The sequence below is a fragment of the Acinetobacter sp. 197 genome (assembly GCF_048148385.1).
Classification (GTDB): domain Bacteria; phylum Pseudomonadota; class Gammaproteobacteria; order Pseudomonadales; family Moraxellaceae; genus Acinetobacter; species Acinetobacter pecorum.
Genome location: NZ_JAYWZK010000006.1, coordinates 1 through 115,343 on the forward strand (window position 1 = coordinate 1; position 115,343 = coordinate 115,343).

The window sequence follows — 115,343 nt, forward strand, 5'->3', positions numbered from 1 at the left end:
CAATGAAAATAATTTCGATCAATCAACCAGTAAAAATCCACACAAGTTGTTCTTCATAATCTCTTAATGATCTTCTTAAAACTTCGTCAGTTTTAAGCTCCAACCCAATTACTTAACGTTTCGTTTCATGCATTGTGTTGGTGTGCTGCGTATTCTATACAGTTTCAAAACAAGCGCAAGAGCTTTTCTTGAAAATATTCAGAAAAAACCATCGTACGTTTATTTTTTAACCTAAAACTCTATTTTTAACACTTTTTTTGAGTTTTTCTACCTATTTCAGCATGCAAATTTTAAGGAAATGTTAATTTTACTCTTCTGCCTTCATAAAAAAAGATCACCTAAGAGTGATCTTTTTGATTCTTGAAAGATTATTTAATTTGCCTGTTCAACAAGCCAAGTCATGAATTTTTGACGCTCAACTTTAGATGCTTTCTGCCATACCTGAATCAATTGCTGATCAAGCTGATTGCCTGTCATATTTTCCGCTATTTTCACATTTACAGTCTTCGGCGCTACCGTTACCTGAGTATAAACTGCTGCAGACTGATTGACGGGAGTCACAGCTTTACTAGTTAAATCTACAGACCTGGTTAAAATACTTTTTCCAAATAATGGCCTGGCTGTCTCTTTTGCTCCCATCTGCTGAACCAGCAGCTGATTTTTTGCATCATAAAGCCCAATAATCGGCTGGTCTTTATAATTTTTTGCTTCCTCAAAATCTTTAGGAGCGTTCATCAAAGTTAACCTATAAGTTTCACCCTCGATCAGCTCAGGTGTTTTTACAGTAACTACGCCAGATTTCAAGATGTCATGTGAATTATCTGAGTGCTGGAAAAATTCGTTATAACGTACGCTAATCGCATTTACCCCCGCATTCAAGGTATAAGCCTGATTTGAACGCAAGAAACCTGATTTTACCTCCTGATCATTTACGGCAACAATTTTTATTTCTTCAGGTACTGTAACGGTTACAGCTGAAAAAGCCGATGTACTAAATAAAAACACTGCTGCTGTTGCCGCAATACCTAAATCCATATCCATTACTCGTTATTGGTTGTTTATTAAAAATAAGCACTATCTGCCTTTTAAATGACAATCCAATGACAAAAGTTGAAAATAATACAGCCTGAACTTCTAGAATTTATTCAGCTAGATATATTAGATAGTAGGTAAACACAACTCCAATATATAAAAAAAGAAGCATTACTCTGCTTCTTTTAATCTGGTTTTTTTAATTAAAGCTGATTAGGTAAAGGTCTTGAATCGCTCCGCATCATCTATAAAGGTTTTCTCACCTGCAGGTGCTTCTATTGAACCAAATACTAGTTGAGCGCGAAGTTTCCAGGAAGGCGGTATATCGAAAGTTCGTGCGACCTCTTCATCAATAATTGGGTTGTAATGCTGTAACGAAGCACCAATATTTACTTCTGCCAAAGCAGTCCAGGTTGCAAACTGTGCAATCGCAGAAGAATGCTCTGACCAGACCGGAAAATTATCGGCATAGAGTGCGAACTGCTCCTGCATCGACTTCACTACATCCTGGTCTTCATAGAATAGCGCAGTACCGTAACCTGCAGCAAACGCATTGATCTTGTTATTGGTTGCCTCAAATGCATCTGCTGACACGAGGTCACGCAAAGTTTCGCGTACAATATGCCAGAAGGTATCATGTGATTGACCAAATAAAATGACCACACGTGAGGTTTGCGAATTAAAAGATGAAGGACTGAATTTCACTGCATCTTTAATAATTTGTTCGATTTCTGCCTGATCCAGTTTTACATTTTTTCCAATCGAATAAATGCTACGGCGTTTCTTCATCTGATCTAAAAATGTCATGAATTCACCTCTGTATACCTTGATTATTAATAAATCGATCAAGTCATACTACGTGTTTTAAGCACCCATAACAGGTGCATTTCGATAACATTGTGTTTCATTTATATAACGCTTGGATTTATATCTGAGTAGCAGGTATGGATCTGACTTCATCACAGCCACCATGCTATTCACTACCACTCTATTCACAGTGTTTTAATTCAATATTTTAAAACGGTACTGATCCAACTGTTGCAATTTTTCTTCTACCGTTTGCTCAATTGATCCAAAGCACAGCTGGGCACGCAACAACCAATTCTTGTCGATGTCAAAATGCTCAGCGACTTTTTCATCAATTAGGGGATTATAATGCTGCAAGGAGGCTCCCAAGCCAGAATCTGCCAATGTCGCCCATACAGCAAATTGTGCCATACCGGAAGTTTGTTCAGACCATGCTGAAAAATCTTCACTATTTAATGGCATTTTCTTTTGCAATTGTTGAATCACGGACTGATCTTCATAAAATAAAATCGTGCCATAGGCTTCAGCACACTGATTCAGTTTCAGCTCCACTCCTTCATAAATATGCTCTGGTACATGCTGGCGCTGAACCTGTTTCACAATTTCCCAGAATTGATGATGAGAATCTGCAAATAACACGGCAATGCGCGTACTTTGGGAATCGTAGGCGGAAGGACAACTGCGCACTGCTTCCTGAATGATTTCGCAAAGATAGGCCTGACTATAATGCACCCGTTTACCCAACGCATAAATACTACGGCGCTTTTTTAACTGATCAATAAAGGTCAGCTCCAGATCATCATTCAGTTTGTTTTTTTTTGAAAACTTAAAGTCCTTGGTTATATCGCTTGTTAATACCTGACCAATCTTATCTAGCAATGCCATTTTCTACCCCACAAAACCAAGCTAAAACAGCCTGAATAATCCCGTAGAATTATAATGGTTTTATTAAGCTAAATAACTTTGCTTAATTTTTTCAAGCTGCTTTTTAGAGCATTCAAACCCGCTAAAAACAACAAACTCCGCACTTGGCGAAGTTTGTGTGAACTATAACGCATTATTTATTTTTCAGTTTCAAACAATGCAGCGACAAATGACTTAGCGGAAAATGGACGCAAATCATCAATTTTTTCACCGACACCAATAAACCGGATCGGCACATGGGTACGACTGGCGATATTAAACAGCACACCACCTTTGGCAGTCCCATCCAGTTTGGTAATGGTCAAACCTGTCAAGCCGACTGCCTCATCAAACATTTCAACCTGATTAATGGCATTCTGGCCAGTACCGGCATCCACCACCAACATGACTTCATGCGGTGCAGTTGCATCAATTTTCTGCATGACACGTTTTACTTTGGTCAATTCCTGCATCAAATGACCTTTATTATGCAAACGACCCGCTGTATCTGCAATCAATACATCTACACCCTTGGCCCGGGCACTTTCAAAAGCATCGAAAATGACCGAAGCCGAGTCAGCACCATGACCTTGAGCCACGACTGCAATATTATTACGCTCACCCCAGATCTGTAGCTGTTCCGTTGCAGCTGCACGGAAAGTATCACCTGCTGCCAGCATAACAGTCTTGCCTTCACCTTGTAGGCGTTTGGCCAGTTTGCCAATCGTCGTGGTTTTACCGACACCATTTACACCCACCACCAGAATTACATAAGGTGATTTGTTTGGATCAATATGCAGCGGTTTTACCCGTGGTGCCAATAAAGCCACCAACTCTTCCTGAAGTGCTTTATAGAGTGAATGCGAATAGATCAAATCACCACGTGCCGTACGTTCAGTCAGGTTAGTAATAATGGTCTTGGTTGCATCGACACCAATATCAGCCACCAGAAGCTGTTCTTCAACTTCTTCTAATAATTCATCATCAATTTCTTTACCACCGATCAGGATATTGACCATCCCATCGGCAAGGTTCTTACGGGTTTTGGTTAAACCCTCTTTCATACGGCTAAAGAAGCCACCTTTTGCCGCAGAATCTTCATTTTCAGTTTCTGTGGTAACAGGTGCAGAAACTACAGCTGCTTCGCTTGGCGTTTCTACGATAGGCACATTGACCGCAGGTAAGCTCGGTAATGTGACATCATCATCTCCGATATCAGCATCAATCAAAAATTTGTTTTGCCCATTAGATTGCTGTTGCATGCCGAATCCTTGAAAAGCATTGCGTTAAAAACCCAGATTCTACCATAACTTGCCTGCTTTGCAGCTAGCAATACAATTGCTGGACAAACATACCAAAAAGCTACAGCTCTCGGTTGCTTTCAAGTACGCATTTATTAAAAATAACTCTAAATACAAATGCCTATTTTGGGAGATCTAGTGTTCACTACCTTTTTTACTGTCTCCTCTTTCTCTCAAATGATCCAACAGATGATCTATCCATTCGGTGCAGCGGTCTTGTTTAGCCTGAGCTTTAGCCCAGCTCAGGCACAAACCCGAAGTGAATTGTCACGGACTACTTTTGAAACCACGTTAAGTAACGGTTTAAAAGTCATAATTCGGGAAGACCATCGTGCGCCCATGGTAATGACACAAATCTGGTATAAAGTCGGCAGTAGTGATGAATCCGGGAATATTCTGGGAGTTTCACACGCACTTGAACATATGATGTTCAAAGGCACCCATAAAGTTCCAAATGATGAATTCACCCGTCTTAGCCGGATTTATGGCGGCAGTATCAATGCCGCTACCTTCACCAATTACACCAATTATTATCAGCTCTATCCTAAGGCCTATTTTCCTATGGCACTGGAACTTGAGTCTGACCGTATGAGCAATTTACTACTGCGGCAGCAGGACTTCGAGCCAGAAATTAAAGTCGTCATGGAAGAACGGCGCCAGCGCACAGATGACAATCCGCGGGCGCAAGCCTTTGAACGGTTTAAATGGATCAGTTATCCGACCAGTCACTACCGTCAGCCAGTGATTGGACATATGAAAACCCTAAATAATATTCAGTTGAATGATGTTAAAAAATGGTACCGGGACTGGTACAGCCCGAATAATGCTATTCTGGTAATTGTCGGAAATATCGAATCTGAAGCTGCTTTGGCACAGGTACAAAAATATTTTGCTGACATTCCCGCCCGCCCAACACCAGCACGCAATGATGTACTGGAGTTTGAGCGTTTGGGTTATCGACATATGGAGATCAACAGCAATGTTCAGGTGCCCAATCTTTATATGACCTGGAACGTAAAATCATTAACCACAGCTAAAAACCCGCAAGATGCCTATGCATTGAGTATTATTCGCAGTCTTTTGGACAGTGGGATTTCTTCCCGCCTGCAAGATCGCCTGATAAGAGATCGTAAAATTCTGACCTCTGTCAGCGTGTCTTATGATCCTTATAATCGTGGTGACAGCCTGTTTGGTATTTCAGCACTTCCTGTTTCAGGTGTTAGCCTGGCAGAAGCACAAGCTGCAATTCAGGATGAAATTGATTTACTAAAAACTGAATCTATTTCCGAGCGAGAACTGGAGCGCATCAGCACACGTTTTATTTCAAGTCTGATTTATAGTCAGGACGATCTGGCTGGACAGGCCAGAATGATTGGAAATCTGGAGGTCAATGGCTTGAGTTATCGCCTGATGGATGAGTTACCAAAACACTTTGAAAGCGTCAGTACTCAAGATATCCAGCGCGTCGCCAATGCCTATTTTGTCAGAGACAACCTCAGCACACTTTATCTCTCACCCGAACAAAACACCCAGTAACGGGGATTATAAATGCTTCAAGTTTATCCAATTTTGCTTATTTGTGTTTTAAGTTTGAGCACGGCTATTCATGCAGAAAACTATCTGGACCATCAGCCTGACCAAAATGATAATCCGAGTCAGTTACAGTCTATTCCTTTATTGCAAAGTCTTAAAAATATCAATCCGCAACGTGAATTTCAGGCCCCTTATATTCATGACCTGAATAATCGCTACAAGGTACGTACGCTATTTGTTGAAACTCAAGATCTTCCCATGGTAGATATCCAGCTGACCTTCAATGCCGGCTCGGCCCGCGACGAGGAAATTGCTAAAGGACTGTATGGTCTGTCAAATATGGCAGCCAAGCTGATGCGTGAAGGAACCGACAAATACAGCGCCAATCAGGTAGCGGCTGTTTTTGACCAAACGGGCGCACAATTCAGCGTACAAGCATATCGGGACATGTTCGTAATTCGTCTACGTACGCTCTCAGACCCCAAAAAATTAGAACCCGCCTTAGCAATGATGATGGAGGTTATAAAGAATGCTTCATTTAAACCGTCTAGCATCAATTTGGCCTTAAGTAATACCCAAGTGGGGCAAAAGCAACTACAGGAAAACCCCAGCCGGCTGATGGATATCCGTTTTTATCGCACCCTTTATGGTCAACATCCTTATGCAGAACCAGTCACTGGCACCCAAGGCAGTACCAAAAAAATTAACGCAGAATTATTAAAAAAATTTCGTGATCAATTTCTGGTGGCACAAAATATGAATATTGCCATTACCGGAAAACTTAGTCCTAAACAGGCACTCGAGCTGTCTGAACGAATTGCCGGTAATTTACCTCAAGGACAAAAAGCAGCGGCATTACCAACGCCTGAGATTAAATCTGGTTTTGAAGTAGTACATTTACCCTATAACTCGTCTCAGGCACATGTCATCTTTGGACATCTAGGACCGACCCGCTTTACTACGGATAAGCTGGCTTTAGAGATCGCTAATCGAATATTTGGGGGTGGTGGTTTTAATTCAGTACTCATGCAGGAGCTTCGGGTAAAACGAGGTTTTACCTACGGAGCTTATAGTTCATTCAGTTTTACTCAGTCGCCAGGAGTATTCAGCTTCAAATATGCTACACGTCAGGATCAACTGCTAGACAGCATCCAGGTCGCACATCGGGCATTTATCAACTTCGTTAGCCAACCCATTGATGGTCAGCGTCTGGAAGAAACCAAAGCGGGCATGCTGCGTGCCTTCCCTAACGTTTACAGCAGTAATGCCACTATCAATGCCCAGTTAGGCAATATGGGCTTTTATAGCGAGCAAAGTAATTATCTATCCGGTTATTCGGAACGTTTGGCTCAAATCACGGCTACAGATGTACAAAATGCCATACGCAAGCACTTCCATCCTGATCGCTTAACACTCATCATCGTCAGTAAAGAACTGGATAAAACTGCATTGGAAATGCGTTTAGAACAAAATTTGATTGATGCAAATTTTTACTTGCCCACTCGTCCTCTCCCTAGCGCATCTCCACAGAGACCGGTGGAAGCTGACGTGCCCGTAACGACTCCTGCTGATAAGCCTGCATCAATTTAAGATATTGCCCACGACGGATATGCTGCTGCTCTAACAGAGCGAGTGCCATATCCTGAGTTTGGGGAAGATTTTGCTGCTTAGACAATTGCTGAATTTGAGTAGCTTGCGACATGCTCAACGGACGGTATAAAGCAAATGCGGCTAAAAACAGGATCACCACAACAATAAAGATCACAACACTATTATAAATCTGTTCCAGATTAATTCTGCTGAAAAGTTGATTTAGTTTTTCTGAATCTATAGACATACACTACCTCAGGTTAAAGGTAGTGTATGATTGCCATTGCACAAGTTCAAGTCAGCACACCGAATATTCATAAGGACTGAAAATCTGCTTATGCCAAGCTTAATTCATTGCTTTGGTTAGAATTGTAGAATAGAGTACCGCCGCTACCACTGCCAGCACGAGTAGAATCGCAAATTTACTTAAACCTGCTTCTGCTTCAGGTGGATGCAAGCGGTCTTCATCTGCAATACGGACTAATTCGCCATTATAGAGTTTATAAAACTGCTCACGCTGGTTTTCGTCCAGCTCACGAGTAAAATCATATACTTCTTTACGCTGTGCCAGACCATATTCACCCAAATGGGTATATTTACTAAATATAGCAGCATCAAGCTTTTTGCGATGCAAATCTGCAAGCTCCATAATTTGCCCTGCAGTCGGCGGCATATCAAATTTCACACCATCTAAAGTTCTTGTCGTCATGGCTTTCTCCTTGTTGTTTGCTATCCATTTACAATGTAGCTTAATAATATTTATAGTTGTGTATAGTTTAATCAGTTAAACTATAACTGAAGTAAACAGACAAATTCGAATGGTTGACTTTTCCATTATTTTGTAATATTAGTTTAACAATACTAATTTATATTTGTATTTAGACTCATAAGTCTATCCTGAAATCACAATTAAAATTAAGGAGTTTATATATGATTCAACAATTCTCTCAGCATGATCTGGAACATCTGTATGCAGATGCCGTTAATACCATTCAATCACAAATGAACTTTGTCGATGCGGTAAAACAGCTGGAAGAAGCAGCTCGCGCCGGCCATGGTAAAGCAGCACTTTTTTTAGCAGAACTTTACTATCAGGGTTTCCGTGTAGAACGAGATTCACTCAAAGCCCAGTACTGGCAAAACATGGCCACGATGAAAGCATAAAAGAACGTCACCTAGGTGGCGTTCTTTTCAGCCATATTTTCAATAAACCGCAATCAATACATATTTTCTTACGATTACTTGCAAAGCTGAAACAGTAATTACTTATAAAGTTTCTAGAATAGGGGCTGTCATCCAATAGCACTTAATTCCAATGAAACCACGAACAATTATTCAAATTGATCCGATCTGCAAAGAATTTCTTCTGAAGATTACAATGCTGAAATCCATGATGAATTGTGGCGAGCTATGGGGCGCATATCATAAAGGTTGGGCAATGATGCGCGACCACGAAGACTGCATCTTTCCATTTTGGCTTAATCCACTCGATGCCCAAAATTACGCTCAACAACATTGGCCGCATTACATTCCACGTAAAATCAATTCTGAAGATTTTGAAAATGCGTTATTACCAACCTTATCACGACTGAATGTTACACCCGCCCTATGCAATACCAATGGCACCAGACTTAAACTAACTGCTGCACAAATGCGTCACCTATTTTTTTCGCAACAAAGACTGCACATTGCTTAAATAACATGCTATTTATAAAGAGTAAAACTTAAAAACCTAGAGATGTTCAGGTTGAATACATACTCAAGGATTAATAATAAATTGACCGATAAGGATGATTAAGCATGACCAATGTGGCACAGGTGCTCAGTGAAAAAATGCATCAAGCTATTTATACCATCCGTCCAGATTCTACAGTTTTAGAGGCCATCACCTTGATGGCCGAAAAAGGAATCGGGGCGCTGGTAGTCACCCATGAAGACAGCGTGGTGGGGATTTTGTCAGAACGGGATTACACCCGTAAGATTGCCCTGATGCAAAGAACCTCATTTGATACTACAGTCAATGAGATCATGACTTCTAAAGTGATTACCGTGACATCAGCCACTACGGTAGAAGACTGTTTATCGCTGATGACTGATCGTCACCTGCGTCACTTACCTGTGGTCGAACATGAAAAACTGATCGGTTTGATTTCAATTGGAGATTTGGTCAAAGCGGCTATGGAGGACCAACGCAAACTGATTGAGCAATTACAGCAATATATCTCAGGTTAAAATAATACTGCCTCTACTCCCCAACATAGAAAGACCATTTAAATATCCCAAAATTTAAAGAACACAAAGATAAACCATCATATTTGAGATATAAAAAATCCCGACACATGTACCGGGATTTTTTATATCAACATTTTGAATAAAATCAGTTTAAACCGAGTTTTTCTGCAACATAATCTGAGTCTTTATCACCACGACCCGATAGGTTAACCACAATTTTTGTATCCTTTGGCAGTTTCCCTGCTTCACGAATGGCCCAAGCCACCGCATGCGAACTTTCCAGTGCAGGCACAATGCCTTCTACGCGTGACAGTGTCATAAATGCATCCAGACATTCCTGATCGGTCGCAGTCGTATACTCGACCCGACCCAAATCTTTCAGCAAACTATGCTGTGGCCCCACACCTGGATAATCCAGACCAGAAGCAATTGAATGCACTGGCAATGGCTCGCCTTGTTCATCTTCCAGAACATAACAGGCCATACCATGTAACTGGCTCGGCTTACCTAGAGTTAAAGTAGCTGAATGCATATCGGTATCTAAACCATGACCTGCTGGCTCAACGCCAACCAGCTTCACATCCGGTTCATTTAAAAATGCAGTGAATGCGCCGACTGCATTAGAACCACCACCAACACAAGCAACGATATAATCAGGATTTGCACCAAAACGTTCATTGGTCTGAACTTTAATTTCATCGCCAATAATCGACTGAAAATCACGTACCATCATCGGGAATGGGTGCGGTCCAACCACTGAACCGATAGCATAGATGTAATTTTTCGGATCTTTCAAATATTCTTCAAAAGCGCTATCGACTGCATCTTTAAGCGTAGCTGTACCGCGAGTCACAGAAATCAGTTTGGCACCCAGAATTTTCATCTTGACGACGTTTGGATGTTCTTTTTCGATATCCACTTGCCCCATATGAATTTCACATGGGATACCCACCAAGGCACATGCAGTTGCCAAAGCAACACCATGCTGGCCGGCACCAGTTTCTGCGATGACTTTGGTCTTGCCCATATATTTGGCCAGTAAAGCTTCACCCAGACAGTGATTGATCTTGTGCGCGCCGGTATGATTCAGATCTTCACGTTTCAGATAAATCTGCGCCCCGCCAAGCTGTTCAGAAAGGCGTTTGGCATGAAATAGTGGACTTGGACGACCGACATAATGAGCAAACAGGTCTTTCAGTTCATTCTGAAATTCTTCAGTCTGATGAATTTCCTGATAGGCCACATTAATATCATCCATGGCCTGTTTCAGATCGGGTGGAATAAACTGACCGCCATATCGACCAAAAAAACCCTCTTCATTGGGTAATGCAATACCATTAATTTGATGAGTCATAATCATGCCTGAAATTTTAAATAAGAGATAATGAGTGACTTTATACTAGAATAATTTGTTTTAAATCACTAATAACTCTAACTAAAGTCACTTATAGATAAATGGAATTAACGCGCCAGATATTTGGTCATGTCTTCAATGCCTTTCAGTGTCATTGGAAACATATGATTTTCAAATATTTGCTGGATCAGACCAATGGTATGGGTGTAATGCCAGTATTTTTCTTCTTCCGGATTCAGCCAGGCAGTTTTATCAAAATGCTGACGCAGACGCTGTAACCAGACCTGTCCAGCTTCATCATTCATATATTCAACCGAACCACCGACAGAATTCAGCTCATACGGTGCCATACTGGCATCACCGACCACAATCACGCGGTAATCGCGGCCATAGGTATTGAACAAATCCCAGGTATTCATGCGTGAACTGGAACGACGGACATTATCTTTCCAGACATAGTCGTACAGACAGTTATGAAAATAAAAATATTCCAGGGTTTTGAATTCGGTTTTCGCAGCACTGAACAGCTTTTCACACTGGGCAATATGCGCATCCATCGAACCACCGACATCGAACAGCATTAAAACTTTAATACGGTTACGACGCTCGGGCACCAGTTGTACATCCAGAATACCCTGCTTGGCCGTTTCACGAATCGTACCATCAATATCCAGTTCTTCGGCTGCACCCTGACGGGCAAACTTACGCAAACGGCGCAATGCCATCTGCATCTGGCGGCTACCCAAAATCTGTTCATCATCCAGATTGCGGTATTGACGCTGCTCCCAGACTTTCACCGCAGAACGCTTACGTCCCGGCCCGCCAATACGCACACCTTCAGGATGATCGCCATAGGCACCAAAGGGTGAAGTACCACCGGTACCAATCATCTTGTTACCGCCCTGATGTTTTTTATGCTGTTCGCGCAGACGCTCTTCCAGCATTTTCATCAGTTCTTCTAGCGATCCGGCTTTTTTCAGCTCTTCGCGCTGCTCCGGGGTCAGATGCTTCTCGAGTAATTCGAGATCGAACCAGTCTTTGGGCAGCTTATGCACCTGATTTAGTAGTTCATCCAGATCAAAGGTCGCGATACCATCAAAATAGTCTTTCATGGCACGATCGAACTTGTCGAAATAGCGCTCGTCTTTGACCATGACGGTTTTGACCAGCTGATAGAACTCGTCCTGATCGGCAAACACCAGACCTGCAGCAACCGCCTGATTCAGGTCAATCAATTCGCGGGTCGATACCGGTACGCCGTATTTGCGTAAGGTATAAAACAGTCGCACAAACATGCGTGTTTCTCCCTTAACGACGTGACATAAATGCTAGACGTTCAAGCAACTGTACATCTTGCTCATTTTTAATCAAGGCGCCGTATAGAGGCGGAATTGCTTTGGATTTATCAGTATTGCGCAGAATATCTTCCGGCATATCATCTGCCATGAGCAGGCTGAGCCAGTCGATCAGTTCAGAAGTTGAAGGTGGTTTTTTTAAACCCGGAACTTTACGAAGTTGGAAGAATACCTGTAAGGCTTCATTCACCAATGTTGCAGAGATATTGGCAAAATGCACATCGATGATTTCACGCATAGTGGCTTCATCCGGGAATTCGATGTAATGGAAGAAGCAACGGCGCAGGAAAGCATCTGGCAATTCTTTTTCATTATTTGAGGTAATGATTACGATTGGACGCTGTGTTGCCGTAATGGTTTCGCCTGTCTCGTATACATAGAACGACATTTTATCAAGTTCATGCAGCAAGTCATTTGGAAACTCGATGTCTGCCTTGTCAATTTCATCAATCAGCAGGACACAGCGCTCTTCACTGGTAAAGGCTTCCCACAATTTGCCAGGCTTAATGTAGTTCTTGATGTCATAGACACGATCATCACCCAACTGACTATCGCGCAGGCGCGATACGGCATCGTATTCATACAGGCCTTGCTGTGCTTTGGTGGTGGATTTAATGTGCCAGGTGATCAATTTTAAACCCAGACTTTGTGCGACTTGCTCGGCCAGTAAAGTTTTACCTGTACCCGGCTCACCTTTGACCAGTAACGGTTTTTGCAAACTGCGTGCAGCTTTCACCGCAAGTTTTAAACTGTCAGTCGCAATGTACTGATCGGTACCTGAAAATTGTTGAATATCAGCAGACATGATTGAACCTTATTTTTTACTTACAGCGGTGAACTTTTCTCGTGAACACGAATATTGCTTTTGTTCGACACATAAGTCGACCAGCAATAGCCAATCACAGAACCGATCCCAATGACAAATAAAATAAGTGACGCATTAATCCAAACTAAAGGCTGCTCTTTGGTCAGCATCCCGAATAACAGCCCAAAAATCGCGGGTGCAATGGAAGCATTCGGTCCCTCAGACACAGTGGGTGTCAGCAAAACAGCGAAGGCCATAATCCACAAAAAACCACCCATAGGTTTAGGCAAGCGTTTGGTCACACCATACCAGCACCATAAAGCAATCAAGCTGCCGAGCAGGTAAACTGCCACGGCAATGCTCTGTTCAGGAATTGAGTCTAATACAGCGACATAACCATTCATTTCACAACTCCTGAATTAACATTAAGCACCACGAAGCCCTTCTGGCTCTACAGCATTCGGGTCAATTAAACCTTCGGGCGGCATTTGCAGAAAGAAACCGCGGGTTTCAATAGAATCCATCACATGCAGAACATTGGCACGTGCCAGTTTACGTGATTCGCTTAATTCAAGATGCATGACAAAAGTCGCACGCCCAAATGCTGCCTGTACCGCTTCAGTTAATACACTTAAAGGCTCGAATGTTTCAGCTTCGCTTTCATTCGCAGGACGCGCCACATACAGATACATTTCACTTTTTTTGCTGGATTTGTAGATAGACACTTGCATATTTCAAACGACTTTTCTGGAAAAACAACCGCAAGGATACATCAAAAAAAAGACAGAAACATTAGCCACGTCTCATGCATCAGTCGTGATTTTGTATAATTGCTTTTTCTTTAACCAATCCTGCAGCCAATCACTCGCTGACTTTCATCTGGGTAGACAGATAAGATTCATCCTGATGCAATACCTCAATCAGGGGCCGAGTTAATAACTCATAGCGCCATCCAAGCAGATAATCCGGCAGATCCTGTTCATCCTTGTGAAAGACTACATGCTGATACAGTGCATTCAACCATTTCTTGCGCATCAGCACTTCTTTGGGAATCGAGGTTTCATTGACCACATGTTGAATAATTGCATCAATTCTGTCGCCGATATCTCGGGAAGAGTGGCGGATTGGACGTGCCAGGCGTAAGGGCCATTCGGCCTGGTCAGGCAGGAATTTCAACAGATCTAAAATCGTTTTGCCATGTTCGCGTAAAATATTGCCCCGAATATCTTTAACATGGCTAAGCTGAAAATTATTGCGCGGAAACTTTTCGACCAGATCAATCATGCTCGAATTTTTCAGGATAAAACTGCGTGGCTGATTCAATGCTTTGGCAATCTGATCACGCCAGACCATCAATTGCTGCAATTGCATCAGTTGACGGCGTGAATGCCGGTAATTTCCAACATCCTGATACAACAAGGCCGTAGGTGTATCTTTACCAATTTCCTGTGTCAGGAAACGACAATCCTGTAAGGCAAAATCCAGCAGATCTTTCGCATCCAGCTCATGTTTGATTTTTTCCGACAGTTGTACCAGATAATGCACATCATTGGCCGCATACAGTAATTGGTCTGAGCTGAGTGGACGTGCCAGCCAGTCAGAACGGGTCTGGTCTTTTTCAATATCGACTTCCAGCATCTGCTTGAGTGCATTTTGATAGCTAACTTGCAAACCATGTCCCAGAAATGACATACCGATCTGGGTATCGAATACATTACTCAGCGATTTTTTCTGGGTATAGTGATAGATCAGGTCGATATCTTCACTACAGGCATGAAAAATATTTTGCTGTGCGTCAAAAATTTTATTAAGGAACTCAGTCAGATCCAGTGTGGTGCCATCCAGCAAATAAACCTGGTTGTCTACATTAATCTGGAACACACCCAGCTTAGGCCACAAGGTATCGACCTTGATAAACTCGGTATCCAACCCGTAAACTGAATTCTGGTCCATTAGTTTCAGTACAGGAGTTAAGTCGTGCTGGTGTTGAATAAATTGAAACATAAAGACTGAGTCTAAATTTAGATGCTCGATAAAACCATATTACCCCATATATAGAATTTATATATAAAAATATTATGCCTTACTTAAACTATTTGTTTCATTTTTCTCAGATAACTGCAGATAATAAGACACTAAAACTTCTTAATAATATATTTTTTATATTATATATCGAAAAAAGATAATTAATATTTTACTTAATTCGCATACGATTATGCACAGCCTGACTCAAAGTGTGACTATCGACATATTCCAGTTCTCCGCCTTGCGGTACACCTTGTGCGATACGGGTCATCTGGATTGGCAAATGTTTACTGGCTTCTACCAGATAATGTGCCGTGGCCTGCCCTTCAACTGTCGCATTGGTGGCCAGAATCACTTCTTTGACCCGCCCCTGACTCAAGCGTTGCAACAAATACGGAATACCAATTTCTTCCGGACCAATCCCGTCAAGTGGAGACAGATGTCCGCCCAATACATGATATTTACCACGAAAACTGCCGCTTTGTTCAATCGCCATCACATCTGCCGGAGATTCCACTACGCACAGCAGTTCATCATCACGATCAAGAGACGTACAGATATTGCAGACTTCATCTTCAGTAAGTGAATGACAGATCGAGCATTCATGAATGTGGTTGGTTGCCTCAGTCAAGGCATGTGCCAGACCTACTGCACCCTCACGATTTTTCATGATCAAGTGCAATGCCATGCGCTGAGCCGATTTCGGCCCCACGCTTGGCAATATGCGTAATGCTTGAACCAGTTGATCAAAACGATCACTAAACATTGCGCATTCTTCCTTAGAACATGCCAGCCAAGCCAGGTGGTAAACCCATGCCCGAATTTGCTGCTTTCATTCTTTCATCAGAAACCAGTTCTGCCTGACGCGCTGCATCATTCATTGCAGCTGCAATCAGGTCTTCAATCATGTCTGGATCATCCTGAAGTAATTCTGGATTGATTTCGATACGCTTTACTACATTACGGCAAGTCATGGTCACTTTCACCAGACCACCACCCGCTTCCGCATGCACTTCAGTTTGCGCCAGCTCTTCCTTGGCTTTTTTTACGTTATTTTCAACTTCTTTTTGCATACGCTGAGCTTGCTGCATCAACATGTTAATGTTCATAAATATCTCCGAACATAAATTTATAAAATTAAATAAGATCTAAACCGCGAGTAATATCACGAATAATATCACCAATCTCTTCCAAACCGACAGAAACGCGAATTAAACCTTCACGGATGCCTGCTGCTGCCTTGGCTTCTGGAGACAATTTGCCATGAGTCGTGGTTGCCGGATGAGTAATTGTTGATTTCACATCACCCAGGTTACCAGTAATTGAAATGAACTTGGTATTGTCAATTACTGTCCAGGCGCCTTCACGACCACCTTTCACTTCAAAAGACACAATACCACCAAAACCGGTTTGCTGTTTTGCTGCCAGTGCATGCCCAACATGCTCAGGCAAACCTGCGTAATACACTTTTTCAACTTTCGGATGCGCATTCAGAAATTCCGCCAGTTTTTGAGCACTGGCAGAATGTTCACGCATACGTAAGCGTAGCGTTTCCAAGCCTTTTAGGAACACCCAGGCATTGAACGGACTCATTGACGGGCCGGTAGTACGCACATAACCAAAGATTTCTTCCAGTAGCTTGTGATTACCTACGACTGCACCGCCTAATGCACGACCCTGACCATCAAGGTACTTCGTAGCTGAATATACAACGAGGTCAGCACCAAATTTGATTGGTTGTTGTAATACTGGGGTACAGAAGCTGTTATCAATGGCCAGCAAAGCATTATTGGCATGGGCAATATCTGCCAGGGCTTGAATGTCTGCCACTTCTGCCAGCGGATTGGATGGAGACTCTACAAAAAGTAATTTGGTTTCTGGCTTGATGGCATTTTTCCAGGCATCCAGATCAGTCAAGTCCACAAAATCAACTGCTACATCGAATTTAGCAACATATTTTTCAAATAAAGAAACAGTGGAACCAAATACTGCACGTGAACAGATTACATGATCACCTGCTTTCAAAAATGCCATTGATACTGCCATAATCGCTGCCATACCTGAACTGGTGGCAACGGCGCGCTCTGCACCTTCTAAAGCAGCCAGACGCTTTTCAAACATGGTAACGGTTGGGTTAGTAAAGCGAGAGTAGATATTACCCGGCTCTTGGCCTGAAAATTTTGCGGCAGCTTCTGCGGCATTTTCATAAACAAATGACGATGTTAGAAAAATCGGTTCGCCATGTTCACCCTCAAAGCTACGGGTGTGACCAGTACGGATGGCTAAAGTTTCTAATTGGTAGTTAATATCGTCTTGCTGGCTCATCACTTTACTTCAGCCCTAAGGCTGCCTTTTGTAAAAAATTGCCAACATTTTGAGCGCCTAAGCTATTTCAGGTCAAGGCATAATAAGCGATTATTGCTTAGACTTCGATCAATCCTTCCGCGGATACGGATATTTTATTTACATGATTCAGTTAAAACAAAATTTTCAGCGTCAGCAAAAAAAATTGAAACACCTCAAGACCCGGGTGTTTAATGCCTCCTCACTGATTCTGTCGCAAAAAACCCCTTTTGAATATATTGCTGGCACCCAGTTTTACAAAATCCGATATTACGCCTCACCCGACAAAAAATATAAGGAACCATTGGTCTTTATTGCTCCCCTGGCCGTTAATATGGATATCTATGACCTGTATCCCTATCGTTCACTGGTCAAGCATTTTCAGCATAGCGGTTTTGATGTCTATCTGGTGGAGTGGAAACGTTTTGACTTTAAGCATCGTCATCTGAACTTTTTATCTTTTATCGATTCTGCTATTCCCCAGTCTATTGAAACGATCTGCAATCATTCAGGTAGTCAGCTGATTTCCCTGCATGGCTGGAGTATGGCAGGCGTATTTGTCATGCTTTATACTGCCTTACATTCGCCTGAACATGTCAAGAATCTGATCGTAGTCGGCAGTCCGATTGACAGCTACGCTTCAGGACGTGTCGGCAAACTGTTTTCTACAACCAATAAACTGATTTCTAAAAATAAAAATCTAAAACAGGCCATTCATCAAGGGTTGATTCCGAAACAGTATATTCATACACCGGGTATTTTAAATGCCTTGGGCTTTAAGTTACTTGACCCGATTGGCTGGTTCAAAAGCCAAAAGCGGTTTTTGCTAAATCTTGATCGTGCCGAAGATGTCTATGAACACGCAACTATGGGAAATTTCCTGAATAAAATGATCGATTATCCAGGTGGGATTAATCAGGACATGATGCTGCATTTGTGGCTACAAAATCCATTAAAGCAGGGTTCTATTACTTTGAATGGTCGTACCATTGAGCTCAAGAATATTAGCTGCTCCCTTTTGGTAGGTGCAGGTCAAACTGACCAGATTGTGACAGAATCATCCGCCAGACCATTGCTGGATTTGACAAGTAGCCAGGATAAGACGTTTACTCTGATTCCAGGCGGTCATCTCGGCCTGATGTCCAATCAGAAAACAGCCAATACATTCTGGCCAAAAATGACGACCTGGCTGGTGCAACGCTCAAAACGTCTCGACGCTTAAAGCAGATTTAAGTACCAGTAAAAATATTCAAACTTATCAATATATTTATACATATGCAGAGGGTACAGCATGATTCAGTCAGTCGCATTTATCGGCTTAGGTGCAATGGGTTATCGTATGGCAGCACATTTACCCAAGCATTTTGATACGGTCTATGTCTGGAACCGTACTTTCAACAAGGCAGAAGAGCATGCTGCTGAATATGGCACCCAGGCTGTTAGCCTTGAACAGGCTGTTCAGGCAGATGTGATTTTTTCCTGCCTGCCAACCAGTACCGATGTAGAGCAACTTCTGGAAGATTTACCGCTTAAATCCGGCTCAGTCTGGGTCGACTGTACCAGTGGCGTACCGGATTCAGCGCAAAAACTGGCAGTACAACTGGCTGAACGTGGGGTGATTTTTCTGGATGCACCTGTCAGTGGCCAGACCATTGGTGCTGAAAATGGTACTTTAACTGTGATGGTGGGTGGCAATGTACAGGGTTATGAACATGCTCTCCCTGCGATGCGGGCTTTTGGCAAACTGATCAAGCATGTGGGTGAATCTGGTGCGGGTTTTGCTGTGAAGGCGGTAAATAATATGTTAATGGCTGTAAACCTGTGTGCCGTTGCTGAGGGCTTTACTACCCTGAAAGCACATGGAGTAAATCTGCATGAAGCACTAGATTGCATTAATGCTTCAAGTGGGAAAAGCATGGTGACCGAAACCGTATTGCCACAGCGGATTTTAAATCGAAGTTTTCCTGTAACCTTTGCCCTGCCACTTCTGGCCAAAGACACCGGGATTGCAATCGATCTCGCCCGCGAAGCCAAACTTTCTGCACCTGTGTTATCTTTAACCCAGAACCTGATTCAGGCAGCTAGCGATCTATCGGATAAAAACAGTGATTTTTCCAGTGCTGTAAAAATGTATGAATCATGGAGTAATATTACCATTGAGTAATATCTCGCCATTGAATAATGATAACGAAACCTCATATTGTGACTGTTAAGCAGGTACAAATAGTGGATAACCCAGAGGAAACTCTCATGAAGAAATTTTCTGTTGCGGCATTGATTGGCTTTGCAACTTTGTTCGGGGCTTCAACATCGGTTCTTGCATCTGAACAAGAGTGCAAAAAATTAAAAAATGATCACGACGTAATTTACGCGTCTAAAGGTTTCTGTTTCAAAGATCCTGAAGCAAAAGCCAAGTTCGGTAATGATAATTGTTATACAACCAAGCCAAAATTCTCGGAAAAAGAGCAACAACGTCTTGACGCGATCAAAGAACGTCAGAAAGAATTGAACTGTAAATAATTCAGTTTAATGACGCTCAAGGAATGTACTTATGACTTATGATGATCAGAATATTTTTGCACGAATTCTACGCGGTGAACTTCCTGCGATAAAAGTGTATGAAGATGACCAAGTTCTTGCATTTATGGACATCATGCCTCAGGCAGACGGTCATACACTGGTAGTTCCGAAGACTCCTGCAATCACTTTACTGGATTTGCCACCTGAAGCGGCTGCTTATACGATTCAGATCGTACAGAAAGTTGCAAAAGCCATTGAAAAAGGTTTAGGGGTAGATGGCATCGTACTGATGCAGTTATCTGGCGCTGCAGCGGGTCAGACGGTACCGCATATACATTTTCATCTGGTGCCAACCTCTTTACACAATCTTGGCAAACATGCTGTGCAGATGGGCGATCAGGAAAAAATCAAAGCCTTGGCCGAGAAAATCAAAGCTGCCCTTTAAGAAATTCTTAACATCCAAAAATGGAGCTTCGGCTCCATTTTTTTCGCCCTCATCGTGCATTTTAATTTACGCTTTAGAAAAGCTGATAAAAAATACCAAGACAAAATTTTGAATAGTAATAATTTTTTAGAACACAAATTCGCCCACACCCAATATTTTTACAAAACGAAACATTTAATAGATTTGAAATATTTCCTTAATCTTACTGTCTTATTTGTAATTAATACTTAGCACCAATACAGGACGGTAGCAAAATTTAACAAAGCTACCACAACACCTTTGTTAGGACCAAAAAAGTCTTATTGGAGCTACACATGAAAAAAACTCTTTGCGCATTAGCAGTTGGGGCAACAATTTTAACACCGGTCATGGCAGCTGCTGCTGATGTTAAAGTGTATGGTCGTGCACACGTTTCTTTAGATTATCTGGATGATGGCCAGGATTATAACGAAGTAGGTCTTTCTTCAAACTCTTCACGCCTAGGCTTTAAAGCTGAACAAAAACTAGAAAATGGTATGACCGTATTTGGTCAAATCGAACAGGAAATTAACTTTGCAAGTGGTTCTGCAAATGATGATGTTGAATTTGCAACTCGCGATACTTTTGTTGGTTTAAAAGGTGATTTTGGTCAAGCGCGTATCGGCCGTTTTGACAGCCCATTCAAAGTAGCACGTGGCCCGGTCAACTTCTTTGGTGATATGGTCGGTGATGTTCGTAACGTCACACGTGCTGGCAACTTGCGTTTTGATGAACGTAATAACAATACCATTGAATATAAATCACCTAAGTTTGGCGGTGGCTTTAATGTTTTAGCAGCACTTTCTTTACACGAAGGTAATAGCCCTGATAGCGTATCAACGTCTTCACCAAAAACTACTGTAATTGAAACTGTGAATGGTCCAGTAACAGTAGTCGTACCGGGAACCACAACTACTACTAATAAAGATAATCGCGATGATAAAGCATACGATCTCGCTTTAACCTATAAAGAAGGCAAAGTTGATTTTGCTGCTGCCTATGAACATTATGAAGAAGATGCAGGTCGTGGCGAACGCGATGGTTTCCGTATTGCTGGTGCTTACAAAATCACACCTGAATTCAACTTGGGTGGTTTATACCAATTCCTTCAACACGATAATTCTGAAGCAAACCCAGATGCACAAGTATTTGGTGTAGCCGGTGAATATAAATTTGCACCAAAAACCTCATTCCGTGGTGAAGTATTCCACCGCGATGTCGATGCGGACGATGCAAATGCAACTTTACTGGCAATCGGACTTGAGCACCGTTTAGATCCAACAGTCCGCATTTATGGCAACATAGCAACTGTACTAAATGATGAAAACTCAAACCTTACCCCTTGGGCACAAGGTCGTACCAATACTGTAGGTGGCGTACGCGGTGAAGACAGCCTAGGTCTTTCTCTAGGCATGCGTTACGACTTCTAAGTCCAGCCTCCCTCACAAAGCTTAAAAAGAACATGCCTCCAGCATGTTCTTTCTTTTGCGTGTTTTTTATCAAAATAAATAAGATGAGAAAGATTGTGACACTGATATTCAACCCTTATAAAACCAACCAATTTAGTTTGATTAATTTTATTCTTTATTTTAAAACCAAGCATTTTAATCAGATTTAAAAATAGGAGAATATTATTACAACCAAAATAATCTACATTAAAATATATAAATATAAGCATTTTAGTCGGATTTAAAAACCAATAAAATTACATAAAAAAATATTTAGAATAAATTTTAACTCATATAAATATATATTTATTATTTTCAAATACTTATAAATATATATTTATTTAAACTGTATCGTCTATTTATTTTTTAGTTACAATAGATTAATAATATACAACAAGTCATATAACAGGCTTAGTCGAATGAGCTTAGTTCCCAAAAATCTAAACCAGAGAGTGGTTAGAGAAATAACCGCCATTTTAATTATCAAGGTTATTTTACTAATGATAATTAAAAATATCTGGTTTGATGCGCCTACGATTCCTAAAAATTTTGATAACCAAGTCGCCGAGCGTATCGCCGGCAATCCTTCCCAAATCCAGGAGACACGTTGATGATTTCTGAAAGCGTGGTCGATCTCTCGCGGTTCCAGTTCGCCATGACCGCGATGTATCACTTTATTTTTGTTCCACTGACGCTAGGTCTGGCATTTCTGCTTGCCATTATGGAAACCACCTATGTGATTTCCGGCAAAGAAATCTATAAAGACATGACCAAGTTCTGGGGAAAACTGTTTGGTATTAACTTTGCCTTAGGGGTAACCACCGGCCTGACCATGGAGTTCCAGTTCGGAACCAACTGGGCGTATTACTCGCATTATGTCGGTGATATTTTCGGTGCACCGCTGGCGATTGAAGGTTTGATGGCCTTCTTCCTTGAATCGACGTTTATTGGCTTGTTCTTCTTTGGTTGGGATCGTCTTTCCAAAGTGCAACATCTGGCCGTAACCTGGCTGGTAGCTTTAGGCTCGAACATGTCCGCACTCTGGATTCTGGTCGCCAATGGCTGGATGCAAAACCCGGTCGGTTCGGCATTTAACTATGAAACCATGCGCATGGAAATGGTGGACTTTGCTGCACTGATCTTTAACCCGGTCGCTCAGGTTAAATTTGTGCATACCGTATCTGCGGGTTATGTCACAGGTGCCATCTTCGTACTGGCTATTTCAAGTTACTACATGCTGAAAAAACGTGACCTGCCTTTTGCACGCCGTTCTTTTGCCATTGCAGCTATCTTTGGGCTTGCTTCTACACTTTCAGTGATTTTACTGGGTGATGAATCAGGTTATGAGTTGGGCGATGTACAAAAAACCAAACTGGCAGCAATTGAAGCCGAATGGGATACCCATCCTGCACCTGCATCATTTACTTTGTTCGGTATCCCGAATAAGGAAACCATGACTACAGATTATGCAGTGAAAATTCCTTATGTGATGGGTCTGATTGCCACACGTTCTACTACAGAACAAGTCACAGGTATTAAGGACCTGCTGGTTCAGCATGAAGCACGTATCCGTAATGGTATGGTGGCCTATTCACAACTGGAAAAATTACGTGCTGGTGATCAGTCTCCAGAACTGAAAACCGCTTTTGAAGAAAGTCAAAAAGACTTAGGCTACGGTCTGCTTCTGAAAAAATACACGTCAAATGTTGTTGATGCCTCTGATGAGCAAATCAAAGCTGCTGCTAAAGATACCATTCCACACGTACCAAGCCTGTTCTGGGCCTTCCGTGCGATGGTAGCTTCCGGCTTCCTGATGCTGCTTTTATTTGCACTGGCAACTTTTGCGGTAGCAAAACGTAATGCTGAAAACAAACCATGGTTATTGAAATTTGCTTTATTTGCACTGCCTTTACCTTGGGTTGCTGCGCAAACTGGCTGGTATGTAGCAGAAGTAGGTCGTCAACCATGGACTATTGGTGAGGTATTACCGACGCATCTTTCAGCATCAAGCTTAAGCACAGGTGATGTCTGGGGTTCAATCCTTGCATTGGCAGCATTCTATACCGTGTTACTGATTATCGAGATGTATCTGATGATCAAGTTCTCACGTCTTGGCCCAAGCTCACTGCATACTGGTAAATACCATTTTGAAAAGCTTGCAGCTGCAGAAAAGTCAAATGGGGAGACTCAAGCATGATCGAATATGAATTATTAAAAATCATTTGGTGGGTGCTGGTCGGCGTATTGCTGATTGGCTTTGCCCTCACCGACGGCTTCGATATGGGCTCCATGGCGATCATGCCATTTGTGGGCAAAAATGATAGCGAGCGCCGTGCAGCGATCAATACCATTGCGCCGCACTGGGACGGTAATCAGGTCTGGTTTATTACTGCCGGCGGTGCGTTATTCGCTGCCTGGCCAATGGTCTATGCAACTGCCTTCTCCGGCATGTACTGGGCCCTGCTACTGGTCCTGTTTGCCCTGTTTCTGCGTCCGGTTGGCTTTGACTATCGCTCAAAGCTGGAAAATACCAAATGGCGCAATTCATGGGACTGGGGTCTAGCCATTGGCGGTGCAGTACCTGCCTTGGTTTTCGGTGTGGCATTCGGCAACATGTTCCTCGGTGTACCATTTACTTTAGATGAAACTGTACGTTCTACTTATACTGGTAGCTTCTTTGCCCTGCTTAATCCGTTTGCAATTGTCTGTGGTCTGGTCAGCTTATCGATGCTGTGTGCACATGGTGGTGCATGGTTAATGCTGCGTACAGATGGTGACCTACGTCAGCGTTCTGCCAAAGCAACACAAATCATGGGTCTGGTTTATCTGGTTACCTTCCTGGCTGCAGGCGCTTGGCTGTACTTTGGTGGTATTCAAGGCTATACCCTAGTTACACCTTTTGATACCAATGGTGTTGCTAATCCGCTCGCAAAAGAAGTATTGACCAATGCCAATCCAGGCTGGATGAACAACTATTCGACTTATCCAATCACGATGGCAGCGCCTATTGCCGGAATTTTGGGTGGCTTGATCATTGTCTTGGCAGCAGGTAAAAACAAAGCAGGCTTGAGCTTCCTAGGTTCATCTCTGGCTGTCATCGGTGCCATCCTGACTGCCGGTTTTGCCCTGTTCCCTTTCCTGATGCCTTCAAGCATTAACCCGGTTGCAAGTCTGACTATGTGGGATGCGGTATCTAGTAAAAATACCTTAACCGTTATGACCGTTGCTGCCTGTATCTTTGTTCCACTGATCCTCATCTATACCACCTGGTGTTATTACAAGATGTGGGGCGTGATTACCAACAAACACATTGAAGATAATTCACATAGCCTGTACTAAGGCTATGTCTTAAGGAGAGACAACTATGTGGTATTTTGCTTGGATTCTGGGTGTACTGATGGCGTGTTTTGCCAGTGTAATTGCTGCCATTTACATGGAACAACATCAAGACCTGGATGAGGAATAAAACATGACCGAAGCTGCGCTTGAGAAAACCGTTGTAGACAAGAAACCAAACAAATTTGCGATGATGATTTCCTGCCTCCTGGCTTTTCCTCTCGCAGCCGTGTTATTGGTTCATCCTTCCGCAATGCTGGATGCCAATGGTGAATATAGCCATAGTGCCATGATGTATATTATGATTGGTATTTCTGGAGGCTTTGTCCATGGTGTGGGCTTTATGCCGCGCCACTGGTTCTGGAAATGGCTGTTTAGTCCATTTTTAGCCTGGCCTTTAATGATCTGGGGCTATTACACCTGGTTTCTCAGTTAAAGTATTAAATTAAAAAAGCCCTCAAATGAGGGCTTTTTTAATTTAATACGAGTTCTAGAATATTCTTTTTTTCTTCTGGCCCAACTGGATTTTTAAAACAACTTATCTTAAGTCTATAAGAAAGCCGGAAAAAGTCCAACTTTTAGAATAATTTATCGATGGGTATGAATCGACATCACAATGCCCATCCCGGCCAGCATGGAAATCACTGCCGTTCCACCATAACTCATCAGCGGCAATGGATCTCCAGTTACAGGTAAAATCCCGCTCACCATGCCTGAGTTTAAAAATACAAAGAAGAAGAAAGTCAGTCCCATGGCTCCAGCATATAAACGGCCAAAGTTATGAAAGCTGTTTAAACCAATCATCAAACAGCGAATAATAATGGCAGTGAATAAACTGAACAGCAGGAAAACACCAATAAAACCGAATTCTTCGGCATAGGTCGACATAATAAAGTCAGTATGATGTTCAGGGAGATAACCCAAATGCGATTGCGTACCTTCAGTATAGCCTTTACCTGTGGAACCGCCTGAACCAATGGCGATTTTGGACTGGATAATATTCCAGCCCGCGCCCAAGGCATCTGACTCCGGATCGAACAACGTGGTGATACGTTTTTTTTGATATTCCTGTAGTACGAACATCCATGCAGCCGGAGCTGCCACGGCTACTGCCGCCGCTGCACCACCAATCAGACGCCACGACATCCCACTTAAAAATAGAACAAAAATACCGGGAATCACCAAACCAATATTCAAATCAGGCTGAAGTGCCACTAAAACAAATGGTATCCCCAATAAAATCAAAGCCCCGACAATATGCAAAAATTTGGGAGGAAACGGCTTGCGTGCAAAATACCAGGCCATCATCAAAGGCATCGCAAATTTCATCACCTCACTCGGTTGCATACTTCCTACCCCTGGCAAGGTAATCCAGCGGGTTGCACCTAAACGTTTTTCACCAATCACAAAGACCAGAAGCAGCATGAATATTCCGAAGGCATACAGGTATGGACTAATCGCCTGATAGACTTTCGGTGGAATCTGCGCACAGATAAACAGCAGCACAAAGCCAATTCCGAAACTGATCGCCTGACGCACCACCATGCCAGAGTCTTCGGAGGTCGCGCTATACACCACCATTAAACCCAGGATTGCATTCAGAATCAGAAAGCACAATAACCACGGATCAAGGTGCAACTTGGTCCATCGAGATGAATCTTGCGGGTTAATACTACGTCCATCACGCAAAGAATGACGTAAAAACCGATACTGCTGTGAAGGTATCATTGGCCAGAAGGTGAAAAAAGAATGATGGCAAAATTATAAGTGAAAGCCATAGGGAATAGATCGCCATAGCCAGATTTATTCTGCTTTTATTTAAATTTTATTTGAATACATTTTTACGCCTGAGCTTGTAAAATCAGCCTGGCGAGTTCCAGATCATCCGGATAAGTAATTTTAATATTATCAGAACGCCCTTGAACTACACTCACCTGCTCACCAATATGCTCCAGTGCGCTGGCTTCATCGGTAATGGTTGCACCATTTTTCAACGCCTGTTGAATGGCGCGCTTCAAGACTCCCAGTTTCGCCATTTGTGGGGTTTGTGCTTGCCAGAGCATCGAGCGATCGACCGTTTCCTCAATATCAGAACCAGTCATGACCCGTTTCAGGGTATCTCGTACCGGAATCGCCAAAATTGCAGCCTGATCCTTGGTCATCGCCGCATTGACTAACTGCTGAAGACAATCCTGACTGACACACGGACGCGCCGCATCATGGACCAGCACCCAGTCATCTTCAGAAGTGATTTGAGATAAATAAATCAATGCATTCAATACAGAGTTCACCCGCTCGGCACCACCCTGACAAAAATGGGCCTTCTCCAGACTGGAAAATGGCAGGGTTTTCGCCACGTTGTCCTGTTCACCAATCGCCAGAACATAACCCGCCAAAGGCAGTTGATTTAGACGTGCCACCGTATGTTCAAGAACTGTCTGCTCCTGAATCATCTGGTATTGTTTCAGCTCTGTTTTAGAGAAACGGCTACCGGAACCTGCAGCTGGAAGAATGGCCCAAAGTTTAGGGTGTGGTTGGTACTTCAGCTGACTCATTGGTTCGCAGGTCTACTTTAGAATTGGGATTAAGATAGATCGGTTTATATTGGGTGCTGATGGTACTCATTTGAACAAAAGTTTCATGAGGCTTAATCAGGCCAAGATCTAAACGTGCATGCTCTTCGATGGCTTCAATACCATTCTTCAAATCATAGACTTCTGCTGCGAGAACGCGATTACGTTCTTTTAGCTCTTCATTTAATTCTACTTGTTGCTGGATTTTCTGGGTCAGTTGCTGATGATCATGATAACCACCTTCACCAAACCAGTATAAATATTGAAACCCTGCGATCAGAACGATCGCAAGGCCCAACAGTACTTTACTCATCAAAGAGTCGAATACATTTAATAACATTGACATAAGTCGCTTAGTTCAAACCCTTGAACTCAGCTTTACCGCGATATGCAGCATGAGTCAATTCTTCAATGCGAAGTAATTGATTATATTTTGCTACACGGTCAGAACGGCAAAGTGAACCTGTCTTGATTTGACCCGCTGCTGTACCCACTGCAAGATCTGCAATCGTTGAATCTTCAGTTTCGCCTGAACGGTGAGAAATCACTGTAGAATAACCATTTGCTTTCGCAAGATAGATTGCATCTAGAGTTTCAGTCAAGGTACCGATCTGGTTGTATTTGATCAGAATCGAGTTAGCGACTTTCTCATTGATACCACGTTGCAGGATTTTCGGATTCGTTACAAACAAATCATCACCCACCAACTGGATCTTGTCGCCAAGGATAGAAGTCAGGTAAGACCAACCTTCCCAGTCAGATTCGTCCAGACCATCTTCGATTGAAATGATTGGGTACTGGTTCACCAGACCTGCTAAATAGTCAGAGAACTGGTTGCTTGTGAATGCCTTGTTGCCTTCGCCTGCAAGAATGTACTGGCCATCTTTGTAGAATTCTGAAGATGCACAGTCAAGTGCAAGCATGATGTCAGAACCAGCTTTATAGCCAGTTTTTTCAATTGCTTCCAGAATAACAGTAATTGCTTCTTCGTTTGAACGAAGGTTCGGCGCGAAACCACCCTCATCACCTACAGCAGTGTTCAAACCTTGTTTCTTTAAAACTGATTTCAAAGAATGGAAGATTTCAGCACCTGCACGTAACGCTTCAGAGAATGAAGTGAAGCCTACAGGCTCAATCATGAACTCTTGAATATCAACGTTGTTGTCTGCGTGTGAACCACCGTTCAGGATGTTCATCATTGGAACAGGCATGGTTAAAATGCTGTTGTTACGAAGATCTGCGATGTATTGGAAAAGTGGAACTTTCTTTTCTTCAGCAGCAGCACGCGCAGCAGCAAGAGAAACTGCCAAAGTTGCGTTTGCACCTAGTTTTTCTTTATTTTCAGTACCATCAAGCGCGATCATCGTATGATCGATGTCTTGTTGCTCGAATACTAACTTACCAATTAACGCTTCACGAATCAATGTGTTTACGTTGTTCACCGCAGTTTTAACGCCTTTACCCAAGTAACGCGCTTTATCGCCATCACGAAGTTCTAAAGCTTCACGAGAACCAGTTGAAGCACCAGATGGTGCACATGCACGGCCAACTACGCCAGATGCTAAGATAACGTCTGCTTCGATGGTTGGGTTACCACGAGAGTCCAAAATTTCACGTGCACGAATGTCAACGATTTGACTCATGAACAATTCCTCAGTTGATTGAATAACAGGATGCTTAAAACTGCATCAATGGGTATCTAATTTTTCAAATCCTTTCACTAAAGTATCCAGCTCTTTGAGTTGAGCGAGGAATGGCTCTAGTTGAGATAAACGCAAGGCACAAGGACCATCACATTTTGCCACATCCGGATTTGGATGGGCTTCCAGGAACAAACCTGCAAGACCTGTTGCCATACCGGCACGTGCCAGTGTAGTAATCTGGGCACGACGACCGCCGGCAGAGTCAGCACGACCGCCTGGCGTCTGTAAGGCATGGGTGACATCAAAGAATACTGGCACATTCATTTCTTTCATGACGTCGAAGCCCAACATGTCTACAACCAGATTGTTATAGCCAAATGATGAACCGCGTTCACAAAGAATCAGCTTGTCATTTCCCGCTTCCAGACACTTATGCAGAATATGGCGCATTTCGTGCGGAGCCAGGAACTGGGCTTTTTTGATGTTGATGATGGCATCCGTTTTTGCCATCGCTTCAACCAGGTCAGTCTGACGACTTAAGAATGCAGGAAGCTGGATAATGTCAGCAACTTCCGCCACAGGAGCTGCCTGATACGGCTCATGTACATCGGTAATGATCGGCACATTAAAGTGTTTTTTAATGTCTGCTAACCACTCGAGACCTTTTTCCAGGCCAGGCCCACGGAATGAGTTCAGGCTTGAACGGTTGGCTTTATCAAAACTTGCTTTAAAGACATATGGAATATCTAGACGTTTGCAGATATCAACATAAGTCTCTGCAATTTCAAAAGCCAGGTCTTTAGACTCGAGTACGTTCATGCCGCCGAATAGTACAAATGGCAAGTGGTTTGCCATTTGTATATCGCCTAAACGTACAATTTCTTGTGGTTTTAATTGTGACATTTAAACTTCCTAGTTGTGTCTTAAACTCGCATTATTTGGTTTTTTGGTACTGCTTTTTTGCAGCATCAATGAAACTGGCAAATAATGGATGTCCATCACGTGGCGAGCTGGTAAATTCCGGGTGGAATTGTACTGCAATAAACCAAGGATGTGCAGGAATTTCAACAGTTTCTACCAGATGTTGTACCGGAGAATAACCAGAAATCTTCATGCCTTTTTCTTCCAGCACAGGAATATAACGGTTATTCATCTCGTAACGGTGACGGTGACGCTCGATGATTTCTTCAGAACCATAAACTTCTGCAGTTTTAGTTCCTGCAACCAGTTCAGATTTTTGCGCACCTAAACGCATCGTGCCACCCAGATCCGAGTCAGCAGAACGTTGCTGAACTTCACCGCGCTCATCTAGCCATTCAGTAATCAGACCAATCAATGGAGATTTGGTTGAACGGTTAAATTCAGTCGAAGTCGCATCTGCAATACCCGCAACATTACGTGCGTATTCGATTACAGCCAACTGCATACCCAAGCAAATACCAAGGAATGGCACACCGTTCTCACGTGCGAATTGAATCGCCTTCATTTTACCTTCAGTACCGCGCTCACCGAAACCACCTGGAACCAGAATCGCATCAGCATCTTTCAATACTTCTGCTACATCTTGGCTTTCAAGCTCTTCAGCGTTTACGTAGTCAATCTGAACTTTCACACGGTTTTGAATACCCGCATGTAGAAGTGCCTCATTTACCGACTTATAGGCATCTGGAAGTTCAACATATTTACCAACCATTGCCACACGAACCGTGTATTCAGGGTTTAGTAAGGCTTCTACCACGTTATCCCAATCTGTTAAATCAGCTTCAGGAAGATCGTTAAAGCCAAAACGTTCACAGATTAAATCATCAACATTTTGTTCGTAGAATGTACGTGGAATCTGGTAGATCGAACGTGCATCTTTACATACCACAACGGCACGTGCTTCAACGTTGGTAAATAATGCAATCTTACGCGTTGTATCGGCATCTACATCATACTCTGTACGACAGATTAGAATGTCTGGCTGAATACCAATCGACAGGAGTTCTTTAACAGAGTGCTGTGTTGGTTTGGTTTTTAATTCTGCTGCAGACTTAATGTATGGGAGTAACGTTAAGTGCATTAACATGGTACGTTTATGACCAAGTTCAACCATCAACTGACGTACAGATTCCATGAATGGGAGAGATTCAATGTCACCTACAGTACCGCCGATCTCCACGATCGCAACGTCATAACCTTCGCCTGCACGAAGTACACGCTCTTTGATATTGTCAGTAATGTGTGGAATAACTTGCACAGTGCCGCCTAGATAGTCACCACGGCGTTCTTTGTTCAGAACATCCTGGTAAACACGGCCTGATGTGAAGTTATTCAGTTTGGTCATTTTCGCACGACGCAAGAAACGTTCGTAGTAACCCAAGTCTAAGTCTGTTTCAGCACCATCTTCTGTAACAAAAACTTCACCATGCTGGAATGGGCTCATTGTCCCTGGATCGACATTAATGTATGGATCCATTTTTACCATGGTCACTTTTAAACCACGAGCTTCTAAAAGTGCAGCAACAGAAGCAGCTGAAATACCTTTACCTAGTGATGAAACTACACCACCAGTAACGAAAATAAAATGGGTCATTGGGTTTCTCGTACAATCGAGCCTAAATCGGCCTGCAATGTTGCGCAATTTTACTTTACCTTGTACCTAGAAAGCAAAGTCAATCCGCATCAATTCAAAGAACAATAAACAATTGACTATTCTAACAGCAATTCCCCTAAAAAATTACAGTAAGTTCATATGATTTCTATCTTGCATTTTGCTGCTATAATGGTGTATCCCCTCCACACTTTTATGTTTGATGCAATGATGATGAAGAAACTTTTAATCTCCACCCTAATCCTGACTGGCCTGACATTAACTGCGTGTGTAAAAAAAGAAGCACCAAAAGAAGAAGAACAAGTAGAAGTTGCTCCAGCATCAGAAATCTCAACTCCAGAACCGGTACAATTTGAACCGCTTGAGCCGGTAGTAGAAGAAGAAGTCATTGAAGAAGCGGTGCCAACGGTTGAAATTCAACGTGAGCAAACTGAAAACACAACGACTGAAATCCGCCGTGAAATCAAAAAGCCGGAAACGAGCGAGCCAACACCAGTGAAGGAAACCAGTGAAGAGCCTGTTTCAAAACCTGCTTCACCTGCACCTGCACCTAAAACCAATTCTGACCCAGAAAACAAGTCTGAAGATGATGCAGTTGCTGATGCGATTGCCGCAGCAATGCCAGCACTTAACTAATTACAAGATCATTCATCAAAAAAACCCAGCATCTGCTGGGTTTTTTATTAAGACTTTTTAGGCAGATGCCTGTACTTGCGTACGAGATAAATGAATCAGGTAATCTGCCATCAGACGAGTGGCCCATGATTCGGTTTTTATCAAGCCTTGATAAAAACCGCAATGACTGCCTCTTTTAGTGGTAATCACGACAATATTCGGCATGGCTCTGATTTTATCCTTATGAGGCTCCAGATTCCGGATATTACAAACCGGATCATCCTCGGAATTCAAAATCATCAATGGAATTTTGACATTTTCAAAGACGTAGATAGGATTGGTGGCTTGCGTATAACTCACATAATCTTTAAATCCGGCCAGCTCAAAATAGAGTCGTTCAAACTCGGATAGATCTTTAACTTCCAGTAATCTTTTCCAGCTCGGACAGACTTGCCAGGTTTCCTGATAAGGCTGGATAAAACGCTTAATCAGTTTTTTGGTCATGACCTTACTATAAAATGGATGGACATAATCGAATCCCGTTTCCATGTCATAGCCTGGACACAAGGCAAATGCGGCTTTTAATGGTGTCTGTTCGCCTTCTTCGCCGAGATAACGGACAAGCAAACCTGTACCGGCAGATGAGCCAACCCCATAAAGATCGGATTGAGGAAATTTATCCTGGATATAAAGCAACTGTTCCCGCAAGTCCTGGGTCGAACCAAAAAGATTCATTTTAGGGACAGGCATTGGCAGGTGGGCATGGCCACGGCGTAAGCATAAAGCCACGCGCCAACCGGTATATTTATGCAGATCCCGTACCAGTTCCCGCATTGACTCAGGAGAACCGGTTATAGTATGCAATAAAACAATGGTAGGTGTATTTGCAGGAAGATCCAGACCATACCATGCAATACCGGTAATACCGCCATCTGACATTTTTAGCTGCTCAAGCAAATCATATCTCAGCTTGATGGTCCGTTTTTTTATCAGATCCAGATACAGAATATGTGCATGTGCATTGGCTAGCCACGGCGTAGGACGGTATTTCTGTTTAAGTTGTGGTAAATATTCAATTAATCCTGAAAAAATACCATTCGGATTGTAATAGAGGGTCGGCTGATCTGCTCCACTGAAGCGGTCCAGATATTCACTGGAAAGCTGACCCATTTTTTTAAGCAACATTTTCATCTGTCATCCCCTCTAGCGTTACTAGCTGTGATTTACAAATTTCATGCCGACTTGATATCAATAATTCGAATTAAGTTTTAGCTTGGAATGACTGCATCCGTTGGCCCATATGTAAGGCTAAAGCTTCTAGTCCGGATTTAGGTCTAAGCATGACTTCAAAGTCAGTGATCTGACCTTCATCATCAAAATGAATCATGTCAACTCCTTTCAGTTTCTTATCGCCCACTTGAGCAGAAAACTCAAGTACGACATTGTTACCATCTTCACTGAAGAATTCACGGTGATAAGTGAAATTTTCAAAGACCTGAATTACATTGGATAGGATAAAGAATACCACCTGTTTTCCAGAATAAGGCTGAAAAGCCACTGGCGAACGAAATACCACATTTTCAGCAAGCAGCTCATTCAAGATCGACAGATCACCCTTTTCCAGCATCTCATGCCAGCGCGCAATGGACTTTCTTGTAGTTTCGATGGTCATTTTGGAGTCCTTTTTTTTGATCTTTTTTAATAAACGCTTAAATGCTTTTTTAATAGACAGGATTCCCCCCTTTATTAAAGGTGAGAAGTACTGCTTCGCAAGGGGGATTTTTTATTCTAAATCATCTCCCTAACCCTCTCCTTTATTAAAGGAGAGGGAGGAAAGCAGGTTTTAATATTTTCAGATCACCGCAGCCAATTCAGCACCCTGACGGATTGCGCGCTTGGCATCCAGCTCACCTGCCTCTTTCGCACCACCAATCAGATGAACACTTTTACCTGCCGCTTTCAGTTCATCAAACATAGCAGTATGAGATTCCTGACCGGCGCAAATGATAATTTGATCGACCTCCAGCAATGCAGGTTTGTCATTTACGACAATATGTAAACCTTGATCATCAATTTTTTCATAACTTGCCCCTGCAATCATTTTTACATGACGGTGTTTCAAGCCTGTACGATGAATCCAGCCGGTGGTTTTACCCAGACTGGAACCCACAGAAGCTGGTTTACGTTGCAACAAATAAATTTCACGCTGCGGTTGTTCTACATGGGCAGGTTTAAGTCCACCGACATTTTCATAGTCGGTATCGATACCCCATTCATCATAGAATTTTTCCGGATTGACGCTACCACTTTCGGCACCATGGCTGAGAAGCTCGGCTGTATCAAAACCAATACCGCCTGCACCAATAATCGCGACACGCTGACCAACTGGTTTACGCTCTCTCAGTACGTCAAGATAAGACAGCACCTTAGGATGATCAATACCTGGGATATTAAGCTGGCGCGGTGTTACCCCTGTTGCCACCACAATATCGTCGAATTCTGCAGAAACTAGCTGCTCAAAAGTCGCCTTACGATTCAGCAATAACTTGATACGTGGTTGCAATTCAATCTGACGCTTAAAATAACGTAAAGTTTCATAAAATTCTTCCTTGCCTGGAATGGTTTTAGCGATATTGAACTGCCCACCGATCTGCGCAGCGGCTTCGAATATAGTGACATGATGACCACGATTCGCTGCATAGATAGCAAAACTTAAACCGGCCGGCCCTGCACCAATCACGGCAATATTTTTTGCTACATTGGTTTCTTTAAAAATTAGCTCGGTTTCATAACAGGCCCGCGGATTGACCAGACAGGTGGCAATTTTCATCGAGAAAATATGATCCAGACAGGCCTGGTTACAGCCGATACAGGTATTGATTTCATCGCTACGGCCCTGTTCAGCTTTTAATACAAACTCTGAGTCGGCCAGCATTGGACGAGCCATGGAGATCATATCCGCATCACCCGAAGCCAATACATACTCAGCCATTTCCGGTGTATTAATCCGGTTAGAGGTGATGAGCGGGACGCTTACCTGCCCTTTCAGCTTGCGTGTTACCCAGGTAAAGGCTGCCCGTGGTACTTTGGTGGCGATGGTCGGAATACGCGCTTCATGCCAGCCGATGCCGGTGTTGATAATGGTAGCACCCGCTTTTTCAATTGCCTTGGCCAGCTGAATCACTTCTTCTAATGTTGAACCGCCTTCTACCAGATCCAGCATTGAAAGACGGTAAATGATAATAAAGTTCTCACCTACCATTTCACGGGTACGGCGCACGATTTCAATCGGGAAGCGAATCCGGTTTTCATAGCTGCCGCCCCATTCATCATCACGGTGGTTAGTACGTGCTGCGATAAATTCATTGATCAGGTAGCCTTCCGAACCCATGATTTCCACACCGTCATAACCAGCATACTGAGCCAGCTTGGCACAATTTGCGAAATCATCAATGGTCTGTTGCACTTCTGCAGAAGTCAAAGCATGCGGTTTAACCGGATTAATCGGTGCCTGAATCGGTGACGGCGCGACATTTTCTGCCTGATAGGAATATCGTCCGGTATGCAGGATCTGCATGGCAATTTTACCGCCAGCTTCATGCACTGCCTGCGTAATCACCTTATGCTTTTCAGCTTCTTCAACTGTATCAAGCTTGGATCCACCCTGAAAAGTCACTCCATGATCGTTCGGAGAAATTCCGCCGGTGACAATTAATGCTACTCCACCTTTGGCACGCTCTGCATAAAAAGCAGCCATCCGATCATAACCACCCGGTGCTTCTTCCAAGCCCACATGCATAGAGCCCATTAGGACACGGTTTTTAAGCGTAGTAAAACCCAGATCCAGTGGGGCAAGTAAATTCGGATATTTAGACATTTCAACTCCCTAGCGTGCAAACGTGCTGGCTATTTTTATTCAGGCTGACTGATTACTTCTATCAGATATCAGCCTTATGCAACTTGTTGCACTAATTTATAGTGCAGAATTGATTTTTATGCAACATGTTGCATAATAATCCAGAGTCATTTTTTTGAGACGTTTATGTCTTTATCGCATGTTCTACTCACCAGCCTGATCGAAAAGCCCAGTACCGGCATTGAACTGGCACGTCGTTTTGACCGTTCCATGGGTTTTTTCTGGAATGCTACCCATCAGCAGATCTATCGTGAACTAAATGCCATGCTGCAAAAAGGCTGGATTTCGACGATAGAAGAGGAAGATTCAAATAGCCGTAAAAAAACCTATCAGGTAGAACGCCTCGGTCGGGAAGAACTGGCCAACTGGATGCTAGAACACAGTTCACCAGCACAACTGCGCGAAGAACTGATGGTGCGTCTGCGTGCCGAAGCCCAGCTTGGCGGGAACAGTACTCTGCCTGAACTGGAACGCCATCTGGAACTGCATAAAGAAAAGCTCATGACCTATCAGCAAATTTTTGCCAAAGACTTTGCCCAAGCTGACGAAAATGACCGCACCCTGTATATTCATAAAATGATCCTCCAATTAGGTATTGATCAGGAACTGGGCTGGATTGCCTGGCTGGAACAGGTTATTCCCCGGCTCAAACAGTTTGATGAAAAATAACCTTTAATACGGAGATACACATGCCTTTTTATCGCATGCCAGATGGTGAACAGCTGTTTGTTCGTGAATACGGTCAAGGACAACCGGTACTGGTCCTCTCCGGTCTTGGCATGCTGAGCTGGCAATGGAAAGCTTTTCTCTATCCGCATCAGAAAAATTTCCGTTTTATTATTCCGGAATGGCGCGGCTTTGGGGCTTCCAGTCGCTGTAAAATTCCGCCAGATCTGGATGCGATTTCCAGTCACTGGCTGGATATTCAATCAGTGGTCCAGCAGCTCAATTTAGATAAATTCATTGTGATTGCTTACTCTATGGGCGCGACGACAACCATGCATGGGCTGCACTATGGTAACTTTGCCAAACATATAACAGCTTATTTGCATATTGATCAAACCCCTAAAATACCAGTCGATGATGCCTGGGCTTTTGGCCTTTTTGGTCCACGCCATCAGGAATTTATCGACATCCTGCAGCAGCTCTCTGCCCTACTTGCGCAATACCAGCAAGTTGAATTGATCCGCAACCTTGACGTTTCTGTGCGTAAACACATTGCCACCCTATGGTTAAAGTTTATTCAGCTACAAAATGAACAAAAATATAGTCTGAAAGCTTTCGAATTCATTTTGAATCAACCACGACTGCAAAGTCTGTTATTACCTTCCAGCCGGGTGGACTATATGGCATGGTATATTAATAATTATTTGTACCATCGCGAGGACTACCGCGAAGCTCTGGCTCAACTTAGCTGCCCGGTGACTTTCTTTAGCGGTGTACAATCCAAGCTTTATCCGATTGAGGGACAGCATCTGATTGCCCAAAGCCTGCCTCAGGCCAAACAAGTACTTTTCAGCAAGTCGGGCCATACCCCTTTACTGACTGAGCCCTTAAAATTTGCAAAGGAACTTGGCGTATTTTTAAAGGAAAATACTCAGTTTAGCCCTGTAGTCGCCTAAAAACTCAGGAGACAGAATAATGAAAAAAATGGTGATCTTTTCAGGTGCAGGCATGAGTGCCGAAAGTGGTATCAACACTTTTCGCGACAGTAATGGCCTTTGGGAACAGTATCGTATAGAAGATGTGGCCACACCTAAGGCTTGGGCCAAAAATCCGGAACTGGTGCAACGCTTTTATAACGCACGTCGTAAAAATATTCTGGAAGCACAGCCAAATGCAGCCCACCAGCTGATCGCCAATCTTGAAGATAACTTTGATGTGCATATAATTACTCAGAATATTGATGATTTACATGAACGTGCCGGCAGCTCCAAAGTCATTCATCTGCATGGCAATATCCGCTTGACCAAAACTTCAGGACCAAATTGCCAGTACACCACCGAATTTTACCCCATTGAAGGTACTGAGCTAGATTTAAACAAGCACTTCTGTAAGGCGGGATATCCACTGCGCCCGCATGTGGTCTGGTTTGGCGAGGCTGTGCCTGCTTATACCGATGCGCAAGCCTGTATACAAGATGCCGATATTTTAGTCGTCATTGGCACCAGTTTACAGGTTTATCCGGTGGCGGGTTTAATCCATGAAATTCCGCCTGAATGCGCTGCCTACTATATTGATCCCAAAGCAGATCAACAGTACTTACCAGCCCAGTTTCATAAGATTTCCCAGACTGCGACAGAAGGCATGAAAACATTGCTTAGCCTATTTGATCCTAAAGTTTAAATGTCTTTCAGTAATTGCATTCTATAGTTGACACGGCGCAACAATCTCTTTTTAATCAGCCTATTGTTGCAGAAATGGAATTAAACGATGCTGACGGATCTGGATGATTTTTACTGTTTTGCTCAAGTGGTTGAACATGGCGGCTTTAGTGCAGCCGAAAGAGCCACTGATATTCCCAAATCCAAGCTCAGCCGCCGCGTCTATAATCTTGAAGAACGACTTGGAGTACGCCTGATCCAGCGCAGTTCACGGCATTTTGCTGTGACTGATATCGGCATGAATATTTACCGGCATGCACAGGTGATGCTTAATGCTGCGCAAGCCGCCCATGATCTGGTCGATCATCTCAGCACTGAACCGCGTGGAACCATTAAAGTCAGCCTTCCGGTATCGATCGCCCAGAACGAAATGGCAAAAATTCTGCCAAATTTCCTGAAAAAATATCCCGAAATTAAAGTCCAGATGATGATCACCAATCGCCGGGTCGATATTATCAATGAAGGTTTTGATCTGGCTTTACGCGTGCGCTCTAGCCTGGATGACGATCCAAATCTAGTGATTCGACAGTTTGAAAAAATTGAACAGCATTTATTTGCCAGTCAGGGTTATCTGAATGAATTTGGTGACCTGAAAAACCCAGAACAACTGTCTGAACATAAAATCCTGAGTATGGCAGAAGACCATCCCGAACAGTTTCTGACCCTACAAAACGGACAGCAAGAGCAGAAAAAAATCCGTGTCAATCCAACCGTTATGGGTTCTGACCTGAATATGCTGGCACAACTGGCCGCCTCAGGCTCAGGAGTGACCTTATTACCAGATAACGTGGTCGAACACTATATTTCAAGTGGTGAACTGGTTCGGGTACTTCCCGACTGGAAAGCGCCGCATGGTATTTTTCATGCAGTATATCCTTCACGTCGCGGCTTATTGCCCGCTGTCCGGGTCTTCATTGATTATCTGGTTGCCGAATTAAATCACGATAACTTAAATACTTAACTATAGTTAAGTAATATATTTTGAATAAAATAGAATCCCGAGACAAAAAAATAGCTCATTCTTGGGGAAAAATGAGCCAGAGAAACTTTCACTACAGCCTAGTGATCAAAAACAAGGGAACCTATGTATCTGACTCTTAATTTAATCAAATAAATGATCTTAAACCACTGTTTTTTGTAGTGTTTTGTATGTTCTCGTCAGCAAGAACAATGGATTTGTAATTTCTGTAAGTAAGTGAATCCTAATAAAATCATCTAATTGATATTTTAAATTTCAGGATACTCACCCGTACCTTCAGGCCAAGGCGACAAGACTTCAAAACCGGTTTCAGTCACATAGACCATATGTTCCCATTGTGCAGACCATGACTTATCTGTAGTAACCACAGTCCAGCCATCTTTCAGCTCTTTTACCCGCGCTTTGCCCATGTTCACCATTGGCTCAATGGTAAAGACCATGCCCGGAACCAGTTTAATGCCCTGACCGGGCTGACCATAATGCAGAATATTTGGCTGTTCATGATAGACTTTTCCAATACCATGACCGCAGTATTCACGCACAATGGAATAACCTTCACGATGAGCAACGGTTTGAATGGCATGACCAATATCGCCCAAGGTTGCGCCCGGCTTTACAGCATGGATTCCCGCCACCATGGCTTCATAGGTGGTATTGACCAGTCGCTTGGCTTCTGGAGATGGCGTTCCGACATAGTACATCCGGCTGGTATCACCAAAATAACCATCCTTAATAATCGCGACATCAATATTGATAATATCGCCATCTTGTAAAACGATTTTCGATGATGGAATACCGTGACAGACCACTTCATTCGGTGAAATACAGGTGGTTTTGGTATAGCCATAATAACCAATATTGGCTGGCGTCACTTTCAAGGTGTTTACAATAAAATCATGGCAGAGATCATCCAGATATTCAGTCGTGACCCCAGGCTTGACATGCTCCCCGATCATTGCTAAAACTTCTGCAGCCAGACGACCGGATATCCGCAGTTTTTCAATATCTTGCTCAGTTTTAAGACCAATCGCTGGAGCGCGCATATACCTATCCTCACTATGAATCCGTGAATTATAATCCCTTTTTTACGCAATATGTCGCGCCTCTTGCCCTTTAATACAGCAATTTTCTTAGGGCTCGGCATTTCTCCTGTTGAATATTTATACAAACAATAAATAACCCATTTTAAATGCATCGACCGAAATCTTATAAATTTACCTAGAAAAATCTATTTTCCAAAGAATTATCAATTATATATTTCTACCAAGTTTTAAATGTATAGTGATGTAATTTGCAAACTCAATAAAATCAAGGCTTCCCGCCTTAAAATAAGCTCCCAAAAACTCGACATATACACTAAAATTGCTTTCTTTTGTTCTATTGATCTCCCTTTATGACAAGTCTGCGTACCCGGGATATTGTCGCCTTAGGTTTTATGACCTTTGCATTATTTATTGGTGCGGGCAACATTATCTTTCCACCGATTGTGGCTCAACAGGCCGGTGAACACGTATGGCTCGCTGCTTTAGGTTTCCTTATTACAGCAGTGGGCTTACCCGTGATCACCATTATTGCCCTGTCTCGCGTTGAAGGTTCCATTCAGGCCCTAAGTTCACCTCTTGGTAAAGCAGCCAGTATTTTGCTGACTGTCGTGTGTTACTTGGCTGTTGGCCCTTTATTTGCAACCCCACGTACTGCAACCGTTTCTTATGAAATCGGTTTTTCATCTTACTTTGGCAATGAATCTGGCAGCCTGCTCATATATAGCATTATCTATTTTGCCATAGTGACAGTGGTGTCTTTATATCCAAACAAGATTCTGGATACCGTCGGCTATTTCCTTTCGCCAATTAAAATTATCGCTCTGGTGATTTTGGGTGTAGCAGCCGTGATGATTCCTGCCAGCAATCCGCCTGCTGCGATTGATAATTACATTACCAGTCCGGTGACTGAAGGCATCGTGAATGGTTATTTAACCATGGATACTTTAGGCGCTTTAGTTTTCGGTATTGTCATTGTCAAAGCCATTACTTCACGTGGTGTAACGGATAAAAAACTGATTACCAAATATGCGGTCAATGCCGGCATTATCTCTGGTATTGGTTTAACTCTGGTGTATTTAAGCCTGTTTAAACTTGGGCTTGGTAGCCATGATATTGCGCCAAATGCAGCCAATGGTGCCATTATCCTACATGCCTATGTACAACATGCCTTTGGCGATATGGGCGCTTACTTCCTGTCGGGCATGATTTTTATTGCCTGTATGGTGACTGCAATTGGCCTGACCTGTGCCTGTGCCGAGTATTTCTCCAGTTTAACCAAAATTCCGTACAAGATTTTTGTCTTTATTCTGGTCGGCTTCTCACTGGTTATCTCAAATCTGGGTTTAACCAAACTGATCGCCGTTTCAGTGCCCGTATTGAGTGCGATTTATCCGCCTGCGATTAGTGTCATTATGCTGAGTTTCTGTGCAAGTTTCTTCAAGAAACCCTCGCATGTAATTGCTCCTGTAACCCTGGTTGCCTTTATTTTTGGTATTTTTGACGGAATAAAAGTTGCCGGTTTTGAATTGCCCGTATTGTTACAAAATCTACCACTTTCAGAGCAGAATCTGGCTTGGTTTATTCCATCCATGATTGTATTGCTGATTACAGCTGTGATTGACCGTATTAGAAACTAAAATTTCTAGGACGTCTGATAAATCGTATTTTTACCCAAAATCCGGTTTGAGCATGATCAATAATTGTCAGGTTTTACCCAAACGGACATTTATTGTTTCTACACAATGACATCAAATCACGGCTATAATTTTCCTATTTAGACCTTCTATAAAATTCTTTTTATAAAATAAGGTTCTGCTTAAATTATTTTATTTTTTATATAAATATAAACAAAACTTTTAATTTCCTAATTTTAGATACCTATTGTTGCCAACCTATACCAAGTTCCCCAGCGAGTGATACGTAGTCTTACATAGTTCTGATTAATGCTACATATATTTGGCGTAGAATTTGCATTTTCTATCTTGTCGTAGTGAATTTCGACGCAGCTTGTATGACAAACTATCTGGAGGTGAAACCATTAAAAATAAATACTCACATAATCAATCAATTATGTAGTTATTCGACTAAAGATGGCCATTTTGACTGGAAAAGCCTGTTAGGGCAGTTGCAAAGGTCTGAATTAAACAGTACAACTGTATGTTCAATTCTGACTAATTAAATCTGCTTTAATCTTCAATAACATAAATAAATGGGAGGGATGGAGATGTTATCATTACATTTCAACAAGCAAGTCTTCATTGACGCTCTTAAAGCCAACAACACCAATCTGGTGACATTTATATGCACCACTTTTGCTCTCATGCTGACTTTAACCGTCCATTGTTTAATTCAAGGTAATTTAAAACTTGAATACTTTGGTTATGCACTGATTGTCTCAGCCGCCTTTTTCCTTTGGGCGGCCATCGACCAGAAATACAGATAATCAAATTTTAAATTAGCCCAGATGGATGATTGGCCAGTCATCCATCTGGTGAAAAAAGAGTCTTAATATTTCAATTATTCTCACATTTTCAGAATACTTATTAAAAATAATCATTAAAACAATCCAGCAAATCCCCCATAAAGCAATATTCCTGTCCCGCCTAATTCTGCAACAATTAATCCCAGCATAGCTAAAGTCATTAAACTACCAGGTAAATGAAACTTACCTAATTGATGAGGCTGCTTAAACTGATTGGTCGTGTCTTGCAGGAAACCATGCAGCATATAAGCCGCAATAGAAAAGCTGAAAAACACGATATTGATGAGTACGCAAATTAAGTTCACGACACTTGGCAACGCTGAACAATATGCCAGCACTGCTAAAATTAATGTGGCTGGTGCATAAAGCAGGCTGCTACGATGAGCAATATCGACATAATAATGTGCGCGTGACTGAGGTGATTGACGAATCTGCCAATATTTCCAGACGCCGGTAAACATTCCCACCCACAAGAATATTCCACTAAAAATAATGGCTATTTTAACGGCCAGCTCAAGCTCCATTAGCTGCATAAGTTCATTCCCTCTCTATTATTTTACTGACTTTTAAGTCATGTTTTAGCCAAGCTACCCTGCTAAAAATCTGTAGAGTAAAAGCTTGATCAGGACTCTAAAATTATAGTGTAACGTATGTCTGAATTTGAAACATTGACTCTGCAGTGCCAGGATGGCTATAACTTAAGTGCACGTTTTTATGCAGCTATTTCTGAATCTAAAGAACTGCCTGTATTAGTGTGTCCAGCCACCGGCATTACCAAGCAGTTTTATCATCAATTCTGTGTCTGGTTGCAGGCTCAAGGCTATGCAGTCATGGTCTTTGATTTTCGGGGAATTGGTGATTCACTGGCAGGTCCGTTGAAAAATTCAAAAGCCAGTATTGTACAATGGGGGCAACTGGATATTCCGGCCGCGATTGATACTTTATTGGCGCGAACCCATGCAGAAAAAGTGACGTTACTGGGACATAGTGCTGGCGGTCAACTTTTAGGCATTGTGCCAAATTATTCTAAAGTCGCTAAAGTAGTGGCAGTGTCTGGTTCAACCGGACATTTGAAAGGACTTAAAGGTAAAACCAAACTGCTGGCACCAGTCATGTTTAATATTATTTTCCCTCTGGCCCGGATCACGAAAGGCTATGGCCCGACCCAAGCAATTGGCATGGGGGAAAACCTGCCGAAAGATGTAGCACAACAATGGGCACAATTTTGCAGCAAACCGGGTTATGTCATCAATGCGATCGGTAAACTTGTTTCACCTGACTCAAATTTTCATACTCAAATCACCTGCCCGATTACTGCGATCTGGTCCTCGGATGACGAAATTGCCACGGAAGAGAATGTAAAGGATTTACTACGACTATATCCTCAGGCATCAACCCAGATGATTGAGCTCAAACCTGAAAATTATGCGCATAAAACCATTGGCCATATGCTGATGTTCAAGAAATCGCATCAGAATTTATGGCCAGTAATTGAACAACAACTAGCGGTCTAGAGCAGATTCAAGTGGTTATTTCACGATGACTGTGTTCTAATACACCCAGTTTGAGATGAGCCTCTTACAGTATATGGGCTTGACCTGTATACGACTAGCCCCTAACCATGGGGCTTTTTAATGCTTAAATTTTTTGAAATAATATTCATAGATTTTTGAAAAAATTCAGCAACTTAACCAAAGATGCTCAATATAAACTGAATCACCACTGCATTCACAATATCCACAAAGAAAGCACCTGTTAAAGGGATGATCAGGAAAGCTTTATGTGAAGGTCCATAAGTATTGGTAACTGCCTGAATATTGGCAATTGCTGTTGGAGTGGCACCCAGATTGACCCCACATTGTCCCGCGCACAATACTGCAGCATCATAACTTTTACCCATCACCCTAAATGTCACAAAGTATAGATAAAGTGCAAGAACAAAGGCTTGTACAATCAATATAATTACCAATGCTCCAGCCAAATCTGCCAGTAACCATAACTGCAATGACATCAATGCCATAGCTAAAAATAAAGACAATGAGGCATTTCCAAAAACATCAATACACCGGTCAAATATTTCAATTTTGAGTACATGTTCCAGAAAGTTCCGTAAAATCACTCCACACATCAAGGCCCATACAAAAGACGGAAGTTCGAACCACTGTCCTTTAGCCGCTATTGTCATGAAATAGGCAAAACTGATACAGATCGCAAACATGCCTAGCGTTTTTACTGCATCATCTGCTGTGATCAGTCGAGTTTTTTCCGGGTATTCAAAAGGCGCCGTTTCAGATGAAGGTGGGGCTTCATTTCGCCCTGAACTTGGTGCTAATTCTTCTGCCAGCTGATGACGACGAATCAGAAACTTGGCCACTGGCCCACCCATCATACCGCCGATGACTAAACCAAAAGTTGCACTGGCCATACCTAAAACTACAGCACCCTGAATACCATAATCCCTTTCAAAAACCATACCCCATGCACCGGCCGTACCATGACCTCCGGTTAGGGTGACTGAACCTGTAATCAGACCAATCAGGGGATCTAGGCCCAAGACCTTGGCCAAGCTGATTCCGACGACATTCTGCACAAAAACAAAAGCCACGACACAACCTAAAAATAGAAGAAGAGCCTTACCTCCCTCTTTCAGCTTTACCAAACTGGCACTGAGACCTACAGAGGTAAAGAACATCAGCATAAATATTTGCTGAATATTGGCATCAAAATTTACTGTAATATTAAAATTTTTAAATAAAATATAAGTAATTACTGCAGCGACAAGCCCTCCGGCAACAGGCTCAGGAATATTATATTGTTTTAGAATTCTGATTTTGTTTACTACCAAAAATCCGACCATCAAAACAAAAACAGCGATGATAATGGTCAGAAAGGCATCCATTTCATAATTCATATTCAGTCCAGCAATAAATTTATCCTCTAGTATGTAGTTTTCCGCAATTTTAAGCAGTGGATCAATCAGATAAATGTTATATATCTTACTGTTTTTGTTAAACCTTTAATGAAATTAAAATATTCCAAAATTTTGAAATATATCAAATTATAAGTTTTCTTAACTTTAATTTAAAAAAATTCCAACACACACATTTTTTCAATTAACCAGTGATCGAATAGATACCTTATTAACATATTCTAAGCTGCTTAATTTTTTAGAAAATCTATATATTATCTCGATTTATTATAAAAACTCATAATAAAATATAAAATCTAGAATGTGCAATTAGATAAATCTACTAAAACCACCAACCTTCTCTGCCTTTTCCATTTTGATATATTCAACATATAAGAAAAACGGTATAAAATTTATACCCCCAACATCTATATTAATATTTTATTAATAAGAATTTTATAATTTTGCACAAAAATAGTATTATTAAATTTAAAACCCATCAATAAAAACACAACCAACATAACTAAACTTGCTTAAGATTACCTATTTAAGGCTTTGTTGCACAAAGATTTGAAATGCAAAGCGCCCCTAATTGAGCCAAATTTAAGGCGTAACTTGGGTAAGTGGTCGACCTAATTCCGTAAATCTGTTGAGGACTGCTACACGTGCATGAATTTCATTCACCTGACTAGGAAAGCTTCTTGCCATTAATTTATCGCCTAATAATTTGATGCAATGCATCTTGGTTTCCACCAAACTGCGGCGATGATAGCCTGACCATTTTTTCCATAATGTCCTGCCTAAACGTTTAACTGTTCGAAGTAATTCATTTCGCTCTAGCGAGCTACTCTTTGTATCTTTCCATGGTTTCGCATTTTTTCTAGGTGGAATCACCGCATGTGCTTGCCGATCTGCAATGACCTGACGGCATTGCTTGGTGTCATAAGCTCCATCGGTATGAACAGAGTCAATCTGCTCATCTTGTGGAATCTGATTAAGTAAATCACCAAGCACCTGTGAATCACTGACATTATTGGTTGTGAGCTGAATAGCGCGTATTTGTAGGGTTTTGGCATCTATACCAATATGTAGTTTACGCCATTGGCGACGATATTCAGCTCCATGTTTCTTGCGTTTCCATTCGCCCTCACCTAGAAACTTCATGCCTGTAGAGTCTACGAGTAGATGCAGCCCATCGCTACTTTTTTGGTAGCTGATTGCAATATCAATATGCTTTTGTCTTCTACAAAGCGTACTGTAATCTGGTGCGGTCCAATTTAATCCGCAAAGTTTAATCAGACTTTGCACAAAGCCAGTGACTATACGTAAAGATAGACGGAATAAGGATTTAATCATTAAGCAGCATTGGATAGCTGCGTCGGAGTAGGTTTGATTTCGCCCTTGTTTGCCTTTTGATGGAGCATACCATTGCGTAGCAGGATCAAACCAAATGGCAATATTTCCGCGACTCATGAGTGCTCGGTTATATGCGGGCCAATTGGTTGTGCGGTAGATTTTGTGTGTAGGCTTCTTCATTTGAAAATTATATCGCTGAAAAAGCCTTTACAGATAGGTTTGTGCAACAAAGCCCCTATTTAATTAAACCTATAATTTTAAAAAACATTTAAATTCAATTTACTAACAATCAATCCCAATAAAAAACTTAAAACCTATTAAACTATTATTTTAAAACAAATAAACCCTTATTAATATCATTTTTATTATAATAGAGGGTTATATAGAATAATTTTATCATTCTTTAAATTATACTTTTAGGGATAAACAATAGGGATTAAAACCATTTATAACATTAAACATCCTTCTAATTAAAAAATTTTTCATCCATTAATTTTAAATCAACTTCACCATTATCAATTTATATTTAAAATATATTTTACATAAATATTTTAATAAATTTTATTGAGACCACTTTAAAGCCCCTGCTCTTTTTATGGAGAATATGTTACCAGCGCTAGACTTCAATATCAGTTGTGATCATTATGATCAAATAATAATTATTATTATGTGTGGGAGTAAGGCGTGATGGGATTTAAATTAATACCAACATTAGTTTCCGTGGCTATCACATTGATTATCTGGCTTCTTATTCCTATACCACAAGGCGTTACCGCGAATGCTTGGTTGCTGTTCGCCATGTTCATAGGTGTGATTGCTGCCATTATCGGTAAAGCGATGCCGATCGGTGCCATTTCAATTATTGCAATTACTCTCGTTGCAGTTACACGCGTGACATCAGATAACCCCGCTGATGCGATTAAAGATGCGCTAAGTGGCTTTGCTCTTCCACTGATTTGGTTGATTGGTATATCCATCATGATCTCGAAAGGATTACAAAAAACAGGTTTGGGAGCTCGGCTAGGTTATTATTTTATTGCGGTGTGGGGCAAAAGAACGATAGGTATTGGTTATAGTATGGCCCTATCAGAATTAATTCTTGCTCCAGTCACGCCAAGTAATACTGCACGTGGCGGTGGGATCATTCACCCGATCGTCCGCTCCATTGCTACAAGTTTTGACTCCGATCCGGCAAAAGGTACGGAAGGTAAAATCGGCAAATACTTAGCTTTGGTGAATTATCATTCCAATCCCATTACGTCTGCAATGTTTATCACTGCGACTGCACCAAACCCTTTAATCGTTCAACTTATTGCAGATGCAACCGACATGCAAATTAGTCTGAGTTGGACTACATGGGCATTGGCCATGGTTTTACCCGGGATTGTGGCGCTTGCTGTAATGCCACTTGTACTTTATTTCATGTATCCACCCGAAATTAAAAAGACACCGGATGCTGCGCAGTTTGCCAAAGATCGTTTAAGAGAAATGGGGCCCATCAGCAGAGATGAAATGATAATGCTGTTTGTCTTCGGCGTTTTATTAGTACTCTGGGCAGGGATTCCAGCCATGATTCTGGGTGATATATGGTCATTAGACCCAACTACCACCGCTTTTATTGGATTATCACTTTTGCTTCTCACCGGTGTTCTAACTTGGGAAGATGTTTTGACACATAAGAGCGCCTGGGACACTATTACATGGTTCGCAGCCTTGGTCATGATGGCAACCTTTCTCAATAAGCTGGGACTAATCGCATGGTTTTCCAGCGCCTTACAAGCAAGCATTGAGCAAATGGGATTGAGTTGGGTTCCTGCATCCATGTTTTTATTATTGTCTTATATGTATGCCCATTATATTTTTGCCAGTACAACTGCCCATATTACCGCAATGTTTTCAGCATTTTACATAGCTGGTATTGCAGTAGGTGCTCCCCCAATGTATTTTGCTTTAATGATGGCCGCCGCCTCAAGTATCATGATGACACTTACCCATTACGCAACCGGGACCTCACCTATTATTTACGGTTCAGGTTATACAACGCTCGGTGAGTGGTGGAAAGCCGGTTTTGTCATGAGTGTAATCAATATGCTTATATTTATAGTATTAGGCGGAATTTGGTGGAAAATACTTGGGTATTGGTAAATTCAAAAGATTATGGACTATTTATGAAAATCTGGTGAAAGTCGCAGTCAGGAAACCCAAATACGATATAGTCTTCTGATGTATATAAAATAGCCCCTTAACCTTGGGGCTTTTTAATATCTGAAATTTATAAAAATAACGGTTTAATCAGCTTTCAATGTCATAGACCCAATTACGAGCTTGTTTGTCTGTGATGATTTCACAAACATAGTAGTCATGATTCCATGAATCGGGATGGAAAATTTCCTTTTTGGTATAGGTTACGTTTTTACCTTTTTCGACACAGACAAAGCTGTCACCTTGGTCTTTGACTTGGGTTCCATTGAGGAAACCGCCGATACAGAGGAAGCGGGATTGTTTGGGCATTTAATTATTTCAAGAAACAAATGACAAACCAGATTATGTATGAAATATTTTCATAATCTAGCAATAAAATCACTAATTGAGTATTTTCGATAACACTTTCTTCCCATCAGACGATAGCTCAAATAGTTTCCCTTCATTATTCAAGTCTTTGAGCAAACCTTTTCTTGTCAAAGACGTTATTGCATCCATAACTCTATAATAACTTGGCGAATTATCATTTTCGTTAAATTGTTCGCCATTAAGTAAAAGAACATGTTGCCCATTTATTCTTTTCTTTTGAACGTAATGATCTTTACTTTTACTCAACTCATTTACCAAATTAAATTCATTGTCCGTCAGATCAGCTAAACTCTTATTCTCAACATTCTCCTTAGTATGAACCAATTGATTTCGCTCTTGCCGTAATTTGTCAATTTCCATCTTCAATTTATTGCGTGTTTCTTCGTCAGCAATTTGATCAATATCAACATCTCGTTTAGCCTGATCAATTAATTCTTCTTCTTTATTTGCTAATTCTATTGCCCTTTCCTTTTCTAATTTATTTTTTTCAGTTATATACCTATGTTCTCTAACTAATTCTTGCGAATTTAATTTTTCATAAGCTAATCTAGACACCGATCCAAATAAAACCTTTAACTAAGGTGTTAATAAAGTAATAGCAAGAGCAACTAAAATTGGATATAAAAATAAATTTGTAAAAGAAGTATTTAAGTCAAAAATATCTAATCGTGCTTCTGCCGTTCCATTTGTGAAGCATAATAAAAACAAAGCTCGCCAATTAAATGCTACAAAAGATATTAGAAAAAATCCCCAATATGGCTCTTTAACACGCGTATTAATTGCATCTAATAAGTCTTTCATTTTTTTATTCTCTTACTTCAAATTTTACGCCCAACTTAATTTGGGTACATCTACTATCCCTAAAGCTTCTTTTGTAGCACCCTTAAGCTTATCTACATTCGTATAAATCCAATCTACAAGCTGTTCACCTTCCATAATATTGATTTGGTTTTCGTCAGCATATGATTTAGACTCGTCAGAAACCCGTCCTGTAGTTATTACCCACTTATAAGCATTAGCTGCCGTCTCTTTTTCATATGCAATTAATTGATTAATTGCATGCTTGCTCGTCTCACCCCTATGATGCTTTACTTGAACAAGAATATCTTTCAAAAACGGATTTTTTTCTGAAGTTGCCTGAATATCTATATCTGCAATTCCTTCCCCATTTTTCTTATCCAAAATATCTACACTTGAATAACCTTCTATTTCTAATAGCTCTTTAACAAGTTCTTCTAACCCTCTTCCACCAGCTTTTAATCGTGTATTTCCTTTCCATAAAGCATTTAGTAATTCAGCCTTAAACTCTTTTTCATATTGATCACTTTTTTCTTGAAAACTATTTTTTATATCAAAGCCACCAAACTCATTTATATTCTGAATGATATGATCAATTTCTTGAGAAAATTTTGTAAGGTCACCTATTGTGGTTCGAAGTTTTAATCGACTTTCTAGATTTTCTTTTAATTTTGAACGTGGAATAAAAATAACTTTTCCATCTTTTCTAAAAAATTCCACCTCAACCTGATTGGCTCCATGACCCTCATTAAAAGAAGGATCATAATGCTTGGTCCCCACAACTTTAGCAATTGCAATTTTTCGACCTAAAGGAACAACAACAATATCTTCACTTTTTATTTCAAAATAATTTTTAACTTGATTAGTCATACGACCAATAGAACCATTTTTTTCAATGATTTCTGCAATTACAGATTTTATATTTTTATGAACTGAAAAATTAATTTGTTTCCAACCATAACCAATTTTGTTTTCTCTTATTAAAGATTCCGGACTTCTAACCATTAAATATTTTTTCATTTTACTCTGCTTAAAAAATAAGGGCTGATTACTCAGCCCTTATTCTTAACTCAAATTAATTTAATTATCAACAAATTAAGCTAATTGAGCAGCAGCAATTTTCTTGGTATCGATGTCTTTAGCAGCATCTGTATACTCGCTCATCTTGTCGAAGTTCAAGTATTGGTAGATGTCAGCAGACATGCTGTCGATTTGAGCAGCGTACTGTTGGTATTCTTCTGGAGAAGGTAATTTACCCAATACAGCAGCAACAGATGCAAGCTCAGCAGATGCCAGGTAAACGTTCGCACCTTGACCTAGACGGTTCGGGAAGTTACGAGTAGAAGTCGATACACAAGTCGTGTTCGGTGCTACACGTGCCTGGTTACCCATACATAATGAACAGCCTGGCATTTCTGTACGAGCGCCAGCTTTACCATAAGTATTGTAGAAACCTTCTTCCATCAACTGGTGTTCGTCCATACGTGTTGGAGGAGCCAACCATAGACGAGTAGATAAAGAACCACCAGGAACTTTGTCTAGAAGTTTACCAGCTGCACGGAAGTGACCGATGTTAGTCATACAAGAACCGATGAATACTTCATCAATTTTCACGCCTTGAACGTCAGAAAGAAGTTTTGCATCATCTGGGTCGTTCGGGCAGCAAAGAACTGGTTCAGTAATCGTAGAAAGGTCGATTTCGTACACTTTAGTGTATTCAGCATCAGCATCAGCTTTAAGAAGTGATGGATTTTCCAACCATTTTTCCATGTTCTCAACACGGCGCGCCATAGTACGAGCATCGCCATAGCCTTGTGAAATCATCCATTTCAGCATAGTGATGTTAGAACGTAGGTATTCCGCAACTTTCTCTTCAGAAAGAGTGATCGCACAACCAGCAGCAGAACGTTCAGCAGAAGCATCAGAAAGTTCGAATGCTTGCTCAACAGTCAGGTCAGTTTCCATTTCTGTCAGGTCGATCTCAAGGATACGGCCAGAGAAGATGTTTTTCTTACCTTTCTTCTCAACAGTCAGGTCACCTTCTTGGATCGCTACGTAAGGAATTGCATGTACCAGGTCACGTAGTGTGATACCAGGTTGCATTTTACCTTTGAACTTCACAAGAACAGACTCTGGCATGTCAAGTGGCATAACACCAGTTGCAGCAGCGAACGCTACCAGACCAGAACCCGCAGGGAATGAAATACCGATTGGGAAACGAGTATGTGAGTCACCACCAGTACCAACTGTATCTGGAAGAAGCATACGGTTTAACCAAGAGTGGATAATACCGTCACCTGGACGTAGAGAAACACCACCACGGTTCATGATGAAATCAGGAAGTGTGTGTTGCATTTGAACGTCAACTGGTTTTGGATACGCAGCTGTGTGACAGAAAGATTGCATAACCAGGTCAGCAGAGAAGCCTAGGCAAGCAAGATCTTTAAGTTCGTCACGCGTCATTGGACCTGTTGTATCTTGAGAACCAACAGTTGTCATACGTGGTTCACAGTAAGTACCTGGAACAACACCTTGACCTTCTGGAAGACCACAAGCACGACCAACCATCTTCTGAGCAAGGGTGAAGCCTTTGCCAGTTGCAGCAGGTTGTACAGGCGTACGGAACAGTGTAGAAACAGGAAGACCTAATTCTTCACGCGCTTTAGTAGTCAAACCACGACCAATGATCAGGTTAATACGACCACCGGCACGAACTTCGTCTAGAAGTACTGGAGTTTTAAGATCAGCTTCAGCAATTTGCGCGCCGTCTTTGAACGCAGTTACTTTAGCAGCAGCTTTGTCGATCTTAAGGGTGATCTCGTCGCCCATGTTCATGTTTGCTACATCGATTTCAACTGGTAACGCACCAGCGTCTTCCATTGTGTTGAAGAAAATTGGAGCAATTTTAGAACCCAGGCAGTAACCGCCTTCTTTCTTGTTCGGAATGTGCGGAATTTCGTCACCGAAGAACCAAAGTACAGAGTTAGTAGCAGACTTACGAGATGAACCTGTACCAACAACGTCACCTACGTAAGCAACTTTGTTGCCTTTCGCGATCAGTTCTTTGATCTGGTTTAATGGACCAACTTCACCCGGAACTTCTGGGTTGATACCATCACGTTCGTTTTTCAGCATTGCATTTGCGTGCAATGGAATGTCTGGACGGCTCCAAGCGTCTTGAGCTGGAGACAGGTCATCAGTGTTGGTTTCGCCAGTGACTTTGAAAACTGTCAGTTTGATTTCTTCAGGAACATCTGGACGGTTTGTGAACCATTCAGCATCTGCCCATGATTGAAGAACTGCTTTCGCATTTTCATTGCCTGCACGTGCTTTGTCAGCAACGTCATGGAACGCGTCAAATACAAGAAGCGTTTTTTTCAATGCTTCAGCTGCAAGTTCAGCAAGCTCGGTATTGTCTAAAAGTTCAACTAAAGGCGCTACGTTATAACCACCAAGCATAGTGCCCAGTAAGTAAACAGCACGTTCTTTAGAAACAAGTGGAGAGGTTGCTTCGCCTTTTGCCAATGCAGCTAAGAACGCAGCTTTTACATATGCAGCTTGGTCAACACCTGCTGGTACACGGTTTTCAAGCAAATCTACCAAGTATGCTTCTTCACCAGCTGGCGGATTTTTTAGTAGTTCAACTAATGCAGCAGTTTGGGCATCGTCAAGTGGCTTCGGTGGGACTCCGAGTGCGGCACGTTCTTCAACGTGTTGGCGGTAAGCTTCTAGCACAGTGTTATTCCTCTTTTTTAAAAAATTACTTATGAATTCCTGCTTATTTCAAGCTTCACAAATAATATGGACTCCGAAATTTTACTAAATTTCCAGTTAAAAGTTAATGCAACTCAAGTGTTTCTTTGTGATGCTCGTTATTTTATAACTAAATGATGCCCTTAATGATTATTCCATAATCAGTTCCAGCTTACACCACATGAAACGAGCGCATGAATTGACTCTTTTAACGGAATTTAATGTATAAAAAAGGCAACCATGATGTTGCCTGATTTGAAGTGAAAAAGATACTCCACCTTAGTGTACAGTGGTTGAGTTTAAATACTGCTGATATGAGTTGCGGCAGCCTTGGAATTTCACCACACATTCATCTTCACAGGTTGTACTGTGATTATTGCTGGCAAAGGAAATATCTATCTGATAAAGCTTTTTATCCTGTTCTAGCATCTTCTTTAAAATGACTTTATCACCGATGCTGAGTACATAGCGGCTTCCGCCAATAATCACTACACCATGTTCATCTTCTAATAGCAGATCCGAATGATGCAAATATCTTACGACTTCCATATAGTGCTACTCCTCGGTTAATTGGAGTTGAGTTCATTATTCAGTATTAAGATAAGCTTTTCTATATTTGAGATTTAGAAATTGTCACAAAGTGTGCGTTTGCTTAGGCTATTTTTATTCAGTCGTATTTTAAATGTTGATGGTTAAATATCTTGTAGTTGTAATATTTACCGAGTGATTTTAGTTATTCATAAAAAAACCGTTCCTTAGAACGGTTTGTAATCTGGTAATTCATCATGCGGAGTCGCAATACACTTTGCAGTAAATTCAGCGCGAACTTTTTCACGAGCTGCTTTTACATCTGTCTTGATCTCAGCTTCTGGAAGCGCATAAACTTCATCAATAATATCCAGTATAAAACCTTTAGTGGTTTCATCGTCAATCTTGTTGGCATGCTCGATTGCTTTTTCTTTCTCAATTGCATTCTGACGATCCAGCATAATGGTACGCGCTGCATTACCGACACTTCGACAATAACCTTGCCACTGCTCTTCAGGGGTTAAGGGTTTCTTCTCGGCACAACCAGCCAGAGCCAGCATAAACGATAAAGCCAATAACTTTTTCATGAATTTCTCCTTCCGAGGGGCAATATAAAAGATCGGAGAAGATTTGTCATTTCAAAATGCCGGTCATGCTAAATTTTAAAAAACTCCTCAACGGATTTCTTCAATCTGCATGATTACCCGCATGAGGCCTGAATAATCTTTTTACTTACAGGATCCACCGTTACAGTCACCCGTTCTTCACGATAATCCATGGTTACTGCTTGTCCCGGTTCGACCATACGTACAATTTGTGCTTTGGTTTTTTGCTTGATTTGTTCTTCAGTCAGATTAGATTGACCGACCAAAGCCGTTGCCTGATCAGCAATACATTTAGGTTGATTCAAGTGCAGCAACTCCCACTCCTCGACAACCTGACCATTCTTTAAATGACAATATCCAACCTGCCCCTTACTTTCAGTGCGGATTTCAATCTTACCACCCTGCTTGACACAATACTCACTTGCGGGATTTGCCATCCCTAATTTAGGAGTTTCCTTTTCTGATGATGGCATGGTAGTACATGCGCTTAAAGTGATAGCTAATATACTAAACAGTATTGTTTTTTTCATGAGAGCTAATTCTTTCTTAATCATTCTTTGTCAATCTAGCATATTTTTTAATCACCATCAGGCTGAAGTCTGTATAGATTTTTAGCCTTTCTAATTATTAAAAACTGAAAATAAAACAGCAATAAATTAGGCTCTATAATGCTTTGAAATCTCGATTAAAAGAATACATATCAAATAAAAAAATTGCTTTAGAATAAAATACAATCAATTAATCATCCCATGTAGATATTTATACATTCCAAAAGAATTACATTGTAATTACATCACTCCTATCTATTCTTACTTTTAAATTTGTGATCTCAACGGGATTGATTTAAGATTTGATTGAATTTTAAACTTTCTATTAGCATGACAGACGATCCTCAACTCTCCCTTAAGGAATATCTTGCTACGGTGCAGGAAGTGGTCAAACACACTTTCGATACGCCGGTATGGGTCAAAGCCGAGATTCGAAATTTAAGCATTAAAGCCGGCCATTATTATCTTGAGCTGGCAGAAAAAGAAGCGGATAGCGATCAGGTCATTGCCAGTTGCCGTGCAACCATCTGGAAATTTAGTGCCCAGAAAATGGTCTCGCAGTTTGAACGTGAAAGCGGGATTGAACTGAGTCGAGACCTAAAAGTGCTGATTAAGGTCAAAGCCAATTTCGATCCACAGTATGGATTTTCATTAAATATCGTCGAAATTGACTCAAGCTACACGTTGGGAGATATTGCCCGGCGCTACCAGCAGATTGTCGAGCGGTTGACGGCTGAAGGACTCATTCAGCGTAATAAAAATTTGCCCAGTCCCTTTGATCTAAACCGGGTTTTAGTAATTTCTCCCGAAAATGCAGCAGGACTTGGAGATTTTAGAAAAGATGCCGATGCATTACAGCGAGCACAAGTGTGTGAGTTTATTTATCACAGTGCGACTTTTCAGGGAAATACGGCCCCTCAAAATATTATGCAAAGTCTGGCACAAGCACTTAAACAATGGGCGCAAACCTATGACACTGCGCCAGATTTAATCGTCATTATTCGGGGTGGCGGAGCAGTCAATGATCTGGCTTATTTAAATGATTATGATCTGGCTGCCCTGCTCTGTAAACGCTCGGTACCCATTTGGGTCGGCATCGGACATGAAAAAGACCACACCATTCTGGATGAGATTGCGCATCGCTCCTTTGATACTCCGAGTAAAGTCATCGCCGGAATTCGCAATCATATAGTCGAACTCACACAAGATGTCTTGAATTATTTACAGCGGATTCAGCGTTTATCTCAACAGCAAATTCAGGCTTACCAGAACCAGAATGATCATTTTTTTAAACTGATTCAAACTCTGGCCAATAACCAGATTCTCGATGCCCTGCAACGTCTGCAACAGATCAAGTCTAATACTGCCAGTCTAGCCCAGCAGCATACCCAACTCATGAATCAGCAGCTTGATGCCCTGATGCGAGAAACGCTGCTACAAAACCCTCAACACGTTTTATCCAAAGGTTATGCCATCGTTCGCCAGCAAGATCATGTGATGAGTTCAATTACTCAAATTGATAATCAGCAGCCTGTTCAGATTGAATTACACGATGGCCTATTTTCAGCACAGCTCATACAGGTACTTCCTCATGAATCATGATACTTTAAGCTTTGAAGAAGGTTATAACATCTTGAAAAAGAATGCGGAACTGCTGGAATCCCAGCAAGAACCAGATATCGACAACTTAATGAGAATCGTGGAAGAATCCATGACTGCATATAAGGCCTGTAAAGCACGCGTTGAAGCGGTGCAAACCGCTCTCAATGAGACCTTTAAAGAGTAAATCTTTTTTCACTCAAAAGATAACTTCGGCTATTTATTGTTTTATTTGATCTGATCTAGAAGATCTCGTAATGGAGAGCTTTTTATGAAGATGAAAAATAAGATTAGTGATCATTTTTTTAGGTATTTTTTACTCAATAGCTTGACTCATTAAATGAAAAATACTGCAGCTCATATTTCTTCTACCATACAATAAAAAGCCCAATATTAAATTGGGCTTTTTATTACTCTTCTATTTCAATCGGGTCGCCATCTTCAGGTCGAATATGACGTGTCCCGTCATCTGCAGGATCAACACTTGAACCGTCTTTGGTAATAGCGTTGTACATTTCATCCTCTTTCTGATCATCGATAAACTCTTCATCTTCAAAATCTTGAGGCACATTATCATCGTCAAAGTTCAACGGCTTTTCTTCATCTATCATGGCGGTCCCTCATTTATTTAACCAAGAAAATATCATGCTCAAATATTTACAGGATTCATTCAATAGTTAACGATGATCATTTGTGTAACTGAATAAACAAAATAGAGGTTTGAATTTTGATCTTCTCTGTTCAAAAAATCCTCCTTAGAAAGGAAGGCATAAACTGAAAGAAACTACAGCTATAGAATATAGAGTTTCTTAATATAAGATTACATCAGTTTTTCAATTAAAAAGCCTCTTTAACCTTTTGAATAAGCAGGCTAATACTGTATTCAGTATCTGTATCTTATGTACATTTTCTTATTTTTCGTAAAACATATATAGCATTTCAAATTTATAAATAGAATATAAAGAGTATTAATAATCTTCACCTTTATATTCACTTTAAATTACATTTCATTGAATGAAATGTACATCTAAAAAAAAGCCTATCTAGCGATAGGCTTTCCCCTTCCTCAATTTTGCGCTGATTCAGGTATGTTGTTAAAATGAACAACATGCAGAGCATAGGCAATTTCTAAATAAAAATATATAATCATCCATAAGCATATAAAAAAACTATAGTTGCATAATTAATAGCTATAGTTGTTGAATTAATTAAAGATTTTAACCATCAATATACTTCAAAATTTACTTAATTGACGATACATATATGGCATAAATAATCTTTTATCCTGATAATCAGGAATTTCAAACACCCAAAAAATATAATTCTTAGATCTTAACTTAAACTTGATATTTACTGTCTTTATCTGAATAGTTGCCTCATCGTTGCGCATCTCGACGAATAATTCTAAAATCAAGGCAAAGAATCTAAGTTTATCAATTGCCTTATAACGTGATGTTTTGTGTAGTCTTAAAGCCTCAGAATATATAAGTTCACACCATTCATCTTCATCGCCCATTTTTTCTCATTTAATTATTTAAAATAGCCAATGTAATAGCTTTATAGCACGCTGAGTATAATAAAACTGCTTTTAATATGAATATTAAAGTTATAAGCTTTTAGAAAATAAAAAAGCTCACTATTTTATGAGCCTTTTTATAAAAAAATCAGGAATGTGAAGCTGCAAATTCTTGCAAGACAAACCGTTTTACACTTTCATCAAAGTCAGGCTTTGAAAGAGCGAGCTTGCCATTTTTCATAGTTTTATAACAATAACTTGCTGCAACTCCCATACCTACCAAAGTTAACAACTTCATTGTTTACCTCATCACCGGGAAGATTTAAATATAAAGTTATCATTCAAGTTTGTAGCTTTCCAATCCAGTTTTGATTATTTTCTGTACTACATGTTACTGAATGTATGAATAATAACTAGAATCCAGCCTATGATGAGTCAGTGTGAAAACTTAACAGTTAATCTGCGCATCAATCCAGTTAATGAAATTTTCTTTATCAGTGAATTTTGGCATAGATCCTAAACTTATGATTTCTTTAGCACCAAATTTTCCTGCTACAACATGAGGTGTTTGAACCCTAAAATCCAGAGGATCACTTTCATGTAGAGTTTTAAAATACTCTATTGATTTATCAAATTCGCTTTGATTTTTAAAATTTGGACGCTCTATTAAAAATTCATAAACTTGTTCTAGAGCTGGCAAATAGTTATTTCTAGGCATTCTTTTTTCTCTAAAATAATGAGTTATGATGAATCCCTATATTGAATGAGTAAGGATTGGAATATTCCACTATTTCTTAGGGTTTATGTAAATTAGATAATTACAAGCTTAAATCAAAACTATCAGATAAAGCCATAAAAAATGAGCATATACATACACTCATTTTTTGACGTACTAAGATGTCGTGTATTACTTAAAAAATTTATTAGGAATAAATTCACCAAAATGGCGGCTACTCTAACTTTTAGCTCAAGATTAGATTCTAATTCACGCTATGAAGGTCCAGCTCTTCATTGGTGGCCAATACCACAGAAGCTAAAATTGGTATACCTAAAATGAAAGGCACAGCAAAAATCCATAGCACGATGGTTACATCTGGGCTAAAGAAAAATTTAATAACTAATGCAGTCAAAATAAGTATAGAAAATAGTATCGCAGCAAAACGGATGATAAATTTAGTCGACATACAAAGATGCTCTTATACAAAAAAAATTGTATTTCCAATATACACCTAATTTTATTATGGGTTTATTGATTTTTAGGCAGTTATTCTATCTTTTAATTAATTTTTTATATTTTATTGGGGTCATAACATAAGAAGTATTTAACTTTCTTAGGAGATAAAATCGCCAGGATTTAGTCATGTTGGATGAATTATTTATTTCTATTGAGCTTAATTTTAGACATTCATTGTTTCCACTGATTGATACTTAAACTGGATGATTTTATGATAAATAAAAATTTTCTACATAAAAAGCCCTCAGTTGAGGGCTTTTTACTGCGCTTAGAAGCGCCAGTTATAGAACAAGTCTATTGCACGCTCTAAGGACTGACTAGCTTCTAAGTAAAGACGCTGATTTACCTGATAACGTAAAGTCAGTTTATTTACTGGTGTAAATACCCCAACTCCATAACGAAGATAGAGATCTGGCGTAATGTAACCAGTCACAGAAACCTGCGTATCATCTCCTGTTCCCTGTGCATCCAAGGCTAAGCCACTCAAGCCAAAACTACGCCCAATCTGGTTAGTCAGTGCACGGGTACCACCCAAGCCCAGACTGATACCTGCGGCAGCGATCGTATTATTTACATCAGACCTGAATCCTTCAGTCTGGTTTAAACCAGATGCACCTTCATTGATACGACCGGTAATCAAGGCATTTAAGGCTTCCTGCTCTGACAAGCCCGCATCATTATAAATCTGAATGCTTGGACTCGATGCAGTACCCGTTACGCGCACCCCAACCGTACTACCCTGAACCATTTTATTGGCATCAATGTCTAGCGTCGGATTGGTGAGTTCACCATTAAAACGCGCGATGGCACGATTCAAATCCAGACTCTGACCATAGGCTTCGATTTTCACCCGTTGTGATACCCCGATTGCACCATTGGCGCGCATTGCGGTTTCCAGACCACGCTGTGACAGGTTCACTCGGCCTAATAGCGGGATACGACTATCAAAGCCCTGGAAGATCACCTGATTACCCAAAGAAACAGCCACATCCGCCCGGATATCCCATGGACGTGCCGCTCTCAAAATCGCCAGTTGATCCTCACCTTCACGCACGACACGTACATCTGGGGATAAGCCGACTACCGGTTCCGAAGCTTCAGGCATTGAAATCAGTGCACGCGGTACATCTACCGTGCCACTTAAACTCAGTTTTTTATTAAATGGATACATGTCCAAGGTCAGATCAGGCGTCACCATGGCCGTAATTAATGGTGCCTGACGAATCAGCAGATTTTCACCTTGCAGTTTTAACTGTACCCTTGGATCACCTTTCCAGTCGACTGAACCGGTTAATTTGCCGACACCCTGACCACTGTTAAATGCCCCATTAATGCTGGCAGAGTTCTGACGTATGGATGAATATAGTTGTACATTGGTCAGATTCACCGGCAAAGAAATCATACTGATCGAGGCATCTTTGACCCGAAGCTCACCTTCCAGCAAAGGATCCGTTAAAGTGCCACCAATCTTTCCGGCATAGGATAAAGTCCCGTCCAGATTACGAATGTCCTCAATAAATGGTTTAAAGACCTTGAGCTGTACCTGGTTAAAGGCAATTTCGCCACGCATCGGTTTGCTGTCCCGATATGGGTCAATAATCACATTGGCATAACCTGCACCTATATCTGGAGTTTTTACATCCAGGCGAAGCTGCAAGCCTTGTGCCACACTTTTTGCTACCAAGCCAACTTCATCGTATTTTAGCGTAGAACCTAAATATTCCGGGTCTTCAGAAGATAAACCTACAACGCCATTTCGGGTGACCAGACGTGCATCAATTTTTGGTTTAGCCCCTTGTGCCCAAGCTGCCTTGGCATAACCATTGACTTTACCTGTCAACGCCAATCCATCAGGCAGGAATGCGCTGAAATCTTCCAGATCAAGGTTTTGGGTAATAAAAGAGACACTACCTCCAGTTTTATTGACCCGGATCGGCTGATCAAAACACAACTGGCTTTGTTGACTCATCCAGCAATGAGCACCGATAAACAGACTAGACTGGGCAGTATTATAAATCACTGCCGCATTTTGACGCTGCACCAAATGGGCGCGCAAAGAGTCGAAGTCACCTTTTTGAATCTGACCCAGCCAGTTATTTTGTGCATTAAAGCCACCAGCCAGCTGAACAAAGAATTTTGACAGTTTATTTTCTGCCTGAACTTTAAGTATATGCGCAGAACGTGTGCCGACGAGTGATACTTCGCCTCGAACAATTTCCCGTGAGCCATTACGCAAGCGATCCATTGTTGCAGTTAATAAGGTTGGTGTAGTCTGCGATGTTGGCAACTGTCCACGAATACGGACTTTCTGTACGCTGAACAGGTTTTTAAAAGCAAAATTGTCGATTGAAAGATTTGCCGAAGCCTGCAAACGCGGTTGCGCCTGCATATTGATATAGCCCTGCGCACGACCTCTTAAGCCCGGATATAACTCATACAATGCCGGCGCATTCACCTTCAGTTGCAGGTTTTGTGCATTTCCAGTCGCCTGAATCTGGTTGCTGGCATAAGACAGGAACAGGTTATTGGCTTCAAATTGCTCTGGAACAAAACCGCGCTGATTTGAGTTAATAATGACCGATAAATTACCTGTACCACGTACCGGCTTATTATTCAGCATACCGGCCAGATTCAAACGTTGAATCTGAATGCGTTTTAAGGCATCTGACCAGACACCACGAGTTTGTACATTGCCAGATAATTCGCCCTTCAATTGAGCATTAAAGTATTGTGGTTTAAAGCGGATGAGTGAAGCATTAATATCCCAACCGATACCATTCTTCAAATTGACCAGACCGCTCGCGTTAATCTTGCCAGCCACACCATCATGACGGAATTCATTGACTTTCAGTAGCTCGGGTGTACCTGAAACCCGAAGTTTCAGCATGCCCTGACTGGCTTTAAGCTGACTAGCATTTAAAGCGCCATCATAATTGACTGCATAGCCTTTAAATCCACCGCCAGCTTTTTCATTATGGAATAACAGGGCAATAGTACTGTTACCAGTCAGACGCACAGTTTCATTCTGCTCCGCCAAGCGTCCGGTCAGGTTTACATTATTCAGTTTAATAATCTGCTGATTCGGTTGTGCATAGCCATTGGCCTTGATCTGGCCATTCAAACGGTCTACCGGTGAAGCTGCTGCAATACTTTGGGTATTTAAATTTTTGGCATTTAATACCGCTGTCCACTTCAACTGACGTTTTTCTTGTGGCAGTTCAATCCGTGCATTACCGCTTAAGCTACCTGCCCGTGCATTGGCATTATAATTAAAACTTGGGACATTCAGGATATTATTTTTCAGATTCAGCTTGGCCTGATACATGCCTGCAGGCAAAAGACCTTGTTCATGCTGCTCGACTTTGGTCGCCACATGAATATTCTGCTGACCTTCAACCAGTGCCAATTTGACATCACCAGACTGACTGCTGAGCCAGCCCACATAAGGTACGGCGCGATCAATATTTTTCCAGGCAATATCCAGTAGCATCGGCTGCGCTTTATTGCCCTTGGCCGGGTTTTGATCCAGCTTCAGATTCCAGCTTTCATAACGGTCGAAATCAACCAGTCCGGTAAGGTGCAGGCCATTTTCCAGGTTACCCGCAGAAGCAATATTGGCATCCAGACTTGGCGGCAAGAAATCCTGTACGACTTGCGGAATGCGCTCATGTTTAGGATCAATGCCATTTAAGCGCCCCGTCAGATCCCAACTGACCCGATCTTTCCAGCCCACTGTTCCAGCAAGGCTGACTGCACCTTTCATCAACTGGCCATTCAGGTCAGTAATATTCAGCTGATTGACCAGATCGGTAAACATCACCGCATTATATTGACCTTGCGGAATATTTTCCCCAATAAGGTCAGTATCAACATTCAGATCCAGACGCTTGATATCACCATTAAACTTGGCAACCCCGTCTTTGCTAAACAGTTTCTGCTCAGTCAGAATAGGCCAGTGATAATCCTTGAACTGTAACTCGCCGCGCATCGGGACCTGTGGACGCATTGGATGTACGATAACCCAACCCGTCAACAAATCAGGCGTATTGGTCGCTACTCCTGCCTGAATAGTATCTAGCGTTCCACGCACCCGAACCTGAATGTCATGAATATTCAGGCTTTCTCTTAAAGAAGGCAGATTGAGGATACCCGTGGCATCCAGAGGATATTTGCCTTCGAACTGCATTTTACCCGTGGCTTCACGTAGCGAAAGATAGCCCATATCCATACGGGAGTCTTCAAAATTTAATTCGGTGCCGGACCAGAGTGCATCATTTAATTCAATATTGTAAAAATCCACGGCATTGGTCTGGGTGTTAATGACCAGATGATCCAGCAGCAGATGATCGACACGCAGTATAAAAGGCAAGCGGATAGCATTAAACTTGAATGGTTCGCCTGTAGACGGATTTTTATTAATAATTTGCAGATTGCGAACATCCGCCTCTGTAAGATGAATTTCTTTTTTGACAATTGCCCGCCAGCCCAGTTTGACATCAGCACGATCAATTTTGACATCCACCGGTTTTAAAGTGACGAGCACATTTTTAAGGATAATCCCACGCCATAAATTACCGCCTTCATATTCATAATGAATAATTTGCTGGCGTTGCAGCACCTGATCCAGCAGAAATTTACTGCCCTGATTGGTCGAAAACAAGAGGGCCAGCACAGACAGTAGAAAAATCAGGGAGAAAAGTACTGACAATAAGATACTTCTGAATATACGCCGCTTTTTCGACACAACGCTATTTTGTGGTTCTTGTTCTGGCTGTGGTTGGTTCTCGACCATGATCTACCCAAATAACTATTTTTTAAAATTGAAGTTTTATAACTGTGATCCAATAAAGAAATGTAACCGAATCGGGTGATTGTCATCAGACAGCCCCGTCGCAACATCTACACGTATTGGCCCAATCGGTGAAGCCCAACGTAAGCCTACCCCCGCACCATATTCGGTCGGATTACTGAATTCCTTATTATAGGCATTTCCGGCATCTGCAAAGACCGCAGCACGCCAGCCTTCCTTAAACTGATAATTATATTCTAATGAAGCCACACCCAAGGCCTGACCACCCACTTTAAAACCGTCAATTTCCGGAGAAAGGCTCTTGTAGTCAAAACCGCGAATACTCTGGTCACCCCCGGTAAAATATCTCAGGTTATATGGCACTTTGGCAAAATCATCGGTAAAGATATACCCCAAATCCATCCGCCCAACAAACTGATAATCTGCATTTTCACCCAATGAATAGATAAAACGCCAGCCTGCATTCACAATGGCCATATCCGCATCGGATAATAAAGCCTCGCTACCCAGCTCAATCTTATAGGTTTGCTTGAAGCCCTTGGTCGGATTGACCCGACGATCGCTATCGGTACGTGAAACTTCATAACCAACGAGCAACGATTGCTGTTCATCTTCGGTATTAAAGCGAAATGCTTCTGGAATCTGGTTAAAATCGACAGAACCATCCTGTGTTAAGCGATCCAGACGATAACGGGCTCCAAAAGTACGCTGCCAGTTACCCAGTGGATTTTTAATAATCCGGTCTGCACCTAACACTGCTGATTCAATCATCAGTCCTTGGCCCTGTGCGACGCTATCACGTTCTTCACGTTCGTAGCCCCCCACAATACTGACATAATCATTCAGCGGATGGTTATAAGGAATATTATAACGTCCATCAATCGACTGGCGGATGCCTGACAACTCGATATTGGCATCAAAAGAGTGGCCACGCTTATTTACAATAGCGCGCCTGTATTGACCACGCAGACGGATATCGGTATCTGTTCCATAACCCAGACCCAGCTCTGCACTGTTTACCCGGTCTGCATTTAAAGTCACGATGACCGGGATTTTCTTTTCTTCCCGTGCCTGTTCCTTTAAACGATCCTGTTCATTTTCTTTGGTCTGCTGCTCAACCCGTAAGGTTCTTAAGTTTGGATTTTCCTGATCACGGCTACCGGCAAACTGATCTTCATCCACGACATTCTGGGTCACCTCCTGAGAAGAGGCTGGCGAGCGGGCAGGTTTTTTCTCTACAGACTGATCTTCAGAAAGTTTTTGTTCTTCAATCAGCTGCTGAATATCCGGTGCCAATTCCAGTTCCTTTTCAATCGGATCAGGGCGAACCGCATCGACCATGGTATAGTTAAAATAGCGTGAATTGGTCAGATTGTTGGCCAGGCTATTGACTCGCCAGAAGGTATAATCCGCCCCATCTTTCCAGGTAACCAGACTTTCGAGTACATCGCGGTCGAGTGGGAGTTCCTTTTCAGGATCACTCATTCTGAACTCGACATTCCCCAGCTTATAACGATCACCAGTCTCAAAACGAAGATTCACATCTGCCGTATTCTGTGGCAATGCAATCCTGACATCATGCATACGCCAGTATGAATCAAAATAACCATTATTATTGGCTGCAGTAACAATCCGGTTCTTGGTCTTTTCATAATCGCCATGATTAAAAATATCGCCATCTTGCTGTTCAGGCAAAATACTGATGACCTGAAATTGTGGCTGCTCTGCGCCAGCGCCAGTAAATTCCAGGTCATAACTGGTAATAATCACAGGTTCATTAGGGGTGACAAAAACACGAAGCCTGCTGTCTGATACTTTTTCAAACCTGAACTGGGCATCGTAATAACCCACCGCCTGAGCTGCCTGCCGTGACAGTGTCCGCAATTGAGGCAAAGCTGAATTAAAATCGCCAAAAGACTCCTGGGTAAAACTGGAGAGCTTGGCTTTGACATTATTTCTTAAATTCAGATAACCCTGGGATTCACTCTTGCGATTCAGTGTGCCGTTGCTTTGCGCCACACCTTCCTCATTCACAATGACGACGTCTGCATTAATCCGAGGAACTCTTGCCGTCATAATCTGGCGTGGCGGGCGGATCTTATAAAACAGTCTTTTAAAAATATTTGGCCGCTTGTCATTTTCAGGTGAAAGCGAGTCTGGTATTTCTGCTAGGGTCATGCCTGCTTCGTTGTTTTGCACCATAATCTGGCTGTCTGCCTGAATGGATTGCATCAACTGATCCACATTGACCGGCGCCTGATTAATTTCCAGTAGTTCTTGCTGGCTGATATCTGCGACTACAGTTTCGGTGGTCTGGCTATTGCGATAATTTTGCGCTTCCTGTTTGGCTTGTTCAGCCACACGATAAATTTCATTGGCCATGTTTTGGTCAACAGTCTGAACTGGCAATTCTTCCAGATCATCAAATTCGATTGGAGTAAATTCATCTAGACCCGATCCTGCATTTTGCTGTTGTTCCAGCATCAGCATGCTGTCAACTGGTACTTCCTGTTCTAAAGCTTCTTCAATTTTGTCTTCTGCTTCTGTTTCAGACGTGACTAAGCCCTGACGAATCGCCTCTTTGGACAGCTCATCTACCATTTCTGCCTGGGAAATAGCCACGGGCGTTTCAGGCTGTTCGGTTTGTGCCATGCTCTGATGGGATAACATCATAAAAAAGATGCTCATACACAGCTGCATACCACTGTGCGGTGGTATATGAGGCCCCATACTGCGATTTAGCATCGTTTTTTTAAAATTTTTCTTTGCAGGCATAGCAAACTCTAAACGAATACATTCTTTAATTGATTATTTGACCGAAAAATATAAGCTAAGGAGCTTAATTAATTGGTTTTTACCTTTACATAGCTGAAAGTATCTTACATGATTTTTCTCAATGTTTACGCATAACTGACATTTCTTAATAAAACTTAATGTAGCACGGCCTATATGAACAAAAATGAACATTTGTTAGCTTCTCGGCGCTTTCTTCCGATGTTTCTGACGCAGTTTTTCGGTGCATTAAATGATAATGTATTTAAGCAAGCATTACTGCTGGTCATCACTTATGGCTGGATTCAACAGCAATCAGCCAGCATCAGCACCTTGAATAATCTGGCGGCTTTACTATTTATTCTTCCTTATTTTATTTTTTCGGCCACTGCCGGTCAGATTGCCGACAAATACGAACGTTCACAGCTGATTCGCTATCTCAAGCTTCTGGAAATTGTCATCATGCTGCTGGGAACTATCGGTTTCCTGCTAGGCAATTTATGGATTCTGTTATTTGCCCTGTTCCTGATGGGCACCCAGTCGACTTTCTTTGGTCCGATCAAATATGCCATTTTACCTGAAGTCCTGAAACCGGATGAACTGATGTCCGGCAATGCTCTGTTCCAGTCTGGAACTTCTCTGGCAATTCTGTTCGGTATGATTCTGGGCGGCGCAGTTATTGCAGCTTCGGCTGGCAACCTGATTTGGATCAGTTTAACCATCATCAGCATCGCACTGATGGGTTATATATCAAGCCGTTATATTCTGAAGCAAAACATTTCCGCACCGGAGTTGCAAATAGACTGGAACTTTTTTCGTACCAGCTTGCAGACTTTGAAATATGCCAAAAGCTTACCATTGGTTTTTACCATTTTACTGGGCAATTCATGGTACTGGTTTTATGGTGCAACCTATCTGACCCAGATTCCTCAGCTGACGTTACAGAATCTGCATGCATCTGAAAATGTCGCAAGTTTGCTCTTAACCTTTTTCTCTGTCGGAATTGGCTTGGGTTCATATTTATGCCGTAAAATTGGCGGCAGTCAGGTCAATATCAAGATGGTGCCTTTTGGTGCAATCGGATTAGTAATTTTCGCCCTGTATTTGGCTGCAAGCCTGGCTTTTGTTCCAGAATATACAGGTGCACTAATTGGTCTGGCAGAAGTATTCCAGCAAGGCTGGAGTTATTACCATGTGATGCTAGCCATTACCTTGCTCGGTATTAGTGGTGGTTTTTATATTGTCCCGCTGTATGCCATGATGCAGGCGCATTCTCCACGCTCACATCGTGCGCGTGTGGTTGCAGCAAATAATATTCTGAATGCCGTTTTCATGGTATCTTCTGCTATATTTTCTATTATTATTTTAAGTGTTCTAGAGCTTGATCTTAAAATACTTTTTTGTATTACTGCAGTATTAAGTGGCCTGTTTACTTTATGGTTACTTTACCGCCTAAAACCAATGATCAAAATCGCGAAAGCACCCTTGGAGGATTAATTCATGCGTCAATATACAGGTCTGGATAAGTTGATTCATTCTTTTGACCAGGCATTACGCAGTCTAGTCCCGGGCACGACTTCAGCGCAACGTGAAAACCCGGCCCAACCGGTAGAAACGCAGTTGACGGTCAGTGATGCACGACATGTAGCCGGTTTAATGCGGGTCAACCATAGTGGTGAGGTCTGTGCACAGGCGCTGTATCATGGTCAGGCCATGACGGCAAAACTCCCGAATGTGCGTCGTGAAATGGAACAGGCTGCAATTGAAGAACAGGATCATCTGGCATGGTGTGAAGACCGTTTGAAAGAACTGGATAGCCATACCAGTCTGCTCAATCCGGTCTGGTACGGCCTTTCCTTTGGTATGGGCGCAATTGCCGGAATCGCAGGTGATAAATACAGTCTGGGTTTTGTGGCTGAAACAGAACGTCAGGTCAGCATGCATTTACAGCATCATATTAGCCAGTTGCCCGCTCAGGATGAACGTTCTCGCCGTATTCTGGAACAAATGAACGAAGATGAACTGCACCATCGGGATACAGCTTTAAAGGCGGGTGGTGTAGATTTGCCCGTTCCTGTCAAAATCGCCATGACAGGCATTTCCAAGCTGATGACCAAAACCAGCTATTTTATTTAAACTAGATATTTTCATTTTTAGCCCACTCATTTGTGGGCTTTTTAATAAGTTTCAAATCTTGAGCAAGATAATATTAACTCAAGGCATGTGGTGATCTTATTACTTTTAAGCTCTATAAAATAATAGAGATTTCCTACAGTATTCTTTTAATCTTTTTTGTTCATTTCAGAAAGTAGGTCCAGCTGAATTTCCTGGATTTGTGCCAGCCTTTCCCATTGATGTAGCAGCAAATGATCTAATTTTTCATGTAAATACTGAATTTCCAGTTCGGCTTTTAAATTAATCTGATAATCATTTTGTGAACGTAAACGGTCTTTTGCTTCCTGTCTATTCTGGCTCATCATAATAATAGGCGCCTGAATCGCTGCAAGACAGGACAGGATTAAATTCAACAGAATAAATGGATAAGGGTCTGCAGGCTGAGTCACCATCACCACAGTATTTATCGTAATCCATAGACCTAGGAAAATTGCAAAACAGATTAGAAAGACCCAGCTTCCACCAAAAGTTGCAATTTTATCGGCCAACCTTTCACTCAAGGTCCATTTTTGTTCCAATGCCGTTTCTACATTTTTGGTGATCAGCTCATGTTCATGCATGCTATGAATCACTTCAAACTCAAGATCAGTCAATTCACCCTTTTCCGAACTTAATAATGAATGCACATACTGCATGCGATATCGGGTCAGATCTGTCTGGCAGATATAATCTTGCGGAGTCCAGTCAGAAATATCCTTTGCAATTTCTTCGGTAATGACCTTTCTGACAGTTCCCATCGGTGTAAGATTTTTTAAAGGAAAACGTTTGCCGCACACCAAGCAGCTATGATTTTCATTTTTTTCTTTCATGATGATTCTCTTTTTTACCAGCTTTTCCAGCTATCATTTGGATATATTTTATTAGTTTATTTATTATTTACTTTTATAATTTGCATATCAGCTCAGTATTACTTTCCCTCGAATTATTAAACCCTTAAGTCCCAAATCGGTTAGATCTTTGATTGATAAAATGCTTTGCCAAGCGCACTATGATCTGATCATTCAGGTTAATTTTCAGATCGATTTCATCTTTCTGTCTCTACCTAACATAAATTTACTATAATCATAATAATAATAAAGAAGAGGCTTCATTATGCGCCACTCATACCATCTTGAAAAACATTATATTGAACGTGCGGGCTGGCTTCGTGCAGCTGTACTGGGGGCAAATGACGGAATTATTTCAGTCACCAGTCTGGTGGTGGGTATCGCAGCCAGTGGAGCATCCAAGGAAATTTTACTGGTGACCTGTGTTGCTGGATTAATTTCTGGTGCCGCCTCTATGGCAGCGGGTGAATATATTTCAGTCAAATCCCAGCAGGATATTGAAAAAAATGACCTGCTCATGGAAGAGCGTGAACTGCAACGCCATCCCAATAATGAACTAAATGAGCTGAAGACGATTTATATACAACGCGGCCTGGAACCAGGTTTGGCACAAAGGGTTGCTGAGCAGTTGACTGAACATAATGCTTTGGATGCTCATGCCCGTGATGAGATTGGTATTTCAGCGCATACCTCTGCCCGACCCTTTCTTGCGGCATTTTCTTCAGCTCTGGCATTTACCGTAGGCTCATTATTTCCTTTAATCTCGATTATGATTCTGCCAGATCGATATCTGGATAAAGGCGTTATACTAATTGGGGTTCTAAGCTTGGGAATGATGGGTGCACTGGCAAGTTATGCAGGTGGAGTCAGCGTGTGGAAAGGTGCAGTCCGGGTAATGCTCTGGGGAATTATCGCCATGTTGTTTAGTGCCTGGATAGGATCATTATTTAATGTGTCAGTTGCCTAAACATCTGTTTATCGTTTTGACAGGCTCACAATATGATAGCGTGACTATTATTTTAAGTTAGCTGAATAAGGTTAATAAAAATCTGGCTACGCTAACAAAACTCGGGTTTATTTTAAGCTATTTTGGTTTTAATTTAGAAAATTAAAAGCAACATTCTTGAACTGAAAGATATATTTATGGAAACCGTAATTATTTTTGCCATGTTGGCAATTATCATAGTATTGCTGATCATTTTCTATAACAAGAAAAAGTAAGAAAGCAAATATTCACTTTTATAATTCTAAGGTTTTTGTAAAGCTTAAAATAAATTCTGTAGTTTTAAATCAATCAGACTTCTTTCATGAATCAGAAAATAAGGGTTTATTAAAATTTTAAATATTTTCATTATTAAATGATTTCTAAACCAAACTCGCGCTATTTTAGCTGAATTTTTCTTTAGATCTAAAAAAAAATGAATCATAAAAAGCCTGATCTTGGTTGATCAGGCAATCCATCAATACTGAATAAAATGCATAAACAAAAAAATCATGGGATTTGATTTAAATAAACTGCTTGATTGTTGGAAAACTATGTTGTCCGTATTCAAATATGGCAGCATCCCAGAGATCAAACATCGGAACTTTCACATCCAGAGCCAAAGGCAGTTTTTTTTCATTAAACTGCATATGCGTTAGATCTGATCCCCAGGCAATCAAATCAACATCCAAAGTAATCTGATGTGATGGACGCACTCGCCCAGATGCCTTTTCTAGCTGTTTAAGCAGATCAATCATGTCTTCACTGGACACCGAACTTCGCAATAAACACGCAGCATTCCAGTAATTGGCTCCTATGCCATCACGGCAAGGAATCATATAAACAGGAGAAAACTGAACTTCCCCCCATTCGGAAATACGTTGCTGTGCAGCCTGAAAATGTTGTTGAGGATGACAATTACTCGCTAATGCTAGGGCGAAAATCGTTTCGGTGGCGTTCAAGACGTATTCCTACAGAATTGGCTTGCGCGATAATGGCAGGCTTACGGATCGTAATATTAATCGATTCAATTGCTGTAAAGGTAGTAAAAAGTGCATTTAGCACCAACTTTGCTGCATGTTCAATCAATTCAGGCTTGGCTTCTTGAATGACCTTGCTGGAAATCTCACAAATTTCTGCATAATTTAGCGTATCTGCAAGCGCATCTGAGTTTGATGCCTGTTCTAAATCGGTGTGAATAGTCAAATCCAGCATTAAAGGCTGAATAATCTGGCGCTCCCAGTTAAAGCAGCCCACAACTGTCTCGACTTTTAAGCCTTCAATAATAATGGCGTCCATTGGATTGCTCGATAAGATGATATTTACCACTAATTTCCCGAAGTCCCTTTTTATTAAAGAGGGACTTGCATTGCTTATATTTTATCAAGCAATGAGACACTCCTCCATGCGCTTTTTTAAAGCCCTGCTTTAAAATTTGCGAAAGAAAAGAAGGTCGGGAGAGATTAAATTAATGCTTTAACAGCAGATTTGGATCCATACTTTGCACCATTTGCAAACGCTGATCTGCATAAATGTCTGTATATGGCGCAAGAATCCGCATAAAACGATCGAAATACAGCATTTGTTTGAACAGTAAGGCAAAATCACGCGGGAAGCGGATGCCATGACGCTCACCCACAGCCACCATATCCATCATGATATCGTTGAGATCTGCAGGACTTGAGGTCAGCAGTTCCTGCGGATCGGCAAGCATCACCCCGCTAAACAGACGCTCAAGATCAGCAGCCAGCACTTTAGTGTCAATCTCAACTGCAGTCATGCCCATTTTCAGCATGTTTTCTGCCATCAAGGTATAATTGGTATGCTGCAAAGCATCCATAAAGGCCATACATGCAGTCCACACTTCAGGTTTGAGCTGCCCAACAATACCGAAATCAATAAAACCAACCCGGCCATCTTCAAGAAGCATCAGATTACCGGCATGCAGATCAGCATGGAAACTATTACACATCATCAGACTACCAAACCAGGTATTCATGGCTGTAATTAATACCTGTGACGGGTCTTTTGCGACCTTTTTCACCACTTCAAAATCGGTCAGTGGCACACCATACAAACGCTGCATGGTCAGGACACGACGAGTTGAATACTGATGATAAACTTTTGGTGCCGTGGCCGCCTTGTTGTTGGTAATATTCAGATAATTGACGAAGTCATCCAGATTTTGTGCTTCTTCAATAAAGTCGACTTCACGTACCATCCGGGTTTTGATTTCTTCGACAATATCGGCCAGTGAGGCAAATTTCACTTTTGGTACGGCTTTTTCCAGCAGCTTTGTTGCCCAATGCAGGACATTCAAGTCGGTATAAAGAATGGTTTCCACACCCGGCTTTTGCACCTTAATAACAACATCTTCACCCGATACCAGTTTGGCCGCATGTACCTGTGCAATTGAGGCAGAAGCCAGTGGTGTTTCCTCGATTGAGGCAAAAATCTCATCCAGATTACGGCCAGCAAATTCTGAGGCCAGTACTTCCTGAATATAGCTAAATGGCAAAGTCGGCGTCTGGTCCAGACAGCCCTGAAATTCTTCTACATATTCACGTGGAAATAATGACGGCGTACTGGCAATAAACTGACCGAGCTTGATATAAGTTGAACCTAATGATTCAAAAGTCTCGCGCATGAGTTTGGCGTTGCTTGGCTTTTCGGTAGCATATTTGATGCCTGCCTTTGCCGCAACCACCGCGGTTTCACCCATACGGGCAACCGAGCGTATTCCATCTAACCAGATATTGTTTTTCATAATGTCTTAGGAAAAATTAATTACATGCAGTGTAGCAAAAAAATTAAAAATTGCAGGTTTATCTTGCCTGACAGATTGGACAATCTGTATCTTTTTCGAAACTTAAAATTCGCTGCTTGAAGCTGAGACCATCCCAAAGCAGAAGTTTCTGTCTCAGTGGCATTACTCCCAAGCCCAAATATAGCAATGCATGATGTGCCTGCAGACTTGCCATCACGTTGGGTGTGGTTGCGAGTACACCAGAATCGGCACAGCGTAAACTAGTATCCTCTTGATGCTCTGGCGGGAAGAGGCAGGCATAACAGGCAGAATCACCTTCAATCATAAACATTTGACCTTGCATGCCAATGGCCGAGGCGCTGATTAAGGGTACATTGAGTTTTACACAGATCTGATTGACCAAGTAGCGTGTTTCAAACTGGTCACAGCCATCCAGCACCAGATCCTGCTGCCCAATAATACTTTCTGCATTGTTCTCAGTTAAGGCCTGATTGATATAGTCAATCTGCACATTCGGATTAATCTGCCCCAGCCTTTTTGCCAGTGTTTCTGCCTTATAAAAACCTAAATCCTGTGGAGTAAAAGCCAGTTGTCGTTGCAGATTACTCATTTCAATCGTATCTGGATCAATCAGGGTAATTTTACCGACTCCGGCACGAGCCAGCAGTTCTGCTAAGACACAACCAATCCCGCCACATCCCACAATACAGATATTAGAAAATTTCAGTTTTTCCTGTGCTTCAATATCCCACCCCTCTAAGAGGAGCTGTCGAGCATATAAGTGCATTTCTGCATCGCTCAGTTCGAATTCTGAAGATACAGTATCCGTATTAAATGTAGACAATGTCTTTCCCTGTTTTGAAAATATTTAAAAAGTAATCGTCATAGAAGTATGGGTACTGAAATTTCAATATATAGATATATTTCAGATAAATTGACTTCCCTGCGTATAACCAGCAAACCAATCAATGGTTTAGAAACGGCATCAAATAGCATATCAGTTAAATGCTCGCGATCAAGTTGCCAATATTGTGGTGCCACAGGATTTTTTAATGATACCAATTAGATCACAACTCGTGGAAAATTCTCATTTGTTTGATAGAAGCTATCAGAAATTTTAGATACTTACGTTGATTTAGAATAGCGTATGAAAATTTTTAGCTTCCTCTACTATTGCAACATTGTGCCTGAGGATCTGCTAAACATTTCTCTCAATAAGTTATATTGCCACGTTAAACATGCCGAATGTTAACTTGCTGTAGGGAGTGAATTAACTTTTATAGTGCTCAACTCCTTCACTTTTCTTCATTTTCACTTGCGATTTCTTATAATTTTCTCTCATTTATTATCATATACTCACTCTTTACCACCCTGTAACTGCCCCCTGCTTGTTTAGTGCTTCTGTAGTCACTTTCTGCCATTCAGTATGAAAATGTATAAGTTCAGTGAGACCTTCTGTATCCGTTCTTAAATATGGTTAAGCTGCCTAAAGCCACAAAAAACTGAATCTTAAGAACCATGGAGCAATGATATGACTGAACAGCATTCAGAACATAATAACCGTGAAAAATTATGGGAATTGATCAAAGACGTCCGCTTTACCATGATCAGTCATCAAACCGATACTCAAGAACTTCACTCACAGCCAATGACCATGCTTAACTCTGAGGCGATGAATGAGGATCAGAATCTTTATTTTATTATGAAGGACACCAACGATATTGTTCAGGCTGTAAATGCAGGCCGTCGCCATTTGGGACTGTCTTTTTCCAAGCCATCTGATGATATTTATGTATCCATTAGTGCACATGGGGAAATCAGTACAGACCGCATGTTGATTGAGAAGCTATGGAATCCCTGGGCAGAAAACTGGTTTCAGGGCAAAGACGACCCAAGCGTTCGTGTTCTGATTGCCAAAGCAGTAAGTGCTGAATACTGGAATGTGAAAGATAATAAAGTGACCCATTTACTCAAAGTTCTTAAAGGAAATGTAACAGGTAAACCGGAAGAACCGGATACAGAACATACGAAAGTGACTCTATAAATTTTAAACTTTTCTCTCCTGTTTAGCCTCTTTTTATAAGAGGCTAAATTTTTGATTATTTTGAATTTAAATGATTAAAAATTACATTGTAATGACTCAAATAGCGTGATTAATATTTTAAACAGCTCCTCAAAAGCAATCGGCTAAAAAATAAAAAGGCCGCGATTGCGACCTTATAAATTTGCTTTAGTAAAATTAACTGACCTGTTTTATTGCTTGAATTTTAGCAATTTCCTGCTGTTTAAGCAGATTGCGCTGAATTTTACCACTGGATGTTTTGGGTAAATCACTAACAAATTCAATCTCTTTTGGATAGGCATGTTTAGACAAGCGGGAACGCACATAGTTTTGCAGCTTGATCATCAAGTCTTTATTGGCGGTATATTGTGACTTGAGCACCACGAAGGCCTTCACAATTTCAGTGCGTTCAGGATCTGGCTTACCCACGACGGCGGATTCCAATACTTCCTCACATTCCAGCAAGGTGCTTTCTACATCAAAAGGCCCAACCCGATAACCCGAAGTTGTAATGACATCATCTGCACGACCAATAAAATCAATGCCACCATATTCATTCAGTTTGACTGTGTCACCAGTTAAATAATAATGACCAATAAAGGCTTTCCGGTTATTTCCGCCATAGCCCTCAAACCACATCAATGGAGAAGCTGAACAATCGATAGCGAGTATTCCTATTCCACCTTTTTCTACTTCCTGATGTTCTTTGTTCAATACTGCAAAACGATGCCCCGGAATCGCAAATCCAGCCGAACCAACTTTTTTATAATGCTCCAGAGCATGATGATTAGCGATCACCATCCCAAGTTCGGTCTGTCCATACTGGTCGTAAATATTGACGTTCAGATCCAGATTGAACCATTGAATCACTTCAGGCGTGAGCGGCTCACCTGCACTGCTGACTACACGTAAATATGCTCTGATTTCAGCATCAAATTTTTCTTTAAAGCCAAAAAACATCCTGAATGCCGTTGGTGAGCCAGTCAGGTTATTCACCTGATATTTTTTAATGATTTCAATTGCATTATCTACACTAAAAGCACGCTCATCCATAATGATGCTATGCCCTAAACTTAAAGGACCTGCAATACCATAATACAGGCCATAGGCCCAACCCGGATCGGCCAGATTCCAGAATGAATCCTCCTCACGTAAATCGATAGCGTGTAGCATATAGCCTTTAAATGCCAGTAAAGCCTTTAAAAGAACAGGCACTGATTTCGCCAGTCCGGTGGTACCTGAAGTAAACATCATCAAAAAAATATCACTGAATCGGCCTTGAACCGGTTCAAAATCGCTTGGATATTGCTTGATTTCAGTCCAGAAATCGGCATCTTCTTCAGCACAATCAGGAGTTGGATGTACAGTTAAAATATGAGGAATACTCAGATTATTCAATTTTGAATGCTGCTCCTGATTGGTAATAATCAGCTTGGTTTGAGCAGAGTTGATCCGATGTTCAATAGCCTTGCTTTCAAAAGCAGTAAATAGAGGCTGATAAACCGCACCGATACGCCAGGTCGCCAGTATGGTAATCAGGAGTTCGGGAGTACGTGGAAGCAGACCGGCAATACAGTCGCCTGCTCGCAGCCCCAGTACAGTCATGTAATGGGCCAGTTGTCCTGAAGCTTCAGCTAGCTGCTCAAAAGTCCATTGTTGTGCGTTCCCATTTTTGCCTTGCCAGATCAATGCAGTTCGGTTTTGACCCAGGTAGCGACCACAGCATTCGGTATAAGCATTGATGTTCTCTGTACTTCCAACCAGATGTTCCTGAACCATATTTTCAAAATTAAAATCAGCATATGCCTGCTCTAGTGTCTTCATGACGACAACCTCTTTCCTATTGTAGTTTTCAGGCGAGCTTGCCTGAGTTTATCCATTTGTATTTGTTGTTCCTGCTGATTCCATCAGCATAATTTTTCAAATCTGCATTCATGCCTTATAGCTAGGACCTGAATAAGGCTTATTTTCGATTATTCGCACTGTATGTCTTTAGAGCATCATATTCAGTTGAATCCTGCAATTTCCATATCCATCAATGTAAGTGCAGGATTTGAACATCCCTCAAAGTCTGTTTTTTTAAATTAAAAATCAGCGTTGACATACTTCACGCGCAATCACCAGTCGTTGAATATCTGATGCACCTTCATAAATCTGGCTCACTCGCACATCACGATAGATACGTTCAACCGGAAAATCCGACACATAGCCATAGCCACCATGAATCTGGATCGCATCCGAACAGACTCGCTCTGCGATAGTCGAAGCAAACAGCTTGGCCATAGAAGCTTCTTTTAAGCATGGCTGGCCAGCATCTTTGAGCGTTGCCGCATGCAAGACCAGTTGTCGCGCCGCTTCAATCTGGGTGGCCATATCGGCAAGCCGGAATGCCACAGCCTGATGTTGAACCAGTTCCACCCCAAAGGATTTACGCTGATTGGCATACTCTACCGCGGCATCCAGTGCAGCACGTGCCATACCGACAGATTGTGCTGCAATCCCGATCCGGCCCGACTCCAGATTAGACAAGGCAATTTTGTATCCTTCGCCTTCCTGCCCCAGCAGGTTGGCAGCAGGAATCCGGCAATTATCCAGAACGATGGTCGCGGTATCAGAACAATGTTGCCCCATTTTTTCTTCCAGACTGGACACGATATAACCCGGTATATCGGTCGGCACCAGAAAACATGAAATACCTTTTTTCCCTGCAGATTTATCGGTCACAGCAAATACTAGTGCAATCTGTGCGTGTTTACCTGTGGTGATAAATTGCTTGATGCCATTTAAAACCCACTCGTCGCCATCACGTTCGGCTTTACATTCCAGAGCGCTGGCATCCGACCCAGCTTGTGGCTCCGTCAGGCAAAAACACCCCAGCCATTCACCTGTCGCCAGTTTGGTCAGATATTTCTGTTTTTGTTCCTCTGTGCCATAGCGCTGGGTAATACCACAAGGCAAAGAATTCTGCACGCTGACAATCGTCGAGATCGCTCCATCTCCGGCGGCGATTTCCTCAAGAGCCAGTACCAGCGAAACATAGTCCAGACCTGCTCCACCCCATTGCTCGGAAACAGTCATGCCCAAAGCACCCAGCTCACCCAGTTCTTTGAGCTCCTGTGTGGGAAATTGTGCTGTTTTATCGCGCAAACCAGCGGTTGGTTTCAGCTTCTGCTGCGAATAATTCCGCATCATTTCCTGAATCATTTTTTGTTCGTCATTTAAAATCACGGGCCTTTCCCTTCTTTATTCGTTCTATCCAGCATCAGCACAGACTTTTTAATTTTCAAAATGTGATGTTTTTTTGGATGTATTCGGCAAATTCAACATACAACTTTCCCTGGCACGTCATTGCCATTTTGATGAATCAGAGAAAGTATCTTTATTTAATGAATTATTTTGGTGCCATACGGATTGCACCATCCAGACGAATCACTTCACCATTCAAATAACTATTTTCAAAAATATGACCAACTAACTGAGCAAATTCCCGTGGTTTGGCCAGACGTGGTGGAAATGGCACCATTTGTCCTAAAGCATCCTGGACATTTTGCGGCATGCCTTTCAGCATTGGAGTTTCCATGATGCCCGGCGCGATGGTCATGACACGGATCGCTTCACGAGCCAGTTCACGTGCCAAAGGTAAAGTCATTGCGACTACTGCACCTTTGGATGCCGCATAAGCAGTTTGACCAATTTGGCCGTCATAAGCGGCAACCGAAGCGGTATTCACAATCACGCCACGTTCTTCTTCACCCGATTGCAGCTCATATTTTGCGATTAAAGCCGCCGCATGACGCAGCATATTAAAAGTACCGCTCACATTAATATTCAGCACTTTCTGGAACATCGCCAATTCATGGATGCCGTTTCGTCCCAATATTTTGGCAGATGGTGCAATCCCGGCACAGTTCACCAGACCATTTAGCTGACCATAATTGCTTTCGACTTCAGCAAAGAAGGCTTCGACAGCCTGCTCGTCAGTGACATCCAGTTGTACAAATTCGGCCTGCTCACCCAGTTGCTCCTGCAGCGCGACACCCTGTTCCTGGTTCATGTCTACCAGAATAACCTTGGCACCCTGTTCCACCAGATGGGTTGCTGTGGCTGCACCCAGACCCGACGCGCCCCCGGTAACCACTATAACTTTTCCCTGAATTTTCATGTTTATGTCCTTTAGATATTTTTAAAGTTACGACTTATGAAGAAGAGTAAACAGAGATTTTATTCTGTACAATTTCCAAATATTGCATCTTGATTGATGGATTTGGACAATAAAAAAAGGATTTTTGACCGGCCATGCATTTACCTGTCTTGGAATATAGCAAGGGAACCATCTCGATTGATCTGGTTCATGAAGCATTATTGAATGCCAAAGCACAACATTACGATATTGCTGTTATCTTAAATAAAGCCGGTATTCCGTTAGAGATTCTGCACTCAGCTAAGGCTCGGGTTTCAGTGGCGCAATATGCAGCACTATGGACCGCGCTAGCAGACAGCATGAATGATGAATTTTTTGGTATGGATAGCCATCCCATGCGCCGTGGCAGTTTCAAGCTGTTATCCAAAATGCTGTTGCAGACAGAGACACTAGAACAAGCCTTGCAACAAATCCTGCAGTTTTTTAACCTGATTCTGGATGATCTGCACAGTACACTCATGGTCGCAGAAAACTTTGCCTATATCGTGATTTATGACCAGAAACAGACCAAACGCATGTTCAGTTATGCCACCTATGTAATGCTGATCCATACTCTCTTATGCTGGTTAAGCGGCCAGCGAATTTTACTCAATCAGATTCAGCTGAAATGCACCGCGCCAATCAATGATTTTGACTATAAAGTCCGGTTTTGTGAACAGATTGAATATCAGGCCAGTGAAAACTATATCCAGTTTGATGCTGCCTATTTGCAACTCCCAGTAAAACAGGATCAGACTTCTTGGTATCAGTTTATTCAGCAGACGCCACATAACCTGCTGGTCCGTTTTAAAAATCCGTATGCTTTAAGCACCCAGATTCGCAAACAGCTATTAGATGTACCACCCGCAGACTGGCTGGAACTGAATGAACTTGCTTTGCAAATGAATATCTCTGAAGCCACCATACAACGCCGTCTGAAAAATGAAGGCCTGAGTTATCAGCAACTTAAAAATGAAATTCGTTGTGATACTGCGATTGTGCTCTTAACCCGTACAGAGCAAAGTCTGCAGGATATCAGTGATCAGTTAAATTTCCAGGAAGTCAGCGCCTTTCATCGTGCCTTTAAAAAATGGACTGGTGTCAGTCCGGGGGCTTACCGGCAAAATATTACAAAATAATCTATATATATTAAGATGTGAAAACGATTAAAACTCAATTAATGAATTTAACCATATATTTATTCAATAGTTATATAATTCAAGGGTCGTAGTCTTAAATTACAGAACTATAGAGTCATCCTAAAAGCTTTTATTTTCCTATTAATATGGGTTATTTTTCAATCAATTTAAAACATCCATTTTTGGCTGTATTTTTTATTTTCCTTTCTTGTTGAAGGTATCTCCATGTTAAAGATGACTGATGTATTTGAACAAAATCTTGTTCAAAATTTCTCGAAAGCTTTATTTTCTTCAACTGACCTCATCACAGAACAGTTGAATCAAGGGATTTTAAATGCATCGGATGCAGAACTTAAACATGCAATTTTGCACTTCTTTAATCAGGTAGATGCTGTAGAAGCGGCTCAAGCCCTTGAAATACCAGAAGAACGTATCAACGAGTTACAGCAAGGTATTGCCTTGAAAGATGAAGAATCTTTGGCAGACACTTTGAAGGTTGTAGCACTTTGTCTGGCAATGGAAACCGGCAGTCTGGATCAGGTCGAAGTATATGACTGTCTACAGGACTATCCGATGTAATTCTTTTTTAAGAATTCCTCGAAAGCGGTGCTCTGGCATCGCTTTTTTTTATTTTTAGTTATACTGCCTTGGCGTGATGCCATTAAGAATGTTTAAGGTTTCAGATGCAACTGGGAATTGATAAAAACTTGAATAAAAAAGCGACCATACCGGTCGCTTTTTAATAAAGAAAGATAGATTACAGATTAATGTGGCCACTTCGCCAAAGTCACACGATCATTACCACCATAATCTTTAACCGTGCGGACTTGCTTATAGCCCGCCTGTTTAAATAGATGTTGTACGGCGTCTGCCTGATCATAACCATGCTCAAGCACCACCCAACCATTCACAGTCAAATGCTTCTTGGCTTGAATAATAACGTCCTCCAGATCAGCCAGACCCTTTTTGTCTGCCACCAGAGCACGTTCCGGCTCAGTCGCCAGATTCGACATATGTGCATCATTCGCATCGATATACGGCGGGTTTGATACAATCGCATCAAAGAACTGACGGCCAAATGGCTTTAACCATGAACCCAGAACAAATTCCACATTCTCAATATCATGCTGTTCTGCATTATACTTCGCTACCTCAAGCGTAGGCGCGTAAATATCCGAAGCCGTTACGAACCAGTTTGGACGCTCGGATGCAAGCGATAAGGCAATTGCACCTGTACCGGTACCTAAATCTGCCACACGGGCATCTTCAGGCAGGTCCAATTTCAACACAGTCTCAACCAGTACTTCAGTATCTGGTCGTGGTACCAAAGTATCTTTGGTCACTTTGAGGTCCAAAGTCCAGAATGGCTGTGAACCAGTGACATAAGCCAAAGGCTCACCGGCAGCTATACGCGCCAGACCGTCTTTATACGCCTGTTCCTGTTCCGGCGTTAGTTCCTGATCCTTTTTCATCAGCAGATCAAATGAATCAATCTTGGTGATGTGTTCCAGTAACCAGGCATTTTCCTGACGTTCGTAACTTTCAGCTTCGCCGCGCAAAGCCAGCGCTTGTAAAATATTCATTATCCACCATTCTGCTGTGCAAGCATGGCCAACTGATCGGCCTGATATTCACGATGCAGACTGTCCAGCAATTCAGTCAGATCACCTTCCATCACCGCATCCAGCTTGTATAAGGTCAAGTTAATACGATGATCGGTCATACGGCCTTGTGGATAGTTGTAGGTACGAATACGTTCGGACCGGTCACCTGAACCAACCAGGTCACGACGCATTTCAGAAGTAGCCGCATCCGCAGCAGCACGTTTGGCATTTTCCAGACGTGAAACCAGTAAAGCCATGGCTTTGGCTTTATTTTTATGCTGTGAGCGCTCATCCTGACACTCAACCACTGTACCGGTTGGAATGTGGGTAATACGCACAGCAGAGTCAGTTTTGTTAATATGCTGACCACCGGCACCTGAAGCACGGTAAGTATCAATACGCAAATCAGATGAATTGATTTCAACCGAAGTATCGACATCCACTTCCGGAAGAATCGCTACCGTACATGCAGAAGTATGGACGCGGCCCTGCGATTCGGTTGCAGGTACACGCTGCACACGATGCGCACCACTTTCGAATTTCAGGCGACCATAGACACCTTCACCATTAATCAGACAAATGACTTCTTTATAACCGCCATGCTCGCCTTCATTTTCGGACAGGATTTCAAGTTTCCAGCCTTGAGACTCAGCATATTTACTATACATACGGAACAGGTCACCCGAGAAAATTGCCGCTTCATCACCGCCTGTTCCAGCACGAATTTCTAAATACGCCGAGTTGGCATCATTCGGATCTTTCGGAATCATCAGGATATTCAGATCAGCTTCAAGCGATTCAATTAAAGCTTTATTTTCTTTAATTTCTTCCTGTGCCATTTCCTTGAAATCCGGGTCTGACAGCATGGCCTGAGCCGTTTCGATGTCTTCTTCAGCCTGTCTGTACTTGGTCCAGACATTGGTGATTTCTGTTAAGTCATTATGCTCACGTGATAATTGACGGAAGCGCTTGTTATCAGAAATGACTTCTACATCAGCTAGCAATGCGGTCAGTTCTTCATGGCGGTCAGAGAGCTGGTCTAATCGTAAACGTAACGATTCTTTCATTTTCTAAAAAATCTCAAACATATGGCTGCAGCTAAATATTCATTTAGCACAGCGAAATCAAAAAATTGCGCCTAGTTTAACGACTCTGGCCTCTAATGAACATCATTATTGAGTAAGTCCAGCTTGCTATTGTTCTCGTTCTAATGCCTTTGTTAATAAATATGATTAAAAATAGTAAAACTGCCTTTGTTAATAAATATGATTAAAAATAGTAAAACTGCCTTTTTAGTAATCGATCTTATGCTTATTTACTGCCGATTTTACAATTTTCCAAATAAATCCAGTAATTATGAAGAAAGATCTTCATATTGTTTGCAGCATGATTTGTTACATTTTCTGCATCGAAATAACTACAGTCCCATAAATGGACACGGAGTAATGACATGAAGCTTAATGCACTTTTAATGAGTACAGTTTTAGCTGCTGGTTCAATGATGACTGTAAACGCATATGCCGACAGTACAGCACGCGTTGCAGCAGCAAGTGCTTTGGGTAGTGTTGCGGGTACAGCTTTAGGTAAAAATATGGGTGGCAATACTGGTGCAACCTTGGGTGCTGCTTTAGGTGGTGCTGGTGGTGCAGCGGTTGCAAGCAGCAAGAAAAACCGGACTGAATCTGCAATTGGTGGCGCTCTAGGTGGCGGTGCAGGATATACAGTAGGTAAAAATATGGGCGGCTCTAACGGTGGCTATATTGGATCAGCATTGGGCGCTGCGGGTGGTGCTGCATTAGGTAACAAGATTTCCAAGGATAAAACTGCTGAAAAACGCTCTAAACACTGGAAAAAACGTTACCGTTAATTTGAATTCAGGCATTTTAGGCCAGCGGCTACATTTAACACAAGAGGCACCTTCGGGTGCTTTTTTATTGCTCTTTTATTCCCTCCAAATTCATGTAAAGCATCAACTTATCTTGCCAACATCATGAATAAATTAAGGAGATAAAAATCACAATTCGCCAACACTGCCTCCATGCTGTTTGGCGCTTGCTAGATTAAATTGATTTTATCAACAAAATACAGCTAGATATATAAAAGGTGTCCTCATGAACTATAAATCTCTAATGATTGCTGTCGTAGCAACCTCAGCCATGGGTATGACAGCTGCCAATGCAGGCAATACAACCAATACAGCTTTAGCTTCTGCTTTGGGGGGCGTTGTGGGTGCCGCAGTCGGTAATAAAATGGGCGGTACCACTGGCGCAACAATCGGTTCAGCGATTGGTGGTGGTGCAGGTGCCGCAGTGGCAGCAAATAAACGTGACCGTAATGGTGCGATTATCGGTGGTGCTTTAGGTGGCGGTGCAGGTTATGCAGTAGGTCGAAATATGGCTGGCAGCAATGGTGGTTATATCGGTGCAGCACTGGGTTCAGCAGGCGGCTCAGCTTTAGGTAAAAAAGTTAGCGAAGACCGTCGTTATGATGATCGTAGCGAACGTCGCTATAACTCTTCTCGCAATTACCGTTACAACGATTATCGCTACAATAACCGTCGTCGTTAAGACTTCATCTTTTATCCTTTCCTCCTTTATAAGCATCTTCGGATGCTTATTTTTTTATCTTTATAATTTAGTTTACACTTATATCGATTTTCTTCGATATACAAATACAATCTAAAGTCGTATGCTTTTAAAGATGTCTATTTAAGAGTAATACTATGCGTACACTTAACGATACCCAGTTCTCTATCCTCGAACTGGTTCCTGTTCGTGACGACAAGAGCATTCAATTTGCGCTAAACCATGCACTCGAACTTGCCCAAACAGCAGAAAAATTGGGTTATCGCCGGATGTGGCTGGCAGAACATCATAATATGGATGGCATCGCCAGCTCAGCAACCGCAGTTCTCTTAGGCTATTTACTGGCAAATACCAAAACCTTAACTTTAGGTTCTGGCGGAATTATGTTACCCAACCATGCCCCGTTGGTCGTGGCTGAACAGTTCGGCACATTGGCAACGCTCTATCCGGATCGTATTGAACTGGGTCTGGGCCGTGCTCCAGGCACCGATCAAATGACCATGCGTGCCCTACGTCGTGGCCGTCAGGAAACCGAAGACCAGTTTCCACAAGATGTACTGGAAATTCTGCAGTATTTTAAAGATCCAATTCCTGGACAACGTATCGTGGCAACACCGGGTCAAAGCACCCATGTTCCAGTGTGGTTATTAGGCTCCAGCCTGTTTAGTGCCCAGCTCGCAGCGAAACTTGGTCTGCCTTATTCATTTGCTTCGCATTTTGCTCCACGTATGCTGGGTCAGGCGATTCAGCTGTATCGTGACAATTTCCAACCCTCTGAATATCTGGATCGCCCCTATGTTTCCATGGGCGTACCGACCTGTGTCGCAGATACCGAGGAAGAAGCAGAATATCTGGCAACGAGTGCTTACCAACGAGTGCTTTCCCTGATTCGCGGTCAGAGCCTCAAACTGAAAGCTCCGATTGGCTCAATGGAAGGGCTTTGGTCACCACCAGAAAAAATGTCTGTCGATAATTTCTTTGCCATGGCACAAGTGGGTTCTAAAGAAACTGTTAAAGCGGGGCTGGAAACACTTCTGGCAAAATATGATGTGGATGAGTTTATTTTCACCTGTGATATTTATGATACAGAGAAACGTCTGCATAACTTTGAATTACTGATGCAAATCAAGAACGGGCAATAGATCTCATCTCTAAGTCAAAAAATGATTTTTTATTAATATTTAAATGGGTATTTAAATTTCCTTCTCCTCTAAGGAGGAGCATGCTACGCAAGGGGGAGAAGAAATTTTTATACACAACCTCTTCCTAGCCTTTCCTATAAGGAAAGGGAATTTCTTTGATAATGCTGACTTTTTCTAGTTTGTGTTATTGTCATCTACAATACCCATTCTTCGGAATGGGTATTGTTTTTAATCTATACATTGATCTGTATGGCCAGCCACACAAATTCACGTGTTATCTTTTTTAATCGATATGTTTCTCTGGACTTGCTCTTTTGCACTAAAAACAACTATAGAAAATAGAATGACTGTCTAAGTTAAATTTTAAACTTTACTGCTCTGGGGCTTTTGTTAATATCTATAGAAAAGCAAATAAAATCAATTATTAAAAAATTTCAAGGAAAAACAATGTCTACCAAGCAGGATGTACATATGGGCATATTCGAGAATCGTCCCGAAAATTTTCAGCATTTTGCTGGCTTTAAAGTGCCCTCTTCCCAGCTTGCTGAATTAGACTGCGCTGGGAAAGATATTGCGATTATTGGCACGGATCAGTTTACCGTGAGTCATCTCAATCACATTAGCCAGCACGCCCGATCAGTGAAAGTTTTTCAGATTAATCCGCAATTCGTGCTTCCCGGTACAGAGCATGGTCTGCAACGACTACTGAATCATCCTTTGATTATCAAAAATCGCCGCCTGTTTAATAGCCGGATCAAAAGTATTTTGTCCTTACGCTATCTGGAAAATCAGGTCCAGAATTTATGGTTAAGACGTCAACTTATGCCAAATCTCGCCGAAGTATCTAAAGTTTATTTAAAATCTGATCATTACTATACTGCCTTGCAACGTGAAAATTGCCAGCTGATTACCTGGCCCATTTCAAAAATTTCTAAAGATAGCATTTATTGTATTAATGGCGCTCAGCATCAGGTCGAACTGATTGTGTATACGTTTTCAGTATAAAACTGATCAATGGATAGGCCAGTAAACTGAAATTATAAGCTGTATCTAAAAAATGCAAGGTCTATAAAATTGAATTTTTTGGTGAGTATCTAAACAAGTTGATTATAAAATAGTGGAATGTATTTTTTAAAAAAATATTCAGTATTTTATTTGTTTATAATATTGATATTTTATTTCTATGAATCTGGCTCTTTTATTAATTTTTTATCTATAAATCAGAGCCAAGTTCTAGCTTGGCTCTGCACTTTTCTTAACCGATACGACGTTTAAGACCAGTCATTTGCAGGATACGGGTAGAAATCTCCTCAATCGACATTTCAGAGACATTCAGGTATTTGATTCCTTCTGAAATATAGATGCCTTCGATCGCACGCAGTTCCATCTGACACTGGCTAAAGCTGGCATAACGACTGTTCGCCTTACGTTCAGTGCGGATGGCAACCAGACGTTCTGCATCAATCATCAGACCAAAAAGCTTGTTTTTATGGGGTCTTAGCACTGCTGGCAGACGGTTATCATCCAGATCTTCTTCTGTCAGCGGATAGTTTGCTACACGAATACCGAACTGCAAAGACAGATAAATAGAAGTTGGTGTTTTACCGGAACGTGACACACCAATTAGAATCAGGTCGGCTTTATCATAATGACGGGTACGTGCGCCATCATCATTATCCAAAGCAAAATGGACAGCATCAATACGGGCTTTATAGGATTCGGAGTCCGTCACTGCGTGGGTCTGTCCGACTAAAGTCGTAGGAATCGTGCCTAACTCATCAGCCAATTTACTAATAAGCCCTTCAAATACATCAAGATTTACCGCATTTGCTGTATTAATAATATCGCGAACATAAGGATCAACCAAAGTATCAAATACCAGAGGTTTTTCACCGTCTATTTGAGCTCTTGCATTGATCTCTGCCACCACACTTGTAGCGGCTTCTTCAGAGCTAATGTAAGGGATAATATGAATGTCAAATTTTACGTGTGGAAACTGCGCTAACAGCGAGTGGCCAAGCGTTTCAGCGGTGATGGCAGTACCATCTGAAATAAAGAAAACACTACGCTGAATTTGTTTACCTTCCGACATTAAAATTCTCCTCCAACATTTGTCTTAGTGCTATATAATCTTTATAGTAAACCGATCTTACATGACTGTCGCTTAGTAAAATCAAAAACCTAGATGATTTGCTATACTCTCATGCCAAGATAGTGATTAATACTGCAAAAGTGGAGTAACAACTTTGGAAGCGCGCGTAATTGGTCTGGAAAAATTAGGGAAGCACGACGTTGAGCTGGTTGGTGGGAAAAACTCATCACTAGGCGAAATGATCAGCCATTTATCAAATGCTGGTGTATCTGTGCCAGGTGGTTTCGCAACGACTGCCGATGCCTACCGTGAATTTCTCGAGCAAAGTGGCCTAAACGCTAAAATCAATGCAGAGCTTGCTGCACTCAATGTTGATGACGTGAATGCACTCGCTGAAACTGGCGCAAAAATTCGTCAATGGATTGTGGATACTCCACTTACACCTGCATTAGAACAAGAAGTTCGTACAGCATTTGCAGAACTTTCTAACGGCAACCCTGACATCGCGGTTGCCGTTCGTTCTTCTGCAACTGCAGAAGATTTGCCGGATGCTTCTTTTGCCGGCCAGCAAGAAACTTTCCTGAACATTCGTGGTATCGATAACGTTCTGATCGCAATCAAAGAAGTGTTTGCATCTTTATACAACGATCGCGCAATCTCTTACCGTGTACACCAAAACTTTGCCCATGATGTAGTGGCTTTGTCCGCTGGTGTACAACGCATGGTTCGCTCAGAAACCGGCGCTGCTGGTGTAATGTTCACACTAGATACTGAATCAGGCTTCCGTGATGCAGTATTCATTACCGCTTCTTATGGTTTGGGTGAAATGGTTGTTCAGGGTGCAGTTAACCCGGATGAATTCTATATTTCTAAACCACTTTTAAATGCAGGTCGACACGCGATCCTTCGTCGCAACTTGGGCTCTAAGCATCAGAAAATGATTTATGGTGAAGAAGCCTCTGCGGGTAAATCAGTGGTTGTAGTTGACGTAGAAAAAGCAGATCGTCAGCAATTTGCATTGAATGATCACGAGCTACAAGAACTGGCTAAACAAGCGTTGATCATTGAAAACCATTACGGTTCTCCAATGGACATCGAATGGGCAAAAGACGGTGATGACGGTAAAATTTATATCGTTCAGGCACGTCCTGAAACAGTAAAAAGTCGTGAAAATGTCGGCACCATGGAACGCTACCTGTTGAAACAACGTGGCACTGTAATTTGTGAAGGCCGTTCAATTGGTCAACGTATCGGTTCTGGTAAAGTCCGCATCGTGACGTCGATTAAAGAAATGGACAAAGTACAAGACGGTGATGTACTTGTATCTGACATGACTGACCCGGACTGGGAACCAGTAATGAAACGTGCTGCTGCGATTATCACCAACCGTGGTGGTCGTACTTGTCACGCTGCAATCATTGCACGTGAATTAGGTGTTCCTGCAATTGTAGGTTGTGGTAATGCCACTGAAGTACTGGTTGACGGTCAAGAAGTCACTGTATCTTGTGCTGAAGGCGATACCGGCTTCATCTACGAAGGTGCACTTGATTTCGAAATTCAAACCAACTCGATCGAATCAATGCCAGCATTACCGTTCAAAGTCATGATGAACGTGGGTAACCCGGATCGTGCATTCGACTTTGCTCAAATTCCAAACGAAGGTATTGGTCTTGCACGTCTAGAGTTCATCATCAACCGTATGATCGGCGTACACCCTAAAGCATTACTGAACATCGACAGCCTGCCACGTGAAACACGTGCAGCAGTCATGGCACGTACTGCGGGTTATGCATCTCCAATCGAATTTTACGTAGAAAAACTGGTTGAAGGTATTTCTACTCTTGCTGCTGCATTCGCAGACAAGCCAGTGATCGTGCGTATGTCTGACTTCAAGTCAAACGAATATGCGAATTTGATCGGTGGTAAGTTATACGAACCAGAGGAAGAAAACCCGATGCTGGGCTTCCGTGGTGCAAGCCGTTATGTCTCTGACAACTTCCGTGACTGCTTCGAGCTGGAATGCCGTGCATTGAAGAAAGTTCGTGATGAAATGGGCTTAACCAACGTACAGATCATGATTCCGTTCGTTCGTACTGTAGCTGAAGCAAAACGCGTGATTGAACTTCTTGCTTTAAATGGCTTGAAACGTGGCGAGAATGGCCTGAAAGTGATCATGATGTGTGAACTTCCAACTAATGCCTTGTTAGCTGAACAGTTCCTTGAACACTTCGATGGTTTCTCTATCGGTTCAAACGACTTGACTCAGTTAACTCTTGGTCTGGACCGTGACTCTGGTATTGTATCTCACCTGTTTGATGAACGTGATCCTGCAGTTAAAGTACTTCTGTCTATGGCAATCCATGCATGTCGTAAAGCAGGCAAATATGTCGGTATCTGTGGTCAAGGCCCTTCTGACCATCCAGATCTTGCACAATGGCTGATGGAACAAGGAATTGAATCTGTGTCGCTTAACCCAGACTCAGTATTGGATACCTGGTTCTTCCTTGCTGAAGAAAAAGTAAAAAAAGCATAAATTCATTTTGAATATAAAAAAGACCCTTTAATAGGGTCTTTTTTATAAGCTCACCATCATTTACTAGTTCAAATCAATGGACTGAAAATATTCAAAATTTAAGCAATTGAATTACCTGAAATAATTAAATTAAATTTCTAAACATACCCCTACTGTAATGACAAACAAATACCAACAGTAAAGTCATACCAAACTAGCAATAATAAATGTCTACCTGACGTCCAGACATGTATCTTTTTAGAACACAGAAGTTTTCAGTTTATGTGTAGGATGCATTTTAATGAGAAATATGATTGAAAATCCTCAATTAATCTATATCTTACGATGAGAGAGTGTTTGTTTTCAAAACAGAATTCACTACAATCTTGATTAAACCTATTTATCAGTTCACATTTAAATATTGAGATTCAGTTTATATGCAGATTTACTTGGCACGAAACAATCAACAAGCTGGTCCATATACGCTCGAGCAATTGAATCAGATGCTGGCGAATCAACAAGTCATGCTGACAGATTTAGCCTGGCATCAAGGCATGACAGAATGGAAAGCCTTAGGTGAACTTACCCAAGGAAAATCAGTATATCAACCTGAAGGCTATATCGCTCCAGCACCAACTCCTGAAACGCCTGTATTTCAGAAAAATCAAACCGAAAAAACCTCTTATGGCCAGCAGCCTCGAGTCTCTGCAAGAAAAAATGAACTGGCCAGTATTCCCAGTCGTATCTTGGCTAAAATTGTAGACCTGCTATTGTGGTTGCCTGCGACTTTTATCCTGACTGCATTTTTCACTCCTGAACAGGAAGCACGGTTCGCAGAATTGAACCAAGAATTCATGAACGTGGTGCTGAGCAGCGATGCAGATCCGGCAATGGCCCAGCAATTACAGACTCAAATGTTTGAGATGTTTTCTCAACAGGCCTGGCTTGCCACAGCAGTCTATTTACTGATTATGCTGGCTATTCAGGCATTTCTGATTGCAAAATCAGGTCAAAGTATTGGTAAAAAACTCACGAAAATCAAAATTGTAGATGCTGATTCTGGCGAAAAAACCAGCTTGTTACGCGCTTTTACTATCCGCAGTGTGTTGTTCATTTTCTTCAATATCATGTTTATGCCTCTCAGCTTAATTATAGACTGGGCATTCGGACTGGGTAAAAAACGTCAGACCCTGCATGACAAACTGGCCAAAACTCAAGTAGTAAAACAATAATTTAGCAGCAAATAAAAACGGGATAATCTTCATCCCGTTTTTTCTTACATAACTTTGAAATTGAAATAAAATTCCTATAAATATTACCCAAATCATCCTACCAAAATCGGTTTTTATTACAGGCATTTAAAGCACCTTTACATATAGCTTAGTTCGTTAATCTCAGGCATAATGCCCTACAACGTAGCGGTGTATTGTGATTAAAAGGATGTTTTTTAAAAAATCAGCCTTTTTTAGTCATGTGCACTTTAATCGCTATCCCATATTAAATTAGGGAATGGGACTCTTCACCGAGGTTGTAAAATGAGACAAACGATTTTAGCTGTATTGTCTTTATCTGCGATGACTGCACTCTTGACTGGGTGTGGTGGTGATATGGTACTTCTGAACTCTAAAGGTCCAGTTGCAGCAGGTCAAAGTAACCTGATGATGACTGCGATTTACTTAATGCTATTGGTGGTTATTCCATCAATCATCATGGCATTATGGTTCGGTTGGAAATATCGTGCATCGAATAAAGACGCAGACTATAAACCTACATGGGCACACTCTACTGCGATTGAAATTGTAGTATGGGGTATCCCTGTCATTATTATTGGTATTTTAGCTTGGTTAACTTGGTGGGGTTCCCACAAGTATGACCCATACCGTCCAATTGAAGCAGATAAAGCACCTTTAACTGTTCAAGTTATTGCTGAACAATTTAAATGGATCTTCATCTACCCTGAGCAAGGTATTGCAACAATCAACGAAATGCGTTTCCCAGAGAAAACTCCGGTAAGCCTTCGTTTAACCTCTAACTTCACGATGAACTCATTCTTCATCCCGGCGTTAAGTGGTCAGATTTATGCAATGGCAGGTATGCAAACTCACCTCAACCTATTAGCTGATGAAACTAGCCCAGCTGAAGGCTACCGTGGTTTCTCTTCAAACTATTCAGGTTACGGCTTCTCACAAATGCGCTTCCGTGCACATTCTGTGACTGATGCCCAGTTTGCCGAATGGGTTTCTGCTATTCAGGCAGGAAACGGTACTTCAGTTAACCCTAATGCAGTACAAAAAACTGTTCTAGACCAAGCTGAATTTGCAAGCTTACGTGACGGTAACCGTGGTGTTCACCAGATCGAAGCGATTATTGCAAGAGCTAAGACTCCTGAAGAGAAGGCTGCTGCCGAAGCAATGAAGCCTTACCCTACTAAGCCACACCCTGTGACTTACTACTCTTCTGTAGAGCAAGGTTTGTTTGAATCTGTGATTCACAAGTATATGAGTAACTACCACGGTGCTGACCATTCAGCTCCTGTAGAAGCTGCAGCAACTGATGCTGTTGCTCATGAAGCGTCTGCTTCTGAAGCTCATGTAGCTGGTGAACATGCGACTGCTTCTCAAGGAGAATAAGACATGAGCTTCTTAGGTAAGTTAGGTCCGGATGCAATTCCTTACGATCCAATCGTACTGGCAACTGTTGCAATGATGATCTTGGGTGGTATCGTAGTTGTTGCCGGTATTACCTACTTCAAAAAATGGGGCTACCTGTGGAACGAATGGTTCACATCTGTAGACCATAAAAAAATTGGTATCATGTATATCTTCGTATCTGTGATCATGCTGGTGCGTGGTTTCGCCGATGCGATCATGATGCGTCTTCAGCAGTTCCTTGCAAAAGGTGGCGGCGAAGGTTATTTACACCCTGAGCATTACGACCAGATCTTTACCGCCCATGGCGTGATCATGATCTTCTTCGTGGCAATGGGTCTTGTAGTTGGTTTAATGAACATCTCTGTACCGCTTCAAATCGGTGCACGTGACGTTGCATTCCCATTATTGAACTCTCTGAGCTTCTGGTTATTCGCCGGTGCTGCGGGTCTGATGATGGTATCACTTGCGTTAGGTGAGTTCGCTGCAACAGGCTGGATGGCATACCCTCCACTGTCTGGTATCGAATATTCTCCAGGCGTGGGTATGGACTACTATATCTGGGCACTGCAAATTTCAGGTCTAGGTACGCTATTAACGGGTGTTAACTTCTTTGTTACCATCATCAAAATGCGTGCGCCTGGCATGAAGCTTATGGAAATGCCAATCTTTACCTGGACATCTTTATGTACAGCAGTATTGATTATTGCGGCTTTCCCAGTGTTGACTGCAACAATCGCAATGTTAACGCTTGACCGTTACTTCGGTTTCCACTTCTTTACCAACGACATGGGTGGTAGTCCAATGTTGTATGTAAACCTGATTTGGACTTGGGGTCACCCGGAAGTTTATATCTTGGTATTACCAGCATTTGGTATTTACTCAGAAGTTGTTGCGACTTTCTCGCGCAAAGCATTGTTCGGTTACAAATCAATGGTGTATGCAACAGTAGCAATCACAGTATTGTCATTCGTTGTATGGGTTCACCACTTCTTTACCATGGGTGCAGGTGCCAACGTTAACGCGTTCTTCGGTATCATGACCATGATTATCGCGATTCCTACAGGTGTGAAGATCTTCTCTTGGCTGTTCACCATGTACAAGGGTCGTATTGTTTACACTACCCCAATGCTATGGACACTTGGCTTCCTTGTGACTTTCGGTATCGGTGGTTTAACAGGTGTATTGATGGCGGTTCCACCAGCGGACTTCCTGGTACACAACTCTTTATTCCTGATTGCCCACTTCCATAACGTAATTATTGGTGGTGTAGTATTCGCGATGTTCGCAGGTATCATCTTCTACTGGCCGAAAATGTTCGGTTGGAGACTGAATGAAACTTGGGGTAAAGCAGCTTTCTGGTTCTGGTTCTTCGGTTTCTACTTTGCATTCATGCCGCTTTATATCCTTGGTTTCATGGGTATGACTCGTCGTTTGAATACATTTGACAACCCGGACTGGGATCCGTATGTAAACATTGCCATGTTTGGTGCGGTTCTGATTGCGCTTGGTATTGTATGTTTCATCATGCAAATCGTGGTTGGTTTCCTACAACGTGAGCAACGTCTAGATTTGACTGGCGATCCATGGGATGGTCGTACCCTTGAATGGTCGACATCATCTCCTGCTCCATTCTATAACTTCGCTCATCTTCCAAAGATCCATGGTATTGATACTTTCTGGATCGAGAAAGAAAATGGTGTTGCATACGCAAAACCGACGAAGTATGAAGACGTGCATATGCCGACTAACCGTGCTGCTGGTTTCGTTATCGCGATGTTCATCACTATTATGGGCTTCGGTTTAATCTGGCACATCTGGTGGTTAGTAGTTGTTACGTTCCTTGCTTCTATCATTAGCTTCATCGTGTCTTCTTTCACCAAGAAAGTGGATTACTATGTTCCAGCTGCTGAAGTTGAGCGTATTGAAAACGAACGCTATGCGATTCTTGAAAAACACTTGAAGAAGGACTAAGACAATGGCTGAAGTACTTCATCACGATAACCACGGACATGATGAGCATCATCATCACGATGATACTGACATCACTGTCTTTGGTTTCTGGACTTACTTGATGAGTGACCTTGTCCTGTTCGGTACACTCTTCATTGCGTTCGCTGTTTTGAGTAGCCACATCCCTGTGGGTACTCCAAGTGCGAGAGACCTGTTTGGCGACTCTTTAGGTTTCGTTCTTACTGAAACCTTCGCCCTCTTGATCTCTTCTGTAACCTTTGGTTTTGCAGTTCTTGCTGCATACAAAAAAGACGTTGCAAAAGTACTGACTTGGTTAGCGATTACTTGGGTATTCGGTGCTATCTTCATCGGCATGGAACTATATGAATTCAACCACCTAGTTCATGCGGGTCACGGTCCAAGCACAAGTGCGTTCTTATCTGCGTTCTTTACTTTGGTAGGTACGCACGGTATTCACGTAACTTCTGGTCTGGTCTGGATGATCGTGCTTATGGTTCAAATCAAGAAATATGGTTTGACTCTTGCAAACACGCGTCGTCTAGCTTGCCTAAGCTTGTTCTGGCACTTCCTTGACATCGTTTGGATCTGTGTATTCAGCGTAGTTTACTTGATGGGAGTTCTGTAATGAGTCACGATCATAACGCTGCTGGCGAATCACACGGTAACGTTAAGCAATATACTGTTGGCTTCATCCTTTCTATCATCCTTACCGTAATTCCATTCGGTATGGTGATGGCAGGCGGTTTTGGCCGTGGTACTTTGATTACCGTCATTGCGATTACTGCGGTTGCTCAGATTCTTGTGCAGTTAATTTATTTCCTGCATATGAACTCTTCTTCAGAGCAACGCTGGAACGTAATTGCGTTTGTGTATACCATCTTAACCATTGCTATTCTTCTAGTAGGTTCTGTATGGATCATGAACTACCTACACTACAACATGATGATCTAAACTGGTCGTCATGCTGAAAAAGTATTTATTCCTGACTAAGCCAGGAATTCTCTTCGGTAACTTTGTTACCACTTTGGGTGGCTACTTTGTAGCCACTCAAAGTTCTGTAGATTTCCTTCTCCTGCTTATTACCTTGCTCGGTACTACGCTTGTCGTAGCATCAGGATGTGTGGTCAACAACGTGATTGACCAGGACATCGACCAAAAAATGCAGCGCACAAAAAATCGTGCTCTCGTCACCAAAGCCATCTCTGTACCTGTTGCCCTGTGCTTTGCCCTGGTATTAGGCCTTGTTGGTTTTAGTCTTTTATGGTTCTGGGTAAATGCGTACGCTTTCTTATTCGCGGTGATTGGTTTTGTCGTATATGTCGGTTTTTACAGCCTATGGACAAAACGAACCACAATTCATCAAACTGTTGTAGGTAGTATTTCTGGTGCAGCTCCGCCTGTCATTGGTTATACCGCAGTAGCCAATCAATTTGATTTAGGTGCGTTACTGATCTTTTTAGGTTATGCATTATGGCAAATGCCTCACTCATGGGCGATTGCGATTTACCGCTTTGATGATTATAAAAATGCAGGTATTCCGATCTTGCCTGTAGCGCGTTCGATTCATCGTACCAAGGTTGAATCACTGGTTTATGTGGTGTTATTCACACTCACCATGAATGCGTTATTTGTCTTTGGTTATGCCAACTGGCTCTATGCAGTGGTTTTAAATTTACTGTGTATATACTGGCTGTATCTGGGTGTGATTGGATTTAAAGCTGAAAATGATCAACTTTGGGCAAAGAAATATTTCTTGTTCTCTGTGATCCTGATTACTGTCATCAGTATTATCTTTAGTTTTACCTCCACTGCGCCATCTACACAGATTGTGTTTTTTTAAAAAGGATAGAGTTAGTCTCTATCTTTTTTATTTTGATTTCTCTTAATCCTCTGCTTCCAATAGTTGTAGAGCAGCATCAAAAATTCGGCTTTATTTTTATAAAGCTAAACCTCGATCTTCCTGATTGCTTGTAAAATTCAATCTTTCTGGCTCCAGACTCCGATTATTCAGTTTTTCTAGATTTTTAACCTGATAAGTCCAGCTTGATCTTCGCAACAATACATGTGCTGAATTTAACCAGTCCAAATTTGGTTAAAGCCAAAATAAGGTTCTGATAATCGGTCTGGTTATAGAGATAATTTCGCGAAAATCTCTTATTTGGTTGAAATTATCCTTAAAGATCACTACAATTTCCCCTTCGCAAACACTGCGACACAACTTTGGTTGTGACTCCTTGCTTCAATTTACTTAAATTGGGGCTGTCCAAACCGTAAGGAGCTGACAATGCGTCATTACGAAATCGTACTTTTAGTACACCCTGATCAAAGCGATCAAGTAGTTGGTATGGTAGAACGCTACCTAACTCACATCAAAGAAGCTGAAGGTCAAATCCACCGTCTTGAAGACTGGGGCCGTCGTCAATTGGCTTACCCAATCAACAAGATCCACAAAGCTCACTACATTCTTATGAATGTTGAGTGTGGTCAAACTACTCTTGATGAGCTTGAAGAATTATTCCGTTATAACGACGCAATCATTCGTAGCCTTATCATCCGTCGTGAAAACGCTATCACTGAAGAGTCACTATTGGCTAAAAGTGCTGAAGAAAAACGTGCGCGTAAAGCTCAACGTGAAGAAGCACAACACGCTCAAGACTCTGCTGAAGCTTAAGGAGAACATAACATGGCACGTTTTTACCGTCGTCGCAAGTTCTGCCGCTTTACAGCTGAGAACGTTACGTACATCGACTACAAAGATATCGACACTTTAAAACAGTACATCACTGAAAACGGCAAGATTGTTCCTAGCCGTATTACAGGTACTAAAGCTCGTTACCAACGTCAATTAGCGCTAGCTATCAAACAAGCTCGCTACTTGTCTTTGATCCCTTACACTGACAATCATAAGTGAGGTTGAGCTGTGGATATTATCTTATTACAACGCATTAAAAACCTAGGTAAACTAGGCGATAAAGTTTCAGTTAAAGCTGGTTACGGCCGTAACTTCCTTATCCCACAAGGTATGGCAGTTGCTGCAACAGAATCAAATACTGCTGCTTTTGAAGCTCGTCGTGCTGAACTTGAGAAAGCTGAAGCTGATGTTTTAGCTGCTGCTCAAGCACGTGCTGACCAATTGAACGAAGTGAACATCGTTATTACTGCGAAAGCAGGCGACGAAGGTAAACTATTCGGTTCTATCGGTACTCGTGACATCGCTGACGCGTTGACAAATGCTGGTCTAGAAGTAGACCGTGCTGAAGTACGTCTTCCAAATGGCGCACTTCGTCACACTGGCGAATTTAACATCGCAATCCAATTGCACCATGATGTTATTGCAGAAGTTCTGGTTACTATCGTAGCTGAGTAATTTCTCGCCTCAAAAAGAGCATGCTTTCGCATGCTCTTTTTTATTTCTAAAAAATATAATCTAGTCAATACCGCCCAATTCATTTTATCATTCGTGTTTCTAAAAAATTGCACTTCGCATTTTTGATCAGAGCGCGTATCATTTCATCTCGTAGTGAATAAACGCTATTCATCTCCGACGATATTTTACCATTGTATTTAAAATCAGGGATTTATATGTCACAGGCGAATGCCAGCAAAAAGGTACCTATTACTAAACCGGAAATTGTTACTGAAAATAGCAATCTCAAGGAGTTCCGTACCCCGCCCCACAATTTAGCAATTGAACAGGCTGTACTTGCTGCCCTTATGACTGTGGCTGAATCTTTTGAACAGGTCGGTGATGTACTGACCGAAAATGATTTTTATGCTACCCGACATAAATATATTTTCCGTGCCATTGAACAGCTCTCTAAAGAAAACTCACCTTATGATGCGGTTCTAGTGCATGACTGGCTAATCAAACAGAATCTGCTCGATGCCATTGGTGGCGAAGAGTATTTGATGCAGCTGATGGCAGATTCACCCTCGAGTTTCTATAACCTGGAAACTTATGCTGGGAAAATTAAAGAGTTTGCTACCCTGCGCAGCATGATTAAAGTCAGCTCTGAAATTTTACAAAATGCCTATGACACCAAAGGCCGTACCGTCAGTGAAATTCTGGATCTGGCTGAGACCAATATTTTCTCGATTGCCGAACAGCATAATAACAATGCCAAAGCACAAGGCCCTAAGCCGATCAACTCGGTGGTTGCAGACGTATTTGATAAATTAAATGAACTGTCACAAATGGAAGGCAGCATTACCGGTTTAACTACTGGTTTTGTAGAACTGGATAACAAAACTTCCGGTATGCAATCTGGCGATTTAATTATTGTCGCGGCGCGTCCATCCATGGGTAAAACCACCTTTGCCATGAATCTGGTCGAAAGTGTTTTATTCAATAACAACCTGCCTGCTCTGGTCTATTCAATGGAGATGCCAGCCGACTCGATCGCCATGCGTTTGATTTCTTCATTTGGTCGCGTGCATCAGGGACATTTACGTTCTGGTAAAATGGACAGTGATGAATGGTCAAAAGTCACCAGTACCATTGTGCATTTACAAGAAAAAAATCTGTATATCGATGATTCTTCTGCGCTTCCACCGACAGAATTACGTGCCCGTGCGCGTCGTATTGCCAAAATGCATGGCGGAAAACTAGGCTGTATCATGGTCGATTACCTGCAGCTGATGAAAGTCCCTGGCATGGGTGATAACCGTGTTGGCGAAATCTCGGAAATTTCCCGAAGCTTAAAAGCCTTGGCAAAGGAAATGCAGTGTCCCGTAATTGCCTTGTCGCAGCTCAACCGATCGCTGGAGAACCGTCCAAACAAACGCCCGGTGATGTCCGACTTGCGTGAATCCGGTGCGATCGAGCAGGATGCCGACTTGATCATGTTTATTTACCGTGATGAGGTTTATAACAAAGAATCAAAGGAAGCTGGCACCGCTGAAATCATTATCGGCAAACAGCGTAACGGCCCGATTGGTACCGTGCGTCTGGCATTCGAAGGTCAATATACCCGCTTTAGTAATCTCTCGCCTGAGTTCTATGCTCAGTATGATGATGAAGAGTAATCAGGCTCTCGTCATCACATTTCCATCGTCCCTCTAGGAGTAATTTAGGGTGCGTCAAGCTACAGTTTATATTGACAGCGCTGCGCTGCAATATAATTTAAACCGTGTCAAACAACTTGCCCCAACCGCGAAAATCGTCAGCATGGTGAAAGCCAATGCTTATGGACACGGAGTTAAAGACTGCTTAGCAGCCTTAAGCGAAACCGATGCCTTTGGTGTCGCCTGCCTGCAAGAAGCCTTGGAAATTCGTGAATTGGGCTATTTACAGCCGATCACGCTCATCGAAGGTATTTTTTCAGCCGATGAAATGCAGCTTGTAATCGATCAGAATATTGAAGTTGTGGTACATCATCAGGCCCAACTCGACTGGTTACTGGCTCATAAAGAGACCTATATCGCCAAAGGCCTAAAAGTCTGGGTCAAACTGAACAGCGGCATGAACCGTCTAGGCTTTAAAATTGATGTGATTAAAACCGTGATCAATCAGTTGAAAGCTGAAGGCTTTACTTGTGTACTTGCCATGCACTTTGCCAATGCAGATGCCGATCATCCATTGAATGAACAGCAAATCCAGCAGTTCCTTGAAGTGAAAAATGACTGTGCACCACTCATGGGTTCATGCTGTAACTCGGCTGCAATCTATAAATATCCAGAATTGCATTTTGACTATGTCCGTCCCGGGATTATGCTCTATGGTGCGACGCCCTTTGCAGACCGTGATGTACATGACCTGGATTTAAAACCGGTTATGACCTTTACAGCTGAAATTATTGCCTTGAATGATATTCAAGCGGGTGACCATGTCGGTTATGGTTCGACGTTCACCGCAGATCAGAACATGACTTTGGCCATTGTTTCAATTGGCTATGGTGATGGCTATCCTCGTGCTTTCCCCAAACAGAACTATGTCGCAATCAATCGTCAGCAAACTCGCGTGATTGGCCGCGTAGCGATGGATATGATCGCTATTGATGTCACAGGATTAGAAGTGCAATTAGGTACAGAAGTCGAACTTTGGGGGAAAACCCGTCTGGTGGATGATGTGGCGACAGCCAATGGTACGATTGGTTATGAACTATTATGCCGACTCAGCAATCGGGCACGACGTAAAGTAATCTGATTTAATCTAAAGATCCAAAAAAGCCCAACCAGTGTTGGGCTTTATTTAGGCTGACTTTTGTTCTTCACCTTGCTCTACACATAATTGCAGCAATAGAGCATCAACATGACTTTGCTGAAATGCAAAAGGGTTAAAGTCATTAAATCCCATGTCCTGACAGAATTGCTGGATTTGACTGCGTTTAGAAATATATTTCATCGACCAGTCCGGGAAACTCGGATATTCAATTTCCTTGGTTTCAAATAGTTTAATGTCCTGATGGCGAGGATCTTTATTCAGCCTCTCGACCAGCAGACTTTTTAAAGTAAGACATTCACCTTCCAGACATTGAAAAAAATAACCATCAGCAAAATACAGTACACCTGTAACTTGATGCTGGTAATTAAAATCACGAGCCTCTTTCAAAATATTCGCTAAATCTTCAAGCAAATCAGTTTTGGGAGAAGTGCTTTTACTGGCGTAACAAAATTGGTACATGTGCTAACTTCTCTTTTTTTATTATGCCTGACGCATAGAAGTTAACACTGTACGTGAAAAACCGGACCTACGATAGGTTTTTACAAGAAATACTCATTAGATGGAACCGGAAGTTCTGCCAGTCCTTTTTTCAAGGTTTCTGACCATTGCCGGCTGATTGCCGTGAAATACTCGTCATCTTCAGCAATACGCTTACCTCTCGGCATCATCAGACTGTCCTTTTTATAGACCAGTACATCGAGTGGCATACCAACTGAAACATTAGAGCGCAAGGTAGATGCAAATGAAATCAGGGAACAGCGCAAGGCTTCATCCAGCGGCATATCATAAGTCAGCGCGCGATCCAGGATTGGCTTGCCATATTTGCTTTCGCCAATCTGGAAATATGGTGTATCTCGTGTCGCACAGATAAAATTTCCCTGCGGATAAACATGATAAAGCTGCATATCCTGGTCTTTGAGTTGTCCACCCACCAGCAGATTACAATAATAATTGCTCTGTTCTGAAATATCGCTCGTGACGTTGGCAATTACTTTTTTCAGCATGCTTCCCACCAGTTCCGCGACATCAAACATGGTATGCAGGCTCAATATATTAGGTTCCTGCTTCAGTTCAAGCTGATTTTTGATATGTCCGATCACGGCTTGGGTGGTTGCCAGATTGCCGGATGCCTGTATCACGATCATACGTTCCCCAGGAACTCCGAAGGTGTATAGCTTTCGAAATACAGAGATGTGATCTACTCCGGCATTGGTCCGGGTATCACTGATAAATAGCATACCTTGCTCTAAACGCAATGCACAACAATACGTCATTAGTTCGTCCTTATTAACATCCTAGCACCTGAACGCTGGAAAGCATGGATTCCACACCGCCCATCTCTCTTACACCGCGTACCGGTGCCACATCCCAATAATCCCGTCCAATTGCCACATAAACATGCGAACTTGGAGTGAACAGCAAATTACTGACATCAAAACAATACCATGTCTGGTCTACAAACACCTCGGCCCAAGCGTGACTGGCCAGATGCGAGGCATTTTGTGCATATAAATAACCAGACACATAACGGGCAGGTAAACCCAGATATTTACACATGGCAATAAAAATATGGCTATGATCCTGACAAACCCCCTGTCTGGACTCAAAGGCATCTATTGCTGTGCCTTGTACAGAAGTGCTGTTGGAAATATAAGGTACATGCTCCAGCAATGCCTGTGCCAACCCAATCAGATGCTGACGGCTTAATACAGGGACATGACGTTGTGCAAAATCCTTCATTGCTACATTACACTGGGTCGATTCGGTCGGCTGTAAAAAAAGATTGGGATTGATTGAATCATTCAACCCACTCTGATGTGCAGGATTCAGCTCGACAATCCCCTGTGCCATAATGGTTAAGGAATAGTACGGCTCGCGCTGGTTACAGGTCATCCACAAATTTTGGAATGCATCTTTTCTTATCTGTTTATAACCAGGTACACTGATATCCCACGAATGCACCCGCTGATGCGCATTGTTCGAAGGCATCATTTTGATGTACTGAATACTGTTCCTCACCTCGGCCGTGTACATATAATGGGTTTGGTGATTCACCATCAATTTCATACATCTGCCTCAAACAGTTGATGAATATGGTCGCTAAACTGATAGAATTCAATCCGGTTTGGCTCTGCACGCAACTGTTCCCAGTACTGTTCCAGATCGCCCCAGCCCATTTCCACCAAAATTTTGACGATATAATCAATTTTACCCAGTGTAGTACCAGTTTCCTCACCCAGACGCAAATGATGATCAAGCTGTTCTACACACTGGCCTAAACTAAAAAACAGAAAGATATCGGAAGACTCCGCTTCCAGAATCTCTTCACATTCATTCACTACTTCACAAATATAACCGGCATTTTTGTCTGCAGTTTTGATCAGCTTCATCATCTCCGCATAGCCTGATGCCGACAATACTCCGCGCAACTCCTGAATATTATCTTTGGCAATTCCTAACTGCTGGCTAAAAGATGCCAGTTGAGTAGGATCGAGTAGCAGCTCGTTTAAGGAGCTGGCATCGAAAGCAGGTAAACAAAAGGCGTGTGCATAGGTTAAAGCCGCTTCATCTTCTAAAAATGGAAAGCGGGCACATAAAAAATGTGTGCGGGCTAAATAGCGCCCTAACCAAAAAATATGTTTTGCATTGCTATTTAGCAAAACCATGACATTTTTCCTTCTTTGGAATTTTATGAATGTAAATTGTCGACTACCCAGGTATCTTTAATACCGCCACCCTGGGATGAATTCACCACCAGTGAACCAGGTTGCATCGCTACACGTGTCAAGCCACCCTGTACGATTTCAGTACGATAAGGTGAACTCAGTACAAAGGGGCGTAAGTCGATATGACGTTCAGCAATACCAAAATTGGTTAAAGTCGGACTAACCGATAAGTCCAAAGTTGGCTGCGCAATATATAAATGTGGCGCAGCTAAAATTTTCTCCCTAAAATCTTCAATTTGCTGTTTAGATGCCTGTGGGCCAATGAGCATGCCATAGCCACCAGAACCTTGGGCTTCTTTCACCACCAACTGATCCAGATGAGCCATGACATAGTCCAGTTCTTGTGAATTACGACATTGATAAGTCGGAACATTCTTCAGAATTGGCTGTTCGCCCAAATAAAAATGAATCATTTTGTCGACATATGGATAAACTGATTTGTCATCTGCCACACCAGTTCCTGGAGCATTTGCAATCACGACATTATTTTGCAAATAAGCTGACATCAAGCCAGCTACACCCAAGGTGCTATCCGGTTTAAAGCATAATGGATCGAGAAAAGCGTCATCGACACGTCTATAAATAACATCGACTCGTTGGCGACCACGTATAGTTTTTACATAAACCTTCGAGTCATCAACAAAAAGATCACGTGATGTTACCAATGGTACATCCATCTCTCTTGCAAGAACCGCATGCTCGTAGTATGCACTATTGAAACGTCCTGGCGTCAGTACCACAACAAATGGCTTATCGACATAGGCATTTTCTATCAAAATTTCTTTTAATAATTGTGGATATTGCTCAATTGCAGCAATCTTGGACTGTTCGAATACTTTCGGCATCAGCTTTTCACTGATCTTGCGGCATTCCAGCATATAAGCTACACCCGATGGCGTTCTGAGATTATCTTCCAGAACATAAAACTCGCCTTTTGAATCACGAATCACATCTATGCCGCTGATCTGGCTATAAATCCCGCCTTTCAAGCTGTGTTGATACATGTGTGGCTGATAGGCCTCATGGGTCAAAATCTGCAGTTCAGGAATAATATTGGCTCTTAAAATATCCTGTTGATGATAAATATCATGCAGAAATAGATTTAGTGCACGTACACGTTGGGCCGAACCTAAAGCCACCATATTCCACTGTTTCCGGTCAATGACTCTCGGAATGATATCAAAGGGAATCGTTCGCTCTACGCCTTCTTCCTCCCCATAAACCGTAAAAGTAATACCGTGATGTAAAAAATGTTCTTTTGCTACCTGATTAAGTGTATTAAGTTCATCAAGAGTATGTTGAGATAACCATTCTTCCAGTCTTTGGCCAGCCTGACTGGACAGCACATGCTCATCCTGCATTTCATTAAAAAACTTTGAAGACAGTTGCTGCAATAAAAGTTGTGGATTGGTTGTTGTAGATACCGTTGGGGTTTTAGTGTCTATAAAATTCTTCCCAAGATTTGGAGAAGTAAATTTATCAATCGTTTCAATCACATTTGTATCCTGATTTCCTTTAAGCATACAAACCCTCGTATTATCATCTATTCTAATTTAATCAAAGCAATATCTATGCCAGCGCATCTATATTCCGCCTATCATTAATCTAGGAAATACCATTTAAACTCAATGCTATTTCTTGCCAAGTTGTTTTTAGTTTGTAGGACAATTGTTGCGTTTAAGGACTTGCGAAAAAATGTGAGTTTTCTTATTGTGTTAATCTAAGTTCAAATCCCGTCTTTTATTGCCAGTAAAATACACTATGTCAGCACAAGAAAAAGAAACCTCGAACAGCCTGTATCGCCAATGGCAAATCTTGTCGCGTCTTTCTACCGGCAAATGGATGGGAACACGTGAATTACAGGAAATCCTGAATCGTGAAGGTATCGATATCAGTCTGCGTACTATTCAGCGTGACCTGAACCAGATTGCGCAACGCTTTCCAATTGAAAGTAGTAAGACCACACCACAAGGCTGGCGTTGGCGCTCAGATGCGCCACTGCAAAGTTTGCCGCATATGACCAGCTCGCAAGCCGTCACCTTTATGATGGTCGAAGAACATTTAAAACACCTGCTGCCACCAAGCCTGATCGAAGAAATGAATCCCTGGTTTGATCTGGCGCGGCGCAGTCTTTCCTCCCAGAACAATGTCCGGCAATGGATTAATCGCGTGCGTATTGTTCCAGCTACCCAGCCACTGATTCCACCTGTTGTTGATAAAGCGGCTCAACAAGCCGTGTATGAAGGCCTGTTACAGGACAAACAACTGGAATGTGTGTATCAGGGTCGTGTTCATAACAGCGAAGAAAAAACCTATATTCTCAATCCTCTGGCCTTGGTGCAAAAAGGTTCCATTATCTATTTGGTATGTACCCGTCATGACAAGTCCGATATCCAGACTTTTGCCCTGCATCGCTTTAAATCTGCCGTAGTACTGAATTCACGTGCCTTGCATCCGGTGAATTTTGACATTGATGAATATATTGATTCTGGTGCACTGGGTTTCCGGGTGGATTTCAATCAGCCTACTGAGAACGTCACGCTTAAATTAACCATGTCGGAAGCAGATGCACATTATCTGGAAGAAAGTCAGCTTAGCAAAGACCAGAAAATTGAAAAAATAGATAAGGGTATGGCATTAATCACAGCCACCGTGCCATTTACCTCACAACTGGTCTGGTGGCTGCGTAGCTTTGGTAAAAAGATTAAACATATTGAACCGAGTATTGTGGCGGATGCAGTCAATCAACGGGATGAGGGGAATCCTTAGCCAGGGTTTCATCGAGATTTTATAAAAATTAAAAATAAAAAAGCCCCCAAATTGGGGACTGGAGAATTATACTTATATTTTTGTAATTATTGTGGTGATCTGTCGCTGTGCCCACCTGCCTCTCTTTGGTACCCTGAGATTCAGGTTGGATGAAAGTTCGATATTTAAAAATAACTGAGACATGAGCAAGCCAGTTCAGCAGTATTAAAGCGAATGGACTTTTTGGTCATGGGATCAAGCTCCTATATAATAGTGGATAAACCAACTATAAAATTATCGCTCCATCTTGTGAAATAAAGAGAATATCTATCTTATGCAGATTTTTTCTATAGGAATTTTTCAGTAATGTTTATCAGCAATCGCCATGGAATCATTGCATCACTTGGTAGGGTTTTCGGCAAGTTTATAAATTGAATAACAATTCTCTGCTTGTATAAGATAACGGGCTCTGCACATCATAAAGCCCTGTAGAAGTAGAAATAGGGACTTAATTTTACAATGGCTAACCCTGCGCAATTAGTACGTCATAAACTGCTTAATACGTTTTTTTCCCGCCATTCGGTCTGGTTTGCCTGCATTCTGATTGCAGTGATTTTTACCACATTCCATATTGGTTATTCGCCGCGTTATATCTATTATTTCATGCCGCAAACTTTGGTGAATACTCTGTGGATTCTGAGTATTCTCCTCAGCCTATTGGGTTTGTATGATGTACTGCAAAATAAGCATTCTATTCTGAAAAATTACCCAATCATGGGACATTTCCGCTTTATCTTTGAAGAATTCCGTCCAGAGATTCGTCAGTATTTTATTGAAGCCGACCGCGATGCACTGCCTTTTTCCCGCATGCAACGCAGTCTGGTGTACCAGCGGGCGAAAAACGAAAACTCAGATAAACCTTTCGGTTCGATCCTGAATGTTTATGAAGATAATTACCGCTTTGTCAGTCACTCTATCACCCCCTGTAAAGTTGCCGATCCGCAGACTTTTCGTATCCTGATTGGGAATGAGCAATGTACACAGCCATTTTCAGCGTCTATTTTAAATATTTCAGCCATGAGCTTTGGCAGCATGAGTGCCAATGCGATACGTGCACTTAATCTCGGTGCTCAAAAAGGTGATTTTTTTCATGATACAGGCGAAGGCAGTATCAGTCCCTATCACCTGGAATATGGTGGTGATCTGGTCTGGGAAATTGGCAGTGGATATTTTGGCTGCCGTACTTTAGACGGACAGTTCGACCCGGAACGTTTTGCTGCTCAGGCCAAGTTACCCCAAGTCAAGATGATTGAAATCAAGCTTTCGCAAGGCGCAAAGCCCGGACATGGTGGAATTTTACCTAAAAGTAAAATATCGGAAGAAATCGCACAAATCCGGGGCATCAGCCGTGATCATGATTGCGTTTCACCTTCTAGCCATCCGGCATTTAGCACCCCAATTGAAATGATGAATTTCATTCAACAATTACGTGAACTTTCCAATGGAAAACCAGTCGGTTTTAAGCTGTGTCTGGGTCAGCCTTGGCAATTTATGAGTATCGTAAAAGCCATGTTACATACCCAGATTTACCCGGATTTTATCGTGGTCGATGGATCTGAAGGTGGAACCGGAGCTGCGCCAATTGAGCTAATTGACTATGTCGGTGCACCATTAAGAGAAGGTTTACTGTTTGTACATAATACCCTTGTTGGTGCAGGATTGAGAGATAAGATCAAAATTGGTGCAAGTGGTAAAGTTATTAGTGCATTCGACATTGCCAGCACGCTTGCCATTGGTGCGGATTGGGTGAATTCCGCCCGTGGTTTTATGTTTGCAGTGGGCTGTATTCAGGCACAAAGCTGTCACACCAATCAATGTCCGGTTGGAGTCACCACCCAGGACAAAGATCGCCAAAAAGCACTACATGTACCAACCAAGGCAGAACGCGTCTTTCATTTTCATAAAAACACCTTGCATGCCCTGTCTGAACTGATCGCTTCCGCAGGTTTAAAACACCCTTCAGCCATTAAGGCGCATCATCTGGCGCAACGTGTGAATAGTCACGAAATAAAAAACTTTGCACAGATTCATTTTTGGTTGAAAGAGGGAGAATTATTGTCTTGTGAAAATAAGGATGATGAAAACTTCTACTTCCGGATGTGGAATTTGGCCAAATTAGAACAATTTTAAATCAACAAAGTTAGAAATAAAAAGGCGTTCTAAAAAACGCCTTTTTTTTACTTGAATGTTTAATCTTCACTCTATTAACAATAAATTAATAATAAGTTTTACTGCCAGGGGCATGTAGAAAGGCCGGAATCAAGCCTGTTAATGCAGCACGAATGTCTGCACGCTCATTGATTAACTGATGTGAACCTTCTTCCAGCATCAATAAGGTCTGGAGCCGGAATTTACGCCGGATGAATTCAATATTATAGCGCCAGTCCACAGTCTGATCTTGCGCACCCTGCGCCAGCCAGACCGGAATACGGCAAGCAGGTCGCGCTTCCATTTCCAGCATCCAGCGCGACATCGCCAGAATCCAGTCCATGCCCATCATCCGCGGTTGTAATGGATCTTTAAGCCGGATAAAACGCAGAAATTCCGGATTATGATTATTGCGTCTGAAATGTCGGGGAACTTCACGTTTGATGCGGCTAATAATGCCCAGCCCCACCGAATTATGCCACCAAGCAGTTTTGGCAGGTCGAATCAATGGTGATAACAGCAGAACCCGTTCCACAAAAGGATTTTCGCGACGCTGTGCAAATTCCAGTAAATGATGCATCCAGATCGCACCGCCGGTACTTTGTCCGATCCCCACCCAAGGTTTAGGTAATTGGGAGGCGTGCTGTACATAACGTTGTACTGCATGCAAAACCTGCTGATAGTGATCAAAATTCTGAATGCTGGCAGATGAACCATCACTCAGACCATGTCCAGGCAGATCATAGGTCAACACACTAAAACCCTGCTCCAGCAGCTCTTTTACAATCGGCTGATAAATACCACTATGTTCCAGATAACCATGCAACAGAAAAGCGGTTCCCTGAATCTTGTCAAAGCGGGTATTTTCCAGATTGGGCTCAAACACCTGTACATGCAGCCTGAATAATGGCATCTGCACATAGCCCTGCCAGTGTTTGCAGTCCAGCAAATCAAAACCATAAAGTTTTCGATAGGACTGCAAATCAATTGGCGGTTGATCACTACGATTCAGGTTCAAAGGTGGCAAAAGCTGTGGGGTAATGTCCCGACTAGGAATAGGTAAATCCAGCTGTTTGAGAACGGCGGGATTTAAAAATGGGATATCAGACATTATGGCACCTCCCGACAGTCACTGGATCCAAACCAGACATCGCGCATGGTCGCCAACATTTCATAATTGGCACGGCGACTATGATCATAATTTTGTGCACTTGGACGCCAGCGGGTCAAAGGCGTTGGCATCGGTGCTTCTACCGGAATAGTTTGTATACCATTTAAAGCAAATAAACGGCGGGTACGCGGCATATGATAACGATCAGTAATCAGAATCACTGTAGGTGCTCCACCTTTCTTTTGTAATAATAATGAACTGAAACGGGTATTTTCACAGGTATTCATACTGCGATCTTCCAGTAATTTTGCATCGACTCCGTGATTTTTCAGCCAGCGCTGCATATAGGGTGCTTCGACCCCACTCAGGACAATTGGTAACTGGTAATGTTTCTCTACTGCCAGCGTGGTTTCCAGTCGTAGTCGCGTATAATTATTGACGACAATTTCTTTGCGTTGCTCATCCAGAGTTAACCCACCACCCAGTACCACAATGGCATAAGGCTGAGAGCGATTCGCTGGTTTAACCTGCTGCTGATCTTGTAGTAAAGCCAAATCCTGCCGGATTTCTTCGCCATTAGTTTCCTGTACTGAACTAGCCTCCCTCTGCTCGAGTGGATGTGTCGTCAGAAACTCCATATATTGCTCAATGCGTTCCTTGTTTTCACTCCTATCCCACTCCAGTAATTCCCGGACATTGGCTGCCGGATCGACTGGTTCTGCATCTTCCTGTGAGGGCAATAACGGTACCTGGGCAGATGGACTTTGCTCTGATTTTTGATCTTGCTGCTCGCGCTGATAGTCTTCAATCACCTTCTGTAGCGCTTTATAACGCGCCTGAATCAGAAGCAGATTAGCCGAGTTATTTTGCTGAATATCCTGTTCCATGACCTTTAAATATGCCTGTCGGGCAATCCACAAGTCAGACCCAGGTTCCAGATTTTCATGTTCGCTGAGTGCAGCCATTTTCTGGCTTTGAGCCGCAACTTCATTGAGTTCTACTGATGCAAAGCGATTTAAACCCTTTACGATGATTTTTGAGTAAAAAGGCGTATAAATAAACACCAGCAGACAGCCGCATAGTACAAATAGTCCAGTGACAATTTGTAGAAAACGTACCATCCAATGGGTGTTCTTCATGTTATTCCTCTTCCTGATGAGAGCGGATCAGACCATTTTTATCGAACAATACAGGTTCAGGTTCCAGCATCAGCTGGAATTTATCCCAAACCGCTTGCTGTACCGCACGATAAGTTTTACGTACATCGGTGAGAGAGGCTTGACCATAATTCACCAAGACCAATGCCTGTTTATGAAACATGCCGACAGGGCCCAACTGTTTGCCTTTCCAGCCAGCCTGATCAATTAACCAGCCTGCTGCAAGTTTAACTTGCGCATTGGCTTGCTGGTAATGGGGTAAATTCGGGAAAGATACAGCAATTTGGTCAAAGACCACCTGATCAACCACAGGATTTTTAAAGAAGCTGCCCACGTTAGGGAATTCTTGCGGATCAGGCAATTTACTCTGGCGAATCTGGATGACCTGTTGTTGCAGGTTTTCTGCTGTGAGTTGATCACCAACCGCAGTCTTCAGATCACCGTAATTCAGTTTCAAATCTGGCTGTTTAAGTAATCTAAAAGTCACATGGGTAATCACATAACGATTTGGATCATCTTTAAAAATACTATGCCGATAGGCAAATTGGCAATCGGCTGCCTGAATCGAAGCAAACTGTTTCAGCTGACGGTCATAGACCTCGACGGAATCAATAAACTCGCCGACTTCAACGCCATAAGCGCCAATATTCTGTACTGGCGAAGCACCGACACGTCCAGGAATCAGGGCCAGATTTTGTAAACCATACAGACCTTGTGCTGTAGTCCAGAGCACGAAGTCATGCCAGCCTTGACCACCGCCTACACGTAAGCGCTGCGTCTGATCATCAGCATCCAGCATTTCAATGCCATGAATATCCATATGCAGAACCAGTGCATCAATCTGCTCCGGCAACAACATATTGCTGCCGCCTGACAGGATCAGCACATTGAGTTGTTGCTGTTCCGCAAAATCCAGTGCAGCAATCAGATCAGCGGTTGACTGAATATGAGCGTAATATGAAACAACTGCTTCTAAATTTAAGGTATTAAAAGGTTTAAGTTGAACCTGGGTTTGAATCTGCATTGCTTAAACCTTGTGTAAATTCTGTTTAAAAATCTCAATCCAGGCCTGGCTGCTGGACTCACACTGATCAAGCACCCGCTCAAAGCCATCCGCTTCGCCATAATAGGGATCGGGTAAAGCCTGTTTTGGATAGCTCTGGTCATACTCACTCATCAGTGCCACATGAGCACGTACATGACCAAACTGAGTTTCTGCCAGACGCTGTATGTTTTGGATATTGGATAAATTCTCCAGATCCATCGCCAGAATCAGATCATAATCAATAAAATCATGCGGAGTCAGCTGACGCGCCCGCAAGCCAGAAAGATCGTAACCACGTTTCAGCGCATGCTTTTGGCTACGCAAATCCGGAGCCTTGCCGGGATGATAATTACTGGTTCCAGCAGAATCGACCACGATATTCAGTTGCTGTTCATCACAATAATGTCTGAGTACCACTTCTGCCGTGGGAGAACGGCAAATATTCCCCAAACAAACACATAACACCTTGTATGGCGTTCTGGATGACATAAACAACCTCAGAGCTACTTTATTTTAAGGATTCTTATGTTAAGTTATTTATATACTGATTCCTATCTTACAACCATAGAATAATCTCGTATTTGCAATAAAAATATTAAGGATATCGCCATGAATCGTTTTCAGTTTCAAACCGTCCCCAATATCATTGCCGGACTAGGCACGATTCAGGAATTGTTTAAAATCCTAAAAAATGGCCGTTATCAACGTCTACTGCTGGTGACCGATCCCGGCATGCTGAAGCAGCAATTACATCTGCCGATTCTGGATATTATTGAAGCTGTCGGGCTGGAGTACGTGATTTATTCGGATGTTCAGGCCGATCCTCCCGATACAGTGGTGCTTGAAGCGGCGGCTTTTGCAAAACAGGAAAATATTGATGTGGTGCTGGGCTTTGGTGGTGGCAGCTCGATGGATGTGGCCAAACTCATTGCAATTTTGGCGCATCCTGAACAGCATCAGACGCTGTCAGATCTGTATGGCGTTGATAATGCTACCGGACCGCGTTTAGCTTTAATTCTGGTACCGACCACGGCTGGAACAGGTTCAGAAGTGACGCCGATTTCGATTGTCACCACAGGTGAAACGACCAAAACTGGCATTGTCGCGCCCATTCTCTATGCAGATGTTGCCATTCTGGATGCAACCTTTACCCAAAATCTTCCGGCACAGATCACTGCCGCCACCGGCATTGATGCCATGGTGCATGCCATTGAAGCCTATAC

General features: G+C 42.0%; 114 protein-coding genes (1 of these 114 running past the window's edge). 51 read left to right on the plus strand and 63 right to left on the minus strand.

The annotated features are described in order from the left end of the window. Positions 1 to 372: 372 nt before the first annotated feature. The 4 genes from VXQ11_RS07265 to ftsY form a co-directional block, all read right to left on the minus strand. A complete protein-coding gene (locus tag VXQ11_RS07265; RefSeq protein ID WP_064102653.1) occupies positions 373 to 1,035 on the minus strand; it encodes a DUF2057 domain-containing protein in 663 nt (220 codons plus the stop codon). 210 nt (positions 1,036 to 1,245) lie between these two features. Continuing rightward, entirely contained in the window at positions 1,246 to 1,839 is a 594-nt protein-coding gene (locus tag VXQ11_RS07270) for a nitroreductase family protein (protein WP_144725500.1), read from the minus strand. Between the two features lie 195 nt (positions 1,840 to 2,034). Beyond that, entirely contained in the window at positions 2,035 to 2,724 is a 690-nt protein-coding gene (locus tag VXQ11_RS07275; RefSeq protein WP_191730611.1) for a nitroreductase family protein, read from the minus strand. Positions 2,725 to 2,900: 176 nt separating this feature from the next. Continuing rightward, entirely contained in the window at positions 2,901 to 4,004 is a 1,104-nt protein-coding gene (gene ftsY, locus VXQ11_RS07280; protein ID WP_064095325.1) for a signal recognition particle-docking protein FtsY, read from the minus strand. A 177-nt stretch (positions 4,005 to 4,181) separates the two neighbouring features. Between ftsY and VXQ11_RS07285 the strand changes: the two genes are divergently transcribed. After that, entirely contained in the window at positions 4,182 to 5,579 is a 1,398-nt protein-coding gene (locus VXQ11_RS07285) for a M16 family metallopeptidase (protein WP_416705745.1), read from the plus strand. A gap of 12 nt (positions 5,580 to 5,591) precedes the next feature. Next, positions 5,592 to 7,166: a M16 family metallopeptidase gene (locus tag VXQ11_RS07290; RefSeq protein ID WP_416705746.1), complete on the plus strand. Its 1,575-nt coding sequence runs from the start codon at positions 5,592 to 5,594 to the stop codon at positions 7,164 to 7,166. On the opposite strand, the gene VXQ11_RS07295 is transcribed toward VXQ11_RS07290, so the two are convergent. Both VXQ11_RS07295 and VXQ11_RS07300 read right to left on the minus strand, forming a co-directional pair. Next, positions 7,090 to 7,413 carry a hypothetical protein gene (locus VXQ11_RS07295; RefSeq protein WP_416705747.1) on the minus strand — a complete coding sequence of 108 codons (324 nt, stop codon included), beginning with the start codon at positions 7,411 to 7,413 and terminating at the stop codon, positions 7,090 to 7,092. The genes VXQ11_RS07290 and VXQ11_RS07295 overlap by 77 nt on opposite strands. Positions 7,414 to 7,512: 99 nt before the next feature. Then, positions 7,513 to 7,875 carry a hypothetical protein gene (locus tag VXQ11_RS07300; protein ID WP_064095323.1) on the minus strand — a complete coding sequence of 121 codons (363 nt, stop codon included), beginning with the start codon at positions 7,873 to 7,875 and terminating at the stop codon, positions 7,513 to 7,515. Positions 7,876 to 8,096: 221 nt separating this feature from the next. Between VXQ11_RS07300 and VXQ11_RS07305 the strand changes: the two genes are divergently transcribed. The 3 genes from VXQ11_RS07305 to VXQ11_RS07315 all read left to right on the plus strand — a co-directional run bounded on the left by VXQ11_RS07305 (position 8,097) and on the right by VXQ11_RS07315 (position 9,398). After that, entirely contained in the window at positions 8,097 to 8,330 is a 234-nt protein-coding gene (locus VXQ11_RS07305) for a hypothetical protein (RefSeq protein ID WP_064095322.1), read from the plus strand. Positions 8,331 to 8,481: 151 nt separating this feature from the next. After that, a complete protein-coding gene (locus VXQ11_RS07310; protein ID WP_064095321.1) occupies positions 8,482 to 8,862 on the plus strand; it encodes a DUF2750 domain-containing protein in 381 nt (126 codons plus the stop codon). Positions 8,863 to 8,966: 104 nt separating this feature from the next. After that, entirely contained in the window at positions 8,967 to 9,398 is a 432-nt protein-coding gene (locus VXQ11_RS07315) for a CBS domain-containing protein (protein WP_064095320.1), read from the plus strand. A 145-nt stretch (positions 9,399 to 9,543) separates the two neighbouring features. Here VXQ11_RS07315 and trpB read toward each other — a convergent pair whose 3' ends face one another. The 9 genes from trpB to VXQ11_RS07360 all read right to left on the minus strand — a co-directional run bounded on the left by trpB (position 9,544) and on the right by VXQ11_RS07360 (position 17,262). Continuing rightward, a complete protein-coding gene (trpB, locus tag VXQ11_RS07320; RefSeq protein ID WP_416705748.1) occupies positions 9,544 to 10,752 on the minus strand; it encodes a tryptophan synthase subunit beta in 1,209 nt (402 codons plus the stop codon). A 107-nt stretch (positions 10,753 to 10,859) separates the two neighbouring features. After that, positions 10,860 to 12,047, minus strand: coding sequence for a vWA domain-containing protein (locus tag VXQ11_RS07325; RefSeq protein WP_064095318.1), 1,188 nt, complete (start codon positions 12,045 to 12,047; stop codon positions 10,860 to 10,862). 13 nt (positions 12,048 to 12,060) lie between these two features. Further along, entirely contained in the window at positions 12,061 to 12,912 is an 852-nt protein-coding gene (locus tag VXQ11_RS07330) for an AAA family ATPase (RefSeq protein WP_064102657.1), read from the minus strand. Positions 12,913 to 12,932: 20 nt separating this feature from the next. Further along, positions 12,933 to 13,316, minus strand: coding sequence for a hypothetical protein (locus VXQ11_RS07335; RefSeq protein ID WP_064102658.1), 384 nt, complete (start codon positions 13,314 to 13,316; stop codon positions 12,933 to 12,935). Positions 13,317 to 13,337: 21 nt separating this feature from the next. Continuing rightward, the gene (locus VXQ11_RS07340; RefSeq protein ID WP_064095315.1) at positions 13,338 to 13,643 is read right to left on the minus strand and encodes a YcgL domain-containing protein; all 306 of its coding nucleotides are present in this window, start codon (positions 13,641 to 13,643) and stop codon (positions 13,338 to 13,340) included. Positions 13,644 to 13,773: 130 nt separating this feature from the next. After that, positions 13,774 to 14,916, minus strand: a complete 1,143-nt coding sequence (locus VXQ11_RS07345; RefSeq protein ID WP_064095314.1) for a ribonuclease D — start codon at positions 14,914 to 14,916, stop codon at positions 13,774 to 13,776. Positions 14,917 to 15,106: 190 nt separating this feature from the next. Continuing rightward, a complete protein-coding gene (recR, locus tag VXQ11_RS07350; RefSeq protein ID WP_064095313.1) occupies positions 15,107 to 15,703 on the minus strand; it encodes a recombination mediator RecR in 597 nt (198 codons plus the stop codon). A gap of 13 nt (positions 15,704 to 15,716) precedes the next feature. Beyond that, on the minus strand, positions 15,717 to 16,046 hold the full coding sequence (locus tag VXQ11_RS07355) for a YbaB/EbfC family nucleoid-associated protein (protein WP_004731251.1): 330 nt from the start codon (positions 16,044 to 16,046) through the stop codon (positions 15,717 to 15,719). A gap of 28 nt (positions 16,047 to 16,074) precedes the next feature. Then, a complete protein-coding gene (locus VXQ11_RS07360) occupies positions 16,075 to 17,262 on the minus strand; it encodes an O-succinylhomoserine sulfhydrylase (protein ID WP_416680514.1) in 1,188 nt (395 codons plus the stop codon). Positions 17,263 to 17,404: 142 nt separating this feature from the next. Between VXQ11_RS07360 and VXQ11_RS07365 the strand changes: the two genes are divergently transcribed. From VXQ11_RS07365 to VXQ11_RS07410, 10 genes are all read left to right on the plus strand, one after another. Then, positions 17,405 to 18,502, plus strand: coding sequence for an alpha/beta fold hydrolase (locus VXQ11_RS07365; protein WP_416705749.1), 1,098 nt, complete (start codon positions 17,405 to 17,407; stop codon positions 18,500 to 18,502). A 69-nt stretch (positions 18,503 to 18,571) separates the two neighbouring features. Next, a complete protein-coding gene (locus tag VXQ11_RS07370; RefSeq protein WP_064095310.1) occupies positions 18,572 to 19,444 on the plus strand; it encodes an NAD(P)-dependent oxidoreductase in 873 nt (290 codons plus the stop codon). A gap of 86 nt (positions 19,445 to 19,530) precedes the next feature. Then, the gene (locus VXQ11_RS07375) at positions 19,531 to 19,800 is read left to right on the plus strand and encodes a YARHG domain-containing protein (protein WP_064095309.1); all 270 of its coding nucleotides are present in this window, start codon (positions 19,531 to 19,533) and stop codon (positions 19,798 to 19,800) included. Positions 19,801 to 19,831: 31 nt separating this feature from the next. Further along, on the plus strand, positions 19,832 to 20,245 hold the full coding sequence (locus VXQ11_RS07380) for an HIT family protein (protein ID WP_064095308.1): 414 nt from the start codon (positions 19,832 to 19,834) through the stop codon (positions 20,243 to 20,245). 314 nt (positions 20,246 to 20,559) lie between these two features. Beyond that, on the plus strand, positions 20,560 to 21,693 hold the full coding sequence (locus tag VXQ11_RS07385; RefSeq protein ID WP_348904301.1) for a porin: 1,134 nt from the start codon (positions 20,560 to 20,562) through the stop codon (positions 21,691 to 21,693). Positions 21,694 to 22,130: 437 nt separating this feature from the next. After that, a complete protein-coding gene (gene cydP / locus VXQ11_RS07390) occupies positions 22,131 to 22,322 on the plus strand; it encodes a cytochrome oxidase putative small subunit CydP (RefSeq protein ID WP_004645265.1) in 192 nt (63 codons plus the stop codon). Further along, on the plus strand, positions 22,322 to 23,908 hold the full coding sequence (locus tag VXQ11_RS07395; RefSeq protein WP_416705801.1) for a cytochrome ubiquinol oxidase subunit I: 1,587 nt from the start codon (positions 22,322 to 22,324) through the stop codon (positions 23,906 to 23,908). The genes cydP and VXQ11_RS07395 overlap by 1 nt, the downstream gene beginning before the upstream one ends. Beyond that, the gene (cydB, locus tag VXQ11_RS07400; protein ID WP_004645267.1) at positions 23,905 to 25,050 is read left to right on the plus strand and encodes a cytochrome d ubiquinol oxidase subunit II; all 1,146 of its coding nucleotides are present in this window, start codon (positions 23,905 to 23,907) and stop codon (positions 25,048 to 25,050) included. The genes VXQ11_RS07395 and cydB overlap by 4 nt, the downstream gene beginning before the upstream one ends. 25 nt (positions 25,051 to 25,075) lie before the next feature. After that, positions 25,076 to 25,177: a cytochrome bd-I oxidase subunit CydX gene (cydX, locus tag VXQ11_RS07405; RefSeq protein WP_004278713.1), complete on the plus strand. Its 102-nt coding sequence runs from the start codon at positions 25,076 to 25,078 to the stop codon at positions 25,175 to 25,177. Positions 25,178 to 25,180: 3 nt separating this feature from the next. Then, a complete protein-coding gene (locus VXQ11_RS07410) occupies positions 25,181 to 25,483 on the plus strand; it encodes a cyd operon YbgE family protein (protein WP_004278714.1) in 303 nt (100 codons plus the stop codon). A 152-nt stretch (positions 25,484 to 25,635) separates the two neighbouring features. Here the strand turns inward: VXQ11_RS07410 and rodA are convergent, their stop codons facing one another. From rodA to VXQ11_RS07440, 6 genes are all read right to left on the minus strand, one after another. Next, positions 25,636 to 26,775: a rod shape-determining protein RodA gene (gene rodA, locus VXQ11_RS07415; RefSeq protein WP_064095303.1), complete on the minus strand. Its 1,140-nt coding sequence runs from the start codon at positions 26,773 to 26,775 to the stop codon at positions 25,636 to 25,638. A 113-nt stretch (positions 26,776 to 26,888) separates the two neighbouring features. Beyond that, positions 26,889 to 27,602, minus strand: a complete 714-nt coding sequence (gene ispD, locus VXQ11_RS07420; protein ID WP_064095302.1) for a 2-C-methyl-D-erythritol 4-phosphate cytidylyltransferase — start codon at positions 27,600 to 27,602, stop codon at positions 26,889 to 26,891. Then, on the minus strand, positions 27,571 to 27,966 hold the full coding sequence (ftsB, locus tag VXQ11_RS07425) for a cell division protein FtsB (protein WP_081406324.1): 396 nt from the start codon (positions 27,964 to 27,966) through the stop codon (positions 27,571 to 27,573). Before ftsB ends, ispD begins: the two co-directional genes overlap by 32 nt. Positions 27,967 to 27,973: 7 nt before the next feature. Continuing rightward, positions 27,974 to 29,263: a phosphopyruvate hydratase gene (gene eno / locus VXQ11_RS07430; RefSeq protein ID WP_416705750.1), complete on the minus strand. Its 1,290-nt coding sequence runs from the start codon at positions 29,261 to 29,263 to the stop codon at positions 27,974 to 27,976. A gap of 45 nt (positions 29,264 to 29,308) precedes the next feature. Further along, positions 29,309 to 30,166 carry a 3-deoxy-8-phosphooctulonate synthase gene (gene kdsA / locus VXQ11_RS07435; RefSeq protein ID WP_064102662.1) on the minus strand — a complete coding sequence of 286 codons (858 nt, stop codon included), beginning with the start codon at positions 30,164 to 30,166 and terminating at the stop codon, positions 29,309 to 29,311. Between the two features lie 31 nt (positions 30,167 to 30,197). Further along, positions 30,198 to 31,838, minus strand: coding sequence for a CTP synthase (locus VXQ11_RS07440; RefSeq protein ID WP_416680523.1), 1,641 nt, complete (start codon positions 31,836 to 31,838; stop codon positions 30,198 to 30,200). Positions 31,839 to 32,066: 228 nt separating this feature from the next. Between VXQ11_RS07440 and VXQ11_RS07445 the strand changes: the two genes are divergently transcribed. Continuing rightward, on the plus strand, positions 32,067 to 32,492 hold the full coding sequence (locus tag VXQ11_RS07445; RefSeq protein ID WP_416705751.1) for a hypothetical protein: 426 nt from the start codon (positions 32,067 to 32,069) through the stop codon (positions 32,490 to 32,492). 57 nt (positions 32,493 to 32,549) lie between these two features. Here VXQ11_RS07445 and VXQ11_RS07450 read toward each other — a convergent pair whose 3' ends face one another. The 3 genes from VXQ11_RS07450 to VXQ11_RS07460 form a co-directional block, all read right to left on the minus strand. Further along, positions 32,550 to 33,662, minus strand: coding sequence for a YheT family hydrolase (locus tag VXQ11_RS07450; RefSeq protein ID WP_416680526.1), 1,113 nt, complete (start codon positions 33,660 to 33,662; stop codon positions 32,550 to 32,552). Between the two features lie 70 nt (positions 33,663 to 33,732). Next, positions 33,733 to 34,143, minus strand: coding sequence for a nuclear transport factor 2 family protein (locus VXQ11_RS07455; RefSeq protein ID WP_416680527.1), 411 nt, complete (start codon positions 34,141 to 34,143; stop codon positions 33,733 to 33,735). 180 nt (positions 34,144 to 34,323) lie between these two features. Further along, on the minus strand, positions 34,324 to 36,348 hold the full coding sequence (locus tag VXQ11_RS07460; protein WP_416680530.1) for an FAD-dependent oxidoreductase: 2,025 nt from the start codon (positions 36,346 to 36,348) through the stop codon (positions 34,324 to 34,326). 165 nt (positions 36,349 to 36,513) lie between these two features. Between VXQ11_RS07460 and VXQ11_RS07465 the strand changes: the two genes are divergently transcribed. The 4 genes from VXQ11_RS07465 to VXQ11_RS07480 all read left to right on the plus strand — a co-directional run bounded on the left by VXQ11_RS07465 (position 36,514) and on the right by VXQ11_RS07480 (position 39,732). Continuing rightward, on the plus strand, positions 36,514 to 37,056 hold the full coding sequence (locus tag VXQ11_RS07465; protein ID WP_064102666.1) for a PadR family transcriptional regulator: 543 nt from the start codon (positions 36,514 to 36,516) through the stop codon (positions 37,054 to 37,056). 20 nt (positions 37,057 to 37,076) lie between these two features. Further along, on the plus strand, positions 37,077 to 38,009 hold the full coding sequence (locus VXQ11_RS07470; RefSeq protein ID WP_144725217.1) for an alpha/beta fold hydrolase: 933 nt from the start codon (positions 37,077 to 37,079) through the stop codon (positions 38,007 to 38,009). A gap of 19 nt (positions 38,010 to 38,028) precedes the next feature. Next, positions 38,029 to 38,733: an SIR2 family NAD-dependent protein deacylase gene (locus tag VXQ11_RS07475; RefSeq protein ID WP_064095291.1), complete on the plus strand. Its 705-nt coding sequence runs from the start codon at positions 38,029 to 38,031 to the stop codon at positions 38,731 to 38,733. Between the two features lie 87 nt (positions 38,734 to 38,820). After that, the gene (locus tag VXQ11_RS07480) at positions 38,821 to 39,732 is read left to right on the plus strand and encodes a LysR substrate-binding domain-containing protein (RefSeq protein ID WP_064095290.1); all 912 of its coding nucleotides are present in this window, start codon (positions 38,821 to 38,823) and stop codon (positions 39,730 to 39,732) included. 266 nt (positions 39,733 to 39,998) lie between these two features. On the opposite strand, the gene map is transcribed toward VXQ11_RS07480, so the two are convergent. Beyond that, complete coding sequence (gene map / locus VXQ11_RS07485) at positions 39,999 to 40,793, minus strand: type I methionyl aminopeptidase (RefSeq protein WP_064095289.1); 795 nt, start codon at positions 40,791 to 40,793, stop codon at positions 39,999 to 40,001. A 350-nt stretch (positions 40,794 to 41,143) separates the two neighbouring features. On the opposite strand from map, the gene brnQ reads away from it, so the two are divergent. Beyond that, positions 41,144 to 42,430: a branched-chain amino acid transport system II carrier protein gene (gene brnQ, locus VXQ11_RS07490; protein ID WP_064095288.1), complete on the plus strand. Its 1,287-nt coding sequence runs from the start codon at positions 41,144 to 41,146 to the stop codon at positions 42,428 to 42,430. Between the two features lie 587 nt (positions 42,431 to 43,017). Then, on the plus strand, positions 43,018 to 43,236 hold the full coding sequence (locus VXQ11_RS07495) for a hypothetical protein (RefSeq protein WP_004645284.1): 219 nt from the start codon (positions 43,018 to 43,020) through the stop codon (positions 43,234 to 43,236). A 113-nt stretch (positions 43,237 to 43,349) separates the two neighbouring features. Here the strand turns inward: VXQ11_RS07495 and VXQ11_RS07500 are convergent, their stop codons facing one another. Further along, positions 43,350 to 43,808, minus strand: a complete 459-nt coding sequence (locus VXQ11_RS07500) for a hypothetical protein (protein WP_064095287.1) — start codon at positions 43,806 to 43,808, stop codon at positions 43,350 to 43,352. A 117-nt stretch (positions 43,809 to 43,925) separates the two neighbouring features. Here VXQ11_RS07500 and VXQ11_RS07505 point away from each other — a divergent pair, with 117 nt between their 5' ends. After that, complete coding sequence (locus tag VXQ11_RS07505) at positions 43,926 to 44,789, plus strand: alpha/beta fold hydrolase (RefSeq protein ID WP_191730602.1); 864 nt, start codon at positions 43,926 to 43,928, stop codon at positions 44,787 to 44,789. A 173-nt stretch (positions 44,790 to 44,962) separates the two neighbouring features. On the opposite strand, the gene gltS is transcribed toward VXQ11_RS07505, so the two are convergent. Together gltS and VXQ11_RS07515 are read right to left on the minus strand one after the other, a co-directional pair. Beyond that, positions 44,963 to 46,186: a sodium/glutamate symporter gene (gltS, locus tag VXQ11_RS07510; protein ID WP_416705752.1), complete on the minus strand. Its 1,224-nt coding sequence runs from the start codon at positions 46,184 to 46,186 to the stop codon at positions 44,963 to 44,965. A 600-nt stretch (positions 46,187 to 46,786) separates the two neighbouring features. Further along, a complete protein-coding gene (locus VXQ11_RS07515) occupies positions 46,787 to 47,719 on the minus strand; it encodes an IS5-like element IS17 family transposase (RefSeq protein ID WP_416705753.1) in 933 nt (310 codons plus the stop codon). A 507-nt stretch (positions 47,720 to 48,226) separates the two neighbouring features. Here VXQ11_RS07515 and VXQ11_RS07520 point away from each other — a divergent pair. Then, positions 48,227 to 49,684 (plus strand): DASS family sodium-coupled anion symporter, encoded by a 1,458-nt coding sequence (locus VXQ11_RS07520; RefSeq protein WP_416680606.1) that lies wholly within the window; start codon positions 48,227 to 48,229, stop codon positions 49,682 to 49,684. A 147-nt stretch (positions 49,685 to 49,831) separates the two neighbouring features. On the opposite strand, the gene VXQ11_RS07525 is transcribed toward VXQ11_RS07520, so the two are convergent. The 8 genes from VXQ11_RS07525 to VXQ11_RS07560 all read right to left on the minus strand — a co-directional run bounded on the left by VXQ11_RS07525 (position 49,832) and on the right by VXQ11_RS07560 (position 56,324). Further along, entirely contained in the window at positions 49,832 to 50,050 is a 219-nt protein-coding gene (locus VXQ11_RS07525) for a hypothetical protein (RefSeq protein WP_416680607.1), read from the minus strand. A 72-nt stretch (positions 50,051 to 50,122) separates the two neighbouring features. Then, entirely contained in the window at positions 50,123 to 50,665 is a 543-nt protein-coding gene (locus tag VXQ11_RS07530; protein WP_416705754.1) for a hypothetical protein, read from the minus strand. 21 nt (positions 50,666 to 50,686) lie between these two features. Beyond that, entirely contained in the window at positions 50,687 to 50,911 is a 225-nt protein-coding gene (locus tag VXQ11_RS07535) for a hypothetical protein (protein WP_416680609.1), read from the minus strand. A gap of 24 nt (positions 50,912 to 50,935) precedes the next feature. After that, on the minus strand, positions 50,936 to 51,928 hold the full coding sequence (locus tag VXQ11_RS07540) for a restriction endonuclease (protein ID WP_416680610.1): 993 nt from the start codon (positions 51,926 to 51,928) through the stop codon (positions 50,936 to 50,938). Positions 51,929 to 52,003: 75 nt separating this feature from the next. Next, on the minus strand, positions 52,004 to 54,643 hold the full coding sequence (locus VXQ11_RS07545) for a bifunctional aconitate hydratase 2/2-methylisocitrate dehydratase (RefSeq protein ID WP_064096480.1): 2,640 nt from the start codon (positions 54,641 to 54,643) through the stop codon (positions 52,004 to 52,006). A gap of 297 nt (positions 54,644 to 54,940) precedes the next feature. Then, positions 54,941 to 55,210, minus strand: a complete 270-nt coding sequence (locus tag VXQ11_RS07550) for a hypothetical protein (RefSeq protein ID WP_064096481.1) — start codon at positions 55,208 to 55,210, stop codon at positions 54,941 to 54,943. Positions 55,211 to 55,416: 206 nt separating this feature from the next. Further along, positions 55,417 to 55,776: a hypothetical protein gene (locus VXQ11_RS07555; protein ID WP_064096482.1), complete on the minus strand. Its 360-nt coding sequence runs from the start codon at positions 55,774 to 55,776 to the stop codon at positions 55,417 to 55,419. 113 nt (positions 55,777 to 55,889) lie between these two features. Further along, positions 55,890 to 56,324: an I78 family peptidase inhibitor gene (locus tag VXQ11_RS07560; protein WP_064096667.1), complete on the minus strand. Its 435-nt coding sequence runs from the start codon at positions 56,322 to 56,324 to the stop codon at positions 55,890 to 55,892. A 348-nt stretch (positions 56,325 to 56,672) separates the two neighbouring features. Here VXQ11_RS07560 and xseA point away from each other — a divergent pair, with 348 nt between their 5' ends. Both xseA and xseB read left to right on the plus strand, forming a co-directional pair. Beyond that, positions 56,673 to 57,944 (plus strand): exodeoxyribonuclease VII large subunit, encoded by a 1,272-nt coding sequence (xseA, locus tag VXQ11_RS07565; protein WP_416705755.1) that lies wholly within the window; start codon positions 56,673 to 56,675, stop codon positions 57,942 to 57,944. After that, complete coding sequence (gene xseB / locus VXQ11_RS07570; protein ID WP_064096484.1) at positions 57,934 to 58,128, plus strand: exodeoxyribonuclease VII small subunit; 195 nt, start codon at positions 57,934 to 57,936, stop codon at positions 58,126 to 58,128. The genes xseA and xseB overlap by 11 nt, the downstream gene beginning before the upstream one ends. A gap of 223 nt (positions 58,129 to 58,351) precedes the next feature. Here the strand turns inward: xseB and VXQ11_RS07575 are convergent, their stop codons facing one another. The 7 genes from VXQ11_RS07575 to VXQ11_RS07605 all read right to left on the minus strand — a co-directional run bounded on the left by VXQ11_RS07575 (position 58,352) and on the right by VXQ11_RS07605 (position 68,276). Next, positions 58,352 to 58,552 carry a hypothetical protein gene (locus tag VXQ11_RS07575; protein ID WP_064096485.1) on the minus strand — a complete coding sequence of 67 codons (201 nt, stop codon included), beginning with the start codon at positions 58,550 to 58,552 and terminating at the stop codon, positions 58,352 to 58,354. Positions 58,553 to 59,175: 623 nt separating this feature from the next. Beyond that, positions 59,176 to 59,457, minus strand: a complete 282-nt coding sequence (locus tag VXQ11_RS07580; RefSeq protein WP_416705756.1) for a hypothetical protein — start codon at positions 59,455 to 59,457, stop codon at positions 59,176 to 59,178. Between the two features lie 148 nt (positions 59,458 to 59,605). After that, complete coding sequence (locus VXQ11_RS07585; protein WP_171255309.1) at positions 59,606 to 59,755, minus strand: hypothetical protein; 150 nt, start codon at positions 59,753 to 59,755, stop codon at positions 59,606 to 59,608. Between the two features lie 150 nt (positions 59,756 to 59,905). After that, positions 59,906 to 60,175, minus strand: coding sequence for a hypothetical protein (locus tag VXQ11_RS07590; protein ID WP_416705757.1), 270 nt, complete (start codon positions 60,173 to 60,175; stop codon positions 59,906 to 59,908). Positions 60,176 to 60,437: 262 nt separating this feature from the next. Continuing rightward, a complete protein-coding gene (locus VXQ11_RS07595) occupies positions 60,438 to 60,641 on the minus strand; it encodes a hypothetical protein (protein WP_064102676.1) in 204 nt (67 codons plus the stop codon). A 318-nt stretch (positions 60,642 to 60,959) separates the two neighbouring features. Further along, positions 60,960 to 65,483 (minus strand): translocation/assembly module TamB domain-containing protein, encoded by a 4,524-nt coding sequence (locus VXQ11_RS07600; protein ID WP_416705758.1) that lies wholly within the window; start codon positions 65,481 to 65,483, stop codon positions 60,960 to 60,962. A gap of 36 nt (positions 65,484 to 65,519) precedes the next feature. Further along, positions 65,520 to 68,276 (minus strand): autotransporter assembly complex protein TamA, encoded by a 2,757-nt coding sequence (locus VXQ11_RS07605; RefSeq protein ID WP_416705759.1) that lies wholly within the window; start codon positions 68,274 to 68,276, stop codon positions 65,520 to 65,522. A 174-nt stretch (positions 68,277 to 68,450) separates the two neighbouring features. On the opposite strand from VXQ11_RS07605, the gene VXQ11_RS07610 reads away from it, so the two are divergent. Both VXQ11_RS07610 and coq7 read left to right on the plus strand, forming a co-directional pair. Beyond that, positions 68,451 to 69,770: an MFS transporter gene (locus tag VXQ11_RS07610; RefSeq protein WP_416705760.1), complete on the plus strand. Its 1,320-nt coding sequence runs from the start codon at positions 68,451 to 68,453 to the stop codon at positions 69,768 to 69,770. Positions 69,771 to 69,773: 3 nt separating this feature from the next. Further along, positions 69,774 to 70,409: a 2-polyprenyl-3-methyl-6-methoxy-1,4-benzoquinone monooxygenase gene (coq7, locus tag VXQ11_RS07615; RefSeq protein WP_416705761.1), complete on the plus strand. Its 636-nt coding sequence runs from the start codon at positions 69,774 to 69,776 to the stop codon at positions 70,407 to 70,409. A gap of 146 nt (positions 70,410 to 70,555) precedes the next feature. Here the strand turns inward: coq7 and VXQ11_RS07620 are convergent, their stop codons facing one another. Next, positions 70,556 to 71,257 (minus strand): DUF1003 domain-containing protein, encoded by a 702-nt coding sequence (locus VXQ11_RS07620; RefSeq protein WP_416705762.1) that lies wholly within the window; start codon positions 71,255 to 71,257, stop codon positions 70,556 to 70,558. A gap of 283 nt (positions 71,258 to 71,540) precedes the next feature. On the opposite strand from VXQ11_RS07620, the gene VXQ11_RS07625 reads away from it, so the two are divergent. Beyond that, positions 71,541 to 72,242 (plus strand): VIT1/CCC1 transporter family protein, encoded by a 702-nt coding sequence (locus VXQ11_RS07625; RefSeq protein WP_064102681.1) that lies wholly within the window; start codon positions 71,541 to 71,543, stop codon positions 72,240 to 72,242. A gap of 539 nt (positions 72,243 to 72,781) precedes the next feature. Here the strand turns inward: VXQ11_RS07625 and VXQ11_RS07630 are convergent. The 4 genes from VXQ11_RS07630 to VXQ11_RS07645 all read right to left on the minus strand — a co-directional run bounded on the left by VXQ11_RS07630 (position 72,782) and on the right by VXQ11_RS07645 (position 75,868). Then, complete coding sequence (locus tag VXQ11_RS07630) at positions 72,782 to 73,219, minus strand: 2-amino-4-hydroxy-6-hydroxymethyldihydropteridine diphosphokinase (protein ID WP_416705763.1); 438 nt, start codon at positions 73,217 to 73,219, stop codon at positions 72,782 to 72,784. Then, complete coding sequence (folB, locus tag VXQ11_RS07635; RefSeq protein WP_064096496.1) at positions 73,176 to 73,556, minus strand: dihydroneopterin aldolase; 381 nt, start codon at positions 73,554 to 73,556, stop codon at positions 73,176 to 73,178. Before folB ends, VXQ11_RS07630 begins: the two co-directional genes overlap by 44 nt. A gap of 169 nt (positions 73,557 to 73,725) precedes the next feature. Beyond that, entirely contained in the window at positions 73,726 to 75,024 is a 1,299-nt protein-coding gene (locus tag VXQ11_RS07640; RefSeq protein WP_416680633.1) for an ABC1 kinase family protein, read from the minus strand. A 58-nt stretch (positions 75,025 to 75,082) separates the two neighbouring features. Further along, a complete protein-coding gene (locus tag VXQ11_RS07645; protein ID WP_416705764.1) occupies positions 75,083 to 75,868 on the minus strand; it encodes a HesA/MoeB/ThiF family protein in 786 nt (261 codons plus the stop codon). A 687-nt stretch (positions 75,869 to 76,555) separates the two neighbouring features. Between VXQ11_RS07645 and VXQ11_RS07650 the strand changes: the two genes are divergently transcribed. Next, positions 76,556 to 77,068 carry a pyridoxamine 5'-phosphate oxidase family protein gene (locus tag VXQ11_RS07650; protein WP_416705765.1) on the plus strand — a complete coding sequence of 171 codons (513 nt, stop codon included), beginning with the start codon at positions 76,556 to 76,558 and terminating at the stop codon, positions 77,066 to 77,068. 195 nt (positions 77,069 to 77,263) lie between these two features. Here the strand turns inward: VXQ11_RS07650 and VXQ11_RS07655 are convergent, their stop codons facing one another. From VXQ11_RS07655 to VXQ11_RS07665, 3 genes are all read right to left on the minus strand, one after another. After that, on the minus strand, positions 77,264 to 78,910 hold the full coding sequence (locus VXQ11_RS07655) for an AMP-binding protein (protein WP_416705766.1): 1,647 nt from the start codon (positions 78,908 to 78,910) through the stop codon (positions 77,264 to 77,266). A 267-nt stretch (positions 78,911 to 79,177) separates the two neighbouring features. Then, positions 79,178 to 80,314 carry an acyl-CoA dehydrogenase family protein gene (locus VXQ11_RS07660; RefSeq protein WP_064102683.1) on the minus strand — a complete coding sequence of 379 codons (1,137 nt, stop codon included), beginning with the start codon at positions 80,312 to 80,314 and terminating at the stop codon, positions 79,178 to 79,180. A 163-nt stretch (positions 80,315 to 80,477) separates the two neighbouring features. Then, entirely contained in the window at positions 80,478 to 81,248 is a 771-nt protein-coding gene (locus VXQ11_RS07665; protein WP_416705767.1) for a 3-hydroxyacyl-CoA dehydrogenase, read from the minus strand. Between the two features lie 134 nt (positions 81,249 to 81,382). On the opposite strand from VXQ11_RS07665, the gene VXQ11_RS07670 reads away from it, so the two are divergent. Continuing rightward, positions 81,383 to 82,405, plus strand: coding sequence for an AraC family transcriptional regulator (locus tag VXQ11_RS07670; RefSeq protein ID WP_416705768.1), 1,023 nt, complete (start codon positions 81,383 to 81,385; stop codon positions 82,403 to 82,405). Between the two features lie 225 nt (positions 82,406 to 82,630). Beyond that, positions 82,631 to 82,984: a hypothetical protein gene (locus tag VXQ11_RS07675; RefSeq protein WP_144723816.1), complete on the plus strand. Its 354-nt coding sequence runs from the start codon at positions 82,631 to 82,633 to the stop codon at positions 82,982 to 82,984. A 185-nt stretch (positions 82,985 to 83,169) separates the two neighbouring features. Here VXQ11_RS07675 and prmC read toward each other — a convergent pair whose 3' ends face one another. Both prmC and prfA read right to left on the minus strand, forming a co-directional pair. Further along, complete coding sequence (gene prmC / locus VXQ11_RS07680) at positions 83,170 to 83,988, minus strand: peptide chain release factor N(5)-glutamine methyltransferase (protein ID WP_416705769.1); 819 nt, start codon at positions 83,986 to 83,988, stop codon at positions 83,170 to 83,172. Continuing rightward, a complete protein-coding gene (prfA, locus tag VXQ11_RS07685; RefSeq protein ID WP_064102687.1) occupies positions 83,988 to 85,076 on the minus strand; it encodes a peptide chain release factor 1 in 1,089 nt (362 codons plus the stop codon). Before prfA ends, prmC begins: the two co-directional genes overlap by 1 nt. Before the next feature lie 383 nt (positions 85,077 to 85,459). On the opposite strand from prfA, the gene VXQ11_RS07690 reads away from it, so the two are divergent. The 4 genes from VXQ11_RS07690 to VXQ11_RS07705 all read left to right on the plus strand — a co-directional run bounded on the left by VXQ11_RS07690 (position 85,460) and on the right by VXQ11_RS07705 (position 88,741). Next, the gene (locus VXQ11_RS07690) at positions 85,460 to 85,876 is read left to right on the plus strand and encodes a glycine zipper 2TM domain-containing protein (RefSeq protein WP_064096506.1); all 417 of its coding nucleotides are present in this window, start codon (positions 85,460 to 85,462) and stop codon (positions 85,874 to 85,876) included. 244 nt (positions 85,877 to 86,120) lie between these two features. Beyond that, positions 86,121 to 86,576, plus strand: a complete 456-nt coding sequence (locus tag VXQ11_RS07695) for a hypothetical protein (RefSeq protein WP_064096507.1) — start codon at positions 86,121 to 86,123, stop codon at positions 86,574 to 86,576. Between the two features lie 155 nt (positions 86,577 to 86,731). Next, positions 86,732 to 87,736 (plus strand): LLM class flavin-dependent oxidoreductase, encoded by a 1,005-nt coding sequence (locus VXQ11_RS07700; protein WP_064096508.1) that lies wholly within the window; start codon positions 86,732 to 86,734, stop codon positions 87,734 to 87,736. A 447-nt stretch (positions 87,737 to 88,183) separates the two neighbouring features. After that, positions 88,184 to 88,741 carry a flavoprotein gene (locus tag VXQ11_RS07705; protein ID WP_191730596.1) on the plus strand — a complete coding sequence of 186 codons (558 nt, stop codon included), beginning with the start codon at positions 88,184 to 88,186 and terminating at the stop codon, positions 88,739 to 88,741. A gap of 250 nt (positions 88,742 to 88,991) precedes the next feature. On the opposite strand, the gene VXQ11_RS07710 is transcribed toward VXQ11_RS07705, so the two are convergent. Continuing rightward, positions 88,992 to 89,828, minus strand: coding sequence for a pyruvate, water dikinase regulatory protein (locus VXQ11_RS07710; RefSeq protein ID WP_064096510.1), 837 nt, complete (start codon positions 89,826 to 89,828; stop codon positions 88,992 to 88,994). Positions 89,829 to 89,982: 154 nt separating this feature from the next. Between VXQ11_RS07710 and ppsA the strand changes: the two genes are divergently transcribed. The 12 genes from ppsA to alr all read left to right on the plus strand — a co-directional run bounded on the left by ppsA (position 89,983) and on the right by alr (position 103,107). Beyond that, positions 89,983 to 92,361, plus strand: a complete 2,379-nt coding sequence (gene ppsA, locus VXQ11_RS07715; RefSeq protein WP_064096511.1) for a phosphoenolpyruvate synthase — start codon at positions 89,983 to 89,985, stop codon at positions 92,359 to 92,361. 416 nt (positions 92,362 to 92,777) lie between these two features. Beyond that, complete coding sequence (locus VXQ11_RS07720) at positions 92,778 to 93,572, plus strand: RDD family protein (protein WP_064102690.1); 795 nt, start codon at positions 92,778 to 92,780, stop codon at positions 93,570 to 93,572. A gap of 303 nt (positions 93,573 to 93,875) precedes the next feature. Beyond that, entirely contained in the window at positions 93,876 to 94,970 is a 1,095-nt protein-coding gene (gene cyoA, locus VXQ11_RS07725; protein ID WP_064096513.1) for a ubiquinol oxidase subunit II, read from the plus strand. A gap of 3 nt (positions 94,971 to 94,973) precedes the next feature. Beyond that, positions 94,974 to 96,962: a cytochrome o ubiquinol oxidase subunit I gene (gene cyoB / locus VXQ11_RS07730; RefSeq protein WP_416680651.1), complete on the plus strand. Its 1,989-nt coding sequence runs from the start codon at positions 94,974 to 94,976 to the stop codon at positions 96,960 to 96,962. A gap of 4 nt (positions 96,963 to 96,966) precedes the next feature. Beyond that, positions 96,967 to 97,587, plus strand: a complete 621-nt coding sequence (gene cyoC, locus VXQ11_RS07735) for a cytochrome o ubiquinol oxidase subunit III (protein ID WP_004278786.1) — start codon at positions 96,967 to 96,969, stop codon at positions 97,585 to 97,587. After that, complete coding sequence (locus VXQ11_RS07740; RefSeq protein WP_064096515.1) at positions 97,587 to 97,913, plus strand: cytochrome o ubiquinol oxidase subunit IV; 327 nt, start codon at positions 97,587 to 97,589, stop codon at positions 97,911 to 97,913. The genes cyoC and VXQ11_RS07740 overlap by 1 nt, the downstream gene beginning before the upstream one ends. 10 nt (positions 97,914 to 97,923) lie before the next feature. Beyond that, a complete protein-coding gene (gene cyoE / locus VXQ11_RS07745) occupies positions 97,924 to 98,802 on the plus strand; it encodes a heme o synthase (RefSeq protein ID WP_416705770.1) in 879 nt (292 codons plus the stop codon). A 444-nt stretch (positions 98,803 to 99,246) separates the two neighbouring features. Further along, complete coding sequence (gene rpsF / locus VXQ11_RS07750; RefSeq protein WP_004278789.1) at positions 99,247 to 99,633, plus strand: 30S ribosomal protein S6; 387 nt, start codon at positions 99,247 to 99,249, stop codon at positions 99,631 to 99,633. 12 nt (positions 99,634 to 99,645) lie between these two features. Then, positions 99,646 to 99,873, plus strand: coding sequence for a 30S ribosomal protein S18 (gene rpsR, locus VXQ11_RS07755; RefSeq protein WP_004278792.1), 228 nt, complete (start codon positions 99,646 to 99,648; stop codon positions 99,871 to 99,873). A gap of 9 nt (positions 99,874 to 99,882) precedes the next feature. Beyond that, complete coding sequence (gene rplI / locus VXQ11_RS07760; protein ID WP_064096517.1) at positions 99,883 to 100,329, plus strand: 50S ribosomal protein L9; 447 nt, start codon at positions 99,883 to 99,885, stop codon at positions 100,327 to 100,329. A gap of 215 nt (positions 100,330 to 100,544) precedes the next feature. Next, positions 100,545 to 101,987 (plus strand): replicative DNA helicase, encoded by a 1,443-nt coding sequence (dnaB, locus tag VXQ11_RS07765; RefSeq protein WP_064096518.1) that lies wholly within the window; start codon positions 100,545 to 100,547, stop codon positions 101,985 to 101,987. 49 nt (positions 101,988 to 102,036) lie between these two features. Then, positions 102,037 to 103,107, plus strand: coding sequence for an alanine racemase (alr, locus tag VXQ11_RS07770; RefSeq protein WP_416705771.1), 1,071 nt, complete (start codon positions 102,037 to 102,039; stop codon positions 103,105 to 103,107). 45 nt (positions 103,108 to 103,152) lie between these two features. Here alr and VXQ11_RS07775 read toward each other — a convergent pair whose 3' ends face one another. From VXQ11_RS07775 to VXQ11_RS07795, 5 genes are all read right to left on the minus strand, one after another. Next, positions 103,153 to 103,584 (minus strand): BLUF domain-containing protein, encoded by a 432-nt coding sequence (locus VXQ11_RS07775; RefSeq protein ID WP_004645416.1) that lies wholly within the window; start codon positions 103,582 to 103,584, stop codon positions 103,153 to 103,155. An 80-nt stretch (positions 103,585 to 103,664) separates the two neighbouring features. After that, positions 103,665 to 104,399: a proteasome-type protease gene (locus VXQ11_RS07780; RefSeq protein WP_004645417.1), complete on the minus strand. Its 735-nt coding sequence runs from the start codon at positions 104,397 to 104,399 to the stop codon at positions 103,665 to 103,667. Between the two features lie 13 nt (positions 104,400 to 104,412). Beyond that, entirely contained in the window at positions 104,413 to 105,192 is a 780-nt protein-coding gene (locus VXQ11_RS07785) for a transglutaminase family protein (RefSeq protein WP_004645418.1), read from the minus strand. Further along, positions 105,189 to 105,791, minus strand: coding sequence for an alpha-E domain-containing protein (locus VXQ11_RS07790; RefSeq protein WP_004645419.1), 603 nt, complete (start codon positions 105,789 to 105,791; stop codon positions 105,189 to 105,191). The genes VXQ11_RS07785 and VXQ11_RS07790 overlap by 4 nt, the downstream gene beginning before the upstream one ends. 23 nt (positions 105,792 to 105,814) lie before the next feature. Continuing rightward, the gene (locus VXQ11_RS07795) at positions 105,815 to 107,374 is read right to left on the minus strand and encodes a circularly permuted type 2 ATP-grasp protein (RefSeq protein ID WP_416705772.1); all 1,560 of its coding nucleotides are present in this window, start codon (positions 107,372 to 107,374) and stop codon (positions 105,815 to 105,817) included. A 238-nt stretch (positions 107,375 to 107,612) separates the two neighbouring features. Here VXQ11_RS07795 and VXQ11_RS07800 point away from each other — a divergent pair, with 238 nt between their 5' ends. Both VXQ11_RS07800 and VXQ11_RS07805 read left to right on the plus strand, forming a co-directional pair. After that, positions 107,613 to 108,620 carry a WYL domain-containing protein gene (locus tag VXQ11_RS07800; RefSeq protein WP_144723808.1) on the plus strand — a complete coding sequence of 336 codons (1,008 nt, stop codon included), beginning with the start codon at positions 107,613 to 107,615 and terminating at the stop codon, positions 108,618 to 108,620. Positions 108,621 to 109,118: 498 nt separating this feature from the next. Continuing rightward, a complete protein-coding gene (locus VXQ11_RS07805) occupies positions 109,119 to 110,789 on the plus strand; it encodes a glutamate synthase-related protein (protein WP_416705773.1) in 1,671 nt (556 codons plus the stop codon). Between the two features lie 85 nt (positions 110,790 to 110,874). On the opposite strand, the gene VXQ11_RS07810 is transcribed toward VXQ11_RS07805, so the two are convergent. From VXQ11_RS07810 to VXQ11_RS07825, 4 genes are read right to left on the minus strand one after another with little or no spacing between them, the layout of a single operon-like run. Next, positions 110,875 to 111,918 (minus strand): alpha/beta hydrolase, encoded by a 1,044-nt coding sequence (locus VXQ11_RS07810; RefSeq protein ID WP_416705774.1) that lies wholly within the window; start codon positions 111,916 to 111,918, stop codon positions 110,875 to 110,877. Continuing rightward, on the minus strand, positions 111,918 to 113,057 hold the full coding sequence (locus VXQ11_RS07815; RefSeq protein WP_416705775.1) for an ElyC/SanA/YdcF family protein: 1,140 nt from the start codon (positions 113,055 to 113,057) through the stop codon (positions 111,918 to 111,920). The genes VXQ11_RS07810 and VXQ11_RS07815 overlap by 1 nt, the downstream gene beginning before the upstream one ends. A 1-nt stretch (position 113,058) precedes the next feature. Then, entirely contained in the window at positions 113,059 to 114,099 is a 1,041-nt protein-coding gene (gene murB / locus VXQ11_RS07820; RefSeq protein ID WP_416705776.1) for a UDP-N-acetylmuramate dehydrogenase, read from the minus strand. Between the two features lie 3 nt (positions 114,100 to 114,102). Next, a complete protein-coding gene (locus VXQ11_RS07825; protein ID WP_416705777.1) occupies positions 114,103 to 114,609 on the minus strand; it encodes a low molecular weight protein-tyrosine-phosphatase in 507 nt (168 codons plus the stop codon). A 120-nt stretch (positions 114,610 to 114,729) separates the two neighbouring features. Between VXQ11_RS07825 and VXQ11_RS07830 the strand changes: the two genes are divergently transcribed. Continuing rightward, positions 114,730 to 115,343 carry the 5' portion of an iron-containing alcohol dehydrogenase gene (locus VXQ11_RS07830; RefSeq protein ID WP_416705778.1) on the plus strand. It continues 547 nt past the right edge of the window, so 614 of the gene's 1,161 nt are visible here — the first part of the coding sequence; its start codon is at positions 114,730 to 114,732; the stop codon falls past the right edge of the window.

What these genes read in the sequence shown, in the direction of transcription:
- VXQ11_RS07265 (WP_064102653.1), bottom strand. Translation starts at nt 1,035, where the DNA reads ATGGATTTAGGTATTGCGGCAACAGCAGCAGTGTTTTTATTTAGTACA.
- VXQ11_RS07270 (WP_144725500.1), bottom strand. Translation starts at nt 1,839, where the DNA reads ATGACATTTTTAGATCAGATGAAGAAACGCCGTAGCATTTATTCGATT.
- VXQ11_RS07275 (WP_191730611.1), bottom strand. Translation starts at nt 2,724, where the DNA reads ATGGCATTGCTAGATAAGATTGGTCAGGTATTAACAAGCGATATAACC.
- ftsY (WP_064095325.1), bottom strand. Translation starts at nt 4,004, where the DNA reads ATGCAACAGCAATCTAATGGGCAAAACAAATTTTTGATTGATGCTGAT.
- VXQ11_RS07290 (WP_416705746.1), top strand. Translation starts at nt 5,592, where the DNA reads ATGCTTCAAGTTTATCCAATTTTGCTTATTTGTGTTTTAAGTTTGAGC.
- VXQ11_RS07295 (WP_416705747.1), bottom strand. Translation starts at nt 7,413, where the DNA reads ATGTCTATAGATTCAGAAAAACTAAATCAACTTTTCAGCAGAATTAAT.
- VXQ11_RS07300 (WP_064095323.1), bottom strand. Translation starts at nt 7,875, where the DNA reads ATGACGACAAGAACTTTAGATGGTGTGAAATTTGATATGCCGCCGACT.
- VXQ11_RS07305 (WP_064095322.1), top strand. Translation starts at nt 8,097, where the DNA reads ATGATTCAACAATTCTCTCAGCATGATCTGGAACATCTGTATGCAGAT.
- VXQ11_RS07310 (WP_064095321.1), top strand. Translation starts at nt 8,482, where the DNA reads ATGAAACCACGAACAATTATTCAAATTGATCCGATCTGCAAAGAATTT.
- VXQ11_RS07315 (WP_064095320.1), top strand. Translation starts at nt 8,967, where the DNA reads ATGACCAATGTGGCACAGGTGCTCAGTGAAAAAATGCATCAAGCTATT.
- trpB (WP_416705748.1), bottom strand. Translation starts at nt 10,752, where the DNA reads ATGACTCATCAAATTAATGGTATTGCATTACCCAATGAAGAGGGTTTT.
- VXQ11_RS07325 (WP_064095318.1), bottom strand. Translation starts at nt 12,047, where the DNA reads ATGTTTGTGCGACTGTTTTATACCTTACGCAAATACGGCGTACCGGTA.
- VXQ11_RS07330 (WP_064102657.1), bottom strand. Translation starts at nt 12,912, where the DNA reads ATGTCTGCTGATATTCAACAATTTTCAGGTACCGATCAGTACATTGCG.
- VXQ11_RS07335 (WP_064102658.1), bottom strand. Translation starts at nt 13,316, where the DNA reads ATGAATGGTTATGTCGCTGTATTAGACTCAATTCCTGAACAGAGCATT.
- VXQ11_RS07340 (WP_064095315.1), bottom strand. Translation starts at nt 13,643, where the DNA reads ATGCAAGTGTCTATCTACAAATCCAGCAAAAAAAGTGAAATGTATCTG.
- VXQ11_RS07345 (WP_064095314.1), bottom strand. Translation starts at nt 14,916, where the DNA reads ATGTTTCAATTTATTCAACACCAGCACGACTTAACTCCTGTACTGAAA.
- recR (WP_064095313.1), bottom strand. Translation starts at nt 15,703, where the DNA reads ATGTTTAGTGATCGTTTTGATCAACTGGTTCAAGCATTACGCATATTG.
- VXQ11_RS07355 (WP_004731251.1), bottom strand. Translation starts at nt 16,046, where the DNA reads ATGAACATTAACATGTTGATGCAGCAAGCTCAGCGTATGCAAAAAGAA.
- VXQ11_RS07360 (WP_416680514.1), bottom strand. Translation starts at nt 17,262, where the DNA reads ATGAGCCAGCAAGACGATATTAACTACCAATTAGAAACTTTAGCCATC.
- VXQ11_RS07365 (WP_416705749.1), top strand. Translation starts at nt 17,405, where the DNA reads ATGATTCAGTTAAAACAAAATTTTCAGCGTCAGCAAAAAAAATTGAAA.
- VXQ11_RS07370 (WP_064095310.1), top strand. Translation starts at nt 18,572, where the DNA reads ATGATTCAGTCAGTCGCATTTATCGGCTTAGGTGCAATGGGTTATCGT.
- VXQ11_RS07375 (WP_064095309.1), top strand. Translation starts at nt 19,531, where the DNA reads ATGAAGAAATTTTCTGTTGCGGCATTGATTGGCTTTGCAACTTTGTTC.
- VXQ11_RS07380 (WP_064095308.1), top strand. Translation starts at nt 19,832, where the DNA reads ATGACTTATGATGATCAGAATATTTTTGCACGAATTCTACGCGGTGAA.
- VXQ11_RS07385 (WP_348904301.1), top strand. Translation starts at nt 20,560, where the DNA reads ATGAAAAAAACTCTTTGCGCATTAGCAGTTGGGGCAACAATTTTAACA.
- cydP (WP_004645265.1), top strand. Translation starts at nt 22,131, where the DNA reads ATGAGCTTAGTTCCCAAAAATCTAAACCAGAGAGTGGTTAGAGAAATA.
- VXQ11_RS07395 (WP_416705801.1), top strand. Translation starts at nt 22,322, where the DNA reads ATGATTTCTGAAAGCGTGGTCGATCTCTCGCGGTTCCAGTTCGCCATG.
- cydB (WP_004645267.1), top strand. Translation starts at nt 23,905, where the DNA reads ATGATCGAATATGAATTATTAAAAATCATTTGGTGGGTGCTGGTCGGC.
- cydX (WP_004278713.1), top strand. Translation starts at nt 25,076, where the DNA reads ATGTGGTATTTTGCTTGGATTCTGGGTGTACTGATGGCGTGTTTTGCC.
- VXQ11_RS07410 (WP_004278714.1), top strand. Translation starts at nt 25,181, where the DNA reads ATGACCGAAGCTGCGCTTGAGAAAACCGTTGTAGACAAGAAACCAAAC.
- rodA (WP_064095303.1), bottom strand. Translation starts at nt 26,775, where the DNA reads ATGATACCTTCACAGCAGTATCGGTTTTTACGTCATTCTTTGCGTGAT.
- ispD (WP_064095302.1), bottom strand. Translation starts at nt 27,602, where the DNA reads ATGAGTCAGCTGAAGTACCAACCACACCCTAAACTTTGGGCCATTCTT.
- ftsB (WP_081406324.1), bottom strand. Translation starts at nt 27,966, where the DNA reads ATGTCAATGTTATTAAATGTATTCGACTCTTTGATGAGTAAAGTACTG.
- eno (WP_416705750.1), bottom strand. Translation starts at nt 29,263, where the DNA reads ATGAGTCAAATCGTTGACATTCGTGCACGTGAAATTTTGGACTCTCGT.
- kdsA (WP_064102662.1), bottom strand. Translation starts at nt 30,166, where the DNA reads ATGTCACAATTAAAACCACAAGAAATTGTACGTTTAGGCGATATACAA.
- VXQ11_RS07440 (WP_416680523.1), bottom strand. Translation starts at nt 31,838, where the DNA reads ATGACCCATTTTATTTTCGTTACTGGTGGTGTAGTTTCATCACTAGGT.
- VXQ11_RS07445 (WP_416705751.1), top strand. Translation starts at nt 32,067, where the DNA reads ATGATGAAGAAACTTTTAATCTCCACCCTAATCCTGACTGGCCTGACA.
- VXQ11_RS07450 (WP_416680526.1), bottom strand. Translation starts at nt 33,662, where the DNA reads ATGAAAATGTTGCTTAAAAAAATGGGTCAGCTTTCCAGTGAATATCTG.
- VXQ11_RS07455 (WP_416680527.1), bottom strand. Translation starts at nt 34,143, where the DNA reads ATGACCATCGAAACTACAAGAAAGTCCATTGCGCGCTGGCATGAGATG.
- VXQ11_RS07460 (WP_416680530.1), bottom strand. Translation starts at nt 36,348, where the DNA reads ATGTCTAAATATCCGAATTTACTTGCCCCACTGGATCTGGGTTTTACT.
- VXQ11_RS07465 (WP_064102666.1), top strand. Translation starts at nt 36,514, where the DNA reads ATGTCTTTATCGCATGTTCTACTCACCAGCCTGATCGAAAAGCCCAGT.
- VXQ11_RS07470 (WP_144725217.1), top strand. Translation starts at nt 37,077, where the DNA reads ATGCCTTTTTATCGCATGCCAGATGGTGAACAGCTGTTTGTTCGTGAA.
- VXQ11_RS07475 (WP_064095291.1), top strand. Translation starts at nt 38,029, where the DNA reads ATGAAAAAAATGGTGATCTTTTCAGGTGCAGGCATGAGTGCCGAAAGT.
- VXQ11_RS07480 (WP_064095290.1), top strand. Translation starts at nt 38,821, where the DNA reads ATGCTGACGGATCTGGATGATTTTTACTGTTTTGCTCAAGTGGTTGAA.
- map (WP_064095289.1), bottom strand. Translation starts at nt 40,793, where the DNA reads ATGCGCGCTCCAGCGATTGGTCTTAAAACTGAGCAAGATATTGAAAAA.
- brnQ (WP_064095288.1), top strand. Translation starts at nt 41,144, where the DNA reads ATGACAAGTCTGCGTACCCGGGATATTGTCGCCTTAGGTTTTATGACC.
- VXQ11_RS07495 (WP_004645284.1), top strand. Translation starts at nt 43,018, where the DNA reads ATGTTATCATTACATTTCAACAAGCAAGTCTTCATTGACGCTCTTAAA.
- VXQ11_RS07500 (WP_064095287.1), bottom strand. Translation starts at nt 43,808, where the DNA reads ATGCAGCTAATGGAGCTTGAGCTGGCCGTTAAAATAGCCATTATTTTT.
- VXQ11_RS07505 (WP_191730602.1), top strand. Translation starts at nt 43,926, where the DNA reads ATGTCTGAATTTGAAACATTGACTCTGCAGTGCCAGGATGGCTATAAC.
- gltS (WP_416705752.1), bottom strand. Translation starts at nt 46,186, where the DNA reads ATGAATTATGAAATGGATGCCTTTCTGACCATTATCATCGCTGTTTTT.
- VXQ11_RS07515 (WP_416705753.1), bottom strand. Translation starts at nt 47,719, where the DNA reads ATGAAGAAGCCTACACACAAAATCTACCGCACAACCAATTGGCCCGCA.
- VXQ11_RS07520 (WP_416680606.1), top strand. Translation starts at nt 48,227, where the DNA reads ATGGGATTTAAATTAATACCAACATTAGTTTCCGTGGCTATCACATTG.
- VXQ11_RS07525 (WP_416680607.1), bottom strand. Translation starts at nt 50,050, where the DNA reads ATGCCCAAACAATCCCGCTTCCTCTGTATCGGCGGTTTCCTCAATGGA.
- VXQ11_RS07535 (WP_416680609.1), bottom strand. Translation starts at nt 50,911, where the DNA reads ATGAAAGACTTATTAGATGCAATTAATACGCGTGTTAAAGAGCCATAT.
- VXQ11_RS07540 (WP_416680610.1), bottom strand. Translation starts at nt 51,928, where the DNA reads ATGAAAAAATATTTAATGGTTAGAAGTCCGGAATCTTTAATAAGAGAA.
- VXQ11_RS07550 (WP_064096481.1), bottom strand. Translation starts at nt 55,210, where the DNA reads ATGGAAGTCGTAAGATATTTGCATCATTCGGATCTGCTATTAGAAGAT.
- VXQ11_RS07555 (WP_064096482.1), bottom strand. Translation starts at nt 55,776, where the DNA reads ATGAAAAAGTTATTGGCTTTATCGTTTATGCTGGCTCTGGCTGGTTGT.
- VXQ11_RS07560 (WP_064096667.1), bottom strand. Translation starts at nt 56,324, where the DNA reads ATGAAAAAAACAATACTGTTTAGTATATTAGCTATCACTTTAAGCGCA.
- xseA (WP_416705755.1), top strand. Translation starts at nt 56,673, where the DNA reads ATGACAGACGATCCTCAACTCTCCCTTAAGGAATATCTTGCTACGGTG.
- xseB (WP_064096484.1), top strand. Translation starts at nt 57,934, where the DNA reads ATGAATCATGATACTTTAAGCTTTGAAGAAGGTTATAACATCTTGAAA.
- VXQ11_RS07575 (WP_064096485.1), bottom strand. Translation starts at nt 58,552, where the DNA reads ATGATAGATGAAGAAAAGCCGTTGAACTTTGACGATGATAATGTGCCT.
- VXQ11_RS07580 (WP_416705756.1), bottom strand. Translation starts at nt 59,457, where the DNA reads ATGGGCGATGAAGATGAATGGTGTGAACTTATATATTCTGAGGCTTTA.
- VXQ11_RS07585 (WP_171255309.1), bottom strand. Translation starts at nt 59,755, where the DNA reads ATGAAGTTGTTAACTTTGGTAGGTATGGGAGTTGCAGCAAGTTATTGT.
- VXQ11_RS07590 (WP_416705757.1), bottom strand. Translation starts at nt 60,175, where the DNA reads ATGCCTAGAAATAACTATTTGCCAGCTCTAGAACAAGTTTATGAATTT.
- VXQ11_RS07595 (WP_064102676.1), bottom strand. Translation starts at nt 60,641, where the DNA reads ATGTCGACTAAATTTATCATCCGTTTTGCTGCGATACTATTTTCTATA.
- VXQ11_RS07600 (WP_416705758.1), bottom strand. Translation starts at nt 65,483, where the DNA reads ATGGTCGAGAACCAACCACAGCCAGAACAAGAACCACAAAATAGCGTT.
- VXQ11_RS07605 (WP_416705759.1), bottom strand. Translation starts at nt 68,276, where the DNA reads ATGCCTGCAAAGAAAAATTTTAAAAAAACGATGCTAAATCGCAGTATG.
- VXQ11_RS07610 (WP_416705760.1), top strand. Translation starts at nt 68,451, where the DNA reads ATGAACAAAAATGAACATTTGTTAGCTTCTCGGCGCTTTCTTCCGATG.
- coq7 (WP_416705761.1), top strand. Translation starts at nt 69,774, where the DNA reads ATGCGTCAATATACAGGTCTGGATAAGTTGATTCATTCTTTTGACCAG.
- VXQ11_RS07620 (WP_416705762.1), bottom strand. Translation starts at nt 71,257, where the DNA reads ATGAAAGAAAAAAATGAAAATCATAGCTGCTTGGTGTGCGGCAAACGT.
- VXQ11_RS07625 (WP_064102681.1), top strand. Translation starts at nt 71,541, where the DNA reads ATGCGCCACTCATACCATCTTGAAAAACATTATATTGAACGTGCGGGC.
- folB (WP_064096496.1), bottom strand. Translation starts at nt 73,556, where the DNA reads ATGGACGCCATTATTATTGAAGGCTTAAAAGTCGAGACAGTTGTGGGC.
- VXQ11_RS07640 (WP_416680633.1), bottom strand. Translation starts at nt 75,024, where the DNA reads ATGAAAAACAATATCTGGTTAGATGGAATACGCTCGGTTGCCCGTATG.
- VXQ11_RS07650 (WP_416705765.1), top strand. Translation starts at nt 76,556, where the DNA reads ATGACTGAACAGCATTCAGAACATAATAACCGTGAAAAATTATGGGAA.
- VXQ11_RS07655 (WP_416705766.1), bottom strand. Translation starts at nt 78,910, where the DNA reads ATGAAGACACTAGAGCAGGCATATGCTGATTTTAATTTTGAAAATATG.
- VXQ11_RS07665 (WP_416705767.1), bottom strand. Translation starts at nt 81,248, where the DNA reads ATGAAAATTCAGGGAAAAGTTATAGTGGTTACCGGGGGCGCGTCGGGT.
- VXQ11_RS07670 (WP_416705768.1), top strand. Translation starts at nt 81,383, where the DNA reads ATGCATTTACCTGTCTTGGAATATAGCAAGGGAACCATCTCGATTGAT.
- VXQ11_RS07675 (WP_144723816.1), top strand. Translation starts at nt 82,631, where the DNA reads ATGTTAAAGATGACTGATGTATTTGAACAAAATCTTGTTCAAAATTTC.
- prmC (WP_416705769.1), bottom strand. Translation starts at nt 83,988, where the DNA reads ATGAATATTTTACAAGCGCTGGCTTTGCGCGGCGAAGCTGAAAGTTAC.
- prfA (WP_064102687.1), bottom strand. Translation starts at nt 85,076, where the DNA reads ATGAAAGAATCGTTACGTTTACGATTAGACCAGCTCTCTGACCGCCAT.
- VXQ11_RS07690 (WP_064096506.1), top strand. Translation starts at nt 85,460, where the DNA reads ATGAAGCTTAATGCACTTTTAATGAGTACAGTTTTAGCTGCTGGTTCA.
- VXQ11_RS07695 (WP_064096507.1), top strand. Translation starts at nt 86,121, where the DNA reads ATGAACTATAAATCTCTAATGATTGCTGTCGTAGCAACCTCAGCCATG.
- VXQ11_RS07700 (WP_064096508.1), top strand. Translation starts at nt 86,732, where the DNA reads ATGCGTACACTTAACGATACCCAGTTCTCTATCCTCGAACTGGTTCCT.
- VXQ11_RS07705 (WP_191730596.1), top strand. Translation starts at nt 88,184, where the DNA reads ATGTCTACCAAGCAGGATGTACATATGGGCATATTCGAGAATCGTCCC.
- VXQ11_RS07710 (WP_064096510.1), bottom strand. Translation starts at nt 89,828, where the DNA reads ATGTCGGAAGGTAAACAAATTCAGCGTAGTGTTTTCTTTATTTCAGAT.
- VXQ11_RS07720 (WP_064102690.1), top strand. Translation starts at nt 92,778, where the DNA reads ATGCAGATTTACTTGGCACGAAACAATCAACAAGCTGGTCCATATACG.
- cyoA (WP_064096513.1), top strand. Translation starts at nt 93,876, where the DNA reads ATGAGACAAACGATTTTAGCTGTATTGTCTTTATCTGCGATGACTGCA.
- cyoB (WP_416680651.1), top strand. Translation starts at nt 94,974, where the DNA reads ATGAGCTTCTTAGGTAAGTTAGGTCCGGATGCAATTCCTTACGATCCA.
- cyoC (WP_004278786.1), top strand. Translation starts at nt 96,967, where the DNA reads ATGGCTGAAGTACTTCATCACGATAACCACGGACATGATGAGCATCAT.
- VXQ11_RS07740 (WP_064096515.1), top strand. Translation starts at nt 97,587, where the DNA reads ATGAGTCACGATCATAACGCTGCTGGCGAATCACACGGTAACGTTAAG.
- cyoE (WP_416705770.1), top strand. Translation starts at nt 97,924, where the DNA reads ATGCTGAAAAAGTATTTATTCCTGACTAAGCCAGGAATTCTCTTCGGT.
- rpsF (WP_004278789.1), top strand. Translation starts at nt 99,247, where the DNA reads ATGCGTCATTACGAAATCGTACTTTTAGTACACCCTGATCAAAGCGAT.
- rpsR (WP_004278792.1), top strand. Translation starts at nt 99,646, where the DNA reads ATGGCACGTTTTTACCGTCGTCGCAAGTTCTGCCGCTTTACAGCTGAG.
- dnaB (WP_064096518.1), top strand. Translation starts at nt 100,545, where the DNA reads ATGTCACAGGCGAATGCCAGCAAAAAGGTACCTATTACTAAACCGGAA.
- VXQ11_RS07775 (WP_004645416.1), bottom strand. Translation starts at nt 103,584, where the DNA reads ATGTACCAATTTTGTTACGCCAGTAAAAGCACTTCTCCCAAAACTGAT.
- VXQ11_RS07780 (WP_004645417.1), bottom strand. Translation starts at nt 104,399, where the DNA reads ATGACGTATTGTTGTGCATTGCGTTTAGAGCAAGGTATGCTATTTATC.
- VXQ11_RS07785 (WP_004645418.1), bottom strand. Translation starts at nt 105,192, where the DNA reads ATGAAATTGATGGTGAATCACCAAACCCATTATATGTACACGGCCGAG.
- VXQ11_RS07790 (WP_004645419.1), bottom strand. Translation starts at nt 105,791, where the DNA reads ATGGTTTTGCTAAATAGCAATGCAAAACATATTTTTTGGTTAGGGCGC.
- VXQ11_RS07795 (WP_416705772.1), bottom strand. Translation starts at nt 107,374, where the DNA reads ATGCTTAAAGGAAATCAGGATACAAATGTGATTGAAACGATTGATAAA.
- VXQ11_RS07800 (WP_144723808.1), top strand. Translation starts at nt 107,613, where the DNA reads ATGTCAGCACAAGAAAAAGAAACCTCGAACAGCCTGTATCGCCAATGG.
- VXQ11_RS07805 (WP_416705773.1), top strand. Translation starts at nt 109,119, where the DNA reads ATGGCTAACCCTGCGCAATTAGTACGTCATAAACTGCTTAATACGTTT.
- VXQ11_RS07810 (WP_416705774.1), bottom strand. Translation starts at nt 111,918, where the DNA reads ATGTCTGATATCCCATTTTTAAATCCCGCCGTTCTCAAACAGCTGGAT.
- VXQ11_RS07815 (WP_416705775.1), bottom strand. Translation starts at nt 113,057, where the DNA reads ATGAAGAACACCCATTGGATGGTACGTTTTCTACAAATTGTCACTGGA.
- murB (WP_416705776.1), bottom strand. Translation starts at nt 114,099, where the DNA reads ATGCAGATTCAAACCCAGGTTCAACTTAAACCTTTTAATACCTTAAAT.
- VXQ11_RS07825 (WP_416705777.1), bottom strand. Translation starts at nt 114,609, where the DNA reads ATGTCATCCAGAACGCCATACAAGGTGTTATGTGTTTGTTTGGGGAAT.